This window comes from Liquorilactobacillus cacaonum DSM 21116 (genome assembly GCF_001436735.1).
In the GTDB taxonomy this organism is placed as follows: Bacteria; Bacillota; Bacilli; order Lactobacillales; family Lactobacillaceae; genus Liquorilactobacillus; species Liquorilactobacillus cacaonum.
Genome location: NZ_AYZE01000008.1, coordinates 1 through 115,343 on the forward strand (window position 1 = coordinate 1; position 115,343 = coordinate 115,343).

103 protein-coding genes, 1 tRNA gene and 1 pseudogene (1 of these 105 running past the window's edge) are annotated in these 115,343 nt (G+C 33.2%); 17 read left to right on the forward strand and 88 right to left on the reverse strand.

From position 1 onward, the window contains the following. Positions 1 to 717: 717 nt before the first annotated feature. From FC80_RS01425 to FC80_RS09580, 8 genes are all read right to left on the reverse strand, one after another. Complete coding sequence (locus FC80_RS01425; RefSeq protein ID WP_057828371.1) at positions 718 to 2,775, reverse strand: LTA synthase family protein; 2,058 nt, start codon at positions 2,773 to 2,775, stop codon at positions 718 to 720. Between the two features lie 98 nt (positions 2,776 to 2,873). Beyond that, positions 2,874 to 3,107 (reverse strand): YkuJ family protein, encoded by a 234-nt coding sequence (locus FC80_RS01430; protein ID WP_057828372.1) that lies wholly within the window; start codon positions 3,105 to 3,107, stop codon positions 2,874 to 2,876. A 632-nt stretch (positions 3,108 to 3,739) separates the two neighbouring features. After that, positions 3,740 to 4,753, reverse strand: a complete 1,014-nt coding sequence (locus FC80_RS01435) for a lysylphosphatidylglycerol synthase transmembrane domain-containing protein (protein ID WP_057828373.1) — start codon at positions 4,751 to 4,753, stop codon at positions 3,740 to 3,742. A 2-nt stretch (positions 4,754 to 4,755) separates the two neighbouring features. Beyond that, positions 4,756 to 5,778: a glycosyltransferase family 4 protein gene (locus FC80_RS01440; protein ID WP_057828374.1), complete on the reverse strand. Its 1,023-nt coding sequence runs from the start codon at positions 5,776 to 5,778 to the stop codon at positions 4,756 to 4,758. 16 nt (positions 5,779 to 5,794) lie between these two features. Next, complete coding sequence (locus FC80_RS01445; protein ID WP_057828375.1) at positions 5,795 to 6,979, reverse strand: glycosyltransferase family 4 protein; 1,185 nt, start codon at positions 6,977 to 6,979, stop codon at positions 5,795 to 5,797. Between the two features lie 181 nt (positions 6,980 to 7,160). After that, positions 7,161 to 8,882 carry a phosphoenolpyruvate--protein phosphotransferase gene (gene ptsP, locus FC80_RS01450; protein WP_057828376.1) on the reverse strand — a complete coding sequence of 574 codons (1,722 nt, stop codon included), beginning with the start codon at positions 8,880 to 8,882 and terminating at the stop codon, positions 7,161 to 7,163. Beyond that, the gene (locus FC80_RS01455) at positions 8,882 to 9,148 is read right to left on the reverse strand and encodes a phosphocarrier protein HPr (protein WP_057828377.1); all 267 of its coding nucleotides are present in this window, start codon (positions 9,146 to 9,148) and stop codon (positions 8,882 to 8,884) included. The genes ptsP and FC80_RS01455 overlap by 1 nt, the downstream gene beginning before the upstream one ends. A 181-nt stretch (positions 9,149 to 9,329) precedes the next feature. After that, the gene (locus tag FC80_RS09580; protein ID WP_169790539.1) at positions 9,330 to 9,500 is read right to left on the reverse strand and encodes a hypothetical protein; all 171 of its coding nucleotides are present in this window, start codon (positions 9,498 to 9,500) and stop codon (positions 9,330 to 9,332) included. Positions 9,501 to 9,681: 181 nt separating this feature from the next. Here FC80_RS09580 and FC80_RS01460 point away from each other — a divergent pair, with 181 nt between their 5' ends. From FC80_RS01460 to FC80_RS01470, 3 genes are all read left to right on the forward strand, one after another. Further along, complete coding sequence (locus tag FC80_RS01460; RefSeq protein ID WP_057828378.1) at positions 9,682 to 11,880, forward strand: ATP-dependent Clp protease ATP-binding subunit; 2,199 nt, start codon at positions 9,682 to 9,684, stop codon at positions 11,878 to 11,880. 169 nt (positions 11,881 to 12,049) lie between these two features. After that, a complete protein-coding gene (locus tag FC80_RS01465; protein WP_057828379.1) occupies positions 12,050 to 12,325 on the forward strand; it encodes a DUF1827 family protein in 276 nt (91 codons plus the stop codon). A 41-nt stretch (positions 12,326 to 12,366) separates the two neighbouring features. After that, positions 12,367 to 13,422, forward strand: a complete 1,056-nt coding sequence (locus FC80_RS01470; RefSeq protein WP_057828380.1) for a MucBP domain-containing protein — start codon at positions 12,367 to 12,369, stop codon at positions 13,420 to 13,422. Positions 13,423 to 13,508: 86 nt separating this feature from the next. Here the strand turns inward: FC80_RS01470 and FC80_RS01475 are convergent, their stop codons facing one another. From FC80_RS01475 to rlmD, 6 genes are all read right to left on the reverse strand, one after another. Then, positions 13,509 to 15,086 (reverse strand): peptide chain release factor 3, encoded by a 1,578-nt coding sequence (locus FC80_RS01475; protein WP_057828381.1) that lies wholly within the window; start codon positions 15,084 to 15,086, stop codon positions 13,509 to 13,511. Between the two features lie 17 nt (positions 15,087 to 15,103). Further along, on the reverse strand, positions 15,104 to 16,390 hold the full coding sequence (locus FC80_RS01480) for a hemolysin family protein (RefSeq protein WP_057828382.1): 1,287 nt from the start codon (positions 16,388 to 16,390) through the stop codon (positions 15,104 to 15,106). Between the two features lie 79 nt (positions 16,391 to 16,469). Further along, entirely contained in the window at positions 16,470 to 17,927 is a 1,458-nt protein-coding gene (locus FC80_RS01485; RefSeq protein WP_057828383.1) for an ATP-binding cassette domain-containing protein, read from the reverse strand. A gap of 77 nt (positions 17,928 to 18,004) precedes the next feature. After that, on the reverse strand, positions 18,005 to 19,135 hold the full coding sequence (locus FC80_RS01490) for an AI-2E family transporter (protein WP_057828384.1): 1,131 nt from the start codon (positions 19,133 to 19,135) through the stop codon (positions 18,005 to 18,007). A 103-nt stretch (positions 19,136 to 19,238) separates the two neighbouring features. Continuing rightward, positions 19,239 to 19,784, reverse strand: a complete 546-nt coding sequence (gene ntdP / locus FC80_RS01495; protein WP_057828385.1) for a nucleoside tri-diphosphate phosphatase — start codon at positions 19,782 to 19,784, stop codon at positions 19,239 to 19,241. Positions 19,785 to 19,877: 93 nt separating this feature from the next. Next, on the reverse strand, positions 19,878 to 21,272 hold the full coding sequence (gene rlmD / locus FC80_RS01500; protein WP_057828386.1) for a 23S rRNA (uracil(1939)-C(5))-methyltransferase RlmD: 1,395 nt from the start codon (positions 21,270 to 21,272) through the stop codon (positions 19,878 to 19,880). A gap of 102 nt (positions 21,273 to 21,374) precedes the next feature. Between rlmD and recX the strand changes: the two genes are divergently transcribed. Continuing rightward, a complete protein-coding gene (gene recX, locus FC80_RS01505) occupies positions 21,375 to 22,166 on the forward strand; it encodes a recombination regulator RecX (RefSeq protein ID WP_057828387.1) in 792 nt (263 codons plus the stop codon). Position 22,167: 1 nt separating this feature from the next. Here the strand turns inward: recX and FC80_RS01510 are convergent, their stop codons facing one another. The 4 genes from FC80_RS01510 to map form a co-directional block, all read right to left on the reverse strand. Beyond that, entirely contained in the window at positions 22,168 to 23,127 is a 960-nt protein-coding gene (locus FC80_RS01510; protein ID WP_338038160.1) for a YihY/virulence factor BrkB family protein, read from the reverse strand. Next, positions 23,124 to 23,366, reverse strand: coding sequence for a LysM peptidoglycan-binding domain-containing protein (locus tag FC80_RS01515; RefSeq protein WP_057828389.1), 243 nt, complete (start codon positions 23,364 to 23,366; stop codon positions 23,124 to 23,126). The genes FC80_RS01510 and FC80_RS01515 overlap by 4 nt, the downstream gene beginning before the upstream one ends. A 100-nt stretch (positions 23,367 to 23,466) precedes the next feature. Next, on the reverse strand, positions 23,467 to 24,339 hold the full coding sequence (gene galU, locus FC80_RS01520) for a UTP--glucose-1-phosphate uridylyltransferase GalU (RefSeq protein WP_057828390.1): 873 nt from the start codon (positions 24,337 to 24,339) through the stop codon (positions 23,467 to 23,469). A gap of 110 nt (positions 24,340 to 24,449) precedes the next feature. Next, positions 24,450 to 25,238 carry a type I methionyl aminopeptidase gene (gene map / locus FC80_RS01525; RefSeq protein ID WP_057828391.1) on the reverse strand — a complete coding sequence of 263 codons (789 nt, stop codon included), beginning with the start codon at positions 25,236 to 25,238 and terminating at the stop codon, positions 24,450 to 24,452. A gap of 134 nt (positions 25,239 to 25,372) precedes the next feature. On the opposite strand from map, the gene FC80_RS01530 reads away from it, so the two are divergent. From FC80_RS01530 to FC80_RS01540, 3 genes are read left to right on the forward strand one after another with little or no spacing between them, the layout of a single operon-like run. Next, positions 25,373 to 25,825, forward strand: a complete 453-nt coding sequence (locus FC80_RS01530; protein WP_057828392.1) for a flavodoxin — start codon at positions 25,373 to 25,375, stop codon at positions 25,823 to 25,825. Between the two features lie 42 nt (positions 25,826 to 25,867). Continuing rightward, complete coding sequence (locus FC80_RS01535; protein ID WP_057828393.1) at positions 25,868 to 28,693, forward strand: YfhO family protein; 2,826 nt, start codon at positions 25,868 to 25,870, stop codon at positions 28,691 to 28,693. 15 nt (positions 28,694 to 28,708) lie between these two features. Continuing rightward, positions 28,709 to 29,641 (forward strand): NAD(P)-dependent oxidoreductase, encoded by a 933-nt coding sequence (locus FC80_RS01540; RefSeq protein WP_057828394.1) that lies wholly within the window; start codon positions 28,709 to 28,711, stop codon positions 29,639 to 29,641. A 113-nt stretch (positions 29,642 to 29,754) separates the two neighbouring features. Here FC80_RS01540 and FC80_RS01545 read toward each other — a convergent pair whose 3' ends face one another. Genes FC80_RS01545 through FC80_RS01565 form a run of 5 tightly spaced genes read right to left on the reverse strand, consistent with a single transcriptional unit; the run spans position 29,755 to position 35,086 of the window. Then, positions 29,755 to 30,369 carry a DUF1054 family protein gene (locus FC80_RS01545; RefSeq protein ID WP_057828395.1) on the reverse strand — a complete coding sequence of 205 codons (615 nt, stop codon included), beginning with the start codon at positions 30,367 to 30,369 and terminating at the stop codon, positions 29,755 to 29,757. A 29-nt stretch (positions 30,370 to 30,398) separates the two neighbouring features. After that, positions 30,399 to 32,180, reverse strand: coding sequence for an ABC transporter ATP-binding protein (locus FC80_RS01550; RefSeq protein ID WP_057828396.1), 1,782 nt, complete (start codon positions 32,178 to 32,180; stop codon positions 30,399 to 30,401). Continuing rightward, entirely contained in the window at positions 32,167 to 33,909 is a 1,743-nt protein-coding gene (locus tag FC80_RS01555; RefSeq protein ID WP_057828397.1) for an ABC transporter ATP-binding protein, read from the reverse strand. Before FC80_RS01555 ends, FC80_RS01550 begins: the two co-directional genes overlap by 14 nt. A 22-nt stretch (positions 33,910 to 33,931) precedes the next feature. Then, complete coding sequence (locus tag FC80_RS01560; protein ID WP_057828398.1) at positions 33,932 to 34,633, reverse strand: LiaF transmembrane domain-containing protein; 702 nt, start codon at positions 34,631 to 34,633, stop codon at positions 33,932 to 33,934. Between the two features lie 3 nt (positions 34,634 to 34,636). Then, on the reverse strand, positions 34,637 to 35,086 hold the full coding sequence (locus FC80_RS01565; RefSeq protein WP_057828399.1) for a LytTR family DNA-binding domain-containing protein: 450 nt from the start codon (positions 35,084 to 35,086) through the stop codon (positions 34,637 to 34,639). A 209-nt stretch (positions 35,087 to 35,295) separates the two neighbouring features. On the opposite strand from FC80_RS01565, the gene FC80_RS01570 reads away from it, so the two are divergent. After that, positions 35,296 to 36,438: a glycerate kinase family protein gene (locus FC80_RS01570; protein WP_057828400.1), complete on the forward strand. Its 1,143-nt coding sequence runs from the start codon at positions 35,296 to 35,298 to the stop codon at positions 36,436 to 36,438. A 100-nt stretch (positions 36,439 to 36,538) separates the two neighbouring features. Then, entirely contained in the window at positions 36,539 to 37,378 is an 840-nt protein-coding gene (locus FC80_RS01575; RefSeq protein ID WP_057828401.1) for a YitT family protein, read from the forward strand. 139 nt (positions 37,379 to 37,517) lie between these two features. Here FC80_RS01575 and hisC read toward each other — a convergent pair whose 3' ends face one another. From hisC to FC80_RS01725, 30 genes and pseudogenes are all read right to left on the reverse strand, one after another. Continuing rightward, complete coding sequence (gene hisC / locus FC80_RS01580; RefSeq protein ID WP_057828402.1) at positions 37,518 to 38,627, reverse strand: histidinol-phosphate transaminase; 1,110 nt, start codon at positions 38,625 to 38,627, stop codon at positions 37,518 to 37,520. Positions 38,628 to 38,753: 126 nt separating this feature from the next. Then, complete coding sequence (locus FC80_RS01585; protein WP_057828403.1) at positions 38,754 to 40,121, reverse strand: NAD-dependent succinate-semialdehyde dehydrogenase; 1,368 nt, start codon at positions 40,119 to 40,121, stop codon at positions 38,754 to 38,756. Between the two features lie 16 nt (positions 40,122 to 40,137). Beyond that, entirely contained in the window at positions 40,138 to 41,418 is a 1,281-nt protein-coding gene (locus tag FC80_RS01590) for an aspartate aminotransferase family protein (RefSeq protein WP_057828404.1), read from the reverse strand. Between the two features lie 22 nt (positions 41,419 to 41,440). Beyond that, positions 41,441 to 42,181, reverse strand: coding sequence for an amino acid ABC transporter ATP-binding protein (locus FC80_RS01595; protein WP_083486899.1), 741 nt, complete (start codon positions 42,179 to 42,181; stop codon positions 41,441 to 41,443). Between the two features lie 11 nt (positions 42,182 to 42,192). After that, the gene (locus tag FC80_RS01600) at positions 42,193 to 42,879 is read right to left on the reverse strand and encodes an amino acid ABC transporter permease (RefSeq protein WP_057828405.1); all 687 of its coding nucleotides are present in this window, start codon (positions 42,877 to 42,879) and stop codon (positions 42,193 to 42,195) included. A gap of 21 nt (positions 42,880 to 42,900) precedes the next feature. Then, positions 42,901 to 43,731 (reverse strand): transporter substrate-binding domain-containing protein, encoded by an 831-nt coding sequence (locus FC80_RS01605; RefSeq protein WP_057828406.1) that lies wholly within the window; start codon positions 43,729 to 43,731, stop codon positions 42,901 to 42,903. Positions 43,732 to 43,749: 18 nt separating this feature from the next. Continuing rightward, positions 43,750 to 44,589: a dimethylarginine dimethylaminohydrolase family protein gene (locus tag FC80_RS01610; protein ID WP_057828407.1), complete on the reverse strand. Its 840-nt coding sequence runs from the start codon at positions 44,587 to 44,589 to the stop codon at positions 43,750 to 43,752. Between the two features lie 12 nt (positions 44,590 to 44,601). Next, on the reverse strand, positions 44,602 to 46,245 hold the full coding sequence (locus FC80_RS01615; protein ID WP_057828408.1) for a M20/M25/M40 family metallo-hydrolase: 1,644 nt from the start codon (positions 46,243 to 46,245) through the stop codon (positions 44,602 to 44,604). A 512-nt stretch (positions 46,246 to 46,757) separates the two neighbouring features. Continuing rightward, entirely contained in the window at positions 46,758 to 47,174 is a 417-nt protein-coding gene (locus tag FC80_RS01620; RefSeq protein ID WP_057828409.1) for a GtrA family protein, read from the reverse strand. Between the two features lie 160 nt (positions 47,175 to 47,334). Next, on the reverse strand, positions 47,335 to 48,243 hold the full coding sequence (locus FC80_RS01625; protein ID WP_057828410.1) for a Gfo/Idh/MocA family protein: 909 nt from the start codon (positions 48,241 to 48,243) through the stop codon (positions 47,335 to 47,337). A 175-nt stretch (positions 48,244 to 48,418) separates the two neighbouring features. Beyond that, entirely contained in the window at positions 48,419 to 49,741 is a 1,323-nt protein-coding gene (locus FC80_RS01630) for an APC family permease (RefSeq protein ID WP_057828411.1), read from the reverse strand. Positions 49,742 to 49,748: 7 nt separating this feature from the next. Then, the gene (locus FC80_RS01635) at positions 49,749 to 50,864 is read right to left on the reverse strand and encodes an amidohydrolase family protein (RefSeq protein ID WP_057828412.1); all 1,116 of its coding nucleotides are present in this window, start codon (positions 50,862 to 50,864) and stop codon (positions 49,749 to 49,751) included. 8 nt (positions 50,865 to 50,872) lie between these two features. After that, a complete protein-coding gene (locus FC80_RS01640) occupies positions 50,873 to 52,228 on the reverse strand; it encodes a glutamine synthetase family protein (RefSeq protein ID WP_057828413.1) in 1,356 nt (451 codons plus the stop codon). Between the two features lie 10 nt (positions 52,229 to 52,238). Continuing rightward, complete coding sequence (locus tag FC80_RS01645; protein WP_057828414.1) at positions 52,239 to 52,982, reverse strand: gamma-glutamyl-gamma-aminobutyrate hydrolase family protein; 744 nt, start codon at positions 52,980 to 52,982, stop codon at positions 52,239 to 52,241. Positions 52,983 to 53,185: 203 nt separating this feature from the next. Further along, on the reverse strand, positions 53,186 to 53,401 hold the full coding sequence (locus tag FC80_RS01650) for a hypothetical protein (RefSeq protein WP_338038115.1): 216 nt from the start codon (positions 53,399 to 53,401) through the stop codon (positions 53,186 to 53,188). 19 nt (positions 53,402 to 53,420) lie between these two features. Further along, positions 53,421 to 55,169 (reverse strand): thiamine pyrophosphate-dependent enzyme, encoded by a 1,749-nt coding sequence (locus FC80_RS01655; RefSeq protein WP_057828416.1) that lies wholly within the window; start codon positions 55,167 to 55,169, stop codon positions 53,421 to 53,423. A gap of 335 nt (positions 55,170 to 55,504) precedes the next feature. Next, a complete protein-coding gene (locus FC80_RS01660) occupies positions 55,505 to 57,295 on the reverse strand; it encodes an ABC transporter ATP-binding protein (protein ID WP_057828417.1) in 1,791 nt (596 codons plus the stop codon). After that, positions 57,295 to 59,046: pseudogene (locus FC80_RS01665) on the reverse strand (ABC transporter ATP-binding protein). The gene FC80_RS01660 and the pseudogene FC80_RS01665 overlap by 1 nt, the downstream one beginning before the upstream one ends. 477 nt (positions 59,047 to 59,523) lie before the next feature. Next, entirely contained in the window at positions 59,524 to 60,246 is a 723-nt protein-coding gene (locus FC80_RS01670; protein WP_057828692.1) for a GntR family transcriptional regulator, read from the reverse strand. Between the two features lie 121 nt (positions 60,247 to 60,367). Continuing rightward, positions 60,368 to 61,798: a 6-phospho-beta-glucosidase gene (locus FC80_RS01675; protein ID WP_057828418.1), complete on the reverse strand. Its 1,431-nt coding sequence runs from the start codon at positions 61,796 to 61,798 to the stop codon at positions 60,368 to 60,370. 75 nt (positions 61,799 to 61,873) lie between these two features. Further along, positions 61,874 to 62,197, reverse strand: coding sequence for a PTS lactose/cellobiose transporter subunit IIA (locus FC80_RS01680; protein ID WP_057828419.1), 324 nt, complete (start codon positions 62,195 to 62,197; stop codon positions 61,874 to 61,876). Positions 62,198 to 62,202: 5 nt separating this feature from the next. Continuing rightward, entirely contained in the window at positions 62,203 to 62,523 is a 321-nt protein-coding gene (locus tag FC80_RS01685) for a PTS sugar transporter subunit IIB (protein ID WP_057828420.1), read from the reverse strand. Positions 62,524 to 62,547: 24 nt separating this feature from the next. Then, positions 62,548 to 63,984, reverse strand: a complete 1,437-nt coding sequence (locus FC80_RS01690; protein ID WP_057828421.1) for a PTS sugar transporter subunit IIC — start codon at positions 63,982 to 63,984, stop codon at positions 62,548 to 62,550. Continuing rightward, positions 63,984 to 65,366, reverse strand: a complete 1,383-nt coding sequence (locus FC80_RS01695) for a glycoside hydrolase family 1 protein (protein WP_057828422.1) — start codon at positions 65,364 to 65,366, stop codon at positions 63,984 to 63,986. The genes FC80_RS01690 and FC80_RS01695 overlap by 1 nt, the downstream gene beginning before the upstream one ends. A 269-nt stretch (positions 65,367 to 65,635) precedes the next feature. Further along, on the reverse strand, positions 65,636 to 66,568 hold the full coding sequence (locus FC80_RS01700) for a nucleoside hydrolase (RefSeq protein ID WP_057828423.1): 933 nt from the start codon (positions 66,566 to 66,568) through the stop codon (positions 65,636 to 65,638). Positions 66,569 to 66,660: 92 nt separating this feature from the next. Beyond that, complete coding sequence (locus FC80_RS01705; RefSeq protein ID WP_057828424.1) at positions 66,661 to 68,361, reverse strand: adenine deaminase C-terminal domain-containing protein; 1,701 nt, start codon at positions 68,359 to 68,361, stop codon at positions 66,661 to 66,663. Between the two features lie 29 nt (positions 68,362 to 68,390). Then, a complete protein-coding gene (locus FC80_RS01710; RefSeq protein ID WP_057828425.1) occupies positions 68,391 to 69,437 on the reverse strand; it encodes an ABC transporter substrate-binding protein in 1,047 nt (348 codons plus the stop codon). 21 nt (positions 69,438 to 69,458) lie between these two features. Beyond that, on the reverse strand, positions 69,459 to 70,496 hold the full coding sequence (locus FC80_RS01715; protein WP_057828426.1) for an ABC transporter ATP-binding protein: 1,038 nt from the start codon (positions 70,494 to 70,496) through the stop codon (positions 69,459 to 69,461). Positions 70,497 to 70,507: 11 nt separating this feature from the next. Next, on the reverse strand, positions 70,508 to 71,296 hold the full coding sequence (locus FC80_RS01720; protein ID WP_057828427.1) for an ABC transporter permease: 789 nt from the start codon (positions 71,294 to 71,296) through the stop codon (positions 70,508 to 70,510). Further along, positions 71,289 to 72,119 (reverse strand): ABC transporter permease, encoded by an 831-nt coding sequence (locus FC80_RS01725; RefSeq protein ID WP_057828428.1) that lies wholly within the window; start codon positions 72,117 to 72,119, stop codon positions 71,289 to 71,291. The genes FC80_RS01720 and FC80_RS01725 overlap by 8 nt, the downstream gene beginning before the upstream one ends. Before the next feature lie 466 nt (positions 72,120 to 72,585). Between FC80_RS01725 and FC80_RS01730 the strand changes: the two genes are divergently transcribed. After that, positions 72,586 to 73,638: a tRNA dihydrouridine synthase gene (locus FC80_RS01730; protein WP_057828429.1), complete on the forward strand. Its 1,053-nt coding sequence runs from the start codon at positions 72,586 to 72,588 to the stop codon at positions 73,636 to 73,638. Positions 73,639 to 73,762: 124 nt separating this feature from the next. On the opposite strand, the gene pxpB is transcribed toward FC80_RS01730, so the two are convergent. Continuing rightward, positions 73,763 to 74,497: a 5-oxoprolinase subunit PxpB gene (gene pxpB, locus FC80_RS01735; protein ID WP_057828430.1), complete on the reverse strand. Its 735-nt coding sequence runs from the start codon at positions 74,495 to 74,497 to the stop codon at positions 73,763 to 73,765. A 218-nt stretch (positions 74,498 to 74,715) separates the two neighbouring features. Here pxpB and FC80_RS01740 point away from each other — a divergent pair, with 218 nt between their 5' ends. Both FC80_RS01740 and FC80_RS01745 read left to right on the forward strand, forming a co-directional pair. Continuing rightward, positions 74,716 to 75,891 (forward strand): pyridoxal phosphate-dependent aminotransferase, encoded by a 1,176-nt coding sequence (locus FC80_RS01740; protein WP_057828431.1) that lies wholly within the window; start codon positions 74,716 to 74,718, stop codon positions 75,889 to 75,891. Positions 75,892 to 75,893: 2 nt separating this feature from the next. Further along, positions 75,894 to 76,805, forward strand: a complete 912-nt coding sequence (locus FC80_RS01745; RefSeq protein ID WP_057828432.1) for an NAD(P)-dependent oxidoreductase — start codon at positions 75,894 to 75,896, stop codon at positions 76,803 to 76,805. Between the two features lie 64 nt (positions 76,806 to 76,869). Here the strand turns inward: FC80_RS01745 and FC80_RS01750 are convergent, their stop codons facing one another. The 3 genes from FC80_RS01750 to FC80_RS01760 all read right to left on the reverse strand — a co-directional run bounded on the left by FC80_RS01750 (position 76,870) and on the right by FC80_RS01760 (position 81,751). Continuing rightward, complete coding sequence (locus FC80_RS01750) at positions 76,870 to 78,195, reverse strand: uracil-xanthine permease family protein (RefSeq protein ID WP_057828433.1); 1,326 nt, start codon at positions 78,193 to 78,195, stop codon at positions 76,870 to 76,872. Positions 78,196 to 78,217: 22 nt separating this feature from the next. After that, on the reverse strand, positions 78,218 to 79,549 hold the full coding sequence (guaD, locus tag FC80_RS01755) for a guanine deaminase (protein ID WP_057828434.1): 1,332 nt from the start codon (positions 79,547 to 79,549) through the stop codon (positions 78,218 to 78,220). A 132-nt stretch (positions 79,550 to 79,681) separates the two neighbouring features. Next, positions 79,682 to 81,751, reverse strand: a complete 2,070-nt coding sequence (locus FC80_RS01760) for a cation:proton antiporter (RefSeq protein WP_057828435.1) — start codon at positions 81,749 to 81,751, stop codon at positions 79,682 to 79,684. 111 nt (positions 81,752 to 81,862) lie between these two features. Here FC80_RS01760 and FC80_RS01765 point away from each other — a divergent pair. Continuing rightward, positions 81,863 to 81,935 (forward strand) — tRNA-Ala (locus tag FC80_RS01765). Between the two features lie 195 nt (positions 81,936 to 82,130). Continuing rightward, a complete protein-coding gene (gene msrB, locus FC80_RS01770; RefSeq protein ID WP_057828436.1) occupies positions 82,131 to 82,562 on the forward strand; it encodes a peptide-methionine (R)-S-oxide reductase MsrB in 432 nt (143 codons plus the stop codon). A gap of 265 nt (positions 82,563 to 82,827) precedes the next feature. Here msrB and FC80_RS01775 read toward each other — a convergent pair whose 3' ends face one another. The 10 genes from FC80_RS01775 to FC80_RS01820 form a co-directional block, all read right to left on the reverse strand. Continuing rightward, entirely contained in the window at positions 82,828 to 84,213 is a 1,386-nt protein-coding gene (locus tag FC80_RS01775; RefSeq protein ID WP_057828437.1) for an aspartate ammonia-lyase, read from the reverse strand. Positions 84,214 to 84,369: 156 nt separating this feature from the next. Then, complete coding sequence (locus FC80_RS01780) at positions 84,370 to 85,332, reverse strand: linear amide C-N hydrolase (protein WP_057828438.1); 963 nt, start codon at positions 85,330 to 85,332, stop codon at positions 84,370 to 84,372. Positions 85,333 to 85,368: 36 nt separating this feature from the next. Further along, complete coding sequence (locus tag FC80_RS01785) at positions 85,369 to 86,349, reverse strand: glycosyltransferase family 2 protein (RefSeq protein WP_057828439.1); 981 nt, start codon at positions 86,347 to 86,349, stop codon at positions 85,369 to 85,371. 21 nt (positions 86,350 to 86,370) lie between these two features. Beyond that, the gene (locus FC80_RS01790; protein WP_057828440.1) at positions 86,371 to 87,141 is read right to left on the reverse strand and encodes a glycosyltransferase family 32 protein; all 771 of its coding nucleotides are present in this window, start codon (positions 87,139 to 87,141) and stop codon (positions 86,371 to 86,373) included. A gap of 11 nt (positions 87,142 to 87,152) precedes the next feature. Next, complete coding sequence (locus tag FC80_RS01795; protein WP_057828693.1) at positions 87,153 to 88,163, reverse strand: sugar transferase; 1,011 nt, start codon at positions 88,161 to 88,163, stop codon at positions 87,153 to 87,155. A gap of 119 nt (positions 88,164 to 88,282) precedes the next feature. Then, entirely contained in the window at positions 88,283 to 88,963 is a 681-nt protein-coding gene (locus tag FC80_RS01800; RefSeq protein WP_057828441.1) for an AroM family protein, read from the reverse strand. Between the two features lie 12 nt (positions 88,964 to 88,975). Further along, complete coding sequence (locus tag FC80_RS01805) at positions 88,976 to 90,553, reverse strand: OPT/YSL family transporter (RefSeq protein WP_187327426.1); 1,578 nt, start codon at positions 90,551 to 90,553, stop codon at positions 88,976 to 88,978. A 2-nt stretch (positions 90,554 to 90,555) separates the two neighbouring features. Further along, positions 90,556 to 91,218 carry an aspartate/glutamate racemase family protein gene (locus FC80_RS01810; protein WP_057828443.1) on the reverse strand — a complete coding sequence of 221 codons (663 nt, stop codon included), beginning with the start codon at positions 91,216 to 91,218 and terminating at the stop codon, positions 90,556 to 90,558. Between the two features lie 14 nt (positions 91,219 to 91,232). Next, the gene (locus FC80_RS01815; RefSeq protein WP_057828444.1) at positions 91,233 to 92,177 is read right to left on the reverse strand and encodes an aminopeptidase; all 945 of its coding nucleotides are present in this window, start codon (positions 92,175 to 92,177) and stop codon (positions 91,233 to 91,235) included. An 18-nt stretch (positions 92,178 to 92,195) separates the two neighbouring features. Continuing rightward, a complete protein-coding gene (locus FC80_RS01820; protein ID WP_057828445.1) occupies positions 92,196 to 93,134 on the reverse strand; it encodes a DUF1177 domain-containing protein in 939 nt (312 codons plus the stop codon). Between the two features lie 85 nt (positions 93,135 to 93,219). On the opposite strand from FC80_RS01820, the gene FC80_RS01825 reads away from it, so the two are divergent. Further along, the gene (locus tag FC80_RS01825) at positions 93,220 to 94,017 is read left to right on the forward strand and encodes an IclR family transcriptional regulator (protein ID WP_057828446.1); all 798 of its coding nucleotides are present in this window, start codon (positions 93,220 to 93,222) and stop codon (positions 94,015 to 94,017) included. Positions 94,018 to 94,321: 304 nt separating this feature from the next. On the opposite strand, the gene FC80_RS01830 is transcribed toward FC80_RS01825, so the two are convergent. The 8 genes from FC80_RS01830 to FC80_RS01865 all read right to left on the reverse strand — a co-directional run bounded on the left by FC80_RS01830 (position 94,322) and on the right by FC80_RS01865 (position 101,540). After that, positions 94,322 to 94,684, reverse strand: a complete 363-nt coding sequence (locus FC80_RS01830; RefSeq protein ID WP_057828447.1) for a TIGR02328 family protein — start codon at positions 94,682 to 94,684, stop codon at positions 94,322 to 94,324. Continuing rightward, complete coding sequence (locus tag FC80_RS01835) at positions 94,681 to 95,067, reverse strand: DUF1722 domain-containing protein (protein WP_057828448.1); 387 nt, start codon at positions 95,065 to 95,067, stop codon at positions 94,681 to 94,683. Before FC80_RS01835 ends, FC80_RS01830 begins: the two co-directional genes overlap by 4 nt. A 55-nt stretch (positions 95,068 to 95,122) precedes the next feature. Then, positions 95,123 to 96,004: an EamA family transporter RarD gene (gene rarD, locus FC80_RS01840; protein ID WP_057828449.1), complete on the reverse strand. Its 882-nt coding sequence runs from the start codon at positions 96,002 to 96,004 to the stop codon at positions 95,123 to 95,125. Positions 96,005 to 96,029: 25 nt separating this feature from the next. Further along, on the reverse strand, positions 96,030 to 97,100 hold the full coding sequence (locus FC80_RS01845) for an ABC transporter substrate-binding protein (RefSeq protein WP_057828450.1): 1,071 nt from the start codon (positions 97,098 to 97,100) through the stop codon (positions 96,030 to 96,032). A gap of 13 nt (positions 97,101 to 97,113) precedes the next feature. Beyond that, positions 97,114 to 97,941 carry an ABC transporter permease gene (locus FC80_RS01850; RefSeq protein WP_057828451.1) on the reverse strand — a complete coding sequence of 276 codons (828 nt, stop codon included), beginning with the start codon at positions 97,939 to 97,941 and terminating at the stop codon, positions 97,114 to 97,116. Next, positions 97,941 to 98,741, reverse strand: coding sequence for an ABC transporter permease (locus FC80_RS01855; protein WP_057828452.1), 801 nt, complete (start codon positions 98,739 to 98,741; stop codon positions 97,941 to 97,943). The genes FC80_RS01850 and FC80_RS01855 overlap by 1 nt, the downstream gene beginning before the upstream one ends. Positions 98,742 to 98,783: 42 nt before the next feature. Then, positions 98,784 to 99,872 (reverse strand): ABC transporter ATP-binding protein, encoded by a 1,089-nt coding sequence (locus FC80_RS01860; RefSeq protein WP_057828453.1) that lies wholly within the window; start codon positions 99,870 to 99,872, stop codon positions 98,784 to 98,786. 462 nt (positions 99,873 to 100,334) lie between these two features. Continuing rightward, positions 100,335 to 101,540 (reverse strand): NAD(P)/FAD-dependent oxidoreductase, encoded by a 1,206-nt coding sequence (locus FC80_RS01865; RefSeq protein ID WP_057828454.1) that lies wholly within the window; start codon positions 101,538 to 101,540, stop codon positions 100,335 to 100,337. 169 nt (positions 101,541 to 101,709) lie between these two features. Between FC80_RS01865 and FC80_RS01870 the strand changes: the two genes are divergently transcribed. Beyond that, positions 101,710 to 102,558 (forward strand): DUF72 domain-containing protein, encoded by an 849-nt coding sequence (locus FC80_RS01870; RefSeq protein ID WP_057828455.1) that lies wholly within the window; start codon positions 101,710 to 101,712, stop codon positions 102,556 to 102,558. A 177-nt stretch (positions 102,559 to 102,735) separates the two neighbouring features. On the opposite strand, the gene FC80_RS01875 is transcribed toward FC80_RS01870, so the two are convergent. From FC80_RS01875 to FC80_RS01885, 3 genes are all read right to left on the reverse strand, one after another. Then, on the reverse strand, positions 102,736 to 103,146 hold the full coding sequence (locus FC80_RS01875) for a peptide deformylase (RefSeq protein WP_057828456.1): 411 nt from the start codon (positions 103,144 to 103,146) through the stop codon (positions 102,736 to 102,738). Then, a complete protein-coding gene (glyA, locus tag FC80_RS01880; RefSeq protein WP_057828457.1) occupies positions 103,143 to 104,396 on the reverse strand; it encodes a serine hydroxymethyltransferase in 1,254 nt (417 codons plus the stop codon). Before glyA ends, FC80_RS01875 begins: the two co-directional genes overlap by 4 nt. Positions 104,397 to 104,494: 98 nt before the next feature. After that, positions 104,495 to 105,133: a GNAT family N-acetyltransferase gene (locus FC80_RS01885; protein WP_057828458.1), complete on the reverse strand. Its 639-nt coding sequence runs from the start codon at positions 105,131 to 105,133 to the stop codon at positions 104,495 to 104,497. 264 nt (positions 105,134 to 105,397) lie between these two features. Between FC80_RS01885 and efp the strand changes: the two genes are divergently transcribed. Continuing rightward, positions 105,398 to 105,955, forward strand: a complete 558-nt coding sequence (gene efp, locus FC80_RS01890; RefSeq protein ID WP_057828459.1) for an elongation factor P — start codon at positions 105,398 to 105,400, stop codon at positions 105,953 to 105,955. A gap of 246 nt (positions 105,956 to 106,201) precedes the next feature. Here the strand turns inward: efp and FC80_RS01895 are convergent, their stop codons facing one another. The 10 genes from FC80_RS01895 to FC80_RS01940 form a co-directional block, all read right to left on the reverse strand. Beyond that, positions 106,202 to 107,140, reverse strand: a complete 939-nt coding sequence (locus FC80_RS01895) for an acetylxylan esterase (protein ID WP_235807219.1) — start codon at positions 107,138 to 107,140, stop codon at positions 106,202 to 106,204. Positions 107,141 to 107,158: 18 nt separating this feature from the next. Beyond that, a complete protein-coding gene (locus tag FC80_RS01900; protein ID WP_057828460.1) occupies positions 107,159 to 108,547 on the reverse strand; it encodes a glycoside hydrolase family 1 protein in 1,389 nt (462 codons plus the stop codon). A gap of 1 nt (position 108,548) precedes the next feature. Continuing rightward, positions 108,549 to 109,424 (reverse strand): ROK family protein, encoded by an 876-nt coding sequence (locus FC80_RS01905; RefSeq protein ID WP_057828461.1) that lies wholly within the window; start codon positions 109,422 to 109,424, stop codon positions 108,549 to 108,551. Continuing rightward, positions 109,421 to 110,938, reverse strand: a complete 1,518-nt coding sequence (locus tag FC80_RS01910) for a sialate O-acetylesterase (RefSeq protein WP_057828462.1) — start codon at positions 110,936 to 110,938, stop codon at positions 109,421 to 109,423. The genes FC80_RS01905 and FC80_RS01910 overlap by 4 nt, the downstream gene beginning before the upstream one ends. Positions 110,939 to 110,948: 10 nt before the next feature. Beyond that, positions 110,949 to 111,278, reverse strand: coding sequence for a PTS lactose/cellobiose transporter subunit IIA (locus tag FC80_RS01915; RefSeq protein WP_057828463.1), 330 nt, complete (start codon positions 111,276 to 111,278; stop codon positions 110,949 to 110,951). 12 nt (positions 111,279 to 111,290) lie between these two features. Beyond that, positions 111,291 to 112,682 (reverse strand): PTS sugar transporter subunit IIC, encoded by a 1,392-nt coding sequence (locus FC80_RS01920; protein ID WP_057828464.1) that lies wholly within the window; start codon positions 112,680 to 112,682, stop codon positions 111,291 to 111,293. A gap of 1 nt (position 112,683) precedes the next feature. Next, positions 112,684 to 112,995 (reverse strand): PTS sugar transporter subunit IIB, encoded by a 312-nt coding sequence (locus FC80_RS01925; protein ID WP_057828465.1) that lies wholly within the window; start codon positions 112,993 to 112,995, stop codon positions 112,684 to 112,686. A gap of 138 nt (positions 112,996 to 113,133) precedes the next feature. After that, positions 113,134 to 113,835 carry a GntR family transcriptional regulator gene (locus FC80_RS01930; protein WP_057828466.1) on the reverse strand — a complete coding sequence of 234 codons (702 nt, stop codon included), beginning with the start codon at positions 113,833 to 113,835 and terminating at the stop codon, positions 113,134 to 113,136. Positions 113,836 to 114,126: 291 nt separating this feature from the next. Beyond that, positions 114,127 to 114,966: a MurR/RpiR family transcriptional regulator gene (locus tag FC80_RS01935; RefSeq protein WP_057828467.1), complete on the reverse strand. Its 840-nt coding sequence runs from the start codon at positions 114,964 to 114,966 to the stop codon at positions 114,127 to 114,129. Positions 114,967 to 115,026: 60 nt separating this feature from the next. Beyond that, on the reverse strand, positions 115,027 to 115,343 hold the 3' end of the coding sequence (locus tag FC80_RS01940) for a PTS fructose transporter subunit IIABC (RefSeq protein ID WP_057828468.1). It continues 1,579 nt past the right edge of the window; the window shows 317 of its 1,896 coding nt (coding positions 1,580-1,896); the start codon falls outside the window, past its right edge; it ends in the stop codon at positions 115,027 to 115,029.

The window sequence follows — 115,343 nt, forward strand, 5'->3', positions numbered from 1 at the left end:
TGTCGAAACTTTGTTCAGTTTTCAAAGGTCTACATAATCGCTTAACGCAACTATTTAATAATAATACAGTTAGCAATCAAAGTCAAGAGTTATTTTTGAATAAAAATTCTAAAATTCTAATAATCATTCAAAAATTTAAAAATCCTGTCTTTCGTCTCTTAACGACAAAGAATATAATACCAAGATTTATATTATGCGTCAAGATTTTTTTTCCATTTTCTACAAATACATTTTAATACATATCTAAAATTGGAATTCTTTATTATACATTGAAGAATATTTAAAGAAAAAGAAAAGCCAATACTCAATAAATAGCTTATATCCAAAAAATATATAGATGAATTACTCGCCTCTCAATTCTAAAAAATCCCCTACAAGATAAGTACTAAATGACATATTAAGATATTTCTATCGCTAGGATCACAAGTACTTTCAAATCAGCAAGACTTACATCGATTAAATTGCTGACATACTGCATTGATTCTTGATAAATTGAAGATTTGTTTGGATTTTAAAAAATTTTCAGTTAGCAGTTGCATGCAGATAAAAAAGCTCTTTTTTAGCTTGGTAATAATAATTAATAATTTTATTCGCTTTATAAACGAATAGAAGAGACTAGTGAAAATCAAAGAACGATTTTCACTAGTCTCTTCTATCGAGGAACCTATAAAACATCCACAGCCCCTCTTATTTTTCATTAAGTTAAATTAATCATAACTATTTTAACTCTGGCGCATCAGTCTTAAACAAATCAGCTGTCGACTTCCCACCATTTTCTTCAATCAAACTTGTTTTCTTTTTCTGATCTTCCTTCAAGTTTTTTATGCCATCTGAATACTTATAGCTATATTGACTCTTGTTGACCTTTTTAAAACCAGAAGGAGTATAGAATCTTAACAAATCACCTGTGATAATCTTGTCAGACAACGACAAAACCTTATCTGTATGTGATTGCATCGTATCAACTTGCTCCTTTTGCTCAGAAGTTAAAGTCTTTATCAGATTACCACTACTATCATAAACCTTGCTACCAACTTTAGTGTATGTTGGTGAAACAAAGTCACCATCTCTAAAAGCAACTGTTTGATTTCTATCTTTCGATAATAAGTCATTCCCCAACTGAATCATATTAGAGGAATTAATTCCTAACAAATCTTCTAAGGTAGGCATTACGTCAATCTCACCGCCATAGGTGTGATTAATTCCTCCCTTAAGGCCGTTCATATGAATCATAAACGGTACTTTTTGGAACATTGCTAAATCATAGCTTGTAACTGATTTCTTCCCTAATAATTGAGCAATTGCCTTCTTATGGTTATTAGAGATACCATAGTGATCACCATAAACAACAATCATAGAATTGTTATATAATCCTGTTTTCTTAAGATAAGAAATAAACTCACCAAAAGCCTGATCTAAATAATGCGCAGTTTGCACGTATCCATCAACTGTTTTATCTCCAGTTGTAGTTTTCGGAATTGACTGATTTTGTTTGTCTAACTCATATGGATAATGATTTGTAACCGTAATTAATTTCGCATAGAAAGGTTGTGGCAACTGCTGAATATAATTAGCCGCTTGTTTTAAAAATATTTTATCCTTAAGCCCGTATCCTACGCTATAATCTGTTTTTTGCTTATAATAATCGTCATCAAAAAAGTATTTGTAGCCCCAAGACTTATAGGTGTTATCCCTATTCCAAAAACTTCCTACATCTCCATGGAAAGCAGCTGTAGTATATCCTCTTTGATCTAAAATAGCAGGTAATGCTTGAAAAGTATTTGAAGTCCCATATTGTGTCATCACAGAACCCGAAGGTAACCCAAACAACGAATTTTCCAACATTGTCTCAGCATCAGAGGTTTTACCTTGTCCTACTTGATTAAAGAAATTATCAAATGACAATGTATTACTATCTGAATAAAATTTATTAATATTAGGCGTTACTTCTTTGCCATCTACTTTATAGTTAATCAAAAATTGTTGAAAACTTTCTAAATGGAAAATAAACACATTTTTTCCTTTAGCTTTACCAAAATATGAAACATTAGAAGTAGCCCTGTTCTTCTTTAAATAAGCTAAAACTGATTTCAAATCATTACTACTTGCATTGGCCCTTGTTGAACTTTCTTTATACGTCTGATAAGCATTATATCCAGCATAAAAATTTATTCCCAAGTATTTCACAATATAATTATTGTCAAAAGTTCTTGTTAATAACTGCGAACGATTCTTTTCGGACGCCGAAAAGTCAACTGCAAATAAAACAACAGCTAATAATGTAACAATGCCAGCTATTTTAAAATTAGTTTTTCTTTTATCAATTTTAAGTACCTTAAAAATTAATAATGCTGCAATAACTATAACATCTAAAAACACTAAAAAGTCACTTGGCTGAATTATCTCCATAATACTCAAGCCTAGATTATTTGAAACTGAACCAGATGACTTAATTATTCCTAACGATAAAAAATCTGAAAATTCACGATAATATAACATGTTAGCAAACAACCAAAGAGATGCCACTAAATCAATAATCATCATAATCCAATATGATTTTTTACCTCTAAAATAGAGTGCTATCCCAAAAAGCAATAAACCCATAGGCAATGGATTTAAAATAAGTATCGCTTCTTGGACACCACCCGTTACTCCTAAATTGAACTTCGTCTGATAAGCCCAATACGTTTTAATCCAAAAACAAACCATTAACAGAACAAAAAAACCATTTTTGGTGTTCAGGACATTCCTAATCTTGTTTAAGACTGACCCCATTAAACTGCCTCCATCTTTAAAATATCATTTAGAACTATTATATCCTCATTTATCCACACACGATAAAAATAAAACTCATCTTCAATTTTTTTTAATAATTAATCATTTAACAAGTCATAAATTTCCATAGCTGCTAAATCAATATTATCAAACTCAAATTTTTGTTTATCTGGTAACTCTTCTAAGGTAAACGTCCCTGTTTCCTTATCATAACTAATTACACCGCATTCGCGACCCTCTTTTTCGAATCGTCTACTCTGTATTTCACTACTTTGTTCCTTTACCATTGAATCTAATCGTGAAATTATTGCTACTAATTGTGAACTTTCCATTGTAAAAAACTCCTTCTTTTTTGAACTGCAAGGCAATCCTAAATAAAAATATTAAATTCATTTTACCAAATTAAAATTAAACATACACGAAATATAACACTTTTATTACTCAAATAATATTAAAAAAAGGGAAAAGTCATGGATTTTCACCTCAAAATAAAGATAAAATTAATAAATTGGCCTTTTAGTATGACTCAAGATTTATAAAAAAAAAGGACCAAAATTTAAATTTTAATCCCATCCCTCTATTTATTCTATATTAAACATATTCCATAACACATACAAAAACACATACAAAACAAGCAATTGTAGAAAATTAAATAGATTGCCTCATAGACAAGCAATCATTTAGTCATAATAGATTTGTATAGGAAATTCTGGACAACTCAATTCTCATAATCTATCTATGTTAAAAACATTAAGTTGTTTAATACACAGATATTAACTCAATACCTGCTAAATGTTAATCCATAAATTTGAACACATTACATGCCACAATAGTAAGCGTTCGTAGATTTCCACTCAAATTAACGTTGAATTTACGAACCAATAAAAAAAGAAATCCCTTCAAAAATTGAATTGATCTCCTTTGAGTGTTTTGAACAACTAACTATTAGTATTTATCACCAAAATTATTTTTCTCTGCTTTTAGGCGGAATAATTAATGCAATCATTCCAAGAATCATACCAAAATAATAAGTTACAAAACGCCACAAAAGCATTGCCAGTACTAATTTACTAGAGTTAGCTATAAATGTTGAGAAAATCATTGAAAAACTATACTCTGCTCCACCTGAACCACCTGGAATGGGAAATAGAGAAATAACCATCACAATAAGGATATGCAGTGTAATAACTAACAATACCTGAGCATGAGAAACATTTAATGCTAATAAAACAAAATATGGTATTACATAATAAAAAGAAAGCTGCACAAGCGTTAATAAACTTATTTTCAATAATAATTTCCAATTACCCTTTAAGCGAATACTCTCCTCATAAAAATTATCAATTTTTTCATCAATCGCTACTTCCCATTTCATATAACGCTCAGAGTTAGAGAACCATTTTACCGGTTTAAGCAATAACTTGACCAATTTCTTTGTAAAGTCGTACCAGTACATTACTAATAACAGTGCTACTATAACTGCTAAATGCACTACAAATCCAAAAATAAATAAAATAGAAAGAGCATGCATCTTATCTGCTATCAAATGAAATCCAACGAACAATGCAAATACAAAATTAATGACAATCATAGATTGATATACCACAAACTTCATTAAAAGGACTGACGTCGCCCTCCCAGCATCGACTCCTGATTGCAAGAGTGCAAATAACTGCGCAGGCTGGCCTCCCGACGAAAAAGGAGTAATTCCATTAAAAAGCTGTTCAATTAAAGGTATTCTAATAGTATCTCGCCAGCTAAATTTCGAGCCCTCACGGTGTAATAAAATCTTAACAACAACCGCCTCAATGGCTAGAGAAAGCCCCATGCTTGCAAATGCAACTAGCAACCATCCCCACTTTAAAGAAGCAACATCATGCATTAACGACACAAATGAAACGTCACGTAAAGAAAATCCTAAAATAACACCGCCTAAAATAAACATTAATAATAAAACAATTTTATTTACCTTTGTCATATCTACACCATCGCAGTCTGTTCACAATAAAAGCTGTACCATATTTTAGCAAGGTTATCTTCTGAGTAATATTCTGAAGCACGCAAAGATTTTTCATTCATTTCATTAATCAAATCTTTATTTTCTGCTATTTTTTGCAAAATCTGTTTAAATCCATCTATATTCTCCGCATCTAAGTAATACCCCTTTAAAATCACTTCGTAAAGTTCAAGAGACCTTAAAACGACCGGTGTTCCCGTACTAAAAGCTTCTAATATACTCATCGGAAATAGTTCGTTATACGATGGTAATAAAAAAACATTTGCCAAGTTATAATAATCATTCATCGAACTTCGATCTAGTATTCCTGGAAACACCAGATTTTTCGGTGGATTATCAACCACTTTTTTTAATTCATCATATCCATCTGTGATTTTTCCAAATGAAAATCCCCCTACCCAAACAAATTGATACTCAGGTAGTTTCTTAGCAAGTTCTATAAAATCTGGAACACCTTTTCGTTCTTGAACCTGTCCCACTCCTAAAACAACAAATCTATCCCGAGCAATTCCAAGCTTTTTTCTAAAATTCTCGGTCACATCCTGACTTTGTTGAAAAAAAACATCTTTAGATACAAAATTTGGAATATAAGTTATTTTTTCTTTAGGTATTCCATATTTTTCAAGATCTTTTATAAAAATAGGATTTACTACTACCAATTGATCCATTCTGCGGTAAAAAGCGATAACATAACGATAGACAATTTTTTTTATCAAAAAAGGTAATTTCAAACTACCTTCTAAAGTTTCAGGTAAAAAATGAACATATCCTATCTTGCGACCTCTCCCAGGTAAAAAAGTCGTCAAAAAAAACAATGGATCAATTGTATGATAATGACTAATATCAGACTTTCCTAATTTATTAATAGATATCTCTAATTTTCCTGAAAGCTTTTTACGCAATAATTCAATCAGTTCAGTATATGCGCTACCTACTCCTTGTCCCTTTACCTTCGTGGCAGAAGAAAACATTTGAATCTTTAACATCTAAAAACTCCCTTAATTAACCTATCTCACTAGAATGACTAGTCTCACTTTCTTTACCATAAAGCGCCTTGCAATCAGCATAAAATTGTAATATTCTGTCTCCAAAATTATCTGCAGAAATAGAATCTAACTTTTCATCCAATTTAGCTTGTCCAATTTTGTTTTTGCTTTTATCCAAATAAAAAATAATCTGCTGTATCAATTCTTCCTTACTGCTGAATGTAGCTCCAAAGTCCTCATCGTTTAATAATTTATCCGTATATGGGCTATGTGTTGCAACAACCCGCAATCCTGATGCCAAAGCTTCGATATAAGTTAACCCTTGTGATTCGGATATCGAAGTAGAAACGAACAAATCTGCCATATGATAATAATTTGCGACAATTTCATTATCTACCTCACCAGTAAAAATAACAGACGATTCTAACTTCAAATCAATAACTTGTTGTTTCAGCGATTCCATTGCAGGACCATCCCCAACAATCATTAATTTTACATCTGGTATTTTTTCAACTACTTCAGGTAAAGAACTAATCAATTTATCAATATTTTTTTCAAATGCTAGTCTACTCAATGTCAATAACACGGGTGTATTTTGACTCAAATTGTACTGCAAGCGTACATTTACATCACCAACCACATTCCCAAACTTGCTTATATCAACACCTGTAGGAATAACAGTCACAGGAACCTTAATTCCATATCTATCAAGAGTGTCTAGCACTCTATCACTAGGTGCAACTATCCCTGTCATATGGTAACAAAAGGTTCGTGACATTTGTTTCACATGGTAAGGCTTTAATAGCCTCCCCTTTGCAACATAATGTAAATAATCCTCATACATTGTATGATACGTGTGTATACAAGGAATTTTCAAGTTTTTTGCCACAAATTTACCAATCCATCCCATGGAAAACTCAGTCTGAGTATGCACAATATCAAGCTCTAAGTCTCTTGCAACTTGATAAGCCCTAAATAATCCTCTTACAGCAATTCTGCGATCAGTAAATGAGATAAAAGGAATACTACTAAATCTAAAAATATTCCTTTCATATTGATTTGGTTCAACATTTGGATCTGTTGTTGTAAAAATATATACATTATGTCCATGTTGTTCCAACTGTTCACGTAACGTTTTTACAGAGGTAGCTACGCCACTGACTTGCGGAAAATAAGTATCCGTAAAAATCCCAATATTCACGAGCATCCCCCTTAATAATTAATAGTCAATGTTAATTATATTGGTTCAATCAACTTAATGCAATGATTCATCAAATTTTCGTTAAAATTGATTTTTAAACTTAACATTTTTTTTACTTAATCTTCAAATATAAAATAAAAAAAGCCGAATTCCATAAGAAATTCGACCATCAATATTTCAATTAGTCAGTAAACTCTTTAACCAATTTAACAACTTCTTCTGTTGTTTCACAATCACTAACTGCTTTAGCAGCCAATAACTTCATTTTACTTGTATCTAATTTTTTCATTAAACTACGTGTTTTAAGAATTGAAGTAGCACTCATTGAGAATTCATCAAGCCCAAGTCCTGCTAATATAGGAACAGCAATCTGATCTCCCGCCATTTCACCACACATACCAGTCCACTTACCTTCTGCATGTGAAGCATCAATAATATTCTTAATAAGACGTAATATTGAAGGATTATATGGTTGATAGAGATAAGAAACACGTTCATTACCACGATCAGCTGCCATAGTATATTGAATTAAATCATTTGTACCAATACTAAAGAAATCAGAGTACTTTGCTAATTTATCTGCAATCATTGCAGCGGCAGGGATTTCCATCATCATACCAACTTCAATATCATCTGAAACAACTGTACCTGCTGCAATAAGTTTCGCCTTTTCTTCTTCAAAAATAGCCTTAGCATCTTTAAATTCTTTGACAGTCGCAATCATAGGAAACATAATTGCCAAACGACCATAATTAGAAGCACGTAATAAAGCTCTTAATTGAGTTCTAAAAATATCTTGTTTGTCCAAACTAATTCGGATAGCCCTATAACCCAAAAATGGATTCATCTCTTCTGGTAAAGGTAAGTATGGCAATTCTTTATCGCCACCAATATCCATTGTTCGAACAACAACCTGTTTTCCATTCATACCTTCAACAGCTTGTTTGTAAGCTTCAAATTGATCATCTTCGCTTGGTAACTCACTTGCATCCATATAAAGGAATTCAGATCTAAACAAACCAACTGCTTCAGCACCATTATCAGTTGCACCAACAACATCTTTTGGAGTACCGATATTAGCACCTAAAATGAATTCTTTACCATCAGCAGTAACTGTTTTGGCATCTTTTAATTCATTCCATTCAGCCTTTTGTTTAGCAAAATCAGAAGCCTTTGTCGTATATTGAACTATTTCTTCTTCAGTTGGGTTAACAATTGCTTCTCCTTCGATACCGTCAATAATAACCATTTGATCTTCCTTAATGGCACTTGTAGCATTACCTGAGCCAACAATTGCAGGAATTTCCAACGTTCTTGACATAATAGCCGAATGAGATGTGCGGCCTCCAATGTCTGTAATAAATCCCTTTACAAAATTCCGATCTAATTGAGCAGTATCAGAAGGAGTAAGGTCATGAGCAACAATCACTACCTCTTGGTCAATTAGAGCAGGATTTGGTAAAGTTACACCTAATAAATGACTCAAAACTCGTTTTGTAACGTCACGAATGTCCCCTGCACGTTCTTGCATATATGCATTATCGGTCATACCCTCAAACATTGCGATAAACATATCGGTTACGTCTTTTAGAGCTTTTTCCGCATTTACTTTATCATTTGAAATTTTGTCTTTAATATTACCAATCAATTCAGGGTCAGACAAAATTGTTAAGTGTGCTTCAAAAACTTCAGCTTCTTCAGCACCCAAATTAGCAGCAGCCTTCTCCTTAATAATTTTAAGATCGGCCTTTGCAGCTTCAACCGCTTCATCCAACCGCTTAGTCTCAGCATCTGTATCTTCTACAGTGCTTTCTGAAAATGACAAATCTGGTTGAACGAGCATATATGCTTTTGCTGTAGCAATTCCATCACTTGCAGCAATACCCTTCAACATTTCAGACATTATTCAGCAAGTCCTTCCTTTGTCATTGCATCGCCAATTGCTGCAAGAGCATCTGCTTCATCAGCACCATCAGCACTAATTGTTACATCAGCATTTTGACCAACACCAAGTGACATAACACCCATGATTGATTTCAAATTAACTGATTTTTCTTTGTAAGTCAAAGTAATATCTGAACTAAATTTACTTGCTGCTTGAACCAAAAGTGTTGCTGGACGTGCATGAATACCTGTTTCTGCAATAATGTGAAATTCTTTCTTTTCCATATCTAATCTGACTCCTTTACATTATAAATAAAGTTTTTTAAGAACTCATCTAAAAAAATGAAAAGTGCCTAAAGAACACGTTTTCATTATATAGTGACAGAATCGCTCCTACTAGAGATAAATGTTAGCATGAATCAAAATACAATACAAGTTTTTTTAAATTTTCACTTGCGTTAAGCTATTAATTCTCAAATGAATAGATAATTGTACCCCCATGCAAAGCTTTACCCACTACACGTTTTCTTTGTGGGAAATTCATAAATGCCGCTTGAAAATCCATAAATTCATTTGCTGATATTTTTAATTCTTTAATATCACCATCAGCCAATTTTTGTAGTTTTTCCTCAAACACTTCTACCGTAAATCCCCACCTCTTTCATACATATATTCTATGATACCTTCTGAAATTAAAAAAAACAATTGCGAAAAAACAACCTACTTGAATAATACGAAAAATATTAGTATACTATGCTCAAAGGTCAAAGATAGTCAAACAACATTTAATTAATTTTTTTGAAAGGTAGTGAGTTCTAATGATATGTCAAAATTGTAGAAAAAATCCTGCAACAATTCATCTCTCAACAAATCTTAATGGCAAGCAAGCATCAATTGACCTTTGTCAAAGTTGCTACCGTATTCTTAAAGAACAATCTCAAAAAGGTGGTGCCTCTGGAATCATGCAAGATCCTTTTGGATTTGGAAATCTAAATGATATTTTCCGCTCACTTGGAGATAATACTTCCGCAGAGTCTACTCAAGAAAATATGCAACAATCTTCAAGATTTGCAGGCAACGGTGGCCATAGAAATGGCGGAATTCTTGCTCAGTTTGGCCTAGACTTAACCAAAGAAGCAAAGAATAATAAAATCGATCCCGTAATTGGTAGAGATAATGAAATATCCCGTGTTATTGAAATTTTAAACAGAAGAACTAAAAATAATCCAGTGCTAATTGGTGAAGCTGGAGTTGGTAAAACTGCAGTGGTTGAAGGACTTGCACAAAAAATAGTTGATGGTGATGTTCCGCAAAAACTATTAAACAAACGCGTAATTCGTTTGGACGTTGTTTCATTAGTTCAAGGAACTGGCGTTCGAGGGCAATTTGAGCAAAGAATGCAGCAATTAATGAATGAATTAAAACAAAATCAAAATGTTATACTTTTTATTGATGAAATTCATGAAATTGTTGGTGCCGGAAATGCTGAAGGAGGCATGGATGCAGGCAATGTGTTAAAACCTGCTCTCGCTCGGGGGGAACTGCAACTTGTTGGTGCCACAACATTGAATGAGTATCGAACAATTGAAAAAGATGCTGCATTAGCACGACGACTTCAGCCAGTTCAAGTCGATGAACCTTCTGTTACTGAAACAATAAAAATACTCAAGGGTATACAAAATAAATATGAAGCTTATCATCATGTACATTACACACCTCAAGCTATTGAGGCTGCAGTTACTTTATCTGATCGTTATATCCAAGATCGTTTCTTACCCGATAAAGCAATTGATTTACTAGATGAATCTGGCTCGCGCAAAAACTTAACAATTCAAGCTGTTGATCCTAACGTTATCGAACAAAAAATTAAAAATGCACAAGAACAAAAGCAGATAGCCTTGAAGGATGAAGATTATGAAAAAGCAGCTTATTATCGTGATCAACTAAATAAATTAAATTCTGCAAAAGAAACTAAAGTTGATTCTGAAAATTCTCCAATTATTACTGAAAAAGATATGGAAAAAATAATTGAAGAAATGACTAAAATCCCCGTTGGAGAGTTACAAGAAAAAGAACAAGAACAGTTAAAAAATTTATCGAAATCCTTGGAATCTCACATAATTGGCCAAGATAATGCGGTAACAAAAGTTGCCCGTGCAATTCGACGTAATCGTGTAGGCTTTAACAAATCTGGACGCCCTATTGGTTCCTTTTTATTTGTTGGCCCAACTGGTGTCGGAAAAACTGAAACAGCTAAGCAATTGGCAACAGAACTCTTTGGTACACCTGATGCAATGCTTCGATTTGATATGAGTGAGTACATGGAAAAACATTCTATCTCTAAATTAATTGGCTCACCTCCTGGATATGTTGGTTATGAAGAAGCAGGTCAATTAACTGAACAAATAAGAAGACATCCATACAGTTTATTGCTTTTAGACGAAATAGAAAAAGCTCATCCAGATGTAATGCATATGTTTTTACAGATACTTGATGACGGTCGTCTGACTGATTCTCAAGGTAGAACTGTTAGCTTTAAAGACACTATCATTATTATGACATCTAATGCTGGCAGCGGTGATTCTGTTGCAAATGTTGGGTTTGGTGCTTCAGTTACTGGAAATACTCATTCTGTTTTAGACAAATTAACCAAATATTTCAAACCAGAATTTCTAAACCGCTTTGATGACATTATTGAATTCAATCCTCTTAACAAAAAAGACTTAATTTCTATAGTTTCTTTAATGTTAAATGATGTGAACTCTGCAATGTCTAATCAGGGACTTTCTTTAGAGGTCTCAAATGAAGTAAAGGATAAATTAGTTGATTTGGGCTATAACCCTCAGATGGGAGCTCGTCCACTTAGAAGAGTCATTCAAGAACAATTAGAAGACAACATTGCTGATTATTATTTAGAACATCCTACTGTAAAACAGTTTGAAGCTAAACTCGTCAACGATCAGATAACAATTATTTCGCAAGAAATTGCAAATGTTAATAATACACTAACAAACTAGTCAAGAAGTATCATTTTTTAATAACAATTAGAAACTGAGTCAAATTATGCCATTTGACTTAGTTTTTTTTTTCAGAATTTTAGCCAATTTATTTTTATGCCATTTTCCTATAATATATCGACTGTTTTATATTATAATAGATGTAATAAATAATTAGGAGGGGCTTATAATGCATTTAATAGACGTTAGTGTTAGCTATTCAAAAAAAATAAGGCAAGAACTAGAACATTCCGCCAATCATTTTATTAAGGTCTATACTTTGGGTAATACAAGAGTTGTTTATAAAAAAAATATATTGACTAGCGAAATTATTATTTCAAATAATGTTCGCGGAATTACAGAAGAAGAAATTGAATTTGTGCTTGAAAAATTGACTGATTCTAAGATATCCGATGCAACAATTACAACAGGTAATCGAATTGTTGATATTTCATTAAAAAATTAACTTAATATTGTATTTTTTATTAGCTTTTAAGGTGGTGCACTTTGAAAATTCCCAAATTTATAAAAAACTTGCTTTTATATGATTCAAAAAGAAAATATGCTCATACAAAAAAGCAAAAAAACAATGAGACTCTAGTCACAAACAAGCATATTTCACCTCAACTGGAATCATTCCCAAAGACTCCTAGTGAAGCACCACAAACAAAAAAAGAATTTCAGGATGCTATTTTGTTGATTCTATATGTTGATGACAAAGAAAATGAATTGACTTCTCCTCAAATTATAAGTGGCCATCTAGGTGAAAAAATTAATTATCGCATTAAAACAATTGAAAACTTTGATTTAATAAACTTTAAAGGCTTTACCAAAACATATAGTAGTCCATACGCCATTTTAAAATTAACATTCGCAAAGAAAATTTCTGGAAGCATTTGGACATTTACCAGAGATATCGATACAAATGAACTGCTTGAATCTCCTAAATTGTCAAAAGGTTATTTAGGAGATGCTTATCAACTATATTCACCTACTATTTCTGAGTATTCATTAGTAAATGTCACAGGCTTGATACGTGGAATTCGTTCACTAGAAACATCAACTGTAACCTTCTTCTATCGTCGACAAACTTGGTTAACATATGAAACTAGTTGTATATATCTAAAGATGCTATCTACCGTGTTTGTTTATGATTTCCCTGATGGAAAACAAATTAATATCAAACTCTCACCCCAAACAATCTGGAAGACATTTCGCACAATCACTACTTCTGCTGATTTTACTTGGTATTGTATTGGAGGTTCAATGTGGGTTTGTTTCGATGAATCTCAAATGTCCATATTTAAAAAACCAGATACAATTGATTCTTTGGATATTAAAGATAAAGATAGTATTAGCAATCTTGAAAATCACACAAATGCAACCATTGATTATATTGAGGGAAGAAGTGTCAACCTTTACGACTTTCCTTTTGGAAAAATCTCTTCATCTATCAGCCATGGTGTTATGGTGCAAACTAAACAACGATATATCTCTGATGAAGTTACTTGGTATAAACTAGCAAGTGGTCTTTGGATTCCAGAACAATACCTCATTTTTTAGTAGTTAATTTTTCTTTTAATATAAAAAAAACACCCAGAGTTGACTTTTTATCAACTCTGGGTGTTTTTTGATATTACTAAATAATTTTACAGCTTTGCTGATAATTTAACGTCTGGATACTTATCTGCAAACCAACGTTCTGAGAATTCATTTTCAAATAAAAATAAGGGTAGTCCCTGCCGATCTTTAACCAAGATATTTCTAGATGAAGACATTTTTTCATCCAATTGTTCTGGGCTTATCCACCGTGCTATTTTTTTGCCCATAGGAGTCATAACAACTTCAGAATGATATTCATTCAACATTCTAAATTGAAATACTTCAAATTGCAATTGCCCAACAGCACCTAGAATATATTCACCCGTACTATAGCTTTGATATAACTGTACTGCTCCTTCTTGTACAAGTTGTGTTATTCCTTTGTGAAAAGATTTTTGTTTCATTACGTTTTTTGCAGTCACCTTAACGAAAATTTCTGGAGTAAATTGTGGCAGTTTTTCATACTGTACTTTATGTTTTCCTGAAAAAATTGTATCACCTATTTGAAAGTTTCCTGTGTCATAAAGTCCAATAATATCTCCCGCAACTGCAGTTTCCAATGTTTCCCTAGAATCTGCCATAAACTGCGTCGAATTTGAAAGCCGAATTTTTTTCGAATCGCGAGCTAAGGTAACATCCATTCCTCTTTCAAATTCTCCAGCACAAATACGTACAAAAGCTATTCTATCTCGGTGGTTAGGATTCATATTGGCCTGAATCTTAAATATAAATCCTGAAAATTCTTCTGCTTCTGGACTAATTTTTTCTCCAGCTTCATCATTATGTGCAGCAGGTGCAGGTGCAAACTTCAGATAAGCATCTAAAAATGTCTTAACACCAAAATTTGTTAATGCTGATCCAAAAAAAACAGGTGTCAGATTGCCTGTCGCAATCTTTTTTGCATCCATTTGATTTCCTGCATCTGCTAATAACTCAACTTCCTCAAGAACTTGATGATAAATACTTTCTTCTGTTAATGTACTATTCCCCACAATTTTCCCATCTTCATCCAATGCAAGATAGCTTTCACCTTCGTCTTCTTTACGGTATAATTCAACGCGATGATTATAGATATCGTAAAGCCCCTTCAATCCTTTTCCCATTCCAATTGGCCAATTCATTGGAAAAGCACCTATTCCAAGCACTTCTTCTAATTCAGCGATCAACTCTAATGGTTCTCTTCCATCTCGATCTAGTTTATTAATAAAGGTAAAAATTGGAATCCCTCGCATTTTACATACTTGAAAGAGCTTTTTAGTTTGTGGTTCGATTCCCTTTGCTGAATCAATAACCATCACTGCTGAATCAACAGCCATCAACGTTCTATAAGTATCTTCAGAAAAATCTTCATGTCCAGGTGTATCTAAAATATTAATTCTTTTCCCTGCGTAATCAAACTGCATTACTGAACTAGTAACAGAAATTCCACGTTTTTTTTCTATTTCCATCCAATCAGATTTAGCAAAACTCCCAGATTTTTTTGCCTTCACTGTCCCGGCTTTTCGTAACACTCCACCAAATAATAATAATTGTTCAGTTATTGTAGTTTTCCCTGCATCAGGATGTGAAATAATTGCAAAAGTCCGTCTACGACTAACCGAAGTCATTAAATCTTGCTTATCCATAATTCTCCTCTTTTTTCCTATTTTTTAAACTTTTTTTCATGTTGAACATGCAAAATAGCTAAAGCAGGTGTTAGTTCCACCTTAATTTCCATAATTCTTGAATCATCAACTTTTTCAGTTATCAATTTAACACCATCAACCGTCACACTAACATGGCTATCGTCTTCAGGAATATAGCCTAATTTTGCAATTATAAAGCCTGCAATTGTATCAACATCATTCATTTCAAAATTTGTCGTAAATTCATCATTAAAATCATCTAAAGATAATTTTCCCTGAACAATAAACTCACTATCAGAAATTTTACGATAATCTTGTTCCGGTTGGTCAGATTCATCGTCAATTTCACCTACAATCTCCTCTAAAAGATCTTCCAATGTAACAAGCCCAACAACACCACCGTACTCATCAAACAAAATTGCCAGTTGATTTTGTGATTTCTTCATTTCAAACATTACTTCATCAATTGCCATTGTTTCAGGTATAAATAGCGCTGGTTGCATAACTTTTCTAATTGTAATATGGTCAAAACCTTCTTCACGAGCGGTTTTTAGGATATTTTTTATATGCACAATCCCCACAATATTGTCCTTGCCATCATTATACACAGGGATACGCGAGTACTGCATCTGCAAAATAGCATCAATATTGCGATCATTATCATTTTGAATATCAATCATAAAGGCATCTGTCCTTGGGACCATTACTTCTTTAGCCAATTTTTCCCGCATTGAAAGCACCCCTTTTATCATATCAAAGGCTTCGGGCTTTAATTCAGTTTCTTCATTTTCAGGAGAAATCAAAGCTTCTAATGCTTCAACTGCCATCGCATTTCCCGCAAATTCAGGTTCCTCTTCAACTTTTTCATTTGAAATTATTAAGTTACGTAATTTCTGAAAAGGCAGTAACATATAACCTAAAACAAGCGTGTATTTAGCAAGATAAGAAAAAAATGTCACTCCTTTTTTTCTAGAAATTTGCCCAACTATATCTGCTACTACTACTGGTACAAATGTCAATATTAAGTAAAGCGCTAAAAGCAAAATCACGTTATGTTCAATGAATAAAACTTTCAATTTTATAACTGACAATATACTCAAAAGTGTTCCGCCTACTAGCAAAAAAGTAAACGTAAAACTATTGGCACCCTCGGATTTTTTAAGGGAAGCCAACTTATCATTATATTCCATTCTATTGTAAATTTGATAATTTCTAATCACACATAGCACAATTCCTGCACTAAATAGTAAAAATAACGAAATAATCAAAAGTGATGAACCAACCAATATAGGTTCTGAATTCATTTATTTTTTCTCTCCATTTGTTAAAAAGTTGATATTAATTCTTGATTATACAACATGCCTAATTTATCTGCAACGAAGGTCATTTGGGAACCCTAATAATATTTCCTGCCTTCAAGTCACCGCTCGAAGTAAAACCGTTTATCTTCATTATATTGTCAACCGTTGTTGCATACTTACTTGCTAAGCCTTCGAGAGTGTCACCATTTTGAACATTAATCGTTTGTGTATTATCTTTTAATTGTTGCACGCTCTCACTTGATGCTTTAGCACTTGACTCACTGGCTGAACTCGCTATACTTGCGGCCTTTAGGCTTGATGAACTTGCCTTTTTTGCTGCTTCACTTGTTTTTTTTGCATCTGTTGACTCAGAAGATTTTGAAATTTTTGAAGTTTTCTTAGCATCATGTTGTTTTTTATTCTTTGAATTACCCACACCAGAAGCTGATTTTCCTTGCCAACTTTGCTGTAACTGATTCCAGCCATTTTCAAGTAAACTTGTTTTTGCAAATATTCCATCATATATCCCCAAAATAGCTAAAAAAATAACAATTGCAATACTAACTACTTTAACCTTACCATTTTTCTTTTTTAATTTGTTTTCACCTTTTTGATTCATCTTTTTCTCTGCTAAAGCTTTAACAGGATCTGAACCGCGTTCATTATAGAAAGCATTCCGCATCTTAGGTTCATCTTTTCTAGTGAACCCATTTTTAAATTGTTCAATTTTGAATTCTTCGTAGATTGTTCCCACATCAAATGACTGTCTCTCAATCTGCTTTTTCGCTAAATAATCATTTCTTTCAGAAACCGTTAACGACTCAAACCAGCCAGCAGAATATTCATATTGAACCATTACATCTCGAGTCGCTCCGAAATCTTGGACCTCCCCGAAGTCTAGCCATAATGTGCGTTCGCAAAAACGCTCAATGTTAATAACATTTACATCTGAGATTACAAAAGAAACCCCAACATCTTTCAAATTTTGGATTTTTTTACTAACCTTCTTAAAAAAAGGCAAATCAAGAATACCAAAAATATTATCTATCAATACTAATTCTGGTTTGACAAACAATGCAATTGACAGCGACAGCCGTGCACATTGTCCTTCGGAAAAAGTTTCCACTGGGCAATACAACCATTCACCAAGATCACTAAAATTAATAATTGCATTAATTAAATGATTTGCTTTAAATTCATCTAAATTAGCTGAAAAAACAATCTTTTTAATGTTTTCTAGTCCAGTGACTTTTTTATCAATTCCATATCTTGTCGTAGCGCAATTCACACGCATATCTGTTGTAATAAACCCAGTTGTCTGCTTTTCTTTGCCCATCAGAATATCTATCAAACTAGATTTCCCAGACCCATTATTTCCAAGTAACCCAATTCCTTCGCCTGGATTAATTGTAAAATTAATTCCCCTAAGTTTCCAAAAAGTTCCAGTTTCATTTACAGATAATTTAGATTTTACAATTTCTTTTTTCTCAGTCACCAAAGATGTATTTTTAGTAATATATTTTAATTCAACTTTTTTCATACTTTCACCTAAATTTTTTTCCTTCTACCCATCACAGAGTCTATGACCAAGAACAACTTCAAACTAGCCACTTAAAACTATTCATGATTTTTCTTTTCTTCATTATTCAATAGATAAATATCTCTGAAATACTTAATTACGACTTTGAGGACCGCATAAAAAGGTATTCCCAGAATCATTCCCATTATTCCAGCTAAGTTACCTGCAACTAATAACAAGACGATAATTGTCAATGGGTGAATATCTAAAGATTTTCCAATTACATTTGGATAAATTAAATTACCATCAACTTGTTGCACAATTACACAAACAATAATAACAAACATTATCATTTTAGGAGAAATCGAAGCTGCAAGTATCACGGCTGGTAACACACCAATGTAAGGCCCTAGATATGGAATAATATTTGTTATTCCAGCCATCACACCTAGTAAAAAAGCATATGGCATACCTATTACAAAATATCCTAATGTAGTAAATGTTGCTACAAAAGTACATTCAATAAATTGGCCTGCAATATATTTTGAAATTGTTTCACCCATCTTACCTAATAAAATTTCAATCTGTTCTCCATGCTTATTAGGTATAATTTTTTGAATATTTGGAATCAACCGGTTCCCATCTTTTAGCATATAAAACAACATAAACGGAACTGTCACAATAGTAACAGTTATACTGGTTACCATTCCTATTATCGACCCTAGACTTGCGGTCACTGAGTTTAAAAAGCCTTCAAAATATTTCATCAAATTCTTTTCTACATTGCCAATATAACTATTTATATTAAGTTGTCTAACCCAATCTTGATGCAAAAAATCATCATAGTAATTATTAGTCATTTTCTGCAAGGCCTTAAGATATTCGGGTGAATTTGAGATAAGCTGACCTATTTGGGAAACCAATACAGGTATTAGAAAAGCCAATGCAACTGCAAAAATAGCTATTAATAACAAAAAAACAATAGTTACTGCCCATGTCCTATTAATATTAAATCTACCCAACTTTATCTTCATCAAAAATGTAATTAACGGTTTTAATAAGTAGTACAAAAATCCAGATATTATGACAGGGACAAAAAGTGTAGAAATAAATGTTCCTACTGGTTCGAATACAAAACCTATTTTTGTACAAATCCAGATTAATGTTGCAATTAACAGTGCCTCTGTAGTTATATATATCAACTTTGAATTTTTTAATTTATCAAACATTTTTATTCATCCTCATATATTAATTGAATATATCTGCAAAAAACTAAAGGGCCAGGTCAGATATAACTTTTGACCCAACCCCCTAATAGCTATAACCCAACGTTTACATACGACGTGACAATTCTAAATATCGATTATACCAGATTTTGATATACTCTTCGGAAAATGGGCCTTTTTTGTTATTAATCCAATCAACAAGTGTAAGTACATTGTGCTTCAAAATTTTATCTGTGTCTTTTGAATAATGCCATTTTTTCCCATGTTCTTCATACTCATCAACATCAAGTAGTTTTTTCTCTCCATTTGGAAAAACCTTAACATCCAAATCGTAATCGATATATTTTAATGCTTCACGGTCTAAAATTGCAGGAGAAGCAAGATTACAATAATAAGAAACCCCATTATCTCTAATCATAGCAACTATATTGAACCAATAATGTTTATGGAAATAAACAAGTGCTGGTTCACGCGTAACCCATCTTCGGCCATCAGACTCTGTTACAAGCGTATGATCATTGCATCCAATTAAAGCATTTTCACTAGTCTTTAATACCATTGTATCTCGCCATGTTCGATGTAAACTACCGTCGTGTTTATAACTTTTGATGGTGATAAAATCACCTTCCTTTGGTTCTCTTGCCTGATGCATGGTTAAAACCTGCCTTCTATAAACACAAGGTGTAACTTACACCAATATCATTATTCATTATATCAAACTTCCATGTGAAAACCCAAAGAATTATTAATTATTTCTTCTAGATAATTTTACAACCGCTTCACATCTTGCCGTTTGTGGGAACATATCAATCGACTGAATATAATCCACTTTGTAAACAGTAGCTAATTTTCTTAGGTCCCTTGCTAAAGTTGATGGATTACAAGACACGTAAACGAATTTTTTTGGCTTACTATCCAAAATTGTTCTTATTAATCTTTCGTCTAATCCTGTTCTTGGAGGATCCACTACTAATGCATCTCCAACAAAACCTTCTTTTTTCCAACGTGGAATTAATTCCTCAGCTTTCCCAATTTCATATTTAAAATTATCACGCTTATTTATCTGTGCATTTAGTTTTGCATCTGAAATTGCATCAGGTGTAATATCCATTCCTCTCACCTTATTTGTATTATCCGCCACAAATAGTCCAATTGTTCCAACTCCACAATATGCATCAATTAGCGTCTCATTTTTTTCAAGCGCAAGTGCCTTTTTCACTTCTTTATACATTCTTTCTGTTTGCAAGGGATTCAACTGAAAAAAGGCACGTGCTGATAATTTAAACTCAATTCCATCTAATTTCTCAGTGATATAATCATTTCCAGACAAAAGTCTAGTTTCATCTCCCCATATTAAAGAAGTTTTGCCTTTATTTACATTTTGCATAATCGAAGTGATTTCTGGTAATGTCGCATTAATTTTCTCTAACAACTCTCTTTTTTTCGGAAATTTTTCGGAATTTGTAATAAAAACGAGCTGCACTTCACCTGTTGCAAAAGACTCTCTCACAACCAATGTCTTTATAATTCCTGAATTTGCTTTTTCATCATAAATAGGAACTTCTAACTCTTCCAAATATTTACAAACCGTTCTCATTACCTTCATAGTCAGTGGTCTTTGCGTACTAAAAGTTGGCAAATCAACTAATTCATGGGTTCCTCTCTTATATAGCCCCGCGATCACTTTCCCTTCTGGGGTCTTTCTAATTTGAAATTGTGCTTTATTTCGATATTCAAAAGGGTGTTCCATTCCAATTGTTGGTAACAACTCGTAATTTTTGTATCCTTGCGGCCTAAATTTTTCTAACGACTGAAAAATAACATCTCTTTTAAAATCGAGTTGCTTATTATAATCCAAATGCTCCAATTCAATACCACCTACATCGTAACTATCTTTTTTTTCAGTTCGATGCAAACTTTTATTTCGAATTTGGTGTATTTTGGCAATTGCGTACTTACCATTATCCTCTACAACCTGTGCAACAATAACTTCCTGAGGCAAAGCCCCTTCAACAAAAATGACCTTATGTTTAAAATATCCAATGCCTTCACCATTTATTCCAAGTCTCTTGATGGTTAACGGAAATCTTTTCCCGGGTTCTAACAATTGATTCTCTATATTATCTTTTTTATATTGCATATTTCTGCTCCCAAATCACTTTATTATCATTTTATTATATCATTACAACTTACATGTTATAAAATATAATATGAAAATAAAAAATAAAAAGGAAACAAAAAAATGTCTAAAATTCTAACAAAGATACAAGCGCAAAAAAAAGCTGGTCGCTTTAACCTCTTTATAGATGGAAAATACAGCTTTTCTGTTTCAGAAACTGTACTAGTCAATAATAATCTTTACAAAGGACAGGAACTCTCTGAGACTTTACTTTCAAAATTAATTGATGCTGATCAATTTTCAAAAATCTATCAAAAAGCATTGAACTATCTAAGCTATCAAATGCGTAGCGAAAAAGAAGTTACCGACTATTTAAAAAAAGAATTTTCCGATATCTTGTTAATCGCGGAGGTGGTTGAAAAACTTAAAACAAACAAACTTCTCGATGATACAAATTTTGCAATGAGTTACGTTCGGACTATGTTAAATATTTCCGACAAGGGATTTACTGTCATAAAAAAAAATCTGCGTGCTAAAGGTATCTCTGAGCAGAATATTGAAAAAGCAAAAGTTGAATATGAACAAGCTGAAATGACTGACAAATTGGAACTTTTACTTCCAAAATTAATTCACCAATATCGAAATTACCCTAAAATAATTCGAATACAAAAGGTTAAACAACGACTTATTTCTAAAGGATTTGTAACTGAAGAATTTGAAAACTTGCTTACCAACATCGATTTTGAAGATGAAGAACATGAAACTGAACTTTTACTAGATGCTTTAGATAAACTTTGGAATAAATTTTCCAAAAGTCAACTTTCTGCTTCTCAAAAAAAAATAAAAATAAAGCAAACTCTTTATCGCAAAGGATTTGCTTTAGACAAAATAAACAGTGCTTTGGAAAAAAAATAAGTCAGCCTTCATCGACCTTTTTTCTAATATACTCCTTAATTTTAATTTTTTTTACTTGAATTCCTTTGTAAAAATACTGTTCAAGTGATGCATTAAAAATAGCGCCTATCATTATTACCCAACCTGAATAGTTAAGCCAAAAAAGTAGAACGATGAACGTACCGATTGTTCCGTAACTCAAAACTGACTTTGCAAAATACCGGACGTAGATAGAAAAACCTTGTGCTAAAATAATCCACCCTAAAGTGGCTATAATTGCACCAGGAATAATTAAATGTAAATGTAACTTGGCATTCGGTAAGAAATAATAAATTAAGCTAATTATGAAAAATAATCCCATTAATGTAATTGGCCACTTAAATGTACCAAAAATACTCCCTAATTCACTTGGCAATCGAAATATGGGAGTTAAATAGTCAAGGACCGTTTGTCCAAAACTAAATAATAAAATAATAATTACCATCAAACAAATAAAAATCAACGTTAAAAAAAACGAAATAATTCTTGCAACAATTGCGTTTTCTGATTCCTCAACACCATAGGCCTCATTAAAAGCAAGTTTTAGCGCATTAACGCCTCGACTCGTGGCCCACAATGCTACGAGAACACTCACCGAAATTAAGCCACCACTACTTCGGTCTAAAAAAGAAATAATTAATGGGTACAGAGATTTATATATAGTCGCAGGAACCCCGGATTCCAAATAAGCTAAAACAGTGGTTGCTTTTATATTCAACATCGGCAAAATATTTCCAATTAGAATTATTGATGGAAATATAGCTAATAAAGAATAGTATGCAATAACTATTGATGCATTATTAATATTGACAAGTGCAGCCCGCTTTATTGAATCGCTAATAATTTCTTTAATTGCAACGCTGTTAAATTTTCTTTTCTTAATTATTTTCTCCCCCTTTTTTGCATGCTCATTATAGCACGCTCTAGGAAAGAAACTAATTATTTGCTATTTGTTGTCGACAAAGTACCATTTGGAACGCGCAAGGTACTCCCTGCATTGATTGTACCCGTTGACAAATTATTAACGTTCATTATTTTAGTGACAGTTGTATTGAATTTATTTGCAATACTTGATAATGTATCACCTGACTCCACAACATAACAAATAATAATTATAAAAAATAAAACCGTTATATTCACAAACAACTTTTTGTTTATACCATGTTGCTTTTTTCTAGTCATTTTCATCCCCCAGTATGTAACCTCAAAATGATTTCAAAAAAATTCAATGAAAATAAAAAAAAATTCGCCAGAAGCGAATTTTTTTTTACATCTAATTAATCTATTTTAGCTTTTTTGACAATTCCTTAATATAAGCAATCAAATCATCTTTTACCTCTGGATGTTCGAGTCCAAATTGAATAGAAGTCTTCAAGTACCCAAACTTGTACCCTACATCAAAACGTTCACCTTTAAACTCGTGTGCAAAAACACGTTGAATTTTATTAAGACGATCAATCGCATCTGTCAATTGTATTTCATTTCCTGCCCCAGGTTGTTGTGTCTCTAACATTCCAAAAATTTCAGGAGTCAAAAGATAACGACCGATAATTGCAAGATCACTAGGTGCCTTATCAACCTCTGGCTTTTCAACAAACTGTTTCACATCATATAATCCCTTACTTGTCTCAGAACCTGGATCAATTACACCATATTTATTTACCTCTTCATGAGGTACACGCATTACTGCAAGAGTTGACGCATGTGTCTGATCATAGCGATCAATCAGTTGCTTTGTCAACGGAACCTTATCGCTCATTAAGTCATCACCAAGCATCACAACAAAAGGTTCATTCCCCACAAAATCTTTTGCCATCAAGACTGCATCCCCTAATCCTCGTGGATGCGACTGTCTAATAAAATACAAATTAATGTCCGTTGTCTGTTCAACTAATTTTAATAATTCAGTCTTACCTTTTTCTTTTAAATTCTGCTCTAATTCAGGAACCGAGTCAAAATGGTCTTCAATAGGACGCTTTCCTTTCCCAGTAACAACCAAAATATCCTCAATTCCAGACTTTTTAGCTTCTTCCACAATGTATTGGATTGTTGGCTTATCAATAATTGGCAACATTTCTTTTGCAAGTGCCTTCGTTGCAGGTAAAAAACGAGTTCCCAACCCAGCGGCAGGAATAACAGCTTTTCTAACTTTCATAAGTACTAGCTCCTTTTTATACACTTTTTATGCCTTACAATAATGCTATTTTTAGTTGCTATTTATCCTAGAAACGGGACAACAATATCATTTTATAAAAAAAATTAACATTAATCAAGCAAATATTTTTTGTCAAATTCTAAATCTTGTGAGGTCAAAATTTTCGGTCCATCCGTGGTAATAGCAATTGTATGTTCAAATTGACATGATAAACTACCATCCATAGTACGTGCTGTCCAACCGTTAGGATCGTCCATCTCAGCTTTCCAAGTACCAATGTTAATCATTGGCTCAATTGTAATAGTCATTCCCGGTCTCAATCTAAGACCTTTACCAACTTCACCATAGTGCGGAACATTAGGACTTTCATGCATTGTTGGCCCAATTCCATGTCCTATAAAATCACGGACATCACCATATCCATTGATATCTTCTGTATAATGCTGAATTGCTGCTCCAATGTCACCAATCCGATTACCAACTTGTGCTTGATCAATTCCCAAATATAGCGCCTTTTTGGTAACATTCATTAACTTATCAATTTCAGATGTTGACTTTCCAACCACATAACTCCAACATGAATCACTCATCGCCCCATGATAGTTGACAACTGTATCAACTTTAATAAGGTCGCCATCCTTTAGAATTAAACCTTTTCTCGGAAAGCCATGACAAATTTCATCATTTATACTGACACATGTTGCATATTTATATCCTTCAAATCCAATTTGTTCTGGAATTGCACCTTGATCTTTAAAATACTTAAGTGCAAATTTTTCAATCTCCCAACTAGAAATTCCTGGCTTAATGATTTCTCTTAATCCAACATGCATTCCTGCCAAAATGGCACCCGACTTGGCCATTTCTCTAATCTCTCGTGGTGACTTCAGTGTAATCATTATTTTATGCCTCCAATTTAATTTACAAGTTTTATTATATCCTAAATTTAGAATAATGTTGCAATTACTTTATTTGTAACTATAAAGTTCTGTTATAATGTCATATAGATAATCATGAAAGAAGGTCTACATTGATGACTAAAGCAAAAGTAGTATTTGCATCAATCACAGGAAATAATGAAGATATTGCAGACATTGTCACAAAAAAATTAGAGGAACTTGGAATTACTGTGGATATTGAAGAAATTTCACAATGTGATCCGTCCGATTTTGAGAATGTTGACCTTTGCATCGTTGTACCTTATACATATGATGAAGGTGCTCTTCCTGATGAAGGTATTGATTTTTTTGAAGATTTGGAAGATCTTGATTTAACAGGTAAATTGTATGGTGTTGCTGGGTCTGGTGATACTTTTTATGGTACGGATTATTGTGTTGCTGTTGATAAATTTGAAGAGGCTTTTGAAAAAACTGGTGCTACAAAAGGGGCAACTAGTGTAAAAATAAATCTTGCCCCTGATACCGAAGAAGCAATAGAAAAATTGAATGTTTTTGTAAACGAATTAGTTGAAAAGGCCAAAAAATAATTACTTTTTTGGAATTGATTCTCAATCTTTAGGAGGTTTTTTTTGACATTTTCATTTGCTAAGAAAAATAACTTATATTTATATTTGCAATATACTGCAATTTTTGCCATTGTTGGTTTTTTTGTGTATGGCACATATTTTGTTACTGGTCATTCACTAATTTGGCATTTAGATGGTGCTCAACAGCATCTCCCTTTATTAGAAGAATTCAGAAAAATTCTTCTAAATATCTTAAAGCATCCCTTTTCTTCTTGGCCGCAATGGTCCTTTAAATTAGGATTAGGTGGCGATATTTTCCAAATTAATGCTTATTATGTGACTGGTGATATTTTCAATTACTTGGTCCTATTGTTCCCAGCTTCAAAAATTGTTTTTGCATACCAATTTTTGATTATTTTGCGGCTATACTGTGTCGGTATAATCTTTTGTTACTTCGCATCTCACTTTTCTTTTAAGAATTCTATAATCTTAGCTGGTGCAGTTGTTTATCTATTTAATGCTTTTTTACTTTATGCTAATATTGCACAACCTTTTTTTGCAATTCCGTTCATGATTTTTCCATTATTAATATTGGGAGTTGAACGCGTTCTTCAACAAAAATCAATTGTACCTCTAACAGCTTCTTTTTCTTGGATGTTATTTAATAATTTTTATTTTGCCTATATCCTGGGTTTTGGTACACTATTGTACCTGATTTTGCGCTACTTAACAGCTTATCGAAAAAAAATTCCCGTACTAAAAACAATTTTCAGATTAGGAATTAGTACTATTAGTTCTATTTTAATAACCTCAGTTTTATGGATACCTGAATTATTCGCTGTTCTTTCCTCAACTCGTAGTAATGCTCCTTTTGCAAATGGTTTGAAACTATACCCATTTTACTATTATCTAGCCCTACCTTCACAGTTGATTAACGGCGGTAACCGTAATTTTTATTTTTGGAGTGCTCTAGGATTCGCTAGTATAACTTTTTTTTCAATCGTTTTTGTTATTTTAAAAAGAAAAAATTATCCACTTCTTGCTATAAGTTTTGGCTTAGGTTTTGTTATGCTCCTTTTCCCTCAATTTGGTGCTTTTTTCAATGGACTTACATCTCCATCCAATCGCTGGACATTAATGTTATCTTTACCAATTTCAATTTCTGTTTGCGTACTTATCGCGCAAATTGAAGTGTTAACTCGTAAAACAAAGGTAATTATGACATGTTCCCTTTTCGTCTATAGTCTTTGGATTTTTATAACCTATTTTTTCCAAAATGATGAAAAACTTTTTATTCCGATGGCTTTTTTATTTATCAGTTATGGTTTTTTGATGTATTTTTCTGGAGATGGGAAAATACATTCTCAATCTGCTTTCCTTGCATTAATCATACTAAACGTTATTTTTAATGCAGTTTATTTTGAAGCTCCCTACAATGGTGGTTACTCAAACGAAATGCTGCCAATAAAAGGATTTGAAAAACTTGTCAAGACAAGATATGCGGGACTAGAAAATGATTTAAAAATGACTGATAGTTATCGAGTATCAACTATCAGCCAAAATTATAATCTTGGAACTGGCTTTCATATGTACAATGCTCAACCAAATAAATTAAATTCGATTACATCCTATTATTCATTACAAAATATAAATATCGGAAATTTTGCTCAAAAAATGCAAAATTCTCAGTATGAGGCAAATATTCCAATCAGCCAATTTAGTGATCGAACTATTCTCGAAAACTTTTTAGGTGTTCGCTATATTTTTGCCCAAATCAACCAGAAAAACTCAAAAAAAATCCCTTCTGATTATCTGCCTGAGAAAGCATCTCTATACTTAAATAACAATTCAACTACTCAAACTATTCGTTATAAAACAACTGAAGCTTTCCCACTTATTTATTGGCAAAATACTGTAATTGATTCTAAACAGTATAAAAATATGACTACAACTGCCAAAGAACGAGCTTTAGCTACCGGTGTATATGTAAATAATGCAGTCGCAAAAAAATACAAAAAAGCAGAATTCAAAAATGAGACACTCAACGTCCCATATTATATAATCTCTAGCCATGGTAATATTATAAACACCGCTGACTTAAAACATTTAGATAGTACTGAAACCTACAAGATTGTTATAAAAAATGCTGAGAATTATAAAAATAATGAATTGCATATTGAATTAAACAATATTAAATATTATCCTTTATCTTTAAACAATCAAATTCAGATCGAGCAAAATAAACAATCTATCCTAACTTCAAATGAAATTATTAATAATAATGATAATTACAATTACTATCGTTATCTTAGATATCATATTCTGAATGGATCTCCAGATAATAGTTTTAGTATAAAATTAACATCTAGTCTTGGAACAGAAAGTATTTCCCAACCAAAACAATCTGAACTGTCATTTTATAAAACAGTAAATTCAGGCTTATTGAATATGGGATATTTCACTTCAACACCTACAAATTTTAATCTATCCTTATCAAAACTTGGCAACTATCATTTCAAGCTCAAAATTGTTGCTGAAAAATTAGGAAAAAAATACAGTAATGAAGTTGGTAAAATTCAAAAAAACCGCTTATCATCACTAAAGTTTACTCAAAATAATATTACAGGATCAATTCGAACAACTAAAAAAGGGATTTTGACCTCCTCAATTCCTTTTTCAAAAGGCTGGAGTATCTACGATAATGGAGAAAAAATTAAGACAATCAAAACTAATGTTGGCTTCTTGGGTGCTCAACTTCCTAAGGGTGTTCATCATATTAGATTTATCTATCGTACACCGGGGCTCAAGATTGGCTTAATCTTAAGTATAATTAGTGTATTTTTAGTGTTTGTAACGTCAATTTCATTTCTTGTAATCAAAAAAAGATAATAAAGGAGTTTTACTATGGACAAAATACTATTACTAGGTGACCTAGTCTCACAGGCAAAACAAAAAATATTAGATTTAGGTTATTCATTTGATGTATTACCTAACGCACAAAGCTTCGATCAACTCCCAAAAGACAATTATTCATTATACAAAGGAATCATTGTCCGTAATATCGAACAAGTTGATCCACGTTTCATTACAGAACTCCCTAATTTACAAGTTATCGCGCGAAATGGTGCTGGAACAGATAATGTACCTATTGAATTAGCAACGAAAAATAATATCTGGGTTACCAATACACCTGGTGCTAATGCACAAGCTGTTGCTGAACATGCACTTGCCCTTGTAATGTATCTTCTCAAAGATTTTGGTGATAATAAAATGTCACAAAAAAACTCACTATCTCTTGCAATTGGCTCTGAATTAAATAAAAAAACGGTGGGTATCGTTGGATGGGGATTTATTGGAAAAAAATTTGCCGAGATAATGGTAGCTTTAGGAGCCAAAGTTATTTATTATAATCGGTCCACTAGAAGCTCACAATTTGCAAAACAAGTTAGCCTTGAGGAACTGTTTTCAAAAAGCGATATTATCTCACTCCATATTCCAGTAACTCCGGAAACAAAATATATGATTAGTGCTGATTTAATCAAAAAAGCCTCGAAAAAACCGATTTTAATTAATACAAGCCGTGGAGAGTTAGTAGAAAATAAAGTTCTGCTTGATGCCCTCAATTTAGGTTTTATTAAAGCAATTGGACTTGATGTATATGATAATGATGCGTTATCTCTTTCAAAACTTCTCACAGATAAAAGAGTAATTATTACAAATCACTCTGCAGCACTAACAACTGAAAGCCTTGAAGCAATGGCATTTGGTGCGATTCTTAATGTTGATGCTACCATTAAGAATGGTAAACCACTCAATCCTGTCAATCTAATAAATTAATATTAAAATAAGGGTATATGGAAAAGTTAAATTTACTTTACCATATACCCTTATTTTATATTTCAACTATTAATTGCCAACTTAAATAATTCATGTCAACAACAAAATTTTGATTATCTAGCAGCAATATTCATTGCCTCTTGATAGATTGGAATTAATCTTTTTAAAGTAACAAGTATCTCATCAAAAAATTCATCCGGACTATTTTTAGTAAAATAATCTTTTGCAAAAGTTTTCCCAATTTGCAGTTCACTTTTTTTTATATTTTTCCATCTTTCTAAATCCTCATAAATATTCGTATTCGCCATTTTTTCTACATCTGTCTTAGTATGATCAGTTGAAATCGCAAAACTTTTTGGAAGACTTTTTATAATATCAGGATTATTAATAAATGTAGAAGCTATCTCCCTTTCATTTTTAGGATGATCAATAAATGATAGCCAAATTGCAAGATACTTTTCATTAACTACTATTTGAAAATGTGGTTCCATTTTATATCCCCGTTTTTGTTGACTAAAGGCACACCAAGTAATTTCAGGTGCATATTTTGTCCGTCGTCGATGCTGTGCAATATGCAAATAAAATTTCGCACTACAATTTTCATCAAGAAATGGTACTAATTTCTCGCCTAATACTTGAAATTCAGGCTGAATATTTTTTCTAATTGCATTCATTCTTTCATCCAAGCCTTGTATCGCAAAAATCTCAAAAAATTTTTCTGTTATCATTGGATTACTAACCTTCTTTTATTAATATGTTATTCAAATACCATTTGATTAACATACAAATTATAATAAAAACCTTTAGCTGCAAGAAGTTGTTTATGGTTACCACGCTCTATGACTAACCCGTCTTTTAATACAACTATCTCATCTGCTTCTACAATTGTCTTCAGTCGATGTGCAATAACAAAACTTGTCCTCCCTGCAATTACATTGTCCATAGCCTTTTTTATTTTTTCTTCAGTAACCATATCAACATTTGAAGTTGCCTCATCTAAAATTAGAAAACTTGGATCTGTTAATAAGGTTCGTGCTATGCTCAATAGTTGCTTTTGGCCCACAGACAACACAGAATTTTCATCATCAACTATAGTTTCATATTTATCAGGTAGACTTTCAATGTATTCATGAATATTTGCCTTCTTGGCTGCTTCAATCATCTGCTCATCAGTTGCGCTTGGCAACCCAAACTTTATATTATCAGCAATTGTACCAGAAAATAAAATTGAATCTTGTAGTACAATCCCAACATTTTTGCGGAGTGAATGCAATTCAAAATTACGTACATCTTCTCCATCAAATTCAACATTTCCCTTTGAAACGTCATAAAATCTGTTCAAAAGATTCATAACTGTTGTTTTTCCCGAACCGGTTGGACCTACAAGTGCAATCATTTTCCCCTTTTTGACGTCAATATTAATTCCATGTAAAATTTCATTATTTTCATTATATCCAAATTTAACATTGCTAAGCTTTACACCTTGCTCGATCTTAGACAGCTTTTTCCCCAGTGCATTAACTTTTTCTTCAGGTTGTTTTAAAACATTGCTAAGTCTTTTAGCACCTGTTAAAGCTAATTGTAACATTGAATACATCGAAGTTATCTGTGTAATTGGTTGAAAGTATTGTTGTGAATACTGAACAAAAGTAACTACAAGACCTAATCCCGTAGCCTCTGCAATATTACCGTTAACTACAAGCCATGATCCATATGCAATGACAATCGCAAGATTTAACAAAGACAACCCTTGCATTACTGGAAATAACATTCCTGAATAAAGTTGTCCCTTAAAAGTACTTTTTCGTACCTTTTCATTAAGAGTATTAAATTCAGCTATTGATTTTTTTTGAAGACCATTCGTAATTACTATTTTTTCACCATTAATCTGCTCATTGATATAACCATTTAGCTTGCTGATTTCATCTTGTTGATTATCAATATAATATCTTGCTTTGCGAATTATAAAGTAAGCAATCAAAATTACAAAAGGTGTCGATATTACTGTAGCAATTGCCAACTTTACATTCAATGAAAACATCATCCAGATTACCCCAATATAAAGAATTATTTGAGAAATCAGTTCAAAAATTGCTTGATTCATTGCATTAAAGATATTGTCTAAATCAGATGTAAAAAGTGATAAAATTTTACCATCTTGGTGACTGTCAAAATACTTAATTGTCATTTTTTGTAATTTTTTAAATAGTCCTCGTTGCATTTTATTAGTAGACAATGCATTAATGCGCGATGTCAAAAGGCTTGAAATTAACATTGTAATCACAGACAAAAGATAAAACCAAAGTATCATCCATAATGCATTATGAAAATCTGTCAACGATGCCGTTGCATGAGTCACAGGACGCATATAAGCTATTAAATATTTACTAAGACTTGTCATAGCCTTTCCTAGATAGACCGGTGCCTGTATTTGCGCCCAAGTAGATAAAACTGTTAGCAATATGATAAAAAGCAGCCCTTTCCAATAAGGTGCTAAATAATGCTTAAAATACCCTATTGATTGCTTAAATTCTTTCATTTATTTGCCCCCCTACCTTTGAAAGCTGTGCATTATAAATTTCTTGATAGACCAAAGATGTCTTTAAAAGTTCGTGATGTGTTCCTGTCCCAACAAGCTCCCCTTTATCCAGCACAAGTATTTTGTCTGCTTTGATTACAGAAGATATTTTTTCTGCAATCATTATTACTGTGCTTTCTTTTAATTGAGTCTCTAATGCTTGTTGTACTTTTTTTTCTGATTTTGCATCAAGAGCCGATGTTGAATCATCTAGAATCAAAATTTTAGGTTTCCCAACAATTCCTCTTGCAATTGAAAGACGTTGTTTTTGCCCACCAGATAAATTGGCTGACCTTTCTTCAATTCGATGTTTTAGTCCATCACTATATCCGTCTATAAATTCTTTTGCTTGTGCAACTTCTATTGCCCAGTTCATATCATCATCCGTTGCATTATGCTTTCCTTGTTTTAAATTGTCTTCAATTGTTCCGGAAAAAAGAATAGCTTTTTGCAAAACAAAGCTAACAGTTTCTCGTAAATCTTTTTCAGCAATATCTTTTAAATCAATGCCACCAATTTTAACATGTCCATCTTGGGGATCATATAATCTCGCAATTAATTGTGCCAATGTTGTTTTCCCCGAACCCGTTGAGCCGACAATTCCAACAAAATCACCAGCATTGATTTCGCAAGAAATTTTCTTCAAAGTTAGTTCCTTTGCATTTGGATATGCAAAACTAACATTAGCTAATTCAATATCTGCATTTACACTGGCAACCTTTTTCTCTTTTGTATCACTAAACTTAATATCTGGATTGGTGTCTAAAACCTCCTTAACTCGTTTTAATGCTATCATCCCTCTTGAAGCCATCGTCATCGTCATTGCGCCGATTATAATTGCAAACATTAATTGCATTAAATAGGAAATAAAGGATGCTATTGCCGCTAAATCACTTGGATGACTTGCAATTTTTTCTCCAATAAAGTAAACGGACATTAAAATCATAAAGTTAGAAATCAGCATAAATAATGGAATCATCAAGGAAAATAAATATCCAATCGTTAGATTAAGATTTTTCAATTCATTTGCAGTTGTAGCAAACTTCTTTGTCTCGTTTTCTTCTTGATTGAATGATTTTATGACCCGTATTCCTTGCATTGATTCTTTAGCGACTGTATTCATCTTGTCCAACCATTTTTGGAATTTTCCAAATAAATTCCCCATTCTTGAAAAAACAATTCCTGACAAGGAAAGTATTAAAACAATCATTAAAATCTCAATCCACCATAGTCTCGGAATTGTCAAGATTCCTAATATGAAAGCTCCAATAAATAAAATTGGAATTCTTAAAAGTTGTGTCAACATTGTCATTACTAAATTCAATATCTGATTCATATCATTTATCAGTCTGACAACTAAACTACCTGCCGTAAACTTTTCTATATTACCAAATGAAAATGATTGAATTTTTCTATATAAAGCTGCTCGCAAGTCTGTTGTTACAGATTGTGCAACAGTTGCTGAAAAAAAGGTACTCGCAATTCCAGCGATAATGCCGATAATTGCCAAAACAATTAATTGTATTCCATACTGATAGACCTGACTACGGTTATTAGCAATTATTGCTTTCATAATGGTTTGCAATAACCTTGGTTGCCAAAGTGTACTTCCAGCTAAAATTGCTACTGAAAAAATAGCTCCGATTATTGCTGCAAAATTTTGTTTCAAATAGGGTTTTAAAATTATCATTTAACTATCCACTCTCCCAGTTTTAAATATATTCGATTTTCAATTCTGAAAGATTTAAGTTACCCTCTATCAAAATTTTTTTATGATAAATACTATTGGTTTGCTTTGAATTATCAACTTCACTCAATACACTATTTAAATTTACTACAACTTCCCATTCTAACGGCAAAATTAGCTTAATCTCACTCAAAGACCCGTTAATAAAGACCGTTGCTGTATCTCCTTCAAAATCTACGTTGTCAAAATAAACTTTTAAAGAAGCAACCGTTACGTTTATGTTAACTCGTGCCAGATTATTAGCTTTGACATATCGTACACTTGACGACATTTTTTCTTTGATTTTAATATCCTGCCGTGAATCACCAAATTCGTATGAACTGATTTTATGTTTTTGTTCCCAATTCGATTTTCCATTTTTATCGAAAGGTTTTGTAATCATTGATAGTCCTATACTTACAAGTAGTGCTACAAAAAGTAAAGTCCATGGTACCAATCTTGCAATTCCTAAACTATTTGCGTAAATCATAGCTAAAAAAGCGAGCGAAAATACACTTTGAAAGATTCGTTTATGTAATATTCCATGTATAAGTGTAAAAATAAACGCTATAGTTAGTACTAATGTCCAAAATTTGAAATGCAGTTGAAGCAATTCCAACTTTGTTATCACCAATAATATCGCTAAAATTAACAAAATTAAGCCCCAAAAGATACGTTTTGTCTTCATATTCTAATTCTCCTTACTTTCCAAAGCTCTTTTCACATCTTTAAAATATCTCCGTGATACATAGACTTGCTTATAAGAATCATGAAATTCAATTAAATTTCCAGTCAAAGCATGTGTCAATGCATAGACTTTGTCCAAATTAACAATTGTCGACTTGGAAATTCTCATAAAATTTTGCGGTACCAATTTTTCAAGTTCATATAAACGCAATTTTGTTTCATATAGCTCTGATTTAGTATGTGCATTAATATTTCTTTCATCAGTTTCAAAAAAAAGAATTTCTGAAAAGACCATGTAAAACTCAGTTGCTCCTTTAAATAAAGGAATTTTATTATTTTCCATTTTTTCTAAAATATTTCTATATAGTTTATCAACTTGTTCATTTTGTTCAAACGTTCGAATTACAAGCTCTGTTTCTTGGATATTCTTATCAATTTCAATTTTAATTCTCATAGAATCTTTCCCTTCTTGTTTAGTAGAACACATGTATCCAAAAAGGTAAACAACTTATACATAAGTGGTCATTTTTTTTGTTTGAAATGATTATTCCATTCATATTTATATTAAAATTATTTTTCTATAACATTCGACTAACCTTATCTTTTCTTTGTTGTATACTTTATTAAACTGAACATAGTCATAACATGTATAGGAGAATTAATATGAAATTTGTAATCGCTCCAGACTCCTTCAAAGGAAGCCTAACAGCAAAAGAAGTTGCATTGGCAATAAAAGAAGGTATTTCCAAAATATTTCCGCATGCCCTTTTTGAGCTAGTTCCAATGGCAGATGGCGGTGAAGGAACAGTTCAATCGTTAGTTGATGCCACACATGGAACCTTAATCCAAAAAAAAGTTACTGGCCCACTAGAAAATAAGGTAACAGCTACCTATGGACTACTAGGAGATAAAAAAACGGCAGTAATTGAAATGTCTGAGGCAAGTGGGATCTCTTACATAGATAAAAAAACAGCAAATCCAATGATTACTACAACATACGGAACTGGTGAATTAATAATCGATGCATTAAATCATGATGCCCAAGAAATTATAATTGGACTTGGTGGAAGTGCCACGAATGACGGTGGTGCAGGAATGGCACAAGCAATTGGAGCTAAGTTACTTGATTCTAACGGAAACAACATTGCTTTTGGAGCAAAATCATTAGATAAACTTAGCAAAATTGACTGCACCGATATTGATAAACGCTTGAAACATATTCCTATTAAAATTGCTGCAGACGTCACTAATCCGTTAACTGGTCAGAATGGTGCATCTTTCATTTTTGGACCACAAAAAGGAGCTACCCCTAATGTAGTCAGACAATTAGAAAAAAATATGATACATTACTCTACAATACTACAAGAGTCTTTCCACAAAAACTTTGCTGATTTATCAGGAGCTGGTGCCGCCGGTGGTCTAGGTGCAGGATTAATGGCTTTTACAAATGCAAGTATGGCTAACGGAATTAATATCATCATAAATTATACAAATCTGAAAAAAAAAATAGTTAATGCAGATTTTGTTTTTACCGGAGAAGGTAGTGTTGACTTTCAGACACAGTTTGGTAAAACACCATTTGGAGTTGCCAAAGCTGCTAAAAGTATCTTGCCTAATATTCCCGTAATCGTTCTTACCGGAAAAATTGGTAACGATATTGACTCTTTGTATCAAAATAATACATTTGATGCTGTATTTTCTACAATGAATGGTCCCAAAAATCTTGAACAAGCTTTTAAAAATAGTAAACAAGATATCTCTCAAACAGCCGAGAATGTCGCCCGTTTGATCCACCAATTACGATGAATATATTCAAAGCACTTGACCTAACAGTTAGCGAATTATCGCATCTTCACTAAACTTTTGATAAAATAACAATACAACTAATATTTGGGAGGAGTCCTTTATGTCAAATAGGCTTAGTACAAATCCATTCATAAAATTTTTAATACTGGTTATCGCACTCGAAATAATAGTGATCTCCATTAATTTTTTCTATTCACCAATTGAGGTTGCCGCAGGTGGTGCAACTGGGATTGCTATCTTATTAAATGCTACATTTGGTATCAACACTGCTATTTCAGTTTTGGTTATAAATATAATAATGGTAACTTTAGCTTTTTTTTTCTTAGAAAAATCCATTGTTCAAAAAATTGCATTAGGTAGCTTTTTACTTCCACTTTTAATGTATATAACACCTAGTTTCAAACTCGTTGATGATTCTCTCTTAGCTGTTATCATTGGTGGAACTATTTTTGCAGTCGGTATTGCTATTCTTTACAGAATTGATGCATCTAGTGGGGGGACTACAGTACCGCCGCTAATCATTCGAAAATATTTTCATATAAACACTGCAATTTCACTGCTTTTCATTGATTCTGTAGTCACTTTTTTTAATATCTTCACGATGGGGCTAAATGCTTTTTTTATGGCTGCTTTTTCCATCGTTATTACTTCAATAGTAATGCGTTACATTGAAACTGGACTAGATCATAAATTTCAAATTCAAGTCATGAGTCTCCATAAAACAGCTGAAATTAAAAAAATGGCTCTTAATGTCGATCACAGTTTGACTATTTATGACGTCCGTGGTGGCTACAGCGACAATCACAAAGAATTACTAATGCTTGTCGTTGATAACCAAAGTTATGGTCCTTTGCTACGCGCAATACATGACATTGACTCTGAGGCATTTATCATTACATCAAATGTTGTAAAGGTTCACGGGGGTCGTCTAGGAATTTAATTTAATTAGCTTAAAAAGAAAAAATATGCCACTTAAGAATAGTTTAAAAAAAAGATTAGACAAAATGTCTAATCTTTTTTGGAGTTTCTTATAACACATGTCCTTTCCCATTACAACAGTCAAAACACATGATTCCTTATTAAATTATCTCTTCTAGTTTATTCAATAAGAAATCATTTTCTTCTTTCTTGCCAACTGTTATTCTTACATATTCAGGATATCCCCATGCATTACATTCACGGATAATAACTCCCTTGGCCATTAACTGTTCACAAATTTCTGTTGAGTCTAAGTTATTTGGCAATTTGGCAAAAATAAAATTAGAACTTGAAGGTATTACTAAAAAGCCCTTTGCAGTTAAACTTTCACTAACTCTAGTACGTTCCTTTAACAAAAAATCCTTTATTTTTGCTGCTTGATCTTGGTCATTCAATAATGTCGCTCTTGCAGCGAACAAACCTACACGATTTACACAAAACGGCTCTGTTATTGTATCAAATGCCTTAATAACAGGTGCCTGTGCCATAATATATCCAACACGTGCTCCTGCCATTCCATAAAATTTGGAAAAGGTTCTGATAACAATCAATTTTTTATCTTGCAGAAGTTCTGTTATTTCTGGCCTTTGACCATCATTAATAAAGTCAGCATACGCTTCATCCAAAACAATCCAAACATTTTCACCAACTGTAGCAATAAATTCTTCGAGTTCATTTTTATCACTAATAACCCCTGTTGGATTATTAGGATTACATAACCATATTAGTTTTGTTTTGTTCGTAATTTGTTGCCTCATTGCACAAAGGTCATATGTGAAGTCACTATTTACAGGAATATCTTTTATAGTAGCGCCCATTAAGATTGATACTTCTCGATACAATCGATAAGTAGGTTTTGCAACCATTACTTCATCGCCTTCATCAAGTAATAGCCTAGCCACTGTTTCAATAACATTACCAGCACCACTACCTAATGCAATGTTTGTAACACTTAGATTGTTTATCTCAGCTAGTGTTGCAGTTAAATCAACATAATCATCTTCTGGATATCTATTTAATAAATTTATACTCTCTTGCATTGCTTTTTTTGCATTATCATAAGGACCAAATGGATTTTCGTTTGAACCAAGCTTTACAACCTCGTTCAATCCATATTTTTTTAAAACTGCGGCTTCTGTCTCACCAGCGATATATGGCTTACAATCATCTACTTGTTTCCTAAGCCCTAAATTCAGTACATTATTTTTCATGATTACCTCCAAAAAAATCCATCATCAGTCAGAACAATTTATATCTCTTAAAACAATAAAAAAAGATGCACCAACTCCACAAATAATTGGCACATCCCTCTTGCACTATCAGATTACACCACTCTTTTACCCAAATACAATTATTTTTTCATTAGCAAACTCATAGAGTCCTAAATCACTCATTTCTCGACCATATCCAGAATGCTTAACTCCCCCGAACGGCAGCTCTGGGTGTGCACCAGATGGGCGATTAATAAAGACCTGCCCAGTTTCAATCTTTGAAGCAACTGCATGTGCTCTTTCAATGTTTTTCGAATATACAGCTCCTGCTAAGCCAAAGAAAGAATCATTTGCTAATTTAATGACAGCTTCGTCATCAGGTACTACATAAACCTGCGCAACTGGTCCAAAAAATTCTTGATAATAGGCCGGGTTCTCCGGACTTACATCTGTTAAAACAACTGGCTTGAAAAAATTACCAGTTCCTTTAACTGGCCCACCATGTACTAAAAGATTGGCCCCATTAGCAACTGCTTCTTCAACTTGCTTTTGTAAAACATCAACTGCATTTTTTGAAGAAAGAGGTGCTAGTTCGGTATCAGGTTCAAGAGGACTTCCTAATCTAATATCTGTGAATCTTTCCTTTATACTTGAAATAAATTGATCTGCAATTTTTGCCTCAACTACATAACGTTTGGCTGACGTACATACTTGCCCAGCATTTCGTAAACGTGCCCCAATGGCATCTTCGACTGCTAACTCTAAATCTGCATCATCAAGAATCGCAAATACATCACTTCCACCTAACTCCATAGTTGATTTAACTAGACTCTTTCCAGCTTGACTTGCAATTATCCGTCCAGCATCTTCTGAACCTGTCAAAGCAACACCTTGCACTCTTTCATCAGCAATAATATCAGTAACTTGATCATGGGAGACAAAAAGATTTGTAAATGCTCCCTCACCAAGTCCTGCCTCTTTTGCCAAACTCTCAAGTAATACTGCACATCCTGCAACAATTCCCGCATGTTTAAGAACCACCGGATTACCTAATAAGTAATTAGGAGCTAATACTCTAACAACTTGAGAATATGGGAAATTCCAAGGTTCAACGCTTAAAACAATTCCTATCGAATGGTACTCTAGCACTGCCTTTTTCCCATTACCATATTCATATGGCTTGGATTCAAGTAACTCAGGCCCTTTGTCAGCATAATAATGAGCTAGGTTTGCACATAATAAAACTTCGCCTTTTCCCTCAGTTATTTTTTTCCCCATATTGAGTGCTGCTTCTCTTGCTAACTCATCCTGCTTTTCTTCAAGCAATTTAGCAAATTTTTCTAATTTTTCTGCTCTTTCCAAAAAGCTCACATTTTTTTGAGATTTGTAAAAAGCTTCAGCTCTATCAAGTTTTGCTGCAACCTGTTCTTTAGACATCAATTCATATTCCCTTACAATTTCTCCTGAATATGGATTAATAACTTTATATGCCATTTTATGACTCCTTTCATTACTTTGTTATACTTTTTGCAATACTTCTGTCAATTATTTCTAAGGCTTCATCAATAACTTCCTTAGAAACAATTAGTGGTGGGATAAAACGAATCACATTATGAAAAACCCCACAATTTAGTAGGATTAAATGTTCTTTTAAAGCTTCCTCTCTAATCTTGGCAACAAGAGCAGTAGCAGGTTCATTATTCCCAGAAGTTCTAAATTCAACTCCAATCATCAATCCTAGTCCACGAACACAACTAATGACATCATATTTATCTTTTAATAATTCAAGCTTTCCCTTGAAATAATCACCTTTTTCTCGCACATTTCCCAGGAAATCATCATTCATAATATCTAACACTGCACTTCCAGCAGCACACGCCAAAGGATTACCTCCAAAAGTTCCGCCATGTGCCCCAGGCTCCCATTGATCCATATATTCTGTTTTACCAATTACAGCACTTAGTGGAATACCATTTGCAATTCCCTTAGCTGATGTCAAAATATCTGGTTGGACTCCATAGTAGTCTTTTGCAAATAAATATCCAGTTCTCCCGTATCCACTTTGAATCTCGTCAAAAATCAACAATATTCCATATTTATCACAAATCACTCTTAACTTTTCCAAGAATTCTTTTGGCGCAGGTAGATATCCACCCTCACCTTGCACAGGTTCAACAACAATACATGCTACCTGTGAAGGAGCTAATACACTGTGGAAAAGACTTTCAAGTTGATTGATACACCGTGCAATTTCATCTTCTGCACTTAATTTTGAATTATATACATCCGGAAAGTCAACGTGATATACTGGCGGCAATACACCCTCATAATTCTTACGATATTGTGCATTAGAAGCTGTCATCGCTGCTGTTAAAAGAGTTCTTCCATGAAAAGAACTCGTAAAAGCAATAATTCCATTTCTCTTTGTAACACTTAACGCAAGTTTTACAGCACCTTCATTTGCTTCAGCACCACTGTTAGAAAAATAGACTTTATAGTCTTCTCCTACCCTCTTTACAAGCTTTTCCGCTAATTCAATATATGATGGGTAATAAACGACATTATGCCCACCATGAACAAGTTCATGCAACTGCTTTTCAATTGCCTCAACAACTATGGGATTATTGTGTCCACAGTTAACAACACCTACTCCTGCTGCAAAGTCGAGATATTGTTCGCCATCTTCCGAAGTTAGATATACCCCTTCACCTTTCGTCACTCCAAGTTGGGTTGCTCTTTTGGCAACAGGAGGTAATACTTCTAACGAACGTTCATATAATGACCTAACCACCTTATCAACTCCATTCACAGATCTACATCACTTTAGATAAAAATGACTTTGTCCGCATATTTTCTGATTCTTCAAAGATATACTTGGGATTACCACTATCTGCAATCTTACCCTTATCCATAAATAAGACTTTATCTGCAACATTCTGGGCAAATGACATTTCATGTGTAACAATAATCATTGTCATCCCGTCAGCAGCTAATTTTTCCATTACACTTAATACATCTCCAACAACTTCAGGATCAAGTGCTGATGTTGGTTCATCAAATAACATAACTTCAGGATTCATTGCTAGTGCACGCGCAATAGCTACACGTTGTTGTTGACCTCCAGAAAGGGATTGTGGATAAGCATTAGCTTTTTCTGATAGTCCCACTTGTTCTAATAGCATATAAGCATGCTCTTTTGCTTCATCACTCGTTGCTACTTTCAATTTGATAGGAGCAAACGTAATATTTTCCAGTACCGTTTTATTAGGAAATAGATTAAACTGTTGAAACACCATTCCCATTTTTTGTCTAAGTGTTCGTATTTTATCGGTGCTAGCACCGTTTAAATCTTCACCTTCAAAAATAACATTTCCAGAATAATCACCCTCGAGTTTATTCAAGCACCTAAGTAAGGTACTTTTCCCTCCACCTGAAGGGCCAATTAAAACCACTTTTTCTGATTTTTTTACTGTAAATGAAATATCTTCAAGAACAACGTTATCAGCATACGCTTTTTTTAAATTTTTTACTTCGATAATATTCTCTGATGTCATCATTGTCCTCCTTAGTTACTTTGTGTGTACTTCCGACCCATTCTTTTTTCAACTATCTGCATTAATTGTGAAAGTACAAAGGTTAGCACAAAATAAATAGCGGCAGCAACAATTAAAGGTGGTACAAAATTGTATAATGTGCCTCCTACCCCAAGTGCCTCAGCAGTTACCTCTTGTACACCAATATAAAATAATACTGAAGATTCCTTTACCAAAGAAATGAATTCATTTCCCAAAGCGGGTAAAATATTTCGAATAGCCTGCGGTAACACTATTGAAAACATCGTTGTCCTTTCACTAAGTCCAAGTGAAATTCCAGCTTCAGTTTGTCCTTTTGAAATTGAAATAATTCCAGAACGAAAAATTTCAGCAGTGTAAGCCCCTGAATTTATCCCAAGTGCAATTGAACCTGGAATAACTCTATCTAACCCTGACCCTAAAAATTGAATCTGCGGCACAGCCAAGACATTTGATAACGTATAATAAATCAACATAACTTGAATCATCGCTGGTGTACCACGAACAATCGCAATGTACACTCTAGCAATATAAGAAAGAACTTTGATCTTTGAGAGACGTAACATTACAAAAACCAGACCCAAAAGGATGCCGATAATTATACCGATTATTGATATTAAAATTGTTTGTGCAGTTCCTTCAAGAAAGACCGGATAATACTGCTTTAAAAAATCGAACATTGTCTTCACCCTTCACTTTGACTATTTAGAATACTCTGTTTGTATCTTTTCTGCTTTTTTAAATAACTTTGTCATTTCTCCACTCTTTTGAAGTTTTGTAATTTCTTTATTTACTCTCTTAAGAAGACCTTTATCACCTTTTCTCAATGCCACATTAACTTGACGGTATTGTTTAGGTGTTGTCAATTTAACTTTTGCAATTGCATATTTATTTGGATATTGTTTCAAATAATTGTTTGCAATTTCATTTTCAACAATAACACCATCTAATTTTCCTTCGGAGAGTTCAGTTGTTAAACTTGTTACAAGACTTTCAGTAACTAAATTACTGTTCTTCAATTGTGTTTGGCCAATTTCTTGTTGAGTTGTCGATTGTTGTGCTCCAACTTGTTTTCCTTTCAGTGAAGAAATAGATTTGTATTTATCAGCATCCTTTTTTTGTACCAACAAAACATTTTCAACTTCATAGTATGACTTAGAAAAGGCAACTGCTTTTTTACGTTGATCTGTTGAAACCATACCTGCAAGAATCAAATCAATTTTGTTACTCTTTAATTCTGAGATCAAAGATGAGAATTCAGTATTTTCAATTTTTAATTTAACATTTAAATCCTTAGCAATTTTTTGTGCAATTAACATATCATATCCAACAATCTGCTTCTTCCCATTTTTCACTATTGGAAATTCAAATGGAGCATAATCAGCAGAAGTTCCAACTACTAAAGTTCCTTTATCTTGAATCTTTTTAACACTATTATCCGAACTAGAACTATTACTACAACCTGCCAGTACCAATCCTAAAGCAAGTGTTGCCCCAATAACTCCCAAACTTTTTTTCAATGACTTTTTCATATTAAACCCCTCCAAATTTTATACACGTTTTAGTGGAAATGTCATGCAATGAGGCCCTCCACCAGCCTTTAATGTTTCTGTAATATCTAGTTCAATTACATCCATCCCATGTTCACGTAAAGCTTTATTCACATCTTTATTTTGTTTAAGTGATAAGACTCGATGATTACCTAAACTTTCTAAATTACAACCATGGTTAAAAATTGCTTCCTCTGGCACCTTAATGATTTCAATTCCTAGTTTTTTGAGTAAAACTTTGAATGCTGTAGGCAGGCCCTCTTCATAAGCTACAGCTAGATTATCATCCACCAAATTAAAACACATATCTAAGTGCAAATACCTTGAATCTGCCGGAACGGGATAGAGTTCGTATCCTAAAGGTTCTAATCCTTCTCTTAATTCAGCAAATCCTTCCATATTTGTACGTTCAATTATTCCGACAGCGATTATATTCTCACGAAGAAATGCAAAATCACCGCCTTCAAAGAGTCCTTTTTTTACTTCAAATAACTTAGGAATCCCTAGTTGCTTCATTTTTTCTTCATATTCACTGTGCTCAGAATATCGTAATGGTTCTTTGAAATTGCCTAAAATATATCCTTCTCTTACACATCCACCAAAGTCCCTTGCAAACACAGAATTAGTCATACTTGGCTGTGGTGTTAATTGTTCAACCTGAATATCTGCTTTTGCGTATGCATCCAATAATTGTTGATACTCATCAAGTAACTTTCCTTTATCCAAATGTTGTCCTTGATATTTTTTTGAAATTTCGTTAATTGGTGCAGCTTCATCTAAATAAGTAGGTGCACAAGTTAACACTTTTTTTAATACTGATGTCCCGTTTCTTACAAACATAATTCAATCTCCTTAACTTTGCCAAACTTTTTGCGTGAATTTTCTAATCAGAGTCGGTAATATTTCAAATGAGTATGGTTTATATACTCTTTCTTTCCAGGTATGAGCACCTTTCCCATAAACTCCAATGTCAACTGCAGGTATATTTAATTCACGCATTTTATCGTATGGTAATGGATACAGTTGATCCACAAGTGGAAAATTACTCTTCATTTTATTTATTTCTTGCGAACTCTCATCAATCATTAGATAACTGCTATCAGATAAATATGGGAAAAATTGTTTCAAAGTAAAATCAATTTTGCCGGCATTTTCCTGCAATACATTTTCTAGTTCTTGGTAAACCTTTGAATCTTTTGAGATACTATTGTGCGGACAAAAAGGAGGAGCTAGAAATAAAACTACTTTTGCTTCATTATCATTAACCTGTCGATCAAGATAATCGATTAGTTTGAAACCAGCATTTCTTTTATCAAGATTCTGATTTTCACTAACAAAACCATTTATCAATTCATGATAATCGATGCCTAAGTCAGAAAGGTGATTCAAATACTCTTCAAAACTGTAAACACTTAGTTTACGAGTATTATTTACATTAGGAAAATCTAATTTTTCTAAAAAACCATTTTCCCTTTTTATCGTTTTCTCCAAAAGTTTGGCACATTCTTCTTTTACAGCTCGCTCCAATTGTTCGATAATTTCAAAAACAGGCTTCTTATAGGTAAATGTGTTAAAATACATCTCCGTTACTTTCGCTGTTTGAACATTATAAAAGTCTTTTTGATCCCGTAACATTAGGCATGAAGAAGGTAAAATTTCTTCACCTGGGATATCTTCCACAAATTCAGGATTATTATTAATTAAGGAATTAATATGACTTGCTATTAAAGTAGAATCAATTCCCGCATATGTATTTCCCACATGAGTTTCAATACCTTTAATATAAAAACAAGTTAATGTTTTACCAGCAGCGCCGTAATATATATATTTTTTCTCGTCGCCAGCATACTTGGGACTAATAAAATCAGTATTTATTGCTACGCTATACTTCAATCCCCACTCTTCTTGCAATCTCTTTAATTCATCTAATGCAGCAATCACTCCGCTATGATCATTTTCCTCAACACAATTTCCCATAAACAATAAGTTACCTGTTTGTTCTTCCGGATGTTCACTGAAATATAGTAGATTTGCTATGTTCACAGCATCACCACTCTTCATATCCAATGCTCCTCGTCCAAATAACCAATCCCCAGTCTTTGCATCTTCTTGGATTTCATCATCCCCATCATAATTCGCGAAATAATTCTCCAGATAGTCAGAATCAAGAGCGTGTTCTTTAACAGAACCAAAGTCTTCTATGCCTACTGTGTCAAAATGAGAATGGTACAACACCGTTTTTTGTTCGTTTTTTTTACCAAGAAAAGCAAAAATATTTTTTCTACCTAGTTGATCACCCTTAATTTTTTGTGTCCATACCCAATCTGGATGCTGCTTAAAGACTTTGAAACTCCTTAAAATTTCTTCAAGCTTTTCTACCAAATCAATTTCTCCGCTTGTTCCATTAACGCTTTTTGTGGCAACTAATTCTCTAGTAAGTATTTCCACCCTTTCTTTTTCCTCAACTACATTTTCCAAATCAAAAACTGACTCCATAACTATCACTTCATTCTCTTAATTTAATCGAATTATAATTTATATCTTAGTTCACGTCAATAAACACCATATTGTAAATATACCTTATTTTTACATTCAAAAAAAATTTTTTATGCGCTTTCATAGGTAATCTGATTAATAAAACCCCTAAAAACCGGGATTTATATTTGAAATCCCGGTTTTGTGTGTTTTTGTAATATTAAGTTTTTTGTATAATATGTTGTCTTTTCAAAAAAAAATCCCATATATGGTTATCTTTAATAACCCAACTTTTTATTATTCATTAGAAAATGCATATAAAAAATAACAATTAATGTACTATAAATAAACCTAATTCTATCTACCTATATCATCTCAAATATAAATATATCGTAAATTAAAAATAGATTGATACTAACACTAAACCTCTGCAATCCATTGTTAGATTTTTGTGAGATTAAGCTAGATCAACCTACATATTATTTATCTATTAATTTTATGATGACTTTTGAAATTATTATGAAAAAATCACATTAGTGTATTGTCTTTTTAAAAATATACCATTTACTAAAAAAATAGTTTGCCAAAATTACAATCACATTATCAATTATTTTTACAATAAGTGAATTCCATCCTAATATAGATATCCCAATCCATGTAATTACAATATCCATTAATAAAGTCAAAGATCTGTAAAAAAAGAAAGAGCTTGATTCTTTCAATGCCTCGTTAAAATTCCCCAACGGTGTCTTGAAAACCCATAATTTATTAGAGATATATGCCACTAACACTGAGACAAACCACGCCAATACATTTCCAACTTGATAATTCAATCCCTGCATATTCCAAATTTCAAATATCCCAATATTAATCACAGTGGTTGCTCCACCCCAAAAAAGGTAGGCAATAACTTGTTTATACTTCTCAAAAAGGGTAACTAAATTGTTCATGATAGACCTCAACTGACAATAGATTTGATATAACTTTTACAATTGTACTACAAAAATTTACGTTATCCCATATTCTTAATTAAAAACTTCCAACAAAAAATGTCCCTGGCTCCCAACATCCTTATTCAGAATTTAACTTAATAATCACTAATTAGCCAATCTAAGAAATTTTAATGTTATTTATAATTTCTTCACAAATTTTATGACTAAGATAAATATTTTTTTGTCTCAAATCACTTGACGTACTCATCTTAACTGAATCGATAAAATGAGTTACCATTTGCTCGAAGCCTCTAACATAAAGTGGATTGTCCCAATCTTCAAAATAATAAGATTCTGATTTATTGTCTCTAAAAATTTTTAATCTAGACAAGTTTTCAAGTGTATACGTTCCTTCTGGGCTTGTTACCTCATATAATTCCCGATTTGCCCCACTATTTAAATCCATTACTAAATTCACTAACGTTTTCTTCGTTGTAATAGACACAGTAATCATTTCGATATTACCATTATTTTCAATTAAATTACTTTCTGTTTTAACAATTTTGTCATCAAGTAAATAGATTGCAACATCAACAATATGAATAAATAAATCAAAAATCATGTACTTTATATCACCTGTTGCAGCAGCACGATTTTTCTGCAATAAAATAATTCTCTTTTTCTTTATTTTTTTTAATTTTTCGACCATTGGCGCAAATCTACGATTGAATCCAATCATCAAAATTTTAGAATTTTTCAAAGCTAATTGTTGTAATTCCTTAACTTGCGCTAAATTCTCACTAGCTGGTTTATCCATAAAAACATTAATTCCATTACTCAAACATTTTTTGGCTAATTCAAAATGACTTTCCGTTGTAGTATGAATAAAACAAGCTTCAATTTTTTCATCAATTAATTCATCAACTGTCTTTACTATCTTCTTTAAATTATATTGTGTTTGTAATTTTTTTCTGACTTCATCATTTCTCGTTGCAAAAATAAATTCCGCTTGATTCCCAATTTTTGTATATATTGGCAAATAAGCTTTTTGTGCAATATTACCTAATCCAATTACTCCTATTTTCATAAATTAATTTCCTCCTAACAAGATAGCTATCATCATCATACACTCAAAATCTTTTACATTCATCTAATTCATAATACACAGGTAATTAAAAAAATGACCCCCACAAAAAGTCAATTTTGTGCGAGTCATTATCATCTTAGCAATCCTTTTTTAGTTCTAGCTACTTGCGATATACTTAATTTCTTTTTTTGGGTATGAAAAACCCAATTATTAACCAAATAAATACAATATACGGAAATATATTCATTGGCCACGTTGGTATTGGCCAGAGATTACTATAAATTGGAAAAATCATTATTAAAATTGCAATTACTGGAGCACATAACATCAGAAAATTTTTCTTGCCTTTTTTCCAAAAGAATGCAATTGCTCCAACACTAACAAGAACATATACCAACAACAAAGCAATTACACCAATTGTACCAAGGTAATTATAATAATCACCTGCACTTACACCAAAACCAATTCCAATAATTGCATAAAAAATTAGCGACAAAATTGTTATCAAGTCTAACGCATGTGTTGGTGTCTTCTTATCTCCTTTTAAATCGCTACTCCAAGTAAACAAATAACCTTCTTTGGATAATGCTTGTATCATAAAGGCACCTGCATTTAAAGCTCCAAAATAACAAGCAAAATAACTCGTAATTGACGCAAAGTCAATAAAAACTGCCATCCAAGTACCAACATACTTAACGGATAAATAATTTAAAGGTGCTGCAGAATTTTGCATTTTCGCAATATTAGCAGTCCCAAACCCTATAATTTCTGTATAGCTAACAATAAAATAAAAAACCATAGCGAATATAACTGAGCCAAAAATTGCTACTGTAATTGCTTTAGCCGGGCTTTTAGCTCTTGGGGCAATTGTTGCCGAGCCTTCAAAACCTGCAAATGACATAAGCGCAAAAATCATTCCTGCACCAATTCCAGAAAATGTTCCGTTCGCTGGATTTAAAGGCTTCGTGGTAATCCCAGCATCACCTCCGTGAATTAAAATTGCAAAGGTCAATACAATAAGCGCACCAACTGCAAATAATTCAAGAACAATAGCAAACTTTGTTGAGAATTCAATTCCAAGGTGACTCAAAGCACCACCTATTAATAAAACTGCAATCACATACAAAGGTACAGGCAAAGAAATATCAAAATGTTTGAAAAAGACATTTAGAAAATTACCTACTACTGCTGAGCTGCTAAATGCAAATGTTACATATGTCAGAATTAATAACCATCCTGAAATGAATCCGGTTTTTTCTCCTAGAGCTTTTGTGTTATATGCATAGACAGAACCTTCTCCTTCAACATTTCTGCCCATCATGACAAAAGAAATACCTACAAATAATATACCCACTCCAGCCATTAAGAAGCCTAACGGAGCTACCACTCCAGAACTAGCAACAGCACCTGCTGTATTAAATGCCATAGCTCCAGTTGGTGCAAGTAAAGCAACTGAAAGTCCCAAAACTTCCACTAATGATAATTTTTTATTCTTCATTTGTTCTCTAAATTCTCTCTTTCAAATATATATTAGTACTCGTCTGATAACAGATCATCCTAATCCACTCTTCTTTTTTCTCTCTAGCAATTTCTAATCCGGTAAAATGATTAAGTAGCGCATTTTTAAATTTCCTAGCTGCAACACCATACATTTCAGGATAAGTACTAGCATCTGAAGCAAATAAATAACGTGAGTATGGTGCTAACTCTAAAGCTTCATCTAATACTCGCTCGACTGAAGTTGGTCCCAATGGATTTATTAATGATGTATCAAAATATAAATTAGGAAAAACACTAGCTAGATATCCAGCTTCACGATGGTATGGATAACAATGAAGTAAAACAACAATTAATCCTTCCATACTCCACCTATTTAGAAATACCCGCATTAACAACGGATTTCCTTCAAACATATCTGTATCAGCATCTCCATAGCCCACATGAAATTGCAAAGGCATTTTTTGTTTAGCTAATATTGGTGCCAAATTCCAAAGAATGAAACAAATGATTGTCGGATTAGTTAGTCGAGTATTACCAGATTTTTTCCATGCATCAAATTCTTTTTTTGCTTCTGCTTCCCCAACTTTTTTTAACCTCAAACCAAACCGATATGCCGCAATTGACTTAAATCCTACATATCCATTTTGACTAGCCTGTTCAACATCTGATTTTAATGCTTCCCACCATTGTTCAAAACTACTCTTCTTTTCCATCCAGCTTTCAGCATGGGTTTCAATTCGATAAATTTTTCGAATCAGAACTCCCGTCAATTCTTCAGTTTCAGAATCACTCGTAATTGGATTTTTCGGAACAAATCCTGTATCAATTAGCAACATCTGATAATTATAATACTTAAAAATTGACTGGTTATACTCTTTGTATTCTTCTCCATTTAAATCTCGCAAGTAATCTTGGTCATTTCCTTTATAAAAATGTTTTGCTTCATCTTTGAATTCTAACCAAGCCATCCGATTTTTTGTGTCCTCTAGCGGATAATCATTATCAGCTTCCGTTGAAACCTGAGCCAATCTTTTTTCCCTATTTGTGGCATCAGCACTTATTAGATAGTGACAATGATGATCTAATAATGGCATTGACTTAATAAATTCTGATAGATTCATTTTTCCTCCTAATACATATCGCGGTAAATCATTGCGATTTCTTCAGCTGTTTTTTTACTAAAATAATCCACATCAGCTTGTTTAACTTTACTATAGACTTCAATTCCTAAATCTGAAAAAGCATTTATCATTACTGAATCATTTTTAAGAGCCTGTAATGCCTCAGATAAATTCAATGGTAAACGTGCTATCTTCTTTTTCATAATTTGCTTTTCAGTCAACGTTTCAGGTTGCACATCAACCTCTGCTGGTGGCATTATTTTTTTAATTATTCCATCTAATCCTGCACTCAAAATTCCAGCAAATGCCATATAAGGATTGGCAGTCGCATCACTTGCCTTTAATTCAATATTCATTGAGTTTTTCCTATCTCCTGCAAATGTCGATGGTATTCTAACTGCAGCTTCTCTATTATCTTTCCCAAATATTGCATAAGCTGAACTCCAATGCCCCGGTTGTAACCTTTGATAAGAGTTAACACTTGGACAGGTCAAGGCTAATAACGAATTCATATGTTTCAATATTCCTCCAACAAAATAATATCCAATTTTGCTTAATTCTAATTTATCTTGTTGATCATAAAAAACATTTACTCCATTTTTCCATAAGGATAGATGTACATGTGCCCCGTTAGATGCTGTTTCTAAATTAGGCTTCGGTGCAAATGTTGCATACAAATTATTATCTGCAAAAAATTTCTTTACCACTCTTTTTAACAATATTTCATTGTCACCTGCAGTTAGTGGATCAGTTGGCGAAATTGGTAGTTCATGTTGTCCTGCCCCAGCCTCTGGATAATATTCAACAGGATTAATTCCAACATTACGAAGATTCTTAATAAGACTTGGTAGATATCTATACAGATTGTCCATTGCTTCCGTTGAAAAACAGATTTCAGGATTATAAGGCTCTAATTCACCCGTTTCCGCTTGTTGATACAAAATAAATTCATTTTCATATGTCATTTTAATTTCGTAACCCATTTTACTATATTCATTAACAATCTTTTGCAATGCTACACGCGGATCAAAATCCAATCTATTATTATCTTGATCATAGTAATTACACATCAACGTTGCTACAGTTGGTGCATATGGCAAAATTCTCAATGACTTTAAATCCGGAATTAGTCTGTATTCTCCAACTGCATTCATTCCGTAAACTGAAACAATTTCATCACGCATTGTGGAAGCGGGCATTGCCTTTGTAATTCCAATTCCATCTTCCAAGTGATGTGCAACTTCCGAAAGAAACACTGTCTTCCCTCGCGGTAAACCAGTATAATCAACATAGATAAATTCTAAAAGATCAACGCCCTGTTCTTTTAAGTCATCTATTATTTTTTTTTGAGTATCTCCTGTCATTTTTTGGCCTCTATTTTTTTTCACTTGAACGTTCTACAAAATCTGTAAACAACTTAAATTGTTCTTTATCATTTTGCCAAAGATTTTCCGGATGCCACTGTACTGCTAAAATTTGATTGCTGTCTTCAGACTCAACCGCCTCAACTACTCCGTCTGGTGAAGTTGCCGCAACAATCAATCCTTCAGCAACCTGCTTAATAGCTTGATGATGCCTTGAATTTACCAATGCTTTTTCACCCAACAAATCAAATAAATTACTATTTTGTTCAATCTTTATATGATGAGTTTTAAAATGCCCAAGTGTTGCTTGTGCATGTTGTATTTTGACATTTGGGTTTTGTGAAATCAAGTCTTGGTACAATGTTCCACCTAATGCAACATTTAAGACCTGAATCCCACGACAAATCCCCAAAATTGGTTTTTGAACTTTAATTGCTTCCTGTATTAATGCTATTTCAAATTCATCTTTTATTCCAAGAGTCATTCCAATTTCTGGAATAGGTTCCTCGTTATAAAAAAGTGGATCAACATCAGGCCCTCCAGGAATCATCAACCCATCAATCATTTCAATTATTCCTTTTATATCATTTTTAACATCTCCAAACTTTTCAGGAAAAGGTAAAATAATAGGTATTCCACCTGCTGCATAAATTGCCTCTTTTACATCATGTGGCGCGTATGCCAAATAATCTCCAGGCATACGTGGGTTAGTCTCAATTAATTGATCACTTGGTATTCCAATAATTGGTTTCATAAATGGTGTCGTCCTTTCTTCAAATAGGTGGTACTTTACATATAATAGTGATTATTCAAACTAATTACAACTAACATTTGCGTATAAAAAAAATCCATACTATAAATAACATTTTAGTACGGATTTCTTTATTAATTACAGATAAGACAATCTTTGAAAATTAACTAGCAAAGTTTATCACGCTTTCACTCTCAATGATTACTTTACAAAACATTATAATAGTTAAACAAATCAATAATTGTTTTCCCATGAAAATCATTTAGACTTTTCCCATCTAATAATACTTTATTAATTTCATAATAATCTTGTAAATCAGGTACTTCTAATTGTTGTCGTGCTACAAATTGATCAGGTGAATCATATTCTATGTTCTCTTCAATTCCTTGATTAAGATACTTAATAACTAGCACTACAAACATCTCCTTTTTTTACAAAAATTTAGAGTGATTCTAAAATATTTGATAAAGCAGGTTGTAAATCCTCACCAATATCATATTGCTTTCTATAATTCTCGACCATTTCTTTACCAAAAATGTTCTCGTCAACTGTAACAAAACTTGTATCAATTGGATCAACATTTTTAATTTTTGCATCTAAAACAATTGGCTTTGTATTTCCATTTTCTTGTAAATTCTTAATTTTTTCCATTGCTTCTTTTAGTTCTACTAAATTGGTTGCTGTAAAACCAATTGCACCCATATCTTCAGCCATATGTGCCCAATTTGCTCCCAATAAGTCAATCCCATAGAGCGCTTGATTTGCCATTAACTTTTCATGCTGGATAAAACCAAATGCTTTGTTTTCAAGAATCACATTAACAACTGGCAAATTGTATTTTACTTCTGTCAATAAATCAGGCATTACCATCGCATAACCACCATCACCTGAAATTGTCCAGACATCACGATCAGGATAACTCAACTTCCCAGCAAGCCCAGCTGGCAATCCAAATCCCATTGTTCCATACCATGCTGACATTGAGAATCTTTGATGCTTGTCAAATGGTAATTGACGAATTGCCCATTCAGTATTATTACCAACATCAAGTCCAAAAATAGCATCATCACTAGCATTATCTTTGATTGCACGCATTACTCCTTCAGCACTCAATCCTGCTTTATCATCATCAGCCAGATTATCAAGCCATGTATCCCAATTACGTTTGTTTATTTGTGCTGCTTCAAGAAATGGACGATTTTCAACTGAAAAATCTGCCTTTAATAACTCTTCTAAAAATAATTTTGCATCGGACAAAACTGTAACATCTGCGTCTCTTTGCTTACCTAAATCTGCTAAATTATTGTTAACCTGCACAAATTTTGCAGTTTCAGGTAAGTATCTTGCAAATGGGAAGTTTGTACCTACAAAAAGAACCAAGTCAGTCATTAATCCTGCCTCAAATGCAGGCTTTGTCCCCAAACGTCCCCATGAGCCCATAAAGTTAGCATGGTTAGTTGGCATTACTCCTGTCGATGGAGCTGTCGATATTACTGGTAATCCAAATTTTTCTGAAACTGCAACGATTTCTTTACGGGCACCATATGCACCTTTTCCGACCCATAAGATTGGATTTTTTGCATTTTTTAATTCATTTAAAACTGTTGTAATATCATCTTTTTTTGGTGCAATCTGACTCATAACTGCCTTAAGTGGCTTAGTTTTGAATCCTGTAAATTCGATTTCTTGTCCAGACAAATCATCCGGAATAATCACAACTGAAACTGAACTTGTTGCATATGCTGAACGAATTGCTTCATCAATTACATATGGAATTTGTTCAGCATTAACAACTTGTTTATGAAATTGTGCAACATCAACAAACATCGGATCTTGATTCATTTCCTGAAAGAAATTAGTGTTCATTATTCCAGTTGCAGATTGCCCAACAATCGCCAAAACAGGTACATGATCCATCTTCGCATCATACAAACCATTTAGTAAATGTACTGCACCAGGTCCTGCTGACCCAAAACTCACACCAATTTTTCCTGTTAGCTTTGCATCTGCTGCTGCTGCTAAAGCTCCAACTTCTTCATGTCTAACCTGAATATATTTTAAATTTTCCTTTTCTTGATATAAGCCATCAACCGTGTTATTAATTGAATCTGCTGTGATACCATAGATATGATCAACGTCCCAATCAAGTAATACTTTTGCCAAAGCTTGTCCTGCCATCATTTTTGTCATAGTTACTTCCTCCAAGGATTTATGATTTATTTTTTGTCTCAATTGTTACTTTTTTTATTACAAGAACTACTTTATCACTTCTTTTTTCACTTTGCAATAGTAAGTTTATTTTTTTTGTTATGCTGATTTTTTTTCGCTAACTAATTAGCATTTTAAACAAGGTAAAATCCTATTAAATCAGGCCTTTTTATTTTAAAAATATGATAATCTTTTTTTGCAAAAATTATAATTAAACTCAAATTCATTTTTTTCAATATCACTTAGCAGCTTTACCATAAAAAAAGGATGGATCAAAGTTAAACTTTGACCCACCATCGCTAATTATTTCGTATAAATTAATTATTCAAACGTTTTTGTGACGTTTGCAACTGATACATTTCGTAATATTTTCCTTTCTTTTCCAAAAGTTCATCATGCGTCCCTCTTTCAATTATTTTTCCTTCGTCTAACACTAATATTTGATCTGCATCACGAATCGTCGACAATCTATGGGCAATAACAATCGTTGTCCTCCCTGCTCTCATTTTTTCTAAACCTTCTTGAATAAGTAATTCAGTTTGAGTATCGATATTTGCAGTTGCTTCATCCAATACTAAAATTTTAGGATTCCTAACAATTACCCTAGCAAAAGACAATAATTGCTTTTCGCCAGCTGAATAGGTTGCCCCACGTTCTATTACCCTTGTATGATACTTACGTGGTAATTTCTCAATAAATTGACTTGCATGTACAAATTCTGCTGCTTTTTTTATTTGATCATCAGAAATATTTGTATCAAACATTCGAATATTTGACGCAATATCACCGTAAAATAAAAATGAATCCTGCAAAACTAATCCGATTTTTTCACGTAATTCTTTTGTACTATAATTTCGGATATCAGTACCATCAATTTTAACTATACCCTTAGCGAACTCGTAAAATCTCATCAAAATATTTATGGTTGAACTCTTCCCACTGCCAGTATGCCCGACTAACGCAATGGTTTGTCCTGGCTCAACTACAAAGTTAATATCCTTAAGTACATCTTTTCCTTCTTCATAAGCAAAGGTTACATTTTCAAATTCGATCTTGCCTTCCACTATTCTTTTTTCTGAATCTTCTTCTTGTTTAGGTGCTAATGTAGCATCGTCCATGATTCGTAAAATACGGCTCCCAGCTACCATACCATCTTGAAAAACAGTTAAAGAATTCATTACATCAGACATTGGATTAAAAAAGCTCTGAAGGTATGATAAAAACGCGTAAATTATCCCAGCTTGAACAAAGTTCGTTGTCCCACTAATTCCGAAAGCTCCCAAAGCTACAACTTCTGAAAGAATAAACAAGAGCGTTATCACAGGATTAAGGAGTAGTGCATTAACCTTAATCATTGCTACCCTCATATTCAAATAATCACCATTTGTTATTTCAAACTCTCTCAAAATCCGTTTTTCTTGTCTAAATTGTTGAATGATACTCATCCCAAGTAAATTTTCACTTAGCTTGGCATTAATTTCACTAAGATATTCTCTCATCTGTCGATAAATTTTTGAACTGTACAGTTGGTAATATACTATCACTGCAACAACTATGGGTAAGAATAGCAAAACAATTAATGCTAATTTTGCGTTAGTAAAATACATTGCCACAAAAGCTGAAATACTAGAAAAACTAGCTACTAAAAGGGTTAAAAAAAGCATCCAAAAATCAAATAATGTTTTTGTATCGTTTGTCACTCTAGAAACAATTGATCCGGCTGGAACTTGGTCAAAATACCTCATTCCTAATCTATGCAATTTGGTGAATAGTTTAACCCTAATTAACTCAAGTGTTCTTTCAGAACCCATAGCATAACAAAAATTCTGAACAAACTGCGTCAATGCCTTAATAATTGTACCTAAAAAGTAGATACCTGCAAAAAAGAACATGATATTCAATGTAGCATTCTTGGTAGTAAGAAAATGATCCATATAATACTGAAGTAATTTGGGTAACAAGATATTAATTACACTCAAAACTGCTGCAAAAGAAATTGCAGTAAAAAATTGTAATTTAAATTTCATTGCAAATGGCAAAAGTCGTTTCAAAACTATAAATTGCTCTTTTAAACTCATACTTTTTGCCCATGCTGACTTTTTCTCCACTATTTTTTGCCCCCTTCCAACTGTTGCTCTAATTGTTGCATCTCATAGGTCTGCTCATACCATCCTTTTTCCTTGATCAAATTACTATGTGTCCCACGTTCAATAATCTTTCCGTCATTAATAACAATTATTTCTTGTGCATTCATCACACTACTCAAGCGGCTTGCAACTATTATCGTGGTTTTATCAGCACGTAATTCTTTGATTCTTTTAAGAATATGGTTCTCAGTTTTGGCATCAACTGCCGATAAGGAATCGTCCAAAATTAATATTTCTGGGTCTAAAATTAAAGCACGAGCTATTGCTAATCTTTGTTTCTGTCCCCCTGAAAGAGATATACCTTGTTCACCAACTTGTGTGTTATATCCATCAGGCAGTTTCAAAATATCATCATGTAGGTCTGCAATAAATGCAACCTTTTCAACTTCAGCAATACTTGCTTGGGGGTTAGCAAACCTAATATTTTCTAAAACTGTTGTTGAAAATAAAATACTGTTTTGTGGTACATACCCAATTTCTGGAAGGTAGGCATCTAATTTATAATTTCTAATATCTACCCCACCAACTGTAATTGCGCCAGAATAATTATCAAATTGCCGCAAAAAGAGTTTTAAAATTGTCGATTTTCCTGATCCAGTTCTTCCAACAATTCCCAACATTTCTCCATTTTTAATTTCAAAACTAATATTTTGTAACCCAATTTCATTTGCATCAGGATATTTAAAACTTTCAACTTCATAGTTAACATTTCCTTGTTTCAGTGTCATAACTGGATCAAATGCTTCAATGATTTTGCTCTTTTCAGACAATAGCAATTGAATTCTGTCATAACTCGCACTTCCTAGTTCAATGATATTAAATAATCTTCCAATCGCAAACATTGGCCATATTAAAATTCCAATATAAGAAATAAAAGAAATAAGTTGTCCTATAGTAATTGTATTATTCACTACAAAGTAACCACCAAGAATAATGGTGGCAACGTATGCTAATCCAATTATTAAACTGGTCAACGGGTCAAAAAGTGAATCTAAGAAATTTGCCTTTCGATTTGCTTTAATCACATCATTTACATGATTATCAAAATCCTTTATATCCTCTTTTTCCTGTCCTAGTGCCTTTATTACCTTTATTCCTAAAATACTTTCCTGTGTTTTATTGTTAATACTTGAAAATTCTGCTTGTGCCCTATCATATGCATTATGAATTATATTTCACAACGTTCTTGATAATATTGCAAGTAACGGTAGTGGGATAATTGCAATCAATGTTAATCTCCAGTTCACAAAAAACATCATTGCAATAATTGTAGAAACTCCCGTAATAATAGAATCTGCGAATGTCAGAATTCCTATCCCTGCAACTTGTTGAACTGCAGTAATATCATTTGTAGCATGTGCCATCAGATCACCAATCCGATATTTTTGATAAAAAGTTTCATCCATTGTCGCAAAATGAGTAACTAACCTTGTCCTAATTGTTTTTTCAAGCAAAGCAGAGCTTCCCCAAATATAGCTCCTCCAAAAATATCTAAATAAATACTGTCCAATTCCAATTATTACTAATGCAAATAAATACAAAACTAATTTCTGGGTATTCATCTGATGCTGCTGTATACTGTCAACTACACTTCCAATTATTTTTGGGGGAATAATATTAAGAATAGCAACTAATGTTAAGAAAAAAATCCCCAATAGATATGATTTCTTTTGTTCTTTAAAAAACCACGATAATTTCAGAAAAATCCCCATTTTTTTAGTACATCCCTTTCAAAAAAAAATTGCATTTAAAGTAAAAAACACCCACTTTAAAATGCATTATTTTGCCCAGAAAACAAAAAACAATTTAAGCTATTAATAATCATAACTCATCATGTATATGGACAACAACCTTTTTTCGTCAAATGATAATCAAAAAATAATACAATTAGAAATCAATAACGTCTTTGCAACTAGCTATTCCCCTTTTTCTGCAGATTTTTTTTTTTTTTGAAAATTAAAATTTAAGATATTCTCAATTAAAATGGCCATTTTTTTATTTTACATTGTTTATACTCATAATTCATTAATCACTAATTGTTTTTATACTGAACATTCGTAACATTAGTTAACTACAAATCAAAAAAGAGGAACTAGACTGGCTTGTCCAATTCCTCTGTTGATTTAAACTATATTTTCCTATTGAAAATAATTTTTCATTTATGCCAAATTAATCGGCTAGCAATCCTCTCAAAAATCATTCACATCTAGAACCGTATAGCTTCGCTTGTCAAACCGATTGCGACTTGTTGAATATTCAATATTTTTTCCATTATTCAACCAAACAATTTCTTCAAATTCCAACATAGGATCGTGTTCAGATGCATTCAAATATTTTTTATCATATTCGTCTGGAAGACACGCACGAATCTTACGGTATGCACCGCCAAATTTTAATTTAAGCTCATGATGTAAATATTCATAAATTGACGACTTCAAAATTTCTTCATTTAACCCTGGAACCAAATTAACTGGCATAAAAGTATGCTCTAAAATCAATGGATCGCCTTCAACAATACGAAGTCGAATAATTTCATAAACAGGACTATCTTTTGCCACATCTAATCGCTTTTGAATATCAACAGAAGGAAATTTCACCTCAAAACTAATAACCTTGCTTTCAATTTTTTCGGCCCCATGTTGTTCTGTTAGTCCATTAAAAGCATTTGCAGGTGTATCTCCAGCTGCCTTAATTGGGATATTTCCCAATACAAATGTTCCCAAACCTGATTGCTTGTATATTAGTCCAGAACTTGCAAGCCTATCCAATGACTTTTTTACCGTCATTCGACTCACCTGGAATTCTTTTGCTAATGAATTTTGATCTGGCATCAGTTCACGCGCTGGATAAACCCCTTCTAATATTCTTTTTTTTATTTCATCCGCAATTACTAAATATTTTGATTTTGCCATCATTCGTTTAAGCCATTCCTGTTCAATCTAAATTAAAATCTGCATTAATTCTTGTTAATCCAGTTTTTGTCTTAGAACAATGATATGTTAATAACTTCAAAAAAGCAAAGTCTAAAATCAATTAGTTCAACTCTTGTCCATTTGACTCGATTACTTTTTTATACCAATAAAATGAATCTTTGCGGAGTCTTTTTAAAGTTCCTTTTCCTTCATCATCTTTATCTACATAGATAAATCCATAGCGTTTCTCCATTTGTCCAGTCCCCGCAGAAACAATATCAATTGCTGACCAAGGAGTATACCCGAGTAAATCGATTCCATCTTCTTCAACAGCTTTTTTCATCTCAACAATGTGCTGTCTTAGGTAATCAATTCTATAATCATCATGAATTTTACCATCTTCGACAACATCGCGGGACCCAAATCCATTTTCAACAATAAATTGTGGTAAATGAAAACGATCATTAAACCAGTTCATTCCGTATCTTAAACCTTCCGGATCAACTGACCATCCCCACTCGGAAGCTTTTAAAAATGGATTTTGTACATCATTTGTTAAATCATCATATTCATAGTCTGGATTATCCGTAGTTGCCTTAACAGTCTTTGACATATAATAACTAAATCCGAGATAATCAACTGTCCCATTCTTTAAATTCATTAAATCTGCTGTAGTTATATCAGGTACATATCCCTTTTTGGCAAAAAATGCTTTCATAAACGTTGGATATTCACCATCAACGTGTACATTTGCAAACCAATATCTTTTTTGCATTGCCTTTTGCGCCATCATAATATTTGTAGGCTTAGAATCTAACGGATATAAGGGTACCATTGCAATCATGCAGCCAATTTGCAAATCTTTATTAATTTTGTGTGCATGTTGTACCGCAATTGCACTTGCGACAAGTTCATAATGTGCTGCTTGATACATTTCTTTTTCAGCATTCTCGCCTTTTTGAACTTTAATACCTGAGTTCGTAAACAGACAAAATTCATTATTATACCCTGTTTGATTATTGATTTCATTAAATGTCATCCAATATTTTACTTTGTTTTCAAAACGCTTAAAGCAAACATCTGCAAAATTAACAAAGAAATCAATCATCTTACGATTACGCCATCCACCATATTTTTTTATTAAATAATATGGCAATTCAAAATGTGAAAGTGTCACAATCGGTTCGATGTTATATTTTAAACATTCATCAAATAGCTCATCATAAAATTTTAAGCCTTCTTCGTTTGGAACCTTCTCATCACCATTTGGAAAAATACGTGTCCAAGCAATTGAAGTTCTAAAACACTTAAAACCCATTTCTGCAAAAAGTTTAATATCTTCTTTATAATTATGATAGAAATCAATTGCCTCATGGTTGGGATAATTTTTCCCTTCGACAACTCCATCAGTAATATTACGATTTGCGGTAGCTGAACCCGCTGTCATAATATCCGCAACCGAAATTCCTTTGCCGCCATCTTTCCAACCACCTTCAAATTGATGGGCAGCAACTGCTCCACCCCACAAAAAATCTTTCTTCAAAATACTCATCAAAATCTCTCCATTTCTCTAATTACAAAAAGGAATGAAAGTCACCTTAAAATGTGTTTTCATTCCCACTTGCGACTACTTGTTTTCTTTACCCAGTCTTTCATACAACTCAACAATTTCTTGTGCTAAATCTTTAAAAGTAATTGCAGTCATCAAATGATCTTGCGCATGAACCATATATAAATTAATTTCAGTATGTTCTCCTTGCGCTTCTTTTGTTAACATATCTGTCTGAACATTATGTGCTTTACTTAAAGATTCATTAGACTTTGCCAAAAAGTCTTTGGCACCTTCAAAGTCACCTTGCTTAGCCGCATTGATTGCTTGTACCGCAAAGCCTTTAGCGTTGCCGCCTTCCATAATGAGTCCCATAATTACTTCCATATTTTCAGAATTCATTTTCCTTACCTCGACATTAATTCTTCAGCAAATTTTAGGACATTTTCACCATTCATCATTCCATAATCTGCCATGTTAATGACATCCATTGGAACTCCAGCACTATCTGCCTTTTTTTGGACCGTGTCTTTCATATAAGCAACTTGTGGCCCAAGTAGAAGTACATCTGGTGTATTTGTTTTAAATTCTTGATCAATATCTGCAGTTGACTTTGCAAAAATTTCGTAATCTTTCCCTTTTTCTTTCGCAGCTGCCTGCATCTTTGAAACCAGTAAAGATGTTGACATTCCTGCTGAGCATGCAAGCATAATTATTTTTTCTGCCATTTCTAATCATCCACCTTTTATTTTTTATTTACCTTTTGCTGCTTTTTCTTGTTCTTGTGCCAACAAATAGTTATCGTATTTCTTAGCAAATGGGAAGTAAATCCCTGTTGACATTACGAGTACGATTGCTTGCCAAATTGCCATTTTCCAACCGCCAATTAAGAATCCAGAAATAATTGGTGGTGTCGTCCAAGGTGCTGCAACACCATTTAATGGTGGTACAATTCCAAAGTAAATCACCAAATATGTTGTCAAAGCAACAATAACTGGTGTTAAGAAAAATGGAATTGCCAAAAATGGATTCATAACAAGTGGCAAACCAAACAAAAACGGTTCATTAATATTAAACAAAGCCGGAATAAATTCAATTTTACCAATTGACTTCAACTGCACAGACTTTGCAGCATAAAGTGTAAAAATTACAAGCCCAATTGTAATTCCTGAACCTGTCAGATTAATAAAGTTATTATAAAACTCGTTGGTAACAATGTGAGCACCGTTAGCTAATGAAAGTTGATTATGTTGATACAAGTTAGCATTATCAAATGTATTTGGAATCAAAAGCCCACTTGTAATAGCACCCATAATTAATCCACCATGTACACCAAAGAACCAGAAGAAAGGAACTAAGAAAGCAATTATTAAAGCTCCACCAAGTGAATCTGACAAGCCCTGCAATGGTGCTTGTAATAACTTGTAGATTAGTTGTAAAAGATCCGTACTCATTACACCCTTAAAGAATGCATAGATTAACATTGAAACTGTCAAAATGACACCCGCTGGAATCATTGCGGTAAATTGATTTGCAACATTTGCTGGAACCTGTTCTGGAAGTGTGATTTTCCAACCCGCTCTCATCATCGCTGAATATGACCAACCAACAAGAATACCAATGATAATCGCTGCAATCATTCCTTGTCCACCTAACCAAGTATTATTAATAACACCAGTTACTGGGGAGGTTAAATATGTCTGAACCACATGAGGTAATTTATCAATTTGCTGACTTAACTTTGCACCAGAGTAAACAACATTTCCTGCTACGTCTGTAATTCCAGTACCTGATTTCCCCATTGCACCTACTAGAGGATTATCAACTTGGAGGAATTGCAATAATAAAAATGAAGACAGTGATGTTAACCCAGCTGGTAATGCTTCATAGCCTTCATTTCTTACATATACATAGGCGATGCCGACCGCTGCCCAAATTGAAATAAATCCAAATGATGTTGTATATGCCTGTGAGAAAAAGGCTGACCATCCCGAAGCCTTTAAGGCACTCGCAACTGCTGGGATCGGAATATTCGATAAAATTAAGAAAATTGATCCAATTATGATAAATGGTAGTGCATAAACCATTCCATCCTTTAAGGCGGTTATCGGTTTTGTATTAACAAATTTCATTATTGGAGGAAGAACTTTTTTGTTTATAAAATCCCCAAAGTTATTGCTTTTTGCCATTATAATTCATCTCCATTTTTTTCAAGAATTGACTTAAACCAATAAAACGACTTTTTTGGAACTCTTTGTAAATCTTTTAAATCGTGATTTGTTCTATTAACATAAACAGCCCCATATCTTTTTTCCATATCACCATGCGAGCTAGGAATATCAATTAATCCCCAAGCCAAATACCCAAGAACCTTCGCTCCATCAATAAACATTGCATCTTTTAGAGCTTTAATATGCTTTTCATGGTACTTAATACGAGTATCATCTTCTATCTGATGGATACCATCCCAATGCTCACGTAATCCAATTCCATTTTCAATTGGAAAAACTGGTAAATGATAACGATTATATATCTTTGTTATTACATCTCTAAATCCCAATGGATCAATCGTCCAGTTCCATTCATTCGCATCTAAAAATCGATTCATCTCCCCACCAAATTTAAGATATTCATTTGGCGAGACATTATTAGGTATCTTATCAGCATTCACTACATCACTTCGATAGTAACTAAAAGCTAAAAAGTCTGCATGCATCTTCGAAATAATTGCCATATCATTTTTTTGGAAATCGCTATCAATTTTTTCAGTAGCGATAAAGTGCATCACTTCATTTGAGTAGTGACCAAATGCAAATGCATCATATAAATTGTTATTCATAAATTCTTGGATTTTCCGAGCTGCTAAAACATCCTTAGGTTTTGAAGTTGCAGGATAAACTTCTTCATATGCTAACATTCCACCAAGTAAAAGTTCTGGATAATTCGCATGAATATACTCGTCAACTTTTGCATGCGCTAACATTGTATGGTGCAAAATCTGATACATCTCAGAAAGAGTTTTTTCACCTTTTAAATATCCCGAGATTCTAAATGCTTCCTCTTGAAAATAAAGATTATGTTCATTGAATGTTATCCAATATTTAACTTTCCCTGCAAATCTATCAATTACTTCTTTTGCAAATCGGAAGAAATCAGAAACTACCTTTCTAGATACGAAACCGTTTTCTTTTTTTGATAAATTCAATGGCATATCGAAGTGATATAAACAAATCATCGGAGTAATGCCACGAGCTATCATAGCATCAATCAAATTTTCATAATAAGCAAAACCTTCCTCATTAAATGCACCATCACCAGTTGGATTACATCGTGACCATGAAATTTGAATACGATACATATTTAGATTCATTTCTTTCATTAAATCTAAATCTTCTTCATATCTATGGTACTCATCAATCGCAACTTTCCAATCACTTGAATCTGGTGTAGCTTCGCGAATATCATAGACTGAATTTCCTTTACCATCAATGTCCCAAGCTCCTTCAGTTTGCATGCTAGAAACTGAATTTCCCCAGAAAAAATTTTCTGGCATTTTTCGCTTATCCGGCAACTTTGACCATCTCCTTTAATTTAAGTTAAACGCTTTCAATTCCTAGGAACAAATCGAGTATAGTCCCAGTCTTTATAAATGTCAATATTTATTTTATCAAAAGTATAGTCTTTTGATAAAGAAAAGCATTTGATAACTTTTAGGAATGTTATTTCCTATCAATCATCTGCAAATTATAATATTTTTCACTATTAAATTACATTTAGCAATAAAAAAGACTGGGTCAGAAGTTAGCTTTTGACCCAATCCCACACTCCAATATTAAGTTTTTAACGCAAGCTCTCATTAATCATCTGCAACTTGCTAAGCAACCACTCTGAAAACATTGCAACATCAATATCTATAGCCACTTTAGCATTTGGCTTTTTCCCTAAATAGTTTTTAAAATCCATAAGTGAAGCCCCTGCTGTAAATTTGCCACTCGTCTCTATCTCAATATAAGTTTTATCAAAAGTAAACAATTCAGGCTTTTCTAAAATAGCAATTGCTAAAGCGTCATAGATTCGTAAACCAGTTTTTAAACTTCCACCACGGTAGTGAGAAAACAATGAATATAACATCTCGCCAACCATTCCTAAATCTTTGATTTTATTACTTAAATCTGGTGTCACTTTTGCTTTTTGACCAACCTCTAATGGCGCTAAATAAATATCGACACCACTTTCAAAAACAATTTTTGCCGCTTCCGGATCAGCTGCAAAATTAAATTCAGACAAAACACCATAATTGCCTCGGCCAATTGCCCCGCCCATCAAAACAAATCTCTCAATCTTACTAATGTCTTCAGGATATTGACGAATAAACATTGCATAATCAGTTAAAGGACCAATTCCCACCAACGTGACTGGTTGACGACTTTCTCTAATTGTTTCATGAATTCTAGTTGTTGCCAGTCCATCAATTGCCAAATCATAGTTAATCATTGGAAAATTAAATCCATCAAGTCCGGTTTCACCATGAATTTCACTCGCACTAATTGGTTCATTCAAAATTGGACGACTTGCTCCTTTTACAATTTTAATTTGCTTTTTCAGAAAAGTAGTTAGTTTGAGAGCATTTTTAAATGTATTTTCAAGTGATACATTGCCTGCCAGTGTACTAATAAGTTTGACATCATATTGCTCCGAAAAAAGAGCCAATGTTAATGCCACCGCATCATCGATTCCTGGATCCGTATCAATTATTATGGGTTTTTTTGCCATTTCATTCAACTCCTATAAAAAATATAAAAAGCCCACCCCACAAAATTTTGGAGGGAGCTTTTTTATTGCCTATTAATAACGTTATAGAGTATTTATTTTTTTTCAAACAATGGAACTCGTGTTTGAGTTTTAACATCAAACAATCCTTTATCAGACATCTTTAATGCAGGTGATACAAGCAATGAAAGTGTTGAAAATGACATAATCTCATTGGTATTTTTATATCCCAATATTCGCATTTCATTTCTAACCGTTGCAAGAGTAGCACCAAGTATCTCAATTGGCTCTTCACTAACAACCCCACCAATTGGGAGTGGGACATTTGCAACAATTTCTTCATTACGAGCTACAACAAAACCACCTTGTTCATCGATAATTTTATTTTGTGCAACAACCATATCCTTTAATTTAGTTCCCATTACCATAAGGTTGTGATGATCATGTGCCCACGTTGCAGCAATTGCCCCCGCATGAGTAATCGCATTTTTGACAAACCCAAAAGTCAATTCACCACTATTACCATATCTTTCTTGTATCACAAGTAAAGCAACTCCAGCATTTTGCCATTGAACCTGATAGTTTTTTACTTCCATAGGAATTTTTTCTTTACTAGTAAAAGTCCCAACTTCACTAATTCTAATAACGTTTGCCGTTATCGTTCCATTTTTCACGTCAGTTACTATTTCTAAATCAGTAATTCCTAATTTATTTGCTTGCACTGAGTTAGACAACTCATTACTAAATACATTTTTTATCTTTGATTCACTTTCAAAATCTTTAATAGCCACTCCAGATTTATAAACTGCATTAATGGTAAAATCATCCAGTGTGTCTAATACAATAAAATCTGCAACTCTTCCCGGTGCAATTGCACCTCTATCCCAAAGTCCCATTCTTCTTGCTGGCGTATATGAAGAAATATAAACTGCATCCGCTGGAGACATTCCAAAATTAATAGCCATTTTTACAAGTTCATTGAGATGCCCATATCGCAAATCGTCTGCCATCACATCGTCAGTAACTAAAGCAACATGTTCAAATAAGTTATTAGCAATGATTGCCTGAATAATATCCCTACTCATCGACTTACGCTGGATTTGAATAAACATTCCATTGCTAACTTTTTCAAGTAGTGATTCAACCGTCTGCTGAGTATGGTCAGAAGTTACTCCACTATAAATAAATTTTGCCAAATCTTCACCCAAATATTTTGGACTATGACCTTCAATTGGCATTGTTGGCCGTTTCTTTCGACAAATTGCAATTAACTTTCTGATCAATGAGTCAGGTTCTGATGTTAAACCTTTAAAGTTCATTGCCTCGCCCAAACAGATAATCTTGCTATCATCTAATAGCTCTTCAACTTCTTTTTCCGCAATAATTCCACCAGTGGTTTCTAATTGTGGATTAGTTGACGGAACAGATGATGGAATCGCATAAAAGACATCAATAAGAGAAGGTAGATCCATATATTCTTTAAGCCCTTTAATTCCAGCAACATTAGCTATTTCATGTGCATCAGCAATGACAGTAGTAGTCCCAAATTTTGCAACTGCTTTCCCAAATTCTGTTGGTGTGGTCATTGAACTTTCAATGTGCATATGTGAATCCACTAACCCCGGAACTAAATATTTCCCATCTAAATTAATAACTCTTTTTGCTTCAATTCCTGACAAATCTTGGCCAATCCAATAAAACTTTCCGTTTAAAATACTAACATTACGTTTTTGGAAATGTCGAAGATAGCTATTATACACTGATGCATTTTCTACTAATAAGTCAACCTTCGTCATTAAAATTTTCCTTTCTAAAGTTAATCAAACTAATCATTCATTATGCTATTCCACTTAGTAATCCATTTAGCTAAATGTGAATTTACGTAACTAAAGTCGATTGTCTTAGCACGCTTGGCAATTGCACCATAGGTCTTATATTCAGATTCTTTCTTTGTCAATTTAACTTTAGTGTTTACAGGTGCATTGTTAAGTGAATTCAACCCTGCAACTTTCTTTTGTGCTGCTTTGCTTATTCTGTAGTCAATGTACTTATATGCTGCTGTGGTATTCTTTGAACCTTTTACGATCGAAACAGTATCATAATTAGCATACGTTCCTGATTTTGGTACAAAATATTTAAGTCCTGTATTTGAGCTCTTAACCATTTGAACAGCATAATCACCAACAACAGCAACATCTATTTCGCCTGTTTTAAACATATTTGTTAAATCTGATGACTGTGTATATGTCTTTACTACATTTGGTTTCAATGACTTAATTGCTTTAAAGGCAGCATTTCCTCCATCTTTTGTGACACTTGTCTTAGCATAATCACCAGCAATATAAAGCATTGCTGGACCAAATGTAGTTGTCATATCAGGAATTGCAATCTTATTTCTTAGCTTTTTGCTCCAAAGTTGATTCCAAGAAGTAATTTTAACTTTCTTTGGGTTATAAATAATTCCAACACTATTAACAGTATAAGGAACACTGTTAGTTTCTTTGGCTAATTTTTGTTCTGAACTTGATAAATACTTGAAGTTTTTCAATTTTCCTGTATTTAATTTTGTAAATAGATTTTTCTTTTTCCCGGATAATGCATTATTTTGTGAAAGTTCAATAACATCAACCCCACTATTTGTGTTATGTTCAATTTGTGTAAAACGTTGGGCACTATCACCAAATTGTGTCTTGGTTTTGATACCAGTTACCTTTGTGAAGGGATTCAAAATATCACTTGTCATTTGCTTTGTTGATAATCCAAACGTTGACACTGTAATTTGTTTAGCATCGGCTTTCACATTGCCAATTGCCAAAGCTCCCGCAAAAATCAAACCTGCTGCTAATATTTTTAATTTTCTACTTTTTCTCATTTTATTTTCTCCTTTAAGTTTCTAATTTTCTAATGGTAACAAATTTTTTACTGCCAATTCCAAAATTACATCTTCATCTCTTGAAAGCACGTCATGTTCGAAATCATCAACCTTCAAAACTCCCAGAGAAGTTTTTACAGTATACCGATATGAATTTCCCAAATAGGTTCGATTAATAATTCGTCCCTTCACAACATTTTCGCTATCATTAGCGGTTTCAATGATTTTTATCTGTCTTGGTCGAATTGTAAGATATCTTGTATTTTCCTTAGCTTGTGCTGCAAGTTTGATGTTACTTTCGGTAAGATATGCTTCACCATCGTAACCAACGACCTTAATGAAATTTTCAAAACCAATAAACTTTGCAACAAATAACGTCTTAGGTTCTTGATAAATTGCTTGAGGCGTATCAAATTGCTCAACTCTGCCTCTATTCATTACTGCGACCTTATCAGAAATTGCAAAACATTCTTCCTGATCATGTGTTACAAAGATTGCTGTCATTTTCAATTCCTGTTGCAATCTCCTTATTTCTTCACGCATCTCAACTCTTAATTTTGCATCCAAGTTACTTAGTGGTTCATCTAGTAAAAGAACTTGCGGATTAATAACCAAGGCCCTTGCTAAGGAAACACGTTGTTGTTGTCCACCCGATAATTCAGCTGGAAAACGTTTTGCTAAATCACTAAGTCCCGTCACTGACAAGACATTTTCAACTTTTTCCTGTATTTGTTTTTTATCTAATTTACGCATTTTCAAACCAAATGCTACATTATTAAAAACACTCAGATGAGGAAAAAGCGCATAACTTTGAAAAACCATCCCAAATTCGCGTTTATGAACCGGTAAATTGCTAATATTTTTTTCACCAACAATAATTTCACCATCGGTTTGTTTTAGGAGCCCTGCAATAATTCGTAAAGTTGTTGTCTTGCCACACCCACTTGGGCCAAGGATAGAAACAAGCTCTCCATCCTGAATGCTTAATGATAAATCTTCCAAAATTTTATTTTTACCATCATATGACATCGATAAATTTTTAACTTCTAGTTTAGCCACAATCTTCTCTCCTATTTTACTAATTTATTGACTCCTAAAAATTTCTCTACTACCCACATCATTACAGCTGTAAAAATCATTAAGACAACTGAAATTGCAGAGACTGTTGGGTCATAATTATTTTGAAGATAATTCAAAATTGCTGTTGGCAGCATATTTAGTGCTGGTCCATTTAAGAATAAAGAAATTGGGATATTGTTGAATGAGTTTATGAAGCACATCATAAATGCAGCAATAACACTTGCCTTTATATTTGGCAAAACAACCAAGAAAAATGCCTGTCCTTTTGTACATCCACTGACCCAAGCGGCTTCTTCTATATGTGGATCTAAAATTAGCATACTAGCACTTACGAGTCTAATAACATATGGTAAACACAATAAAAAATGTCCTACTAACAAACTAATTAAAAGTGGCAACTTAAAACTAATCACAGCCGTTTGATATAAAGCAAAGCCAACAACAATTTCTGGAATAAGAGTAGGACTCAAAAAAAATGATTGGAACCATTCAGCATGCTGTAAGTTATAACGAGTTAATGCATATACCGCTGGAATACCAATAAGAAGAGCAGAAAAGCTTGCTATCAATGCAACGAATAAACTCATTTTGAATCCGTCAACGAAATCCGGTTGCTGTAAAATGTTCTTATACCATTCAAATGTGAAACCCTTGATTGGTAATGAAATTGTCGGTTGATTGCCAAAAGATGTTATTACTACTAAGACAAGAGGCACCAAAATGATGAACATGACCACTAACCCAAAAATCAACAAGGGTTTATTCTTACGATCAAGCATTAACTTTCCTCCTATCTAATTTTTTCATTAATTTGTTAATTGCAAACATAATCACAACTGATAAAATTATTAAGATAATTGCAACTACACTTGCATTTGTCCAATCACCTAGGGTCATTGCTTGTTGATAAATCAGCGTTGCCATTACCAAATGCCGGTTCCCTCCAAGCAGTTGAGGTGTTGTGTAGGCGGTCATCGTTCCCGCAAAAACAAGAATACATCCTGTCAAGATTCCGGTTGTTAGTTGAGGAATAATCACCTTAAAAAGATTAGTCATAGCACCGGCACCTAATACGGCAGCAGCCTCTTCAGTTTCTATATTTAATTCTGTTATTGATCCAACTAACGAAGTAACCATAATTGGTAAAAAGAGATAAGCTGAACCAATAACGATTGCTGCATTTGTATACAAAATTGTTATGGGTGCGCTAATTAAATGTAGCTTAAGTAGTAAATCGTTAAAGACTCCGTTCTTTCCCAAAATAATGATCCATGCAAAATTTCGAATAACTGCATTTGTTAACATTGGAAACAATATAATCACAGACAATAATTTACGCACCTTTTCATCTTGTCGTGCAATCCATATTGCTAACGGTAGCCCTAAAACGAGTACAACCAAAGTCGTAAATAATGCTATTGCCAAAGTTCGAAAAATTACAGTTTGATTATAACTGCTCTTTAAAAATTCTAAGTATAACTTGCCATAATCACTGCTTTGATTCAATGTAGGTATAATAATTTGAATCAAAGGATAAAAGGTAAAGATTAGTACACCAACAAAAGCTGGTAATAACAATAGAATAGCTGAACGTTTTCGCATATAATTCGTATCCTCTCTTAAAAGTACTAGTCCATGTTATCATTAAAAACCGAATATTAAAAGTGAAAATTTCAAAAAAATATGATTTTAGACAGTTTATGCAGTCTAAAAGTTAATAAAGTTATCAAAAAAATTGTTCAGTTCGCATTTTAATGTATTAAATGTTTCCTGGCCTAAAATGAACTATATTACACCTAACACTTATAAAGTTCGGTAAAAGCCTTCTTTCAACTCATTTCAACTATCCTCCTCTTATCACTTCTAACTTTAAAACTGATTGCTAATAGTTAATAATTTTGATGTAATATTCATAGATTTGAATATCTGAAAGAAGTTCTGCTAAAATCGCTTAATTGATTATTCAGCCAAATAGCTTGCAAAGTTGAAAAAAAATACTCATAATTAGTAAACGATTATTTACTAAATTGTATTTTTTGCAATCGAATTAAGAGGAGTGTATATCTAATTGTCAAATAAAGAAAATGATTTTTGGAATAAAATAATTGCGGACTCCAAAGATGAAAATGGTGAAAAGCGTCCATTTGTAAGTCTAGCACCAATGGAGGCTGTTACAGACACCGTTTTTCGTCGTGTCGTGTCCCAGGCTTGCCCACCTGATGTTTTCTACACAGAGTTCACTCATGCACGCTCTGTAACACATCCACAGGCAAAATTTTCTGTTCAAGGTCGCTTATATATTGATCCATCAGAAAATCAAATCCCAGTTGCGCAACTTTGGGGGGACAAAGGGGAAGATTTTGAAAAAGCCGTTCAAGAGGTTGTTAAATTGGGATACAAAGCAATTGACTTAAATATGGGTTGTCCTGATGGAACTGTTGTTAAAAACGGTGGTGGTAGTGATTTAATCCGCCATTTTGATAAAGCAAAAGAGATAATTACTTCAGCAAAAACAAGTGGCTTACCAGTCAGTGTCAAAACTAGATTGGGGTTCAGTGATGTCAACGAATTTAAAGAATGGATTCCATTTTTATTAGAACAAGATGTTCGTGTGTTAACAATTCACTTTAGAACTCGCCAAGAAATGAGCAAAGTCCCCGCTCATTATGAATTGATTGATGAAATTCTAAAAATGCGTGATTCAATTGCACCGAAAACACTAATTCAAATTAACGGTGACATTGCCACTGCTGTTGAGGGGCTTAAATTAGCAAAACAACATCCCGGCGTTGATGGTATCATGATTGGTCGTGGAGTGTTTGCTAATCCATTTTGTTTTGAAATCACACCAAAGCAACACACTTTAGCAGAAACTTTTAACCTATTAAGAACACAGCTTGACCTTTTTGATGACTTTTATGCTCGTTTTGAATCTCGAAAATTTGTAGCATTAAGACGCTTCTTCAAAATATATGTTCGCGGTCTAAGGAATGCTCATGAACTTCGTGAAAAATTAATGAGTGCTAAAAGTACAGATGAAGTTCGTATACTTCTTGATGATTTAGAATTGCGCCAAGGTACAGATATTTTAGACCCACGCTTCCAGACACTAAATAACTAAATATATTGTTTTTATCATAATTATAAAGAAGGTGTGCCAAAATAAAAAATTTGGCACACCTTCTTTATTTTTTTGGATAAATATGTGCTGAGAAAATGCTCCCAAGAATTTCAACATTCCCCAATTAATTAAAGGGTGTTCCGAGTACTCTCTCTTTTAATCGGAACATTCCTCTATTGTCTAATTCTTTTATCTGATAAAACTCAGTTTTAGAAATCGGATAAAAATGAAGATAGTTTCCTGCTTCGTACCTTGCTTGAGGTTCTTCAGGATTGTACAAAACAATAGGGGTTCTTCCAATTATGTGCCAACCACCAGGTGACTCAACCGGATAAATACCAGCTTGCTTACCTGCTAATGCAACACTTCCCGCTGGAACTTTCCCCCGCGGTGTTTCTAAGCGTGGTATCCCTATTCTGTCAGGGGTTGTACCTAAATAAGGATAGCATGGCATGAAACCTAACATATAGATAAAATAGTTATCTCTTGTATGTAATTTGATTAAATCAGCGATACTCATATTCCCAAATTCTGCAATTTCTTTAATATCTATGGCAAATTCATCATCATAGCAAACCGGAATTTCAATCACCTTTACTTGCTCATCTTGAGAAGACGTATCAAAAACAGTTAAAATTTGGTTAACCTTTTCATTAATTTCTCGATAAGTAATCATACACGCATTAAAATTTATTAGAATACTACTATATGCAGGTGTTATTGTTTCTATAATGTTGATTTGTTTTTTCAATGCTTTGACAACTTTATGAATCAATACATTTTCACGGATATCAATCTTATCTGCAAAATTAATAAGCATTGCACTCTCACCTACTGGAATACATCTATAATTAAGCAACCTAACTCACCTACCTATAAATTTTTATAATAATTAAAATTGTTAGCATTAATAATAAACACATACTTTATTGTTTGTCTAGTTTATATTCATTGAAAAAAAAGGAGTTTAACTAAGTTTTCCAAAATAAAATTTAATTTAACAAAAAGATTAAAATCTACATAAACAATAATGATATAATCTGATTTAATCAATAAACAATTAAGGAGTTTTTTTACATGGTAAAACCTTTAAATCAAAATGTAGTAACAAATCTTCAAAGAACAGGAATACGTAGATTCAATGAATTAGTAGCCAAAGTCCCGGGAGCAATCAAATTAACTGTCGGTGAAATCGACCTTCCAACCCCACCAAACACTAAACTCCGTGGAATTAATGCTATTACCGAAAACGTAACAAAATACACTCCAAATGCCGGAGACTTAGAATTGCGTTCTGCAATTTCTGAATACCTAGAACAACACTATCAACTTAATTATTCCGCAAAAAATGAAATCATTGTAACTGTTGGTGGATCAGAAGCAATCGATACTATTTTTAGAACATTACTTGAACCTAACGATGAAATTATCATCCCAGCTCCTTGCTTCCCAGGTTATCTAGGATCTGGAATTCTCACTCAAAGTAATATTGTTTTAGTGGATACTTGTTCATCTGAATTTAAGTTAACTCCACAACAGTTAGAAGATGCAATTACACCTTCAACTAAATTAGTCGTTTTAAACTATCCAAATAATCCAACAGGTTCCATCTTAACAGTAAGTGAACTAGAGAAACTGGCAGAAATCATCATTAAACACGACTTATACGTATTAACAGATGAAATGTATGCAACTTTAGTATACGATGACATAGGAATTGCTCCATCAATTGCCTCAATTCAAGGAATGAAAGAACGTACAATTATTGTTAATGGTGTTTCAAAATCAAGTTCTATGACAGGTTGGCGTGTTGGTTATATTGCAACCTCCGAAAAAATTGTAGAACAAGCTTTAAAAGTCCATCAATATGCAGTTGCTAGTCCGGCATCAATGGCACAAAAGGCAGCAATTACAGCGTTAACTACCGACTTCCCAGAAACACAAAAAATGGCACTATTATTTGAACGTCGCCGTGATATTTTAGTGAACTCTCTCAATGAAATAGGCCTAAAATTTAATCGTCCTGTTGGCGCATTTTATTGTTTTCTCGATATCTCGGAGTTTGGTATGGATTCATGGTCATTCGCTGAAAAAATGTTATATGATTACAAATTAGCTGTCGTCCCTGGTAGTTCTTTCTCAAAATATGGTGACAACTTCGTCAGACTTTCTTTTGCAGTCGACGAACAAATTATTGTTGAAGCAATGAAGAGATTATCCGCAGGTGTTGCGAGCCTAAGAAAGAAGAAATAATAATGAAAATAGTATATGTTGTCGATCCAATTGCTGATGATGGCATCAAATTATTGGAAGAAAATAATTTTACCGTATTTCAGAAGAATAAAGAATTATCAATACCAGCAAGCCTAGCTTTATGTAATCCAAATGAAGTAATAGCATTAATTATTCGTGCAACTAAAATAACTCCCGCAGAATTAGAGTTATTCCCAAATTTAAAAATAATTGCACGACATGGTGTTGGTGTCGATAACTTACCCCTTGAGTATATTAAAAGCCGGCAAATTCGCTTAACATATACTCCTGGGCTCAATGCCACTTCTGTTGCTGAATTATCCTTAACGCTTATACTTAATTTGTTAAAAAAAATCCCTGTCAATCATGCCGACAAATTTTTTGATGGTACTTTACTTACTGGAAAAACAATTGGGCTAATCGGATATGGCAAAATCGCACAAAAATTAAGCCAAATTCTCAAACCTTTCGACATCAATTTATTGGTGTATAATCATCGCCAAAAAAATTTGGAATATGGTAAACAAGTTGCACTTGCTCAAATTGCTAGCGAATCAGACATAATAAGTCTCCATATTCCAGCTACAAATGAAACCAATAACCTGATTAACTCCGATTTTTTGAAAAAAATGAAGACGAGTGCCCTCTTAATAAATACCGCTCGGGGCTCACTAATTGATACCGATGCACTTTATCTTGCATTGAGTGCACAATCTATTGGTGGAGCTGCTTTAGATGTTTTAGATTCTGGTGTAAAACATCCAATTGCTGAAGTTTGTACCTTGCCAAATGTCATTGTGACACCTCATATTGGTGCAAGTTCCATTGAAGTATTGCAACAATCTTCAATCCGTTGTGCCAAAGAAATTCTTCTATATGAAGAGGGAAACACACCCATCCAAAGTTTTTTCTAAAAAAACTATCTTGCGAATCAACTCATTTCGTTGATCCACAAGATAGTTTTTACTTTATAGTCATTTACTTTGCGGGAATTAATTTGTTCATTACGATTGCTACAATCGCACTAATTGCAATTGGAGAATCTAATAAGTATTGCAATAATTGTGGTGCATGTTTTGATAATGAAGATGGCATAAACAATAAGCCAATTGCGAAAATCAATGGTACACCGATGATATACAATTCACGTTCAGAAAATTCCTCGTTCTTAATTACTCTAAACCCACTTAACATAATTACCATACAAACAACTGCAAAGACACCACCAATAACTGCAGATGGAATTGCATTAATCAGCGCCGATAATTTTCCTAAAAATGAAAGTGCAATAAAGAAAATTGATGCACCCACAAAAACACGACGACTAGCGACACCTGTAATTGAAATGATCCCAGCATTTGTAGAATATCCAGTCAATGGTGTAGCACCTACTATTGATGCCACAAAACAACCGATTCCTTCACCAATTACACCACGATTAACTTGCTCATCGCTGAGTGGTTCCTCAATAACAGCACTCACAGCAAACCAAGTCCCTGTTGTTTCAGCCATTAATACCAAGTAAATCACTAACATTGTTAAAATTGCTGACCAATTAAAAGAAAGTCCATAGTTAATAAATGCGATATGAGGCAAACTGAAAAATGGTGCACTCGCTACAGAAGATAAATTCAAGCCACCCATCAGTGAGGCAACAAATGACCCACATGCAAGAGCAATAATTACTGAACTTATCCTAAAAATCCGACCGAACTTTGAAAAATAAACTCCAAGCATTGAAAACAAAATCATAATCGCTGCTGTTATAAAAGCAAGCAATACATTTTGATCCATCGATAATGATTTGGTTGAAATATAAATATTACTTGTAAAAGCTGTTGGTAAAAGTGTCAATCCCACAATCATAATAATTGTGCCACTCACGATTGAAGGTATAAAATGACGTACTATGTATTTGTAAACACCCGTCAATCCAAGTAAGATAACCGCGATTGCCCCAACCAAAGTTGCACCCATCGCCGTATCTAACTTCCCACCATCACTAATGATAATACCTGCTAAAGCTCCAATTGGAACAAAGGACGGTCCCTGACATACTGGCAAACGCAAGAAAAAGATTACTTGAATTAATGATGCAATTCCGGCACCTAAAAATGTTGACTGAATAAGTGCAGCTGAATTTGTTGAGGACATCGCTACCGCAGAAGCGATAATCACAGGTGGTACATATACATCCATTGCTAAGACATGTTGTAATCCTAAAACAAGTGATTGTTGCCATGAAATTTTTTCATCTACTCCAATTGATAGATTTGAAGATTTTACTCGATTTGCATTTTCCATTTTTTGAATCTCCTCAAAAAGATTATTTTACTTTAATTCCTTGAATCCATACTTCAGAAATATCAGTTTGTTCGCTCAAATATAATAATTTGGCTAACTGACTACTTGGTGTCTTATACATACTAAAACCAGGCAAGTGACTCGAATCTAATACTTGTGCATCAAATATTTGTCCTTTTTCAAAAGTTCCTACAGGTAAATTAAGCGCTTCTCCTCCGCCTTTTGTAGCAAGATAAAATGATTCAAGAATTGAAACTTTTGAATCAAAAACTCCTCTTTTTTCCTGTTCGACTTTCACATCTACCCCATCAGTTAACATACGACTTGAAATAACAGTCTGCTTAATATTGTCATACAAGCTTGGTGAAAATCCTCCTGAAATATCTGTTCCAAGGCCCAATTTAACACCTTGTTGCTTTAAACGTTTAACAGGCAATACCCCATTAGCAAAATATGCGTTAGATATTGGACAATGTGCGATTGCAGCTCCATGCTTTGCAAATATTTCGCCATCTCGTTCATCTATAAAATTGCAATGATCCATAATTGACTTGTTAGTCAGCAATCCATAATCGGCTAAAACCTCAGTATCACGCTTTCCAAACCTTTCAACTACGTAATCATGCTCCCACTGTCCTTCACTGCAATGGGTTTGTATATAGGTATCGTACTCTTTAGCTAGTTTCCCTAATGCCTCAAGTGTCTGATCTGTACAACTAGGAACAAATCTTGGCGTAACAACAGGATAAACTCCCTGTTTGACGTCTTCACCCAATTTACGCACCGCTTTGATAAACTTTTCCGTATCTAAGATTGCTTGTTCAGAACTGACATCACGATAATAATCATGTGTCTGTTCTTGGTTATCCATCACAACCTTACCAACAAATGCACGTTGACCAAGGTTACTTGAAATTCTTGCTAATTCAATGCTCGCATTAAGATGTTGCGTTGCAAAATAAACAGCTGTAGTAGTTCCACGATTAATAAGTTGTTGTACTAAGTCTGAATATACTTTTTTGGCAAAATCAATATTTGCATACTTAGCTTCTAGTGGAAAAGTACATTCGTCAAGCCAAACGTTTAATGGCTCGTCAAGCGCAACTCCTGCTTGTGGCCACTGCGGTGCATGTATATGTAAATCTACAAATCCTGGCAAAACACACTTGTCATCAAAATCAATTAAACTTCCATTGGTACGAGCCTCGTCAAATATTTCAGAATAACTTGGATTGTCACTTAATACTAAATCTATTATAATTCCTCTTTCATTAACCAATAGTAATCCATTTCTCAAATATTCGACTTTACCATAAACTGGTGTATGAAAAAAATTACCCTTAAACACTTGCATTACTCATAAATCACTACCTTCTTGAATGGGATACCTTCTATATTAGTCATCAGCTTTGTAAAAGTCAAACCATTTTGTTAATAATTTAGTAGATAGTTCGCGTTTGGAAAAAATTTAATTCCACTCTCAATATCAAGAAGCAAATACTAGATTTTGAGCAGCTGCAACTTCATTGTACAATTGTTTCCCCACTTCAGAACTAATCTTGTTATTTTGTACCATCAAACTTATCTGTGTTAATTCATATTGTAGCACTTTGCTTAATTCAGTATTTTCAGTTTCTTTTGCGGCTAAACTCCTTTGCATCCTTGTTTGTTGTGCTAAAATACTTTGCTTCAGTGCAACAATGATTCCCATATCTAGCTCTTGTTTTTCTAACTGTGATATAAATTCATTATTTATCGGTTTTAAGAACTCCTCTAGTTCGTCGTAAGCATTAATCCATCTACTTCGTTGATCAACATTTGCATAATTTTTTAGTAAATATAAACGTCTTTTGTACATCTTTATTTTTTTCATAATCTTGTTTTTCTTAGTGACCGGTTTTACTTTATCATTCTTCTTTTCAAGTCTACTTATTTCCCTTTTTGTCCGCTTAATTTCATCTTCAATTGTATTTTTTCTAAAAAATTTCCTGATTAAATTTATCAAACTATATTTAATTACCTCAATATACACGTGCCTTTTTTTGATTGTTTTTTTCTTTATCTGCATATTTCCAAGTACCATCTTATCCCACAAATTAACTGCGTCGATAGACAAAGTGCCTTGCGCTCTTGCTGATCTGATTGCTTCATCACTTTTTTTATTAAGTTGATTGTTTATTTCTTGCCAAATAGAATCATCGACTTTAACATCGTATCCCATTTGGGAATGTACTCGAAGTAACAAACCCTTTTTTAGACTCTTATCAATTTCTTGTTGATCAATATAATTAGTTGCTAAATTAGCTAGTTCTGTACGAGCATTACGCAATTCTACAACCGAATAACCCATTTTTTTCTTCTCTAAGATCACCGGCAATATAAATAACGGTACTAATATGCTAAGTAATATTAAAAAAACGGCAATTACTAGTAATTCTTGGACGACAGTGGAAGATTCTGCAATACCTAAAGTCACTGGAATTGTTAATGCTAACGCTAACGTGACCGTTCCATGGACTCCTCCAATTGCAAAAATAGCTGCAGGTTTATATTTTTTCACTTTTTTGAAAATATACCCAAATCTGACTAAAAACATAATTATGTACAATACAAATGCAATTTCCAGAAATTTTGCTAATTCTAAAAAACTCGATTCAAAGGCAAAAATTTTTACAATTGTGGTTCCCAAAATTACAAAGACAACTCCATTCAACAAATCAGTCAGTAATTTCCAGAACTGATTTACCAAATTAATCATCTGCGAAGATTGTAAAAGTGTACGATCCTGTTCTTCCCGATGGAAAATTCCAGCAATTACAACAGCAATTATCCCAGAAACGTGTAATTCTTCAGCTAGCATATAAATAATAAGTGGTGTCAAAATTTGAAGCATTATATGTCCTGTTAAATCATTTAACTGCTTTCGTAAAAGGCCTTGTCTAATTCTTACGATTATTAGTGCACTTATGATACCAAAAACAGCTCCACCTAAAGAAACAGTCAAAAATTTAATTATACTTGCCACTGCAGAAAATTTGCCTGTACTTGCCAAAATTCCTGCAAATTCTAATGCTACTAATCCTGTTGCATCATTAAACATTGATTCAAATGTCAACGCTTGCTCACTTTTAAAAGGCATTTCAAGCCCTTCTTTAACAGATTCAAGAGCAGTTGCATCTGTTGGTGTAGCAATTGAGGCTAATGCTAACGCAAGTGCAATTGGCCATTCAAACAATATCTTTAAAGAAAAAGTTAGACAAAATATTGTAATAAAGGCCAGAACAACCGCTAATTGCACGATTTCTTTTATATTCTTAGATACAATCTTTATTTTTGTCTGCTGTCCCTCATAAAAAAGTAACGGCGCAATAATCAATACCATAAACCACTCAGGATTAAGATCAATCTCAATTTTAGCGAGCTCTGGAATAATTGCAATTATTATACCCAAGAAAATTTGCCAAAGCGCTTGTGGCATGAACTCAAAACGCTGGGCTAAAAAATTAGCAATAATAACAGTGATAATTACACCTAACACTTCAAATAATATATTCATATTGCAACTCCCCTATATCTAAATAGCTTTCTAGGTGTAAGTATAATCCTTTTTTTTAATTTCTTTTAAACGTTTACCTCTATATATGATATAATATGATTGTTGTTTTTCGGGTCATTAGCTCAGTTGGGAGAGCGCCTGCTTCGCATGTAGGAGGTCATCGGTTCAAATCCGACATGATCCATTAATTAACCTGTAACCAGTGATAACGGCTTGTAAAATAGCGTTGTTACTGGTTTTTTATTTTATTTATATCTAATTAGAATAAATAATTAAAAAACACCTTAGATACACTCTCCAATGTCCTAAAAGGTTTACTTTCTTTTTATCAATTTGTATTATTGAGTCAGATAATTAAAAAAAGAAGGTCGCGAATTATATGGAAGATAAAAAATCACTTAAATCACGGTTAACACCAGAACAATATGATGTAACACAAAACGCAGCTACTGAGCATCCGTTTACAGGTAAATACGATGATTTTTATCAAGATGGTATCTATGTTGATATCGTAAGTGGGGAAGCCTTATTTAGTTCAACTGACAAGTATGATGCTGGATGTGGGTGGCCATCTTTTACTAAACCGATTGATAAAAATAATATTTTTGAAAAAGCCGATTGGTCATTTGGAATGCATCGAACAGAAGTTAAAAGTAAAAATGCTAAATCTCATTTAGGACACGTTTTTACTGATGGTCCATTACAAGATGGCGGTTTACGTTATTGTATAAACTCTGCTTCATTACGTTTTATCCCAAGTTCAGATTTAGAAAAAGAAGGTTATGGTAAATACAAGATTCTCTTTGATTAAAAAGGGTGATACTAACCAAGAAAAACGACTATAACAAAAGTCAACTTGGAGCGCGATTTTGGCTATAAAGAGGGATAGGTCAAAAGCTAAATTCTGACCTATCCCTTACTATTCCCATTATATAGCTGTATTAACTTTAATTATAGACCTGTTTATAACCTACTATGCTTAATAGCTCAAGTTATTATACAGACAATTACAAATTTACATTGTATTACTTTATTTAGTGGTATCTTCTTTTTATGCAATCACCTAAAAGCATATTTTACACAGTTACCTCAGCAATTTTTTCATGTAAAAGATTAGCTGCATTCATCAAACTATCAAATTTGGTTTCTGCCATTATTCCCTCAGATAATACAATCTCTTTGATACTGCAATGCTCTTTCATTGCCAATTTCACAATTCTTGTTGTTTCCCGATATCCCAATGCAGGTGTTAGCGCAGTTGCCAAAATAACAGAATCTTCAACTTCTTTTTTACAGATTTCTTGATTAACTTCAATACCTGAAACACAATTATCAATTAGTGTTGTAATTGCACGCTCAAGGAATGTTTCGTTTTGCAACAAGTTTCTAAATATCAAAGGTTCAAATGCATTTAATTCAAGTTGTCCACCTTCTACTGCCATTGTAATGGCTGCATCATTTCCAATAACTTGGAAAGCAACCTGATTTACAACTTCTGGAATTACTGGATTTACTTTGCCTGGCATTATTGAAGAACCTGCTTGTCTTGCTGGCAATTTTAATTCTGCAAAACCAGCCTGTGGCCCACTAGATAATAAACGTAAATCATTGCTAAATTTTGATAAATCAACGGCTAGTGTTTTTAGTACACCTGATAACTCTAAAAAAACATCACAATTTTGAGTGGCATCTATTAAGTCATTTGCCTGTTTTAGCTGAATTCCTGTAATTTGACTAAGTTTTTCAACTACTTTTTTTTGATAAATATCGTCAGCATTTAGTCCTGTTCCAATTGCCGTCCCACCAAGGTTAACAAATACCAAGTGTTCCTCGACATTTCTCAAACGACTATAATCTCTCTTAAATAATGAAGCATATGCTCTAAATGAATTTCCAAATGTTGTTGGAACTGCATCTTGTAATTGTGTTCTTCCAAGTTTTACAGTATCTTTAAATTCCTTTTCTTTTTCCTCAAGCACTTCAACTAAGGCTAGCACCTTTTCTTGCAGACTTGGTAATAACTTTAACATCGCTAACTTTCCGGCAGTTGGGAATGTATCATTTGTTGATTGAGCCAGATTTACATCATCATTAGGATTGATATTTTGTGAGTGATTGTTTCTATTAGCAAGATTGGCAATTACTTCATTAACATTCATATTAACTGAAGTTCCTGCTCCACCTTGAAATGCTGGAACAATAAATGCTTTAGAATTATATTTTTCTTTAAGTAATTGTTCACACGCACCGATGATTGCTTGCGCTTTTGCACCATCAATCGCACCTGAAATATGATTTGCCATTGCTGCTGCTTTCTTAACTTCAATCATACTTTTAATCAATAGTGGATTACTCTTTTCCTCTGAAATCGGGAAATTATGAGCTGCCCTTACCGCATTAATTCCATATAATGCATCTTTTTCTATTTCCAATTCACCAACACAATCTCTTTCAACACGCATGATCTGCCTCCGTTTGTAATTGTCATATTTTATAACACGTAAATTATGATATACCAATTACAAAGACATTCAATATATTATCTTCCAAAGTGACTAGTAAATCCTTTGATTATCATTGAATCCGGAGCTCAATATTTAATAAATAAAAGCATACCACTAATCTAATGATAATCTATCAGCAATCTCATATATCTTCAAGGATTTTCTCATCGCCATTTCATTTGTTAATCTTAATTGAATTGGTTTTAAACTGTTATAACTTTCAAAAAAATATCTTCGTGATTCTACACCATATGCTACCCGATAAACAGTATAATTTGTCTGATAATTTTTGCTTTTTGGTACAACAACGCTATTCAATATATGCCAACTACTTATTATATTTTCGGTTTCATCTTGCGCAACATCTGCTCGTTCCCGGTAATAAACAGCTCGTAAGAATCGACCAGTAGGCGTATAGGCACTGGTTGGCACCTTCTTGGCTGCAAAGCTTCCATCGCTAATTTTTTGAGGGAGCATTTTTTGTTCTGCCAAATCAGAGCGGACATTAAGATAGTCTGCAAGCTGTTGTACTTGGTTTGCAAAATTTACTGCATTTGTCACAACACCATAATTATTTTCAATTACCTTTAGTGGGCTTTGATTTGGTTCTAATATAATAAACCTACCAGTTTCATCAGTAAGTGCGTAATGCAAGTGTGGATTTTCATATTTTCGAACTGCATTTTCTCCAACCATCAATTGAATATCAGCAATATTTTGCAAAACCTCTATAACTGAACCATACATTCCCAATAAATAAAATGGTAATTCAAAAGGTGCAAGCCCAATATGATTATCAGAAAGTTGTTTATCCAATATTGCTCCATGACTAAATGTCAGTTTTTGCACACTCAGACCACGTTCATTAATACCATCAGAAATATCAATTTCAAACTGTCTTTTTTTACCAGTTCCAAGTATTGCGTATTTATTTTTGAAGTTCTGATTATTAAAATCACTTTGCCACTTGAAATCACGTGGAACGAAAATTGGACCCGCTTGCAGTGATTTCCAATCCATTGTTCGTGAAAAAACATGACTTCCATCATTTGCAGTTTGTAAAATAGTTGTACACATATTATTTTGCAGCTCCTCTTATGAAGACTATCGTTTTTAAATCAGATACAAAAGAGCATAGAAAGCCTTATTCATTAAACATAAATATAAATTACTAGCGCTAATTTTTTTCAAATATGGATTATTTTTTCTTTTTGGAAACCACAACTCAACTTTTATCCAAATTAAATTTAGCAACTCATTTCTAACTTTTTTTGCTTTAACCCTTAAGACTTTTCGTAGCAACACATTCCCAAAGAGATTACGATAGAATCGATACTCCAATTCATCATGAAACTTAGTAAGTACTTGCCTATCCTCATAATAATTAAGAATGTCTTCGTATATCCAAGCAATCTCAGCAATTCTCTTAGTTTCATTATATGAAATTGAATCCTCTCTTTGCACATAATGGACCTCACACGTTGTATCAATCGCAACCTCATCAATGTTATCTAACCATGTTACCATTTTGAAGAAAAAACATTGATCCTCATAAAGTTTGCCTACTGGAAATTTTATACCCGTTTTTTGTATCCACTCACGCAAATAAAGTTTGTTCCACGCAACAACGCGTCCATTGATTAAATAGTCTCGAATAGACTTATATTTTTTTTGAAAATCTTGTTTGCTTTTAGTTTTAAAATCCCAAAAAAAATTACACTCAATAATTTTTTTTGTACCCTCACTACTGAGCTCGTACATCTTTTCAAGCATTTTATTTTCCACATAATCATCTGAATCAATAAAAAGCACATACTCTCCTATTGCATAACTTAATCCAAAATTACGCGCATCGGATAATCCACCATTACTCTTATGTAGTACCTTAACGTTATTAGAATTTACTTGATAATCGTCACAAATTTGTCCCGAATTATCCGTACTACCATCATCCACCAAAATAATTTCAAAAAGCTCATCATCCATTGTTTGGTTCAATAAACTATCTACACATTTTTTTAAATAATCTTGTACATTATAAACTGGCACCACCACACTTATTTTTTTCGATGTAACCGAATTATTATTGATCATTATTAAACACCTTCACCACTATCATTTCAAAAATTTTTTTACTCTACGTTTAATTCCCCATGTTACGCGGAAAAACCAGTTAATTTTCATTCCCAATTTTTTACCAAATTTACGATTAATTTCCCTAATAGTCTGTGTATGCCTTTGACTTAATTCATCTTGCCATAGTGCACTATAATGATGAATACTTATTGTATTTTGTGTCTGTATTGACTCACCTGTCAAAAAATCCATTGGAGCAAAATATTCCGTTGGATAAACATTAATTTCTGAAATCTTTTGTTTCTCATCTTTTTTAACAAGTCCTTTTTTTACAAGATAATCAGTTGTATACACAGGTATAGCAACAATATTTAGGTCACCATCTTTTTTCATAAAATCGACGTTATCATATATATCACGAAGTGCCTTGATTGTTTTATTCTTAGGTTCTGCACCAAAACCTAGCCCTGGATTAACACAAACTCCACCTTCATTTTCTTCCATCCCCATAAAAACTCTTGTATCTAATAAATCATCCAGTGGCTTCAAAAGTTCCACATCTGTGTCTAAATATATTCCACCATTTTGATAAATAATATCAAAGCCTGCATAGTCAGATACAAAGCTCCATTTCTTTTGTTCGTATGCTTGTTTCATATAATTATTTTTTGTGACATCATAGTTTGTTTCATCCCATTGAATTATTTCATAGTCAGGACAGATTTCTCCCCATTTAGCAATATAGTTTTGATATTCAATTGGCAACTCATTGCCACCAAACCAACAGTAATGAATCTTTTTAGGTATCATTAATTTCTCCTCTAAGTCAACTTGACAAGTTTTGTAGTAGCCTCTGTTATATAATATCCCGACCTCAACTTTTCCCCAATAGTTGCTACATTTTTGCACATCTCAAAATAATCTTGTATATTTATGTGTGTTAATGTTTCATCAAGTTCACATAAACTTTTAATTGTTAATCCAATTCTATTTTCTTTCACAAAGTCAGCCAGAGCTGCTTTTTCCCAAATTATGACTGGTAATCCCGAACTCAAATATAACGATGTTTTATGTGGGTTATTATATTTTAAATATTCACCAAAAACTCCGTTACATTCATCTAAACTATCTCCATCCCAAATTAATCCAAAATCTTGTTTTAAATATTTTGGAAGCTCATTTGGGTCAAAAGATCCTTGATAACTAACATTTTCAGGATATTTTTGTGCCTGATTTGGTCCATACAAATATATTTTTGTTTGCATCTTCATTTTGCTTAAAAATTCTGATTTTTTCAAATTTCCAGCAAAGCAAACCGTGCCATGATATTCATCATGAGTTAGCATTTTTTGTGGATTATCATAATCAAATATCTGTAACGAAACGATTGGCTTAATAACACCGACTGATTTTAACCACTTAACCATTTTTTGATTGTGTGCAATAATTCCATCACTTTGATTAAAGAAACTCACTTCATGCTTTACATACTCTATATCATCACGGTGCAGTCTTAATGATTCAACATCGTGTAAGAGTAAAAAGATTTTGCTCTTTCTCTTTTTTACAGCATTCAAAATTGCTACATTGCTTCGCTCATTTAATGCTGGATACTGAAACAATGCTACTTGCATCTTCTCTTTTGATATCTGTCGTGGAATGTCCCACGCTGCTTGCTTTAGGCTTAATAATTCTGCCTTTCTTGCACCATTAAAATAAAAAACGATACTTTCAAAACCTAATTTGGCTAAAAAGTTAACGACATCAACTTTAGCTTTTGGACCTGCCTCATGCTGTGTTTTATCATACATTGAAATCACAAAATTATTCATAAACACCTAACCATTCCTCAAACATTTTATATTTGTGTTCCACCTAGATCCTCATTCATTATTATACCCGATTATACAAATAAAAAAACTGTCTGCGTTTTGCAAACAGTTTTCCTATTTCAGGCAAATTCTGAAGTTAATTTTGCCATCAGTGCATTTGATAATATAGTTGGTTTACCTGAACTTTCTTCAACTAAGTTTTTCCATTCCTCATTGTAACCCATGCAATCCATCAAAATATAATCAACCTTATCGGACAGTTTCTTGCCAACTTCTAAAAATTGTTCTTTCGTACCCGTGTACGGAGAAACATCAGTATACATTGGTGTTAGCCCAACTTTATTAAACTTACCGTTCATTTCTTTAACTTGTTCAGCTAAAGGCACAACTACTCCTAATTTCTTATCCCCAATAATTGTTTTTACAACCGTCGGAATAATTTTATCTGGCTCCAAAAAAATACTTTTCTTGGTTTTCAAGTTAGCAAACTCCCCCGTACAAAGTAACCAAATTAGTGAATATCCTGCTTCTTCTGCTAAATCAATTTTCCTTTGAATAAGTGGTTCGAGCTTACTTCGATCCATTTTAACAGCTCTTCCATCACGCATTCTTGAGACTAAGATATATTCACTATCAGTTCCTTCTGTTGGCGCAAGCTGCTTTTTTACTTCTTCATATGTTAAATCATCTAAAGCGCCTGCTTGAACCAGTTCAAGTTCTGTTCCCAAAATTTTTTCAACTAAAGGAGCAACATCACTTCTTGGAGATTGACCAATTGTTAGCATATATACCTTTTTCATTTATAATACCTCTTATTTGATTGTCTTAAATACCGACGTTCCAAATGAATAGAGTGCATCAGCAGCGATAAACCCAGATGCAAGAATTCCCATTGGTGCTTCTGCTTTTTTACCCCAAATCTTAACAACTACTATTCTAATCAATAAACCGATTAAGACCGCCCAACATGCATTAGCAGTAGATATTAATAAACCAGTTGCCAACATAACTCCAAGTTGTTTACTTGGACCACCAATTAATTGAATAATAGCACCAGGAATTGCCCAAACTGCCATCTGTTCTGCAATCTTTATTGAAGCCCCAGCCTTTATTGTTGATACATAAACTGCATCAACTGGTGGAAACATTTTTTGTGAAAATAAGAAATGATAACTTGCTGCAATAATCAAAAGTGCAATTCCAAATGCAATTAATCCTGCATGATACTGATGTTTTCGTCCTTCTTGTTCTGCTTGCTTGTCCTTACCATTACCACGAATAATGTAACCTGTCTTAAAATCGAAGCCCATATCAGCAAAAGCTGGACCTGTAGCTGTACTAAAGGCCACCATAATCGCTAATGCTTCGTGTGGGAATCCTAATAAAATCCCAATTAATAATGTGATCAACGCTACCGCAAAGGCTGGGAACCAGCCAGAATGCATAGCTGCAATTCCAACAATAATTTCATGGACAATTGCCGCAAAAGCTGCATATAAAAGGAACAAAATAAACATTCCAATTGACATATGAGAATATAAACCACCCATAACTGCAACTACTAATGAAATTAAGAAATACAATAAATATCCTAATCCTAATGTCTTTTTAGCGGAGGCCGAAGATCTTGTCATCTCTTCTTCAGATTCAACATCAATTTTTCCCTTATTTCCAAAAATCAAGACACCAGCTTGAATTAGTGCCACAATTCCTGCTCCAATCATAATTCCTTGTGGAACATACATTGAACTTAAATCTAAATGAAACAAAGGTGTTGCATATTGTGTAATCAATAGACCTAACCCAAACATACCTAGTGCAAATTCATTACCAATAAAAGCAACCCCAAATGCAGACATAGGGATAGACAACATTGAACCAATCAAGCCAATGACTGCACCAATTCCCAGTAACCCAGCTCTTTTTCCACCTTTTTGCCCTGCAAGAATCGATTCAGCTGTAGCAACACCTGGAGCCCAAACTTCCTTCGCTGGGAAGAGTTTTGAATCAAACAAGCGATAAAGCATAAATGAATCTACAAACATCGCTAAAGCCGCTCCAATCAATGCTGGAAAAATCAAGTCAGTTTTTCCCATAACAAAGGGAATACCAATCGGAATTAACAAACTATTTGCTGCTCCAAATGTTGCCGATGAAATGGCAGTTTGAATCAAGTTTTGTCTGTGAATAGACTGATATTTCTTAAAAAAGTGCATTGGAATTCTTGATACTAGCATTGCAATCAAGGCTCCAATAATAGCCGTATTAGGTGTAACCCCCAGAGTAACAATAATTTGTATTCCAATTATTGCACCAATGACACTTGTTATAATAATCAGGATAAGTGTTGCAAGTTCAAATACTTTAGGATGCTTTTCTTCGTTATTCATCTTTATTTTCCTCCTGAGCTTGTGTTTTGTTCACTATCTACATAAAAACTCGCAAATAATCCCTCTGCTTCAACTGCATCAACAATTGGAACATCAACAACCTTTTCTAATAATCTTTTTAAGTTAATTGTTCCCATTCCCGTACATGCAAATTGGATTTGTTGGGCACCATCTTGCAGTAGCTTTTTTACTGCAGCTATACAATTTTTTTGACCTAATGGTGTCAATAAATCATTGGTATTATTAATTCCTTCTGGTTTTAGATAGCCTGCAAACAACTGACCTAAGTTTTCTTTAACAACAGCTGGAGCTTCATCTGTAATTCCGATTACACCCGTTTGTTTACCTGTTGCACGTGCAACTAATGCAGCACTACTCCCGGCACCAATAACTGTCAACCCTGTAGAATTTCTTAACTGATCAATTGCAGGATCCGCCGCACAACTAACAATTAATGCACTACATCCTTCTTCTTTAAACTGCTTACCTAATTCGATAATCTTTGGAATAGCTAATTTTTCACTTTCTTCATCATGTATTCCACTATATTGTTCTGGAATACATGCGCTTTTTATCTCCAGCCCAAACATCCTCTTGATAATCTCTGCGTGTTTATTAATGTCATCAAAACTTTCTAAAGTAACTACTCTAATCAATCCAATCATCGCTTTGTTCCCTTCTATATAAATTTTCCTTCTTTCATAATCAACTTATTATCTAGGTAAAAGGTTGGTGTCAAAATTATTCCATCCAAGTGGACTCCCGCTTCAGTCTCTCCACCAAACGTCTTATTACTTCCAAAAGCAATATGGACTGTCCCAGCTACCTTCTCATCTTCTAAAATATTGCCAGTTATTCTTGCAGCTAAATTCGTTCCTATTCCAAATTCGGCGACATTCCGACCTAACCCTTGTCCCAAAATATTTAAAATTGTTTCACTACAATAGCCAATAATGTCAACTAAGCGACCATCCTTTATTACAAGTTTGATAGGCTCTTCTAACTTACCAACTCCAACAAATGATCCATCCACAATTAATGTTCCATTTGCAGATCCTTCAACTGGTGCAATATAGGCCTCACCTGATGGTAAGTTCCCTGACTCACCCATATTTTTATAAACACCTATACTTCTAATTCCCATCCGTTGTTCAATTGAAAAAGTAAATTGAAATCCATCTTTTTCTATCCTGACTTTTTTTGTCTGATCAAGTTGTGCAACAAGTTTATTTGTTAAAACTGTAACTTCCTCATAGTTTGCTGTGATTGCTCCTTTAGTGAACATTTCTTCGGAAATTCCTGGCATCGTAGCCACACGAGCACCTGCTAAAACTGCATTTTTTTTAGCATTTGTATGTGTCACAGAATTCTTTGTAATACATACAACAACATCCGCTAATTCCATAGCTTTGGCTGCGATTAAAGGTGGCTCTTCACCTGCGCGACTAGAGTCAGGAATTTCAATATATACTGCGTTTGTTGTCAGGCTCTGAGCAGCTTTATACAAAGACTTGCCTAATTCACTCTTATCTTCATCACTTAGAATTAAAACTTTTTCTTGTTCCTTGACCCCAAGATTGTTCTTTAAAATATTCTTTGCTACTTCAATAATTGATTCACTCAAAACACTTCATCTCCTAAATTAATCCACATTACCGTATGTTTGTAGATGACTCATTGAGCCATACAATTTTTCAAGATGTGCAAATTCCTTTTCATCATAAAATTGAATTTTCTTTGCAGTGAATTCTTTAGCTACCTCAATTGCAAAACGGACAGCATCTGCAATGTCTATCTCATGACTTGCACCTGTTCCACAGCCTGGAACTGCGCTAATTGTTGTGATAGCTACCCCTACAACGGGAGCATTAGTTGCAACTGAAGGCTGTAAAATTGAATTAACATGGTACACATCATTTCCATAAGGAGTAATATCCTGAGTTGTTACAGGGAAAGTATTTGCTAGTTGTCCAGTTGCCATCTCCATAATTCGTACCAAATCAGAATTAACTTTTAATACATAGCCAGCCTTTACTGTAGGAGAAATTGAAATCCCTTTATGATTTATGATTACATTCCCCTTGGTTGTATCAATTGATAAAATTGCGTCCATTTCGGAAGTAATTTCGTGTTGATTCATCTCCATTATTGTCACAGGTGAGTCCATAAAATCGACTGGATAATGTGGAGCTGTAGGTGCATCCGGACAAATATGTGTCGTTACAATAACGTCTCCTGGTAACACATCTAGTTTTGTCTGCATTAATGCTAATTTGTAAGCAGTTGAAACTGCTGCGATTGCTCCATCTCCATCTGAAACCAAACCTATTCTAGTTGGACGTGCTCCTAATCCACCAAGTCGTCCAACCACTCCAAGTGTGGGAGCATCCCCACCAGCTAACTTGCCGTTAGAACCAGGAATTGTTATTTTAACAAAATCTGTCTTGCCTTTTTCTCCCCTCACTTCCGTAACCTCTACATCGACATCATGGAAGGATTCAAAAAGTTTTACAATTTCATTTCCATTTACACGACCATCATCAATTATTTCTTTAACATCTATAACTTGTTTTAAAACCATCTGATTCACCCCATTTTATTTTTTTCTTTGCTTAAATTTTTAATAAATAGTAAACTATAAAAAATTACACTTAGGACGTGATACTTTGTTAAAAACACTTAATCAAGCATTAGAAATATTAAATCTTTTTACCCAAGAACATAGCCGCTGGACCTCAAAAGAAATTTCTCAAGAATTAGAAATTCCGGTAATCAATGTCTATCGTATATTAGAAACTTTTGCTGCCAATGAATATCTGATAAAAGAAGCAGATTCAAAGCAATATCTAATTGGTCCTGCATTGACGACATTTAGTTTCCTTGCATTTCAAAAATATAACATTTACACGATGATCCACCCATATTTGGAAGAACTCATGAAAGAGACTGGAGAAGCAGTTTATTTGATAAAAAGTGAATCAAATTATGCAATCAACATTGATGCCGTAATTCCCGAAAACAAAGTAAGTTTTGCAGTTTCTCTTAACAAAAAGATTCCGCTATATGCTGGTGCTTCTTATTGGTCAATCCTTGCTTTTTTACCAGATGATATCATTGAAAATGTCATTAATTCACCTTATAAAAATTTATTACGCCCAGGAAACTTAACCCCCAAAAAACTACAAAATGAATTGGCAAATGTTAGAAAACAAGGATGGTCTGTAAGTTATGAAATCACAACACCAGATGTTGTCGCAATTTCTGCACCCATTTTTTCAAATAAAAAAATTTTAGGTGCGCTAACCGTTGCCAAGCCAATTTTTAGAACTGACAAAAAACAGATTCCTATTTTAGGACAACTTGTAAAAACAACAGCCAATCAAATTTCTCTTACTCTTGCCGAAAATAACGTAAAATTAACTTCTTATGCATTTTTCAAAGAACGGATGAATCTCAATTTTTAATTCACTATATGAATGTAAATTTCATATAGTGAATTAATACTTAGAATATTAGCAAACTAAAATTAGCAAATCAACAATTTTTCTAATTTTAATTTAATTTAAAACACATTTCTTTTAATCTAACTTTTTTCCATAACTCTACTTTCAAAAACAAATAAAAAGATGCCTATTGTGACCCTAGCGTTAGCGTCCGCTTTATTCTAAATAATTCTGTTTGTTTTTTTGATTTACTTAATCCAACTATATTTGCAATATCATTATTTAAATTGACAATAAAAAAAACTCCCTTTTTTAAAAGGAGTTTTTAAATTTTAATATTTTTTCTCTCTAAATTACGAATACATTCTTCAAAATATTCTTTATTATGTTCTGGGTAAATTGGTGTTGTCAGCTTAATTGTTTCAAGGTTCTCATATGCTAGGCATTTTTTACCTCGATAATTTTTGTTATACCATACTTCATCAGGATGATATCCTCGCAGTTTCATTTCATCCATAACGAGAACATGAAATTGATATAGCTTATATGGCGTATATAAAAAAACATAGTCTACTGTTGCATGTTTTTTCCCCCATCCATTTCCTCTTAAAGCCGCAATTTCCCTATGTTGCCCAAGTAATTGTTGCCTTGGTAAGTTAGGAATAAGTTGTTCATGCCATAACCTCAACTCTTAGCTTCCTTTCTTAATTTTCTTATCAAAACAGAGTCTAAAAGATACTGAACTCCATATTTATCAGTAAGTTCAACCAAATATATCCCAAGTTTATCATTGCCTTTATCTAACTCATTCAGTAAAATTTGATACTTTTTTATTTCGTTAGCATTTACAACTTTTTTGAAGTATCCCCATACATGCTGATAAGCAGTTGTCAATGTAGCTTTGGTAGGAGACATCCGTTCAACTTCATCCAAAATAAACTGATAACGTCGTTGACTTTCATCATTCCACTGATTTTCCTTTGCCAATAGTCTAACTTCATTATAAAAATGTTGTGACCGAGACATTATCCAATACTTATTTTGTGCCCAAGATTTTTGCCAATCTTGCATGTTTTCTCCTCTTTGAGTTTTTGATCTTTCGCTAGGTTAATAAAATTTTAAAAAATTAATTTCTCGCTTTATGATACGTCAGTATATTACCAAAAACAAATACCAAGATTCCTAACCAAATAAAAGCAAAAACAATTGCTTTATGCATATCGAACGTTTCACCCATGAAGAAAATTGCTGTTAATAACTGGATAGTTGGGTTCAAATATTGAATAAATCCTAGCGTTATAAAATCCGTATTTTTTGTTGCTACAGCAAATAATAGTAACGGAATCACGGTTATAATACCACTAACTATTAATAATACAGTAACCTCTGTACCATTTTGAGTCATTACATGTGGTGAAATTAATAAATAAATAATTGCCACTGGTGCAACAAATAAAGTTTCTAAAGTGATTGATACTGTTGCAGGAAGCTGAACTTGTTTTTTTATTAAACCATATAAGCAAAATGAACCTGCCATCAGTAACGTTGTAATTGGTAATGTTCCAGTCTGAATAGTCAAAATGCTAACACCCATCAATACAAGCACCAGTGCAATCAATTTGCTGCGTGATAACTTCTCATGTAAAAAAAACACAGCGATTGCAACATTCATTAAAGGCATTATATAGTATCCCAAACTTGCCTCAGTCGCTTGATTGTGAGTAACCATATAAATATAGATAAACCAATTGATAGTAATTAAATAAGCACTCAAAATAATCCAATAAATTTTTCGATTTTTAATTAATTCGATCACTATTTTGACAGTCTGTCCCCAGTTTTTTTGAAAAGTTACTACAATTACAATTACCACCAAAGACCATATAATTCTGTAAGCCAATGTATCTAAGGCTGGGACAACACTTAACAATTTCCAAAAAAGACCTAATAGCCCCCACAAAGTATATGCAGTCATCCCAGTGGCCATACCTAATTTTCGATTTTCCATTCTCCCTATCTTCTCCCCCACTATCTTAATGCATCTTAAATTGTAAAAATAAATCGTTGTATTTGCTTAGATTTTTTTGAGATAAAGCATCATAAACTTCAAGATGAGCGATTGTCTTATTCGAAGGATACATGACTTTATCCCTTTGCATACTTTTTGGAAGTAGTTTTTTAGCAGCTCCATTAGGTGTTGCATATGCAACGTATTCTGCATTTTGTGCTGCATTCTTTGGGTTTAACATAAAATTCAAGAAAGCATAAGCCCCCTTTATATTTTTTGCTGTTTTTGGAATTACCATATTATCAAACCAAATATTTGAACCTTCACTTGGAATTGTATAATGAAGATGTTTATTATCATCCATCATTTCCATTGCTTCACCCGAGTATGAAACCGCAATTGGTGATTCGTTTTGTGCCATATAAACTTTTATTTCATCTGCTAAAATTGCCTTAACATTTGGCGACAACTTTTTCAATTTTCTATATGCTGCTTCTAAGTCGTTGGCATTTGTATCATTCACAGACTTACCTTGACTATTCAAAGTTAACCCCATAACTTCTCTTGCACCATCAATTAGCATAATACTATTTTTAAATTGTGGATTCCATAGATCATTCCAATGCTTAACTTCACTTGCTTTGACATACTTATCGTTGTAAATAATACCTAATGTCCCCCAAAAATAAGGTAAAGAATACTTATTTTCTGGATCAAATGAAAGATTTAAAAATTTTGAATCAATATTACTTAACCCTTTAAGTTTTTTATGATCAATTCTTAATAAGAGATGATTTTGAATCATTTTTTGAATCATATAATCACTGGGAATTGCAATGTCATAAGAGGTTCCGCCCTGTTTTATTTTTGTATACATTGCTTCATTTGAGTCAAAGGTCTCATATGAAATCTTATACCCAGTCTGTTTTTCAAACTTAGTAATTAATTTAGGGTCAATATAATCGCCCCAGTTAAAAATATTAACTACTTTATCACTCTTTCCCCCGCCACTATCCTTATTAAGCTCATATTCGGCCGTAAAAAGTGCTAGGCAAATCAAAATAATTCCAAAAAACATAACATTTAGTTTCTTCACCTTGCCTACCTCGCTATCTAATCAAGTCTTGATGCATCTTTTTTTCTCTACGATTAGTTTTTGGACTATCTCTACTGATAAAATAGTATCCTATGACTAAAACTAAAGAAAACAGAAACATCAAAGCACTCAAAGCATTTATCTCTAAACTAATTCCTTGCCTTGCTCTTGAATAAATTTCAACAGAGAGCGTCTCAAATCCATTTCCTGTCACAAAAAATGTTACTGCAAAATCATCCAAGGAATACGTAAACGCCATAAAATATCCAGCAATTATACCTGGCGTAATTGTCGGTAAAATAACACCTTTTAATATCTCCCATTGATTTGCACCTAAATCTTGAGCTGCATTAATAAAGGAAGAATTCATTTCTTGTAGTTTAGGTAACACCATCAACACTACAATTGGAATACTAAATGCAATATGTGATAACAACACAGATGTAAAACCTAGGTTAATTCCTAAAACTGTGAAGAAAATTAAGAAACTTGATCCTATAATTACATCTGGAGATACTAGAAGAATATTGTTTAATCCTAAAATAAGTGTTCTTATTTGTCGATTTTTGACCGAATAAATGCCTAGTGCTCCGCTAGTTCCAATAATTGTTGCAAGTAACGAAGACAAAAATGCCAGAAAAAATGTCTGCACTGTAATTAAAATTAATCGTTGGTCCGCCCATATTTCTTTATAATTATTCCAAGTAAAGTGTGAAAAATGATTCATTCCCCCACTACTATTAAAAGAATAGAAAATTAAGTAAAAAATTGGGAGATAAAGAACTAAAAAAACAAAAACAAGATATATATTCCTTCCAATATGTCCTTTTTTATTATTCATTATCTCCTCCTCCTTTTCTTCTCACCTGTGAGGAACATAATCAGTATCATAGTAACAATTAATATCACACCAATTGTTGATCCCATCCCCCAATCTTGTGTAACAAGAAAATTTTCTTCAATTGCTGTTCCAAGCGTGATAACTTTGTTTCCACCAATTAGGCGTGTCAACATGAATAACGAAAGCGATGGAATAAAAACAACTTGTACTCCACTTTTTATTCCATTCAATGTTAGTGGGAAAGTTACATTCCAAAATGTTTGAAATCCATTAGCACCTAGATCATGACTCACATTGATTAATGATTCATCTAGGTCATCAATTGCATTAAAAATTGGTAAAATCATAAATGGTAACTGAATATATGCAGCAACAAGCATAAAACTTGCATTTGTAAATAGTAATTGATGGCTTCCAAGTCCAATCCATTCTAGGAAATTATTAGCTGGACCTGACTGACTAAAAATACCAATAAATGCATATGCTTTCAGTAAAATATTTATCCAAGTTGGTAATATTACCAACATTAACCAAAGTTGTTTATATTTTGTCTTTGTTAAAAAATATGCTGTTGGATAACTAACCAATAATGTAATTAATGTGATTAACGCCGCATATAAAACTGAATTAAAAGTCATTTGTAAGTATGCACTAACCTTAAAAAAATTCTCATAGTTATCAATTGTAAAATGACCGTTAATTCCAATAAACGATTGATATAGAATAAGTGCAACAGGTGCTAGGACAAAAAAGATTAACCACAGGACATATGAACTAAAATAAAGTCCTCTTGTTTTCATATTTTTCTCCTCCTCAATTATTATTACTTTAAATAAACTATCCTAGCTTCCCTGATACTTCTCTAACCGTTGATAAAACTCAGCTTCACTCTCATTTGCCCGCATGATATGAATTGCTTCTGGTTCAAAATTTAACCCTACACTAGCTCCGACTTCCACTTTTTTAGTAGATCTAATTTTCCATTCATTTCCATCAATATCTGTACATACGATTTCATAGTGAACACCTCTAAAAAGCTGTGAAATTACAGTACCAACAACTTTACCTTTTTGAGATTCAGTCACTTCAATATCTTCTGGTCGCAAAACAACTTCAATAAGCTCATTCGCATTCATTCCGCCATCGACACATTCAAAAGTTTTTCCTACAAATTTTACCTTTCCATCTGCAATCATTGTACCTTCGATAATATTACTTTCACCAATAAAATCAGCCACAAATTTATTTAAAGGTTCATCATAGATTGCAGTTGGCGTACCTCTTTGAATAATCTCACCATGATTCATTACAAATATTTCGTCACTCATTGCAAGCGCTTCTTCTTGATCATGCGTTACAAAAATGAATGTTATTCCTAACCTTTTTTGAAGTTCACGCAATTCGTATTGCATTTCTTTACGCAATTTCATATCTAATGCAGAAAGTGGCTCATCGAGTAATAACACTTCAGGTTCATTGACTAAAGCTCTGGCAATCGCTACTCTTTGCTTTTGGCCGCCCGACATCTCACTAATTTCACGGTCACCAAAACCAGGTAAGCGAACCATTTTTAAGGCTTCAGTTACCTTTTCGTTAATTTCATTTTTACTTTTTTTCTTAATCTTCAACCCGAATGCAATATTATCAAATACATTGAGGTGAGGAAAGAGGGCGTAATCTTGAAAAACGGTATTAATCTTACGCTTGTTTGCAGGAATATGATTTATCTTTTGTCCATTCATTAAGATATCTCCTGAACTTTCATCAGTGAAACCCGCAATTAGGGACAGTGTAGTTGTTTTTCCACAACCAGACGGTCCCAACAGAGTATAAAATCTGCCTTTCTTCAACTCAAAGTTGATATTTTCCAAAATTACTGTATCTTTGTATTTCTTGGTCACATTACGAAACGTAATAATTGACTCAACCATTTTGATACCCTCCCCAGATAAATTAACTCGTGCCTCGCCTCATTTTCTTTTTGGGTTCTTTTGCTAATTAGAATTTTTGAATTTTTAAGGTTCTCTTTTCAATTTTGCATCAGTCTCAACAAATCTAATCCGCGAGGAGTTTGTCAAATAGTTTTTTTATGAACATTCAAAAGGGAAAGCCCTCTTCATTAGTTGTTATCTCAACTTGACGGGAGACTTTCCCACGAATCAGTTTAACAGAATTAAAAGTATTTCACCACAATATTTTATTTCACCTTATGAAAATGATAATAAGTTAAAATAGACTTGATCAAATTTATAGCTGACCTAGCCCATCATTTGTTTCGCATAATCTTAACTGAACTATCAAAATTCTACCTAAATAGTGAATTACTTAATTGTAATAATCACACTTTCATGCAATACTGCAATTTAATATCTTATGTTACATTTACTTTTTGCTTAATCAATTTTTTGTATTTCCAATACTTTTTGTAAATCATTTATACTTGGGCTTTTCTTTAGCATCTCTTTAAAATGATCCATATTAACTTCGGAACTCCATGAAAGTATTCCTACTAAATTATCATTTTCAAAATAATAAATCACAAATTTTTCATCACCAAGTTTTTCTGAGTACATTTTTAATTTTGAATCAACTTTTCCAACTGCTTCCCAATTAATATCGAATACCCAACTATAAAACACCGGTGTATAATCGTATGTCCCAACTTCTCCCGCTAACTGTTTACCAACAAATAAACCAGATTGAATAGCATGTCTTACATGTCCTGCACTTTGTTGCCCCAAAATCTTATCAGGATATGAAATAATGTCACCCGCTGCCCAAATACCAGGAATAGATGTTTGTAAGTGTTCATCGACAACCACACCATATTCATCAACTTTAATTCCTGCATCACTTGCCAAACTAGAATTGCTATCGGCCCCAATTCCTAATACTAACCCATCACTTTCTAATACATCACCATTATCTAGAAAAACTTTAACACCCTTTTCTATTAGTTCATAACCTGTTACTTTACTTTCATGATAAATTTTCATCCCTGCATTCAAATACCTTTGTTCATACTTTTCACTCAAAAATGCCGGAAACTTCTTGTCAAAAATTCGCTTTCCTGTAATTACAAACGTTACTTTTGTATCACTTTGAATCAGTCCTGCTGCAATTTCACTACCTATATATCCATTACCAACAACAATTACATGCTTATTATTTCCACTAAATTTGCGAATCTTAAGATAGTCTTGCTTGGTTCTTAGTGCAATAACACGATCACTTTTTTCACCTGTAAGACTCCTTGCTGTGCTCCCAGTTGCAAGTAATAATTTGTCATATGCAATTTTTTCTGCAGTATTTGTTTCTACAATATGGTTTTTTATATCAATTTTTGTTACGGTTGTTTCTAACATAATAGTAGCATCAAATTTTTCTGCGGTATGAAAATCAATATCTTCGTCATGAAAATTAGAATCAACCCATAACTTCTTGCTCAGAGCAGGTTTGGCATACGGTTCATCAACATCTGCCGAAATCATTGCTATGCTACCTTTTTTGTCGATAGAACGAATTCCAGCTACTGCTTGATCAGCTGACATTCCACCACCAATAATTAAATAGTTATATTTTTTCATTTCTTGTGTCATTCTTACTACCTCCTTAGTTAATCAATCCAAATTAATTGTTAAAATCCAAATTGTTACTGAACTTTATTATAAATTATATCTAACACAACTTAAAAAAACTTGCTTATTTTTATTAATCAAAGAAAAAATGCTATAATATCGAATATTAACCTACAAAAGGAGTACAAAAATGTACACTATTGGACTAACTTCATGGAGTGAACATGTCTCCTTGATAAAAAACATTCACCCATCGCTAACACTTAGTGAATATAGCGCTTTTTTCCCAACTGTTGAAATTGATACTTTTTTTTATGGTATTCCCAGTGTAGAAGCTGTTTCGAATTGGTTGAATCAAGTCCCAAAAAATTTTAAATTCGTGGTAAAAGCCAACAGTGTTCTAACACTTCATAATAATCAAGAAAGTTCATCGAAAAAAATTAAAGAAACTCTTCAGAAATTTAAAACAGCTATTAATCCATTACTAGAAACTAACTCGCTCAAAACAATTTTGTTACAATTTCCACCCTTTTTTGAGGCTACCAAACAAAACATAGCATATTTAATATATTTACGTAATGAATTTACAGGATTACCTCTTTCAATTGAATTTCGTAACGCTTCGTGGTTTGCAGATTCAACATTCAACTCGCTAGTCTTGTTTTGTCAAACTAAACAAATCACCCTTGTCACAGTTGACGAACCGCAACTTGGAAAAAAGTCAGTCCCGTTTAAAACAATTGTAACAAATCCAAAGCTTCTTTTGGTAAGGCTTCATGGGAGAAATAAAGCGGGTTGGCTACATAAGGGAGCTGACTGGCGAAAATTTAGAACATTGTACAACTACTCTAATGATGAATTACTTGATTTACAAGCAAAACTTGTCCCAATTGAAAATAATACAAAAGAAATTTGCATTATTTTTAACAACAACTCAGGTGGCCATGCAGCCAATAATGCTCTTTCTTTAAAAAAGCTTTTAAATATTGAATTCGATAATCTAAATAAGCGTCCTCCTCAACAGTTGGATTTTTTTTAATATTTTGATATTTCTACAAAACTCATCCCCAAAATTTCTATGTCCCATCATTTCACACTATTGAGTAATTCAAAAAATTTATACCACAGCAAAAAACACTATTACTGTCCAACATCCCAAAGTTTTGAGTTTAGACAATAAATAGTGTTTTTTAATCTTATCAATAGATACTACAAATCAAATAATGATCCCATCACAATGATCAATTTCATGTTGAATAATTTGAGCAAACAAACCAGAAAAGTTTTGTTTTTGTTCTTGAAAATTTCTATCAAGATACTTTAGCGTGATGTCTTTGTAGCGTTTTGTTGTTCTTTTACCAATCAATGACAAACAACCTTCTTCAGTTTCATAAGCTCCACTTTTTTTCAAAATCTCGGGGTTTACCATTGAAACTGCAAATGGCTCCAGCTGGCAAACTATAATTCTTTTGTATTCGCCAATCATATTTGCAGCCATCCCAATGCATTCTTCTTTATAAGCATTTAATGTATCTTCTAAATTAACCACTATTTGTTGATCTTCTTTTGTTGCAAGTGTTGATATAATATGCAGACTCTCCAAATTTTTGTTAATTAGCTTAATCATCTAATTGCACCAGCAGCATATATTGGGTGTTTATCTGTCAACTTTTTAACTTTTACTTTAACATTTTGCAAAGCCGCAGAATCGCCTGATGACTCTAAAACCTCAATAATCAATTGCGCAACTTCTTTAGCGTCGTTTTCAGAAAATTTCCTACTAGTAATCGCGGCTGTTCCTACTCGAATTCCACTAGTCTTAAATGGACTAAGTGTTTCAAAAGGAATTGAATTTTTATTAACTGTAATATTAACTGTATCCAGTAATTTTTCTGCTTGTTTTCCATTCAAATCAAATCCTGAAACATCAACCAGTATTAGATGATTGTCTGTCCCACCGGAAACCAAGCGCGCCTTAGGATCTTGAGCAAATACTTCTGCCATTGCAGCCGTGTTTACAATAATCTGCTTACAATATTCTTTAAAACTCGGATCAAGAGCTTCTTTAAATGCAACTGCCTTAGCTGCTATTACGTGTTCAAGTGGCCCACCTTGAGTCCCTGGAAAAATAGCACTATTCACCTTTTTGGCCAAATTTTCATCATTTGTCAAAATCATACCGCCGCGTGGACCACGTAGCGTTTTATGAGTAGTAGTTGTTGTAATATCTGCATATGGCACAGGACTAGGATGTAAGCCACTAGCAACAAGGCCAGCAATATGTGCCATATCAACCATTAATTTAGCTCCAACTGTGTCTGCAATTTCTCTGAATTTTGCAAAATCAATAATTCTCGAATATGCACTTGCACCAGCGACAATTAATTTTGGATTATGTTCCTTAGCCAACTCCAAAATGCTTTCATAATTAAGCCTTTCAGTTTCTTTATCAACACCATAACCAACAAAGTTATATGTTTTACCGCTAAAATTAACAGGTGATCCATGAGTAAGATGTCCACCTGCTGCTAAATCCATTCCTAAAACTGTATCACCTGGATTTATTAGTGCAAGATATGCAGCTGCATTTGCCTGGGATCCTGAATGTGGCTGAACATTAACAAACTTAGCCCCAAAAAGCTCCTTTGCACGTTCAATCGCCAAACTCTCAACTACATCTATGTACTCACATCCACCATAATATCGTTTTTTAGGATAACCTTCAGCATATTTATTTGTAAGAACACTTCCTTGTGCTGCTAATACAGCCTTGGACACGATATTCTCTGAAGCAATCAATTCTAAATTACCTTGTTGCCGTTTTTCTTCATTCTCAATTGCACTCCACAACTCCGAATCAAACTCTTTATAATCCATTTACTAATCATCTCCAGTCTTGCTTGCTATTGTACCACAATAACAAACATTATTAATCCGCTAAAATGGTTGTTTTAGTAGCGATTTTCCCTTATCTGCTAACCAATACTCCCCTCATACAAATAATAAATTTCAGGTTGTTTTTGCGGAGTACCATTTTTGTCTTTCCAAAAGAAATTCTTTTGATTGATACATTTTAATCCTTTATAATCATAGAACCTAAAATTTGAGGAATTATCTGTAAACAAATAGAAATTTTTTACTTTTAACTCTTTCAAATAGTTATAAAAATGTTCAAATAACTTGCCACCTATTCCCATTCCTTGAAATCCCTTTTTTACAATTAACAGGTTGAGTGCTCCCCCATATTTTTTATTGCTCAATGCCAAAAGCTCTTCATCAATATTCATTGTTTCCATGTATTGTGCAAAAATATAATTTTTGTCTTCATAACCAGCAAGTTGTGCTAAAGATTTTAATTGTCTTCGTTGCCAAATAAACTGCAACCGTGACCACTGTTCATGACTTGTGGCAACTATTCCGACAACTGAATTATCTACGACTGCTACAAAAACATCATCTGAGCCTACAAGTAAATCACATAAGAAAAACTCTGCCATTGGTCTAACAAGTGGTTTTTCAATCCATTCTCGGTAATCCCATGTTTCAATAACCATTTCAAGAACCGTTTGATAATCATCGTCACTTATTTTTCGGTAACTCACTCTTTTTTGCATCAAAAAACTCCCCTACTAGAATATTTAACCTAGTTTCATCATAACTCAAAAAAATTTATAATAAAATTACAGCCTACTTTTTATTAAATTTTTACATTTAGTCCTTTATTATTTATATACACTTTCTTTATGCTATACTGAAGTATGGTACTGAAAATAATAAAAATGGTGGAAATATAATGACACGTTGCGTTTTTGAACTATCCCTTGCACCTCCTTTTTTGTTTTAACATCAAACAAAAAAATAAAAGGAGTATTTAAAAAATGACAGAAGCAATTGAATTAAAAGCAGGAATGATTTTTGAAAAAGATGGCAAATTAATCAAGGTTCTTGAAACAAATCACCACAAACCAGGTAAAGGCAATACAGTTATGCAAATGAAGCTTAATGATATTCGTTCAGGCTCTATTGTCCAAACAACGATGCGTCCAACTGAAAAAGTAGATTTGGCAATCGTTGATAAGAAAAAAGCTCAATTTTTGTATCAACAAGATGATATCGTTTTTTTCATGGACCTAGATACTTATGAACAATATGAACTGCCTGCTCAATTAATTGAAGCAGAAAGTAAATATCTTCTTCCAGATTTGCAAGTTCAATTGAATTTTTGTAAGAATGAATTAATTGGTATTGACCTGCCAACAACTGTCGAAATGACTGTTATTGAAACAGAACCTATAATTAAAGGTGCCACAGCTGCAAGTGGTGGTAAACCTGCAACAATGGAAACTGGACTTGTTGTTGTCGTCCCTGACTTCATCAAAAATGGCGAAAAATTGATTATAAATACAGGAACTGGATCGTATAAGCAACGTGCCTAATTGAAATTAAAAGACAAAGCATTCAAAATTTCTTTCATGACTCCTTATTTTTATGTAAATTCTTAGTTGAATTTCTTTTTTACTATAGCACTAAGGGGACTTCATGAATTAATTATCTGAATCCGAATAGCTTTTAAACAGTCAACTACACTAAGTTACAATTTAATACTTGTTATTAACAAGAATCGAAATAAAGCAGCAATGGTAGATCAAAAATTAGACCTACCATTGCTGTTTTATTTTACATTATTCAATAAAAAAGCCATACCACTTATCCATTACTTTTGGTAAATATTCATGTCCATATTCAGGTAACATTACTAATTCTTTAGAGCTCTTTATCCGATTAAATGCAGCCATCTGTGTTTCAGGAGGCACTACCTGATCATTTAACCCCATTGCCCACTTAACTTCTGCTTTAATATTTTCTGCAAAATACTTGATATCAATATATTCAAGAGTATCAAAGACCTCTTTTTCCTTTACATGTAGGGAATCACGATATCTAAACCAATATTGTAGCTCACTAAAAGCAGTTTGATCTCCTAATTTGAACGCTTTTTTAAAATCAGATAAGAAAGGATAACAAACTTGCACTTTATAAATATCTGGGATAAGCCCCGCACAAGCAATTGCTAATCCACCTCCCTGGGAAACACCCTGCAGAAAAATTTTCTTTTCATTCACGTATTCCAATGATTTTAAAATATTCACAGCTTGAACTGTATCCAAGTAAACATTACGATAATATAATCGAGCAGGATTTTCTTCCTCGATACCTCTTATCAAGAGTCCCTTCAGTACATCACCTTTTACAGTATCTGCATATGTTGATTGGCCACCTTGACCACGACAATCCATTGCCATAACAACAAATCCCTCTGCTACCCACGATATTTTTGAAGTATAGTCTCCTGCATCACAATGATAACCATGAAAAATCAACATTGCTTTATGCTTTTTTTTGGTAACCTTAGGAACAAGCAATTGGCAATGAACCTGGGCATTTCCAACTCCATTAAAATAAAGGTCATAAAAATTGGCTATATTTGATGGAATATTGACTTGATTCAACTTAAATCCAATTCCTCTTTGTTGAACCTCACTAACTCCATTTTCCCAAAATTCATCAAAACCAATTGGCTTTTCACCAATTCCCATATAATTTGAATATTTATTTTCCACTATTCAATACACACCTCTTTAAAATCCATTTCTTTTACTCAACTTTTCAAACCAATAACCTGACTTCTTTATTGTTTTAACTTGAGTGTGTATGTCATTTCTAATTAGCCCATATCTATTACGATATGCATTTTTCCATGACCAACAATCTATCCCAGTCCATGTAAAATATCCTTGGCAATGTGAGCCTTCACTGATTCCTTTTTGAAGTTCACTGAGATGGTTTTTCATGAAATCAATTCGGTAGTCATCTTGAACAATTCCGGTTTCATCTATGAACCTTTCTTCGTTAGAAACACCCATCCCATTTTCAGAAATAAACCAATCGATATTCTCATAGTTATCTCTAATGTTAATTGCAATATCATATAGTGATTTTGGATATATCTCCCAGTTCTTATCGACATTCATAACTCTTCCAGGCATTTCATAATCATCAAAATAAATATCAGGCATCCAGTCTTGTAAACTATTTGCCGCAATATCTGGACTTTGCACTCTCATAGGATGATAATAATTAACACCTAAGTTATCAATAGTATTGTTTTTTATGATATCCAATTCTAAAGAAGTAGCATCCCAAAGCACCTTAGCTTCTCGTAATAATACAACTAATTCTTCAGGAAACTTGCCTTTTATAGCCGGATCTAAAAACATTTTATTTGCCCAAAGTTCAGCAATATTTGCAGCTTTTTTGTCAGCTTCACTCTCACTTGCTGGATACGCTGGCGTTAGATTAAGAATTATTCCAATTTTCTTTTCCTTATTGCTTCCATATAATTTGTTAAATTCTAAAATGGCTTTTGCAGAAGCAAGGTTTATGTTATATGCAACTTGCACCGAAAGAGGGCCATTCACTTTTAAGGGATAATGAAATTTATATAAGTAAGCGCCATCTAAAATTACTTTGGGTTCATTAAATGTAAACCAATTATTTACACGATCACCAAACAATTTAAAACATTGTCTTGCAAAAGCAGCATAAAGATCAACCACATGCTTAGATTCAAAACCACCATACTTATGTTGTAACTCAACTGGCATATCAAAATGGAAAAGATTTATATAAGGTTCAATCCCATTTGCAAGCATTGTATCAATTACATCATTATAAAAACTAACAGCTTCAGCATTCAATGAAGCGGTTTCAAAATCATCAATTAGACGACTCCACTGAATTGATGTTCTCAAAGCTTTAATTCCCGCTTTTTTCATCAAAAGCAAATCTTCCTTGTAGTCATTGAAGAAATTCGATGTTGTATCTGGTCCAACTCCATCATAAAAAGCAGTAGGTTCTTGTTGATACCAGTAATCAAAAACATTTTGATGTTGCTTCTTAAAATTACCTTCTGACTGAGGTCCCGAAGTGGCAGCCCCCCATACAAAATTTTGGGGAAATTCTAACATTTTATTTACCTCCCTGTGTTGTTATATAATCTTCGACCGCTCCGCGTAAGTTAGCTTCTCCTTTATATTGACAAGCTTCTACAATAGGTTTAATACTTGCTATTCCAACCTTTCTTCTTATTATTGCAATTTTTTCATCAATCATGTTTAGTAGCTCTGGATTTTCGGAAATACTTCCCCCAATAATAATTTTTTCAGGATCAAAACTATATTGAATGTTATAAACTGCGGTTGCCAATACACTAATCATTCTTTCAATTCCTTCTTTTGCAATTAAATCATCTTGTTTTGCCAACTCAAAAACTTTTTTCCCACTGGCTTTTTTGCCTGTCTTTTGCTGATACCATTTTCCAAGTTCTACCGGTGAACCTAAGTTACTTAATGTATGCTCATCATCCGCTAACATATATCCGAACTCACCCCCAAAAAGATGTGCCCCATGCCAAATTTTTCGATCAATCACAACTGTTCCACCTACACCTGAACCAATTACTAAAAAAGCTAAACTTTGATTTTTTTCCCCCGCGCCTACTGCCAATTCTGCTAAAGCAGCACAATTGGCATCATTTTCCAATGTAACTGGTAAGTCAAATATTTTTTTTAATTTTGATTGCATATCGAAGTTATGAATATATGGAATAGCTGAAGCTCCCTCAATAACACCACTCACTTTATTCACTGCTCCAGGAGAACTGATTGCAACTCCCACGATATCGATTTTTTCCTTTATTTTTTCGATCTCTGTAGCTAACAAATCATAAAAACTAGTTAAATCACTAGGAGTTTGAATTCGATGTATATCAAGTAATCTTGATTCATCCCAAGTTGCAAACTTAATCGTTGTTCCTCCTATATCCACTACTGCCAACTTTGTCATTTGCTTAACCTCGCTTTCTCCTTCTCAATCACAATTCTAAATGGCGATAAAGGTAACCCAAATTCATTAAAGATTCCTAAATTGGGGAAATTTATAAATCCGTATTCAACACTTGCTGCCCCTTGAGGCAAATCAATTTCAATTTTATTTCCAGCAAAATTATTTGCAGAAAATAAGGATTCTACTTTATTGCCCTTTGTTTTTACAACAAACTGTGTATTATTTTTAAAACTAAGCGTTAAAGCATGACTGACGATAATTGTTAAGCGATTTGCTTCATAACACATCTTTGTAATTCCAGGAGTTTCAGCATATTGATTTTCTTGTAGTATATTCCCAATTCGAATCCCTGGAGTTTTTTTATCCGTTGGATGAATATTATGACTTTCTCCTAAGTCACTAATTGAACACAATTTTACATATGGAATTTTCATTGTAGCTCGTAATTGGACCTGTCGTATTTTTGCCCAAGTGTTATCAATTCCATCTTCATAACCTGGTAATTGTATTAAAAGAAATGGTAACGATTTATCTCTAAAAAGTTCACGCCAAGTATTTATCAAGTTGCTTAGCAGTTCTTCATAATAATCAGCATTTTCGGTATCATTTTCTCCCTGATACCACACTACATTATTAAAGGTTCCATACTTTATTTGCAGAATCATCGTTTCAAAAAGTCCCCCTGGCCTCAAGTAACTTTCTGGTCTCATTGGCGGTGGCCAAGGAGTATGTCCAACAACATCTTTGACTTCATTTAATGTTTTTTCAGGATATTTCTTTTGATATTCCAGTAAACTATTTTGATGATTTTTTACTTTCTTTTCATAATTTAAATCTTCTTGATCAAAGTCAGCCTTAGTTTTGTTTAAAATTGCATCTTCAAATGGTTTGATAAAATGGTCATTTAACACTTTGCTCTCTTTAAGAAGATTTAGAGGCAACCAGCAAGAAGCCGAGGTCCCACCTTTATAACAATCTACAATACCTATTGGTCCTTCATAATCTCTTGCCAGCACCTTACTAGCATAAAAAGCAATTGCTGACATTCCACCAATATTGTCTCTTGTGGCCAACAGCCACTGCCCTTTTTTTAAATCTGTTGGTCTTTTTTTATTTCTTCTTTTATCAAAAAATTCAATTTGTGGTACATTGAAAAAATAAACACTGTCATTTTGATATATCTTTTTTTCATTTTCAAAATGTTGCTCATCTTCCAGTTTAAATTCAATGTTAGATTGACCAGCAAATAGAAAAACCCTACCAAAGTGAACATTATTTATTATTTGAGAAAAGCCACCACTTTTGCCAATAATGCTAATTGCCTTTTTTGAAGCAGCATGTGCAGGAAATTCTATTGACCATTCTCCCCTAGAGTCTGCACTTGTTTCAATCGTTACTTTTTCTAGAGATAGTAGGACTTTTGTATATGGTTTCACTGTCCCTCCAAATCTAATTTCTTTGTTAGCCGGTAAAACCATGTTGTCAGAGAAATAATCTGCAAAAATTTGTCCCATTTTATTCACCTTACTTAATCTTAGACAATTCTGCCACTTTTTTATTCAAAGTAATAACTTTTTGAGCAACAGTTAACATCATGTCAGCTGAGATAAAATGATCTTGTGAGTGAATTAGCAGAATTGATTTTTCGACTTTTTCTCCGTTCATTTCTGCTGTCATCCATGCAGTTTGAACATTATGTGCTTCATGTAAGACTTTCTTTGCTTCTTCTAACATATCATCTGCACTTTTAAAATCGTTTTTTTCAGCTAGACTCATTGCTTGAATACATAAAGATTTTGCATTTCCAGCAATCGAAATCAATTGCATCGCTTTTTCTAATTGTTTTTCATCCATTCTTATCACCTCTTATAATTCAGCAGTTGCTTGATCTTCAAGTTGTTTCGATTCATCAGCATTTATTCTGTTATCCATTTTGATAAAAGGAACGTAAATTACTACAGTAACTACAAAAATTATAAGTTGAACAATTAATCCATTTATGCTGCCTGTATAGAGTAATCCAGATATTAATGTTGGTACTGTCCATGGTACATTATTAACAATTGGTGCAATAAAGCCAATCTTTGTAAAGAAAATACCAATATAGAAATCTATTGGCCATGTTATAACCCATGGAATAAAATATATAGGATTTAAAATGATTGGTAGCCCGAATAAAACTGGTTCAGCTATGTTAAAAACTGCAGGCATAACCGCAACTTTTGCAACTTTCTTGACAGAAGCTCTTTTTGAAAAAATCATTAATGCCACAACAGGTGCAAGTGCGCCCATTCCAGCTGCAACCGTTGAAAAGTTCAAAAATAAAGTTGAATAAATATGATGCGCTTGACCAAGCATATTTTGAGTATCATTGATGTTCCAAGTCAAACCGAAAATTGGTCCCCAAATTGATGTTGGATGAATTCCAAACCAAAATAAAAAGCCTTGACTAAACATTGCAATAAATGCAAAAAATGCTGTTCCAGAAATTGCTAAAGCTGGTTTTTGAAGCATTGTAAGTAATAATTCAGGCATTGTTTGTCCCGTGAACATTGTACTTAATCCAGTCAAAATTATAAATACACCCATTGTACAAACACCGGGAATTAGCGATTCAAAACTACGTGCAACAGCCGGTGGTACAGAGTCTGGCATCTTAATTGTAATATTTTTATTCAAAATTTTGTTGTAAATCCAAACTGCAAAACCACTGATTAGTAAAGCAGCAAAAACACCTTTTGTTCCAAAATACGTGGTATCCATATAATTCAAGACATTAACTGCCTTCTTAGCACCCGTTGCAGTATATTCAAAATTCCAAGGCATACAAATGAAGAATGCACCTAACGCATATAAGACAGATGTCATATGTTCTTTACTCTTTGGAAAATATTTTCTTGAGAATGTATTTGAAAAAATTACAACAAGTAATACCGCAAAAGTACTCAAAGATCCATTTGAGACCAATCCTATAAGATTCCCAGTTGTTGTAAGTCCATGAAACAATCCAGAAGCTTGCCAAGCTGACCAGGAACCACTAATCAATAATCCTAGCCTGAGTCCTTCCTTCCCAAAAATCAACCCATTTGTTGGATCAATAAAAACATTTTGAATCATAATAGCAAAACCAGCAATCATCGAGGTTGCTGCAACAATAATGAATGAATCACGAAGAGTTAAAAGTAATTTATTTGCTGCAAGTTTACCAGCAAATGCCGTAAATTTCATCTCTAATCCTTGAAAATATTTTTTTTCCATTTTACTCTATCCCCTCTCTTTTCAATCTATCTACTAATATCTCACCATCCATGCTTCCAAACTCTTGCATTGTTAGTTTTATAATTTTTTTACCTGGATGTTGCTTAACAATCTGGTCATATGCCCAACTAATCTGTGGAGCTATTAAGATAACATCAACTTCTTCTGCAATTTCATCAATCATTCCTAAATCGTAAGCGTCAACTTGCACATTTTTTCCTTCTGCATCATAAACCTTTTGCATCTTGGAACCAGCTAAACTAGTTGACATACCACCTGAACAAAATAAAGCTACTTTTAATTCTTTTTCCATAATTAAGTTCCTCCTTTTTTTGGTAACGTTTACATTAATTATAATAAAACCGCTTACATAATTTGTCAATACATATTTTTAATTGTAATGACAAATAAAAAACACAATCCTTAAGTCTTGTCCTGTCTTTATCATTATTTACTTTTTAATATGCTGTTTTATTTTATATTTGTTAGCTCTATAATAGTAGCGTGTCCATTCAAACAGCTGACCACTATCCAGGAAAGTCCTTTGCTCACATTTTAATAGCGGTTCAAGTTTAGTAATTTGTAATATCCTATTTAATTTTTCATCCGAGATAACGGTTGAAATTTCACGAATTGCCGTTTTAGGATTTAACACAAGTTCATCTTCCAAAAAAGTATATAAAGAATGTTCAAAAACATCTAGTCGTATTCCCTGAATAACTTTGGATGGTAGGTAGATTACTTGATATCCCATAATTTCATCGTTTTGTTTTAAAATCCGCTCTATTTTATAAACTAAGTCATATTCATTGATGTTAAGTTTGGCAGCCATTTCTTTTGAAGTTTTTTGTATTTCAAAATTCAATATTTCTATCTGATATTCTTCTAAGTTAAATAAGTCTAAGCTTTTTTTATCGAATCCCTTTCCAACTCCATTTGCATCCTTTACAAAAGTACCTGAACCTTGAACTCGATATATTAGGCCTTGTTTTTCTAACTCATCTAAAGCTTTCCTTACCGTTATTCTGCTCACGTTAAAGCTTTTTGCAATTTGGATTTCTTGTGGTAATTGATCATCTACTTTAAAATTCTCTTCATGGATTAATTGCCTAAAATGATCAGCTATTATCACATATTTAGGAGTTTCCTTCATACTAAATTCCTCACATTCTCATTGTTTAACGTTACTCAATAAAAATATTACTCCAATTATTAGATAAATGTCATTACAAATAACTTATTTTATAAGACAACTTAAAAAAGAAAAGAAGTATAACACTAATTGGGAGACTTCATAAACTAACAAAAAATCATTTAAATAGCATTAAGCTTTATTATTCATAAAAGATTGAAGAGAAAAACATGTTTATACGGAAAAAGAGGGACTAAATCAAAAATTAACTTTTGATTTAGTCCCTCTTTTTTTGACCTTATATCAGATTTTTTAAATCTTGGTATCAGAAATAATTGTTTCATGCCCCATAATCTTGCTCAATCGTTTCCGGTCTTTTGCTATCAGCAATAAAAAGATAGTTTCTATTACTGTCATCGCTGCAACCCTGGAAAAATAATACTCTGATTGCAGGACCCTTTGTCGAACCGCTGTTCTCAAATGATAGTCTGCTTCAAGTGCAATAGGTGAATCATTGCGGTTAGTAATTGCAATAATCTTCATTCCTTGCTTCTTTGCAACAGCCATCTGCTTCAATAATGCTTTAGACTCTCCAGAATTTGAAATAACCATTAATACATCTGAATTTTTCAGATTTAGTGTTTGCCCAATTGATGTTTGCCATGACTCTGAGCAAATCGCTAAAATACCAATTTGATTAAAGCGATACGAGGCATCTTCAACGACTGGAAAAGTATTTCCTTCCGCTGCAATTTGTAAAACACGTGCCTCTTCTATTAATCTCATTACATTTTCAATTGTTGCACTTGCAATACTGGTCAACGTATTTGTTATCTCAGCATTCTTATTGTCTTTAATATTGGCAAGCGCCTGTTGAACATTATCGATATTAATAACTTTATAATAACTAGATTCATCATCAGAAACTTTTGCCAGTTCAATCTTTAATTGATGAAATCCATTTAACTGTAAATTCTTACAAAAACGAGAAACAGATGCCTCGCTCACAACTGCATTCGTCGCTAATTCAGATATCGTATAGTTAACTGCATCTCCAGGATTTTTCAAAATAACCTGTGCAATTTTTTTGTCAGTTTGTGTCATCGCATTTAAATTGCTGTATATCGTATCGATTACATTTTCACTGCTCATTAATTTGGTCCTCCAAATAACTATTAAAAATTATTTTAACTATACCATATCGTTAATTCCTTAAAAAGCATTATCTTTTTTAGGTTTCCAAATTCCATAGATTGTGCCAGCAACAACTGAGCCAATTACTAATGACAAAACAAAATATAAAGGATTATGCATTAACAATACCACCCAAAGTCCACCATGGGGTGCTGGGACGCTAACATTCCAGAATTGAGCAAGCCCACCTCCAAGAACTGAGCCTACAATACACGATCCAATCACACGTACTGGATCAGCGATTGCAAAAGGAATTGCTCCTTCTGTAATAAAAGATATTCCTAAAACATAATTACTTATTCCCGCTTTTTGTTCATCTGCTGTGAACTTATTTT

Bases quoted from the DNA above. Each gene is read 5' to 3' on its own strand.
- FC80_RS01740 (WP_057828431.1), top strand. From the start codon at position 74,716: ATGGTAAAACCTTTAAATCAAAATGTAGTAACAAATCTTCAAAGAACA.
- FC80_RS01570 (WP_057828400.1), top strand. From the start codon at position 35,296: ATGAAATTTGTAATCGCTCCAGACTCCTTCAAAGGAAGCCTAACAGCA.
- galU (WP_057828390.1), bottom strand. From the start codon at position 24,339: ATGAAAGTTAGAAAAGCTGTTATTCCTGCCGCTGGGTTGGGAACTCGT.
- FC80_RS01785 (WP_057828439.1), bottom strand. From the start codon at position 86,349: ATGATCAATAATAATTCGGTTACATCGAAAAAAATAAGTGTGGTGGTG.
- FC80_RS01920 (WP_057828464.1), bottom strand. From the start codon at position 112,682: ATGGAAAAAAAATATTTTCAAGGATTAGAGATGAAATTTACGGCATTT.
- FC80_RS01540 (WP_057828394.1), top strand. From the start codon at position 28,709: ATGGACAAAATACTATTACTAGGTGACCTAGTCTCACAGGCAAAACAA.
- ntdP (WP_057828385.1), bottom strand. From the start codon at position 19,784: ATGCATCAGGCAAGAGAACCAAAGGAAGGTGATTTTATCACCATCAAA.
- ptsP (WP_057828376.1), bottom strand. From the start codon at position 8,882: ATGTCTGAAATGTTGAAGGGTATTGCTGCAAGTGATGGAATTGCTACA.
- FC80_RS01935 (WP_057828467.1), bottom strand. From the start codon at position 114,966: ATGAGCAGTGAAAATGTAATCGATACGATATACAGCAATTTAAATGCG.
- FC80_RS01655 (WP_057828416.1), bottom strand. From the start codon at position 55,169: ATGACAAAAATGATGGCAGGACAAGCTTTGGCAAAAGTATTACTTGAT.
- FC80_RS01630 (WP_057828411.1), bottom strand. From the start codon at position 49,741: ATGAAGAATAAAAAATTATCATTAGTGGAAGTTTTGGGACTTTCAGTT.
- FC80_RS01745 (WP_057828432.1), top strand. From the start codon at position 75,894: ATGAAAATAGTATATGTTGTCGATCCAATTGCTGATGATGGCATCAAA.
- FC80_RS01760 (WP_057828435.1), bottom strand. From the start codon at position 81,751: ATGAATATATTATTTGAAGTGTTAGGTGTAATTATCACTGTTATTATT.
- FC80_RS01875 (WP_057828456.1), bottom strand. From the start codon at position 103,146: ATGATTAAGCTAATTAACAAAAATTTGGAGAGTCTGCATATTATATCA.
- map (WP_057828391.1), bottom strand. From the start codon at position 25,238: ATGATTACACTGAAGTCACCACGAGAGATTAGAGAAATGGCCAAGTCG.
- FC80_RS01810 (WP_057828443.1), bottom strand. From the start codon at position 91,218: ATGATTGGATTGATTAGAGTAGTTACTTTAGAAAGTTTTGATGACATT.
- FC80_RS01750 (WP_057828433.1), bottom strand. From the start codon at position 78,195: ATGGAAAATGCAAATCGAGTAAAATCTTCAAATCTATCAATTGGAGTA.
- FC80_RS01685 (WP_057828420.1), bottom strand. From the start codon at position 62,523: ATGGCAGAAAAAATAATTATGCTTGCATGCTCAGCAGGAATGTCAACA.
- FC80_RS01900 (WP_057828460.1), bottom strand. From the start codon at position 108,547: ATGTTAGAATTTCCCCAAAATTTTGTATGGGGGGCTGCCACTTCGGGA.
- FC80_RS01850 (WP_057828451.1), bottom strand. From the start codon at position 97,941: ATGAATAATAAAAAAGGACATATTGGAAGGAATATATATCTTGTTTTT.
- FC80_RS01820 (WP_057828445.1), bottom strand. From the start codon at position 93,134: ATGGTTTTAAAACAAGTTATAGATGTTAAAGAAATAATTGATGATGGT.
- FC80_RS01625 (WP_057828410.1), bottom strand. From the start codon at position 48,243: ATGAAAATAGGAGTAATTGGATTAGGTAATATTGCACAAAAAGCTTAT.
- FC80_RS01565 (WP_057828399.1), bottom strand. From the start codon at position 35,086: ATGAGAATTAAAATTGAAATTGATAAGAATATCCAAGAAACAGAGCTT.
- FC80_RS01640 (WP_057828413.1), bottom strand. From the start codon at position 52,228: ATGACAGGAGATACTCAAAAAAAAATAATAGATGACTTAAAAGAACAG.
- FC80_RS01790 (WP_057828440.1), bottom strand. From the start codon at position 87,141: ATGATACCTAAAAAGATTCATTACTGTTGGTTTGGTGGCAATGAGTTG.
- FC80_RS01925 (WP_057828465.1), bottom strand. From the start codon at position 112,995: ATGGAAAAAGAATTAAAAGTAGCTTTATTTTGTTCAGGTGGTATGTCA.
- FC80_RS01690 (WP_057828421.1), bottom strand. From the start codon at position 63,984: ATGGCAAAAAGCAATAACTTTGGGGATTTTATAAACAAAAAAGTTCTT.
- FC80_RS01775 (WP_057828437.1), bottom strand. From the start codon at position 84,213: ATGCGTGTTGAAAGAGATTGTGTTGGTGAATTGGAAATAGAAAAAGAT.
- FC80_RS01555 (WP_057828397.1), bottom strand. From the start codon at position 33,909: ATGATAATTTTAAAACCCTATTTGAAACAAAATTTTGCAGCAATAATC.
- recX (WP_057828387.1), top strand. From the start codon at position 21,375: ATGTCTAAAATTCTAACAAAGATACAAGCGCAAAAAAAAGCTGGTCGC.
- FC80_RS01805 (WP_187327426.1), bottom strand. From the start codon at position 90,553: ATGAATAACGAAGAAAAGCATCCTAAAGTATTTGAACTTGCAACACTT.
- FC80_RS01885 (WP_057828458.1), bottom strand. From the start codon at position 105,133: ATGCAAAAAAGAGTGAGTTACCGAAAAATAAGTGACGATGATTATCAA.
- FC80_RS01485 (WP_057828383.1), bottom strand. From the start codon at position 17,927: ATGAAAAAAGTTGAATTAAAATATATTACTAAAAATACATCTTTGGTG.
- FC80_RS01490 (WP_057828384.1), bottom strand. From the start codon at position 19,135: ATGTTTGATAAATTAAAAAATTCAAAGTTGATATATATAACTACAGAG.
- FC80_RS01575 (WP_057828401.1), top strand. From the start codon at position 36,539: ATGTCAAATAGGCTTAGTACAAATCCATTCATAAAATTTTTAATACTG.
- FC80_RS01910 (WP_057828462.1), bottom strand. From the start codon at position 110,938: ATGGGACAAATTTTTGCAGATTATTTCTCTGACAACATGGTTTTACCG.
- FC80_RS01865 (WP_057828454.1), bottom strand. From the start codon at position 101,540: ATGACACAAGAAATGAAAAAATATAACTATTTAATTATTGGTGGTGGA.
- FC80_RS01515 (WP_057828389.1), bottom strand. From the start codon at position 23,366: ATGACTAGAAAAAAGCAACATGGTATAAACAAAAAGTTGTTTGTGAAT.
- FC80_RS01530 (WP_057828392.1), top strand. From the start codon at position 25,373: ATGACTAAAGCAAAAGTAGTATTTGCATCAATCACAGGAAATAATGAA.
- FC80_RS01465 (WP_057828379.1), top strand. From the start codon at position 12,050: ATGCATTTAATAGACGTTAGTGTTAGCTATTCAAAAAAAATAAGGCAA.
- FC80_RS01675 (WP_057828418.1), bottom strand. From the start codon at position 61,798: ATGAGTATTTTGAAGAAAGATTTTTTGTGGGGTGGAGCAGTTGCTGCC.
- FC80_RS01620 (WP_057828409.1), bottom strand. From the start codon at position 47,174: ATGAACAATTTAGTTACCCTTTTTGAGAAGTATAAACAAGTTATTGCC.
- guaD (WP_057828434.1), bottom strand. From the start codon at position 79,549: ATGCAAGTGTTTAAGGGTAATTTTTTTCATACACCAGTTTATGGTAAA.
- rarD (WP_057828449.1), bottom strand. From the start codon at position 96,004: ATGGAAAATCGAAAATTAGGTATGGCCACTGGGATGACTGCATATACT.
- FC80_RS01480 (WP_057828382.1), bottom strand. From the start codon at position 16,390: ATGAATTCAGAACCTATATTGGTTGGTTCATCACTTTTGATTATTTCG.
- FC80_RS01545 (WP_057828395.1), bottom strand. From the start codon at position 30,369: ATGATAACAGAAAAATTTTTTGAGATTTTTGCGATACAAGGCTTGGAT.
- FC80_RS01930 (WP_057828466.1), bottom strand. From the start codon at position 113,835: ATGAAGGAAACTCCTAAATATGTGATAATAGCTGATCATTTTAGGCAA.
- FC80_RS01680 (WP_057828419.1), bottom strand. From the start codon at position 62,197: ATGAATTCTGAAAATATGGAAGTAATTATGGGACTCATTATGGAAGGC.
- rlmD (WP_057828386.1), bottom strand. From the start codon at position 21,272: ATGCAATATAAAAAAGATAATATAGAGAATCAATTGTTAGAACCCGGG.
- FC80_RS01800 (WP_057828441.1), bottom strand. From the start codon at position 88,963: ATGAAAAAGGTATATATGCTAACAATTGGTCAATCTCCAAGAAGTGAT.
- FC80_RS01455 (WP_057828377.1), bottom strand. From the start codon at position 9,148: ATGGAAAAGAAAGAATTTCACATTATTGCAGAAACAGGTATTCATGCA.
- FC80_RS01595 (WP_083486899.1), bottom strand. From the start codon at position 42,181: ATGACATCAGAGAATATTATCGAAGTAAAAAATTTAAAAAAAGCGTAT.
- FC80_RS01635 (WP_057828412.1), bottom strand. From the start codon at position 50,864: ATGAATCTATCAGAATTTATTAAGTCAATGCCATTATTAGATCATCAT.
- FC80_RS01905 (WP_057828461.1), bottom strand. From the start codon at position 109,424: ATGACAAAGTTGGCAGTAGTGGATATAGGAGGAACAACGATTAAGTTT.
- FC80_RS01725 (WP_057828428.1), bottom strand. From the start codon at position 72,119: ATGCGAAAACGTTCAGCTATTCTATTGTTATTACCAGCTTTTGTTGGT.
- efp (WP_057828459.1), top strand. From the start codon at position 105,398: ATGACAGAAGCAATTGAATTAAAAGCAGGAATGATTTTTGAAAAAGAT.
- FC80_RS01615 (WP_057828408.1), bottom strand. From the start codon at position 46,245: ATGGAGTCAGTTTTTGATTTGGAAAATGTAGTTGAGGAAAAAGAAAGG.
- FC80_RS01560 (WP_057828398.1), bottom strand. From the start codon at position 34,633: ATGAAGACAAAACGTATCTTTTGGGGCTTAATTTTGTTAATTTTAGCG.
- FC80_RS01425 (WP_057828371.1), bottom strand. From the start codon at position 2,775: ATGGGGTCAGTCTTAAACAAGATTAGGAATGTCCTGAACACCAAAAAT.
- FC80_RS01435 (WP_057828373.1), bottom strand. From the start codon at position 4,753: ATGACAAAGGTAAATAAAATTGTTTTATTATTAATGTTTATTTTAGGC.
- FC80_RS01475 (WP_057828381.1), bottom strand. From the start codon at position 15,086: ATGGATAAGCAAGATTTAATGACTTCGGTTAGTCGTAGACGGACTTTT.
- msrB (WP_057828436.1), top strand. From the start codon at position 82,131: ATGGAAGATAAAAAATCACTTAAATCACGGTTAACACCAGAACAATAT.
- FC80_RS01670 (WP_057828692.1), bottom strand. From the start codon at position 60,246: ATGGCAAAATCAAAATATTTAGTAATTGCGGATGAAATAAAAAAAAGA.
- FC80_RS01795 (WP_057828693.1), bottom strand. From the start codon at position 88,163: ATGAATAATTTTGTGATTTCAATGTATGATAAAACACAGCATGAGGCA.
- FC80_RS01705 (WP_057828424.1), bottom strand. From the start codon at position 68,361: ATGACGAAGGTTGACTTATTAGTAGAAAATGCATCAGTGTATAATAGC.
- FC80_RS01780 (WP_057828438.1), bottom strand. From the start codon at position 85,332: ATGTGTACAACTATTTTACAAACTGCAAATGATGGAAGTCATGTTTTT.
- FC80_RS01600 (WP_057828405.1), bottom strand. From the start codon at position 42,879: ATGTTCGATTTTTTAAAGCAGTATTATCCGGTCTTTCTTGAAGGAACT.
- FC80_RS01645 (WP_057828414.1), bottom strand. From the start codon at position 52,982: ATGAAACCAATTATTGGAATACCAAGTGATCAATTAATTGAGACTAAC.
- FC80_RS01860 (WP_057828453.1), bottom strand. From the start codon at position 99,872: ATGGTTGAGTCAATTATTACGTTTCGTAATGTGACCAAGAAATACAAA.
- FC80_RS01855 (WP_057828452.1), bottom strand. From the start codon at position 98,741: ATGAAAACAAGAGGACTTTATTTTAGTTCATATGTCCTGTGGTTAATC.
- FC80_RS01915 (WP_057828463.1), bottom strand. From the start codon at position 111,278: ATGGATGAAAAACAATTAGAAAAAGCGATGCAATTGATTTCGATTGCT.
- FC80_RS01585 (WP_057828403.1), bottom strand. From the start codon at position 40,121: ATGGCATATAAAGTTATTAATCCATATTCAGGAGAAATTGTAAGGGAA.
- FC80_RS01720 (WP_057828427.1), bottom strand. From the start codon at position 71,296: ATGCTTGATCGTAAGAATAAACCCTTGTTGATTTTTGGGTTAGTGGTC.
- FC80_RS01870 (WP_057828455.1), top strand. From the start codon at position 101,710: ATGTACACTATTGGACTAACTTCATGGAGTGAACATGTCTCCTTGATA.
- FC80_RS01835 (WP_057828448.1), bottom strand. From the start codon at position 95,067: ATGCAAGATTGGCAAAAATCTTGGGCACAAAATAAGTATTGGATAATG.
- FC80_RS01550 (WP_057828396.1), bottom strand. From the start codon at position 32,180: ATGAAAGAATTTAAGCAATCAATAGGGTATTTTAAGCATTATTTAGCA.
- hisC (WP_057828402.1), bottom strand. From the start codon at position 38,627: ATGAAAAATAATGTACTGAATTTAGGGCTTAGGAAACAAGTAGATGAT.
- FC80_RS01430 (WP_057828372.1), bottom strand. From the start codon at position 3,107: ATGGAAAGTTCACAATTAGTAGCAATAATTTCACGATTAGATTCAATG.
- glyA (WP_057828457.1), bottom strand. From the start codon at position 104,396: ATGGATTATAAAGAGTTTGATTCGGAGTTGTGGAGTGCAATTGAGAAT.
- FC80_RS01700 (WP_057828423.1), bottom strand. From the start codon at position 66,568: ATGGCAAAAAAACCCATAATAATTGATACGGATCCAGGAATCGATGAT.
- FC80_RS01610 (WP_057828407.1), bottom strand. From the start codon at position 44,589: ATGTTTGTAAGAAACGGGACATCAGTATTAAAAAAAGTGTTAACTTGT.
- FC80_RS01605 (WP_057828406.1), bottom strand. From the start codon at position 43,731: ATGAAAAAGTCATTGAAAAAAAGTTTGGGAGTTATTGGGGCAACACTT.
- FC80_RS01710 (WP_057828425.1), bottom strand. From the start codon at position 69,437: ATGAGAAAAAGTAGAAAATTAAAAATATTAGCAGCAGGTTTGATTTTT.
- FC80_RS01650 (WP_338038115.1), bottom strand. From the start codon at position 53,401: ATGTTTGTAGTGCTAGTTATTAAGTATCTTAATCAAGGAATTGAAGAG.
- FC80_RS01440 (WP_057828374.1), bottom strand. From the start codon at position 5,778: ATGTTAAAGATTCAAATGTTTTCTTCTGCCACGAAGGTAAAGGGACAA.
- FC80_RS01460 (WP_057828378.1), top strand. From the start codon at position 9,682: ATGATATGTCAAAATTGTAGAAAAAATCCTGCAACAATTCATCTCTCA.